This window comes from Micromonospora sp. NPDC048887, assembly GCF_040649715.1.
GTDB lineage: Bacteria > Actinomycetota > Actinomycetes > Mycobacteriales > Micromonosporaceae > Micromonospora.
This window is the reverse complement of record NZ_JBEZGA010000002.1, coordinates 238223-352165: the sequence shown is the minus strand read 5'-3', so window position 1 is coordinate 352165 and position 113943 is coordinate 238223. Positions and strand designations below refer to the sequence as shown.

The 113943-nt window shown below is 73.4% G+C and carries 104 protein-coding genes, 1 other RNA gene and 1 pseudogene (2 of these 106 only partly in view); 44 read left to right on the top strand and 62 right to left on the bottom strand.

The annotated features are described in order from the left end of the window. Positions 1-360: the 3' portion of a sugar phosphate nucleotidyltransferase gene (locus AB0C17_RS04825; RefSeq protein WP_357476640.1), read on the top strand. Its footprint begins 519 nt before the window's first position; 360 of the gene's 879 nt are visible here — the last part of the coding sequence; its start codon lies beyond the left edge, outside the window; its stop codon occupies positions 358-360. A 52-nt stretch (positions 361-412) separates the two neighbouring features. Then, complete coding sequence (locus AB0C17_RS04820; RefSeq protein WP_357469669.1) at positions 413-700, top strand: Lrp/AsnC ligand binding domain-containing protein; 288 nt, start codon at positions 413-415, stop codon at positions 698-700. A 62-nt stretch (positions 701-762) separates the two neighbouring features. On the opposite strand, the gene AB0C17_RS04815 is transcribed toward AB0C17_RS04820, so the two are convergent. The 5 genes from AB0C17_RS04815 to AB0C17_RS04795 all read right to left on the bottom strand — a co-directional run bounded on the left by AB0C17_RS04815 (position 763) and on the right by AB0C17_RS04795 (position 5931). Further along, complete coding sequence (locus AB0C17_RS04815) at positions 763-1431, bottom strand: DUF4142 domain-containing protein (RefSeq protein WP_357469672.1); 669 nt, start codon at positions 1429-1431, stop codon at positions 763-765. A gap of 210 nt (positions 1432-1641) precedes the next feature. After that, positions 1642-3273, bottom strand: coding sequence for a cytochrome b N-terminal domain-containing protein (locus tag AB0C17_RS04810; protein WP_357380625.1), 1632 nt, complete (start codon positions 3271-3273; stop codon positions 1642-1644). Next, positions 3270-4358: a Rieske 2Fe-2S domain-containing protein gene (locus AB0C17_RS04805; RefSeq protein WP_357476637.1), complete on the bottom strand. Its 1089-nt coding sequence runs from the start codon at positions 4356-4358 to the stop codon at positions 3270-3272. The genes AB0C17_RS04810 and AB0C17_RS04805 overlap by 4 nt, the downstream gene beginning before the upstream one ends. 67 nt (positions 4359-4425) lie before the next feature. After that, entirely contained in the window at positions 4426-5259 is an 834-nt protein-coding gene (locus AB0C17_RS04800; protein WP_269704829.1) for a cytochrome c, read from the bottom strand. 72 nt (positions 5260-5331) lie between these two features. Next, complete coding sequence (locus AB0C17_RS04795; RefSeq protein WP_354869940.1) at positions 5332-5931, bottom strand: heme-copper oxidase subunit III; 600 nt, start codon at positions 5929-5931, stop codon at positions 5332-5334. Between the two features lie 126 nt (positions 5932-6057). Between AB0C17_RS04795 and AB0C17_RS04790 the strand changes: the two genes are divergently transcribed. From AB0C17_RS04790 to AB0C17_RS04775, 4 genes are all read left to right on the top strand, one after another. Beyond that, positions 6058-6993 (top strand): cytochrome c oxidase assembly protein, encoded by a 936-nt coding sequence (locus AB0C17_RS04790; RefSeq protein ID WP_357381154.1) that lies wholly within the window; start codon positions 6058-6060, stop codon positions 6991-6993. Positions 6994-7097: 104 nt separating this feature from the next. Next, complete coding sequence (locus AB0C17_RS04785) at positions 7098-7496, top strand: hypothetical protein (RefSeq protein ID WP_357380620.1); 399 nt, start codon at positions 7098-7100, stop codon at positions 7494-7496. A 78-nt stretch (positions 7497-7574) separates the two neighbouring features. Beyond that, positions 7575-8621: an anthranilate phosphoribosyltransferase gene (gene trpD, locus AB0C17_RS04780; RefSeq protein WP_357380618.1), complete on the top strand. Its 1047-nt coding sequence runs from the start codon at positions 7575-7577 to the stop codon at positions 8619-8621. Between the two features lie 148 nt (positions 8622-8769). After that, on the top strand, positions 8770-8979 hold the full coding sequence (locus AB0C17_RS04775) for a hypothetical protein (RefSeq protein ID WP_357380616.1): 210 nt from the start codon (positions 8770-8772) through the stop codon (positions 8977-8979). 445 nt (positions 8980-9424) lie between these two features. Here AB0C17_RS04775 and AB0C17_RS04770 read toward each other — a convergent pair whose 3' ends face one another. Both AB0C17_RS04770 and coxB read right to left on the bottom strand, forming a co-directional pair. Continuing rightward, positions 9425-9853, bottom strand: coding sequence for a cytochrome c oxidase subunit 4 (locus AB0C17_RS04770; protein ID WP_357380614.1), 429 nt, complete (start codon positions 9851-9853; stop codon positions 9425-9427). A 10-nt stretch (positions 9854-9863) separates the two neighbouring features. Further along, positions 9864-10835, bottom strand: coding sequence for a cytochrome c oxidase subunit II (gene coxB, locus AB0C17_RS04765; protein ID WP_357380612.1), 972 nt, complete (start codon positions 10833-10835; stop codon positions 9864-9866). Positions 10836-11006: 171 nt separating this feature from the next. Here coxB and AB0C17_RS04760 point away from each other — a divergent pair, with 171 nt between their 5' ends. After that, entirely contained in the window at positions 11007-12158 is a 1152-nt protein-coding gene (locus AB0C17_RS04760) for an aminotransferase class V-fold PLP-dependent enzyme (RefSeq protein ID WP_357476634.1), read from the top strand. A 55-nt stretch (positions 12159-12213) separates the two neighbouring features. Next, a complete protein-coding gene (locus AB0C17_RS04755; protein ID WP_073831489.1) occupies positions 12214-12432 on the top strand; it encodes a sulfurtransferase TusA family protein in 219 nt (72 codons plus the stop codon). A 65-nt stretch (positions 12433-12497) separates the two neighbouring features. Here AB0C17_RS04755 and AB0C17_RS04750 read toward each other — a convergent pair whose 3' ends face one another. From AB0C17_RS04750 to AB0C17_RS04735, 4 genes are all read right to left on the bottom strand, one after another. Further along, the gene (locus tag AB0C17_RS04750) at positions 12498-13040 is read right to left on the bottom strand and encodes an ATP-binding protein (RefSeq protein WP_357380608.1); all 543 of its coding nucleotides are present in this window, start codon (positions 13038-13040) and stop codon (positions 12498-12500) included. Then, the gene (locus AB0C17_RS04745) at positions 13037-14011 is read right to left on the bottom strand and encodes a carbohydrate kinase family protein (RefSeq protein ID WP_357380605.1); all 975 of its coding nucleotides are present in this window, start codon (positions 14009-14011) and stop codon (positions 13037-13039) included. The genes AB0C17_RS04750 and AB0C17_RS04745 overlap by 4 nt, the downstream gene beginning before the upstream one ends. Positions 14012-14189: 178 nt before the next feature. After that, a complete protein-coding gene (gene erpA, locus AB0C17_RS04740) occupies positions 14190-14558 on the bottom strand; it encodes an iron-sulfur cluster insertion protein ErpA (protein ID WP_269704820.1) in 369 nt (122 codons plus the stop codon). Between the two features lie 139 nt (positions 14559-14697). Next, positions 14698-15858: a glycerate kinase gene (locus AB0C17_RS04735; protein WP_357476631.1), complete on the bottom strand. Its 1161-nt coding sequence runs from the start codon at positions 15856-15858 to the stop codon at positions 14698-14700. A 44-nt stretch (positions 15859-15902) separates the two neighbouring features. On the opposite strand from AB0C17_RS04735, the gene nadA reads away from it, so the two are divergent. The 3 genes from nadA to AB0C17_RS04720 all read left to right on the top strand — a co-directional run bounded on the left by nadA (position 15903) and on the right by AB0C17_RS04720 (position 19337). After that, complete coding sequence (nadA, locus tag AB0C17_RS04730; protein WP_357380601.1) at positions 15903-17078, top strand: quinolinate synthase NadA; 1176 nt, start codon at positions 15903-15905, stop codon at positions 17076-17078. A 214-nt stretch (positions 17079-17292) separates the two neighbouring features. Next, positions 17293-18648, top strand: coding sequence for a UDP-N-acetylglucosamine 1-carboxyvinyltransferase (gene murA / locus AB0C17_RS04725; protein ID WP_357380599.1), 1356 nt, complete (start codon positions 17293-17295; stop codon positions 18646-18648). Positions 18649-18728: 80 nt separating this feature from the next. Continuing rightward, positions 18729-19337 (top strand): DUF3043 domain-containing protein, encoded by a 609-nt coding sequence (locus AB0C17_RS04720; protein ID WP_357380596.1) that lies wholly within the window; start codon positions 18729-18731, stop codon positions 19335-19337. Positions 19338-19390: 53 nt separating this feature from the next. Here AB0C17_RS04720 and AB0C17_RS04715 read toward each other — a convergent pair whose 3' ends face one another. Further along, on the bottom strand, positions 19391-19699 hold the full coding sequence (locus AB0C17_RS04715; RefSeq protein ID WP_357381152.1) for an AzlD domain-containing protein: 309 nt from the start codon (positions 19697-19699) through the stop codon (positions 19391-19393). Next, positions 19693-20607 carry an AzlC family ABC transporter permease gene (locus AB0C17_RS04710; RefSeq protein ID WP_357476629.1) on the bottom strand — a complete coding sequence of 305 codons (915 nt, stop codon included), beginning with the start codon at positions 20605-20607 and terminating at the stop codon, positions 19693-19695. The genes AB0C17_RS04715 and AB0C17_RS04710 overlap by 7 nt, the downstream gene beginning before the upstream one ends. A 67-nt stretch (positions 20608-20674) precedes the next feature. Between AB0C17_RS04710 and AB0C17_RS04705 the strand changes: the two genes are divergently transcribed. Further along, positions 20675-21235 carry an XRE family transcriptional regulator gene (locus tag AB0C17_RS04705; protein WP_357380592.1) on the top strand — a complete coding sequence of 187 codons (561 nt, stop codon included), beginning with the start codon at positions 20675-20677 and terminating at the stop codon, positions 21233-21235. On the opposite strand, the gene AB0C17_RS04700 is transcribed toward AB0C17_RS04705, so the two are convergent. From AB0C17_RS04700 to AB0C17_RS04685, 4 genes are all read right to left on the bottom strand, one after another. Then, on the bottom strand, positions 21219-22205 hold the full coding sequence (locus tag AB0C17_RS04700; protein WP_357380590.1) for an ATP-binding cassette domain-containing protein: 987 nt from the start codon (positions 22203-22205) through the stop codon (positions 21219-21221). The two genes, AB0C17_RS04705 and AB0C17_RS04700, sit on opposite strands and share 17 nt — an antisense overlap. Then, positions 22202-23002: an ABC-2 family transporter protein gene (locus tag AB0C17_RS04695; protein WP_357476808.1), complete on the bottom strand. Its 801-nt coding sequence runs from the start codon at positions 23000-23002 to the stop codon at positions 22202-22204. Before AB0C17_RS04695 ends, AB0C17_RS04700 begins: the two co-directional genes overlap by 4 nt. Positions 23003-23012: 10 nt before the next feature. Further along, positions 23013-23864, bottom strand: a complete 852-nt coding sequence (locus tag AB0C17_RS04690; protein WP_357380588.1) for an ABC-2 family transporter protein — start codon at positions 23862-23864, stop codon at positions 23013-23015. A gap of 2404 nt (positions 23865-26268) precedes the next feature. Then, positions 26269-26505 carry a hypothetical protein gene (locus tag AB0C17_RS04685; protein ID WP_357476627.1) on the bottom strand — a complete coding sequence of 79 codons (237 nt, stop codon included), beginning with the start codon at positions 26503-26505 and terminating at the stop codon, positions 26269-26271. Between the two features lie 793 nt (positions 26506-27298). Here AB0C17_RS04685 and AB0C17_RS04680 point away from each other — a divergent pair. Together AB0C17_RS04680 and AB0C17_RS04675 are read left to right on the top strand one after the other, a co-directional pair. Beyond that, on the top strand, positions 27299-28954 hold the full coding sequence (locus AB0C17_RS04680; RefSeq protein WP_357476624.1) for a WG repeat-containing protein: 1656 nt from the start codon (positions 27299-27301) through the stop codon (positions 28952-28954). Positions 28955-28978: 24 nt separating this feature from the next. After that, positions 28979-29977: an aldo/keto reductase family protein gene (locus AB0C17_RS04675; protein WP_357476621.1), complete on the top strand. Its 999-nt coding sequence runs from the start codon at positions 28979-28981 to the stop codon at positions 29975-29977. Positions 29978-30029: 52 nt separating this feature from the next. Here the strand turns inward: AB0C17_RS04675 and AB0C17_RS04670 are convergent, their stop codons facing one another. Both AB0C17_RS04670 and AB0C17_RS04665 read right to left on the bottom strand, forming a co-directional pair. Continuing rightward, positions 30030-30824 (bottom strand): site-2 protease family protein, encoded by a 795-nt coding sequence (locus AB0C17_RS04670; protein WP_357476618.1) that lies wholly within the window; start codon positions 30822-30824, stop codon positions 30030-30032. Further along, a complete protein-coding gene (locus tag AB0C17_RS04665) occupies positions 30821-31021 on the bottom strand; it encodes a hypothetical protein (RefSeq protein WP_120568738.1) in 201 nt (66 codons plus the stop codon). The genes AB0C17_RS04670 and AB0C17_RS04665 overlap by 4 nt, the downstream gene beginning before the upstream one ends. A 175-nt stretch (positions 31022-31196) precedes the next feature. On the opposite strand from AB0C17_RS04665, the gene AB0C17_RS04660 reads away from it, so the two are divergent. From AB0C17_RS04660 to AB0C17_RS04645, 4 genes are all read left to right on the top strand, one after another. Then, positions 31197-31406, top strand: a complete 210-nt coding sequence (locus tag AB0C17_RS04660; RefSeq protein WP_030500114.1) for a hypothetical protein — start codon at positions 31197-31199, stop codon at positions 31404-31406. Between the two features lie 48 nt (positions 31407-31454). After that, complete coding sequence (locus tag AB0C17_RS04655; protein ID WP_357469699.1) at positions 31455-33389, top strand: bifunctional adenosylcobinamide kinase/adenosylcobinamide-phosphate guanylyltransferase; 1935 nt, start codon at positions 31455-31457, stop codon at positions 33387-33389. Then, positions 33379-34152 carry an adenosylcobinamide-GDP ribazoletransferase gene (cobS, locus tag AB0C17_RS04650; RefSeq protein WP_357476615.1) on the top strand — a complete coding sequence of 258 codons (774 nt, stop codon included), beginning with the start codon at positions 33379-33381 and terminating at the stop codon, positions 34150-34152. The genes AB0C17_RS04655 and cobS overlap by 11 nt, the downstream gene beginning before the upstream one ends. A gap of 63 nt (positions 34153-34215) precedes the next feature. Continuing rightward, a complete protein-coding gene (locus AB0C17_RS04645) occupies positions 34216-35505 on the top strand; it encodes a DUF2314 domain-containing protein (RefSeq protein WP_357380573.1) in 1290 nt (429 codons plus the stop codon). A 10-nt stretch (positions 35506-35515) separates the two neighbouring features. Here AB0C17_RS04645 and gcvT read toward each other — a convergent pair whose 3' ends face one another. After that, positions 35516-36640 (bottom strand): glycine cleavage system aminomethyltransferase GcvT, encoded by a 1125-nt coding sequence (gene gcvT, locus AB0C17_RS04640; protein WP_357380571.1) that lies wholly within the window; start codon positions 36638-36640, stop codon positions 35516-35518. 166 nt (positions 36641-36806) lie between these two features. On the opposite strand from gcvT, the gene AB0C17_RS04635 reads away from it, so the two are divergent. Beyond that, positions 36807-38375 (top strand): leucyl aminopeptidase, encoded by a 1569-nt coding sequence (locus AB0C17_RS04635; protein ID WP_357380569.1) that lies wholly within the window; start codon positions 36807-36809, stop codon positions 38373-38375. Positions 38376-38439: 64 nt separating this feature from the next. On the opposite strand, the gene AB0C17_RS04630 is transcribed toward AB0C17_RS04635, so the two are convergent. Further along, positions 38440-38769, bottom strand: a complete 330-nt coding sequence (locus AB0C17_RS04630) for a hypothetical protein (RefSeq protein WP_013287729.1) — start codon at positions 38767-38769, stop codon at positions 38440-38442. 177 nt (positions 38770-38946) lie between these two features. Here AB0C17_RS04630 and lpdA point away from each other — a divergent pair, with 177 nt between their 5' ends. From lpdA to AB0C17_RS04600, 6 genes are all read left to right on the top strand, one after another. Continuing rightward, positions 38947-40338: a dihydrolipoyl dehydrogenase gene (gene lpdA, locus AB0C17_RS04625; protein WP_357476612.1), complete on the top strand. Its 1392-nt coding sequence runs from the start codon at positions 38947-38949 to the stop codon at positions 40336-40338. A gap of 66 nt (positions 40339-40404) precedes the next feature. Next, entirely contained in the window at positions 40405-42258 is a 1854-nt protein-coding gene (sucB, locus tag AB0C17_RS04620) for a 2-oxoglutarate dehydrogenase, E2 component, dihydrolipoamide succinyltransferase (RefSeq protein ID WP_357380565.1), read from the top strand. A gap of 129 nt (positions 42259-42387) precedes the next feature. Beyond that, the gene (locus tag AB0C17_RS04615; RefSeq protein ID WP_357380563.1) at positions 42388-43713 is read left to right on the top strand and encodes a low temperature requirement protein A; all 1326 of its coding nucleotides are present in this window, start codon (positions 42388-42390) and stop codon (positions 43711-43713) included. Positions 43714-43852: 139 nt separating this feature from the next. Further along, positions 43853-44800 carry an LLM class flavin-dependent oxidoreductase gene (locus AB0C17_RS04610; protein ID WP_357476609.1) on the top strand — a complete coding sequence of 316 codons (948 nt, stop codon included), beginning with the start codon at positions 43853-43855 and terminating at the stop codon, positions 44798-44800. 12 nt (positions 44801-44812) lie between these two features. After that, a complete protein-coding gene (locus AB0C17_RS04605) occupies positions 44813-45823 on the top strand; it encodes an aldo/keto reductase (RefSeq protein WP_357380559.1) in 1011 nt (336 codons plus the stop codon). Between the two features lie 92 nt (positions 45824-45915). Then, entirely contained in the window at positions 45916-46815 is a 900-nt protein-coding gene (locus AB0C17_RS04600; protein WP_357476607.1) for a TIGR01777 family oxidoreductase, read from the top strand. A 22-nt stretch (positions 46816-46837) separates the two neighbouring features. On the opposite strand, the gene AB0C17_RS04595 is transcribed toward AB0C17_RS04600, so the two are convergent. Next, complete coding sequence (locus AB0C17_RS04595; protein WP_357380555.1) at positions 46838-48079, bottom strand: PHB depolymerase family esterase; 1242 nt, start codon at positions 48077-48079, stop codon at positions 46838-46840. Positions 48080-48252: 173 nt separating this feature from the next. Between AB0C17_RS04595 and AB0C17_RS04590 the strand changes: the two genes are divergently transcribed. From AB0C17_RS04590 to AB0C17_RS04580, 3 genes are read left to right on the top strand one after another with little or no spacing between them, the layout of a single operon-like run. Then, positions 48253-50064, top strand: a complete 1812-nt coding sequence (locus tag AB0C17_RS04590; RefSeq protein WP_357476604.1) for a DUF2079 domain-containing protein — start codon at positions 48253-48255, stop codon at positions 50062-50064. Between the two features lie 52 nt (positions 50065-50116). After that, a complete protein-coding gene (gene lipB, locus AB0C17_RS04585; protein ID WP_357380551.1) occupies positions 50117-50758 on the top strand; it encodes a lipoyl(octanoyl) transferase LipB in 642 nt (213 codons plus the stop codon). A gap of 6 nt (positions 50759-50764) precedes the next feature. Beyond that, positions 50765-51157 carry a VOC family protein gene (locus AB0C17_RS04580; RefSeq protein ID WP_357380549.1) on the top strand — a complete coding sequence of 131 codons (393 nt, stop codon included), beginning with the start codon at positions 50765-50767 and terminating at the stop codon, positions 51155-51157. Positions 51158-51615: 458 nt separating this feature from the next. Here the strand turns inward: AB0C17_RS04580 and aspS are convergent, their stop codons facing one another. After that, complete coding sequence (aspS, locus tag AB0C17_RS04575) at positions 51616-52902, bottom strand: aspartate--tRNA(Asn) ligase (protein WP_357380547.1); 1287 nt, start codon at positions 52900-52902, stop codon at positions 51616-51618. A 356-nt stretch (positions 52903-53258) separates the two neighbouring features. On the opposite strand from aspS, the gene lipA reads away from it, so the two are divergent. Together lipA and AB0C17_RS04565 are read left to right on the top strand one after the other, a co-directional pair. Continuing rightward, positions 53259-54305, top strand: coding sequence for a lipoyl synthase (gene lipA, locus AB0C17_RS04570; RefSeq protein WP_357380545.1), 1047 nt, complete (start codon positions 53259-53261; stop codon positions 54303-54305). A gap of 59 nt (positions 54306-54364) precedes the next feature. Next, entirely contained in the window at positions 54365-55999 is a 1635-nt protein-coding gene (locus AB0C17_RS04565; RefSeq protein WP_357476601.1) for a DUF423 domain-containing protein, read from the top strand. Here AB0C17_RS04565 and AB0C17_RS04560 read toward each other — a convergent pair. Both AB0C17_RS04560 and AB0C17_RS04555 read right to left on the bottom strand, forming a co-directional pair. Beyond that, positions 55981-58905, bottom strand: a complete 2925-nt coding sequence (locus tag AB0C17_RS04560) for an AAA family ATPase (protein WP_357476599.1) — start codon at positions 58903-58905, stop codon at positions 55981-55983. The genes AB0C17_RS04565 and AB0C17_RS04560 overlap by 19 nt on opposite strands. Before the next feature lie 152 nt (positions 58906-59057). Continuing rightward, positions 59058-59228, bottom strand: a complete 171-nt coding sequence (locus AB0C17_RS04555; RefSeq protein WP_354869832.1) for a hypothetical protein — start codon at positions 59226-59228, stop codon at positions 59058-59060. Between the two features lie 212 nt (positions 59229-59440). On the opposite strand from AB0C17_RS04555, the gene AB0C17_RS04550 reads away from it, so the two are divergent. Continuing rightward, entirely contained in the window at positions 59441-60130 is a 690-nt protein-coding gene (locus AB0C17_RS04550) for a DUF4191 domain-containing protein (RefSeq protein ID WP_357380540.1), read from the top strand. A 61-nt stretch (positions 60131-60191) separates the two neighbouring features. On the opposite strand, the gene AB0C17_RS04545 is transcribed toward AB0C17_RS04550, so the two are convergent. Next, positions 60192-60569 carry an RDD family protein gene (locus AB0C17_RS04545; protein WP_354870294.1) on the bottom strand — a complete coding sequence of 126 codons (378 nt, stop codon included), beginning with the start codon at positions 60567-60569 and terminating at the stop codon, positions 60192-60194. Positions 60570-60776: 207 nt separating this feature from the next. On the opposite strand from AB0C17_RS04545, the gene glnA (AB0C17_RS04540) reads away from it, so the two are divergent. Continuing rightward, the gene (gene glnA / locus AB0C17_RS04540; RefSeq protein WP_013287749.1) at positions 60777-62201 is read left to right on the top strand and encodes a type I glutamate--ammonia ligase; all 1425 of its coding nucleotides are present in this window, start codon (positions 60777-60779) and stop codon (positions 62199-62201) included. A 60-nt stretch (positions 62202-62261) separates the two neighbouring features. Here glnA (AB0C17_RS04540) and mptB (AB0C17_RS04535) read toward each other — a convergent pair whose 3' ends face one another. Next, the gene (gene mptB / locus AB0C17_RS04535; RefSeq protein WP_357380538.1) at positions 62262-63746 is read right to left on the bottom strand and encodes a polyprenol phosphomannose-dependent alpha 1,6 mannosyltransferase MptB; all 1485 of its coding nucleotides are present in this window, start codon (positions 63744-63746) and stop codon (positions 62262-62264) included. 11 nt (positions 63747-63757) lie between these two features. Further along, a complete protein-coding gene (mptB, locus tag AB0C17_RS04530; RefSeq protein ID WP_357381146.1) occupies positions 63758-65194 on the bottom strand; it encodes a polyprenol phosphomannose-dependent alpha 1,6 mannosyltransferase MptB in 1437 nt (478 codons plus the stop codon). Positions 65195-65206: 12 nt separating this feature from the next. Between mptB (AB0C17_RS04530) and AB0C17_RS04525 the strand changes: the two genes are divergently transcribed. Continuing rightward, a complete protein-coding gene (locus tag AB0C17_RS04525; RefSeq protein ID WP_357476596.1) occupies positions 65207-67000 on the top strand; it encodes a hypothetical protein in 1794 nt (597 codons plus the stop codon). A 211-nt stretch (positions 67001-67211) separates the two neighbouring features. Here AB0C17_RS04525 and AB0C17_RS04520 read toward each other — a convergent pair whose 3' ends face one another. Further along, on the bottom strand, positions 67212-70235 hold the full coding sequence (locus AB0C17_RS04520; RefSeq protein WP_357475091.1) for a bifunctional [glutamine synthetase] adenylyltransferase/[glutamine synthetase]-adenylyl-L-tyrosine phosphorylase: 3024 nt from the start codon (positions 70233-70235) through the stop codon (positions 67212-67214). A 2-nt stretch (positions 70236-70237) separates the two neighbouring features. Further along, entirely contained in the window at positions 70238-71005 is a 768-nt protein-coding gene (locus AB0C17_RS04515; RefSeq protein WP_357380532.1) for a type 1 glutamine amidotransferase, read from the bottom strand. Positions 71006-71064: 59 nt separating this feature from the next. On the opposite strand from AB0C17_RS04515, the gene AB0C17_RS04510 reads away from it, so the two are divergent. Continuing rightward, a complete protein-coding gene (locus AB0C17_RS04510; RefSeq protein WP_357381143.1) occupies positions 71065-71994 on the top strand; it encodes an LD-carboxypeptidase in 930 nt (309 codons plus the stop codon). 67 nt (positions 71995-72061) lie between these two features. Here the strand turns inward: AB0C17_RS04510 and AB0C17_RS04505 are convergent, their stop codons facing one another. Next, positions 72062-72955 (bottom strand): virginiamycin B lyase, encoded by an 894-nt coding sequence (locus AB0C17_RS04505; protein WP_357380530.1) that lies wholly within the window; start codon positions 72953-72955, stop codon positions 72062-72064. A 181-nt stretch (positions 72956-73136) separates the two neighbouring features. On the opposite strand from AB0C17_RS04505, the gene AB0C17_RS04500 reads away from it, so the two are divergent. Further along, on the top strand, positions 73137-73682 hold the full coding sequence (locus AB0C17_RS04500; RefSeq protein WP_357475094.1) for a hypothetical protein: 546 nt from the start codon (positions 73137-73139) through the stop codon (positions 73680-73682). A 128-nt stretch (positions 73683-73810) separates the two neighbouring features. On the opposite strand, the gene AB0C17_RS04495 is transcribed toward AB0C17_RS04500, so the two are convergent. The 5 genes from AB0C17_RS04495 to glnA (AB0C17_RS04475) all read right to left on the bottom strand — a co-directional run bounded on the left by AB0C17_RS04495 (position 73811) and on the right by glnA (AB0C17_RS04475) (position 80109). Further along, positions 73811-76837 carry a carbohydrate binding domain-containing protein gene (locus tag AB0C17_RS04495; RefSeq protein WP_357476593.1) on the bottom strand — a complete coding sequence of 1009 codons (3027 nt, stop codon included), beginning with the start codon at positions 76835-76837 and terminating at the stop codon, positions 73811-73813. Between the two features lie 206 nt (positions 76838-77043). Beyond that, positions 77044-77406, bottom strand: coding sequence for a VOC family protein (locus AB0C17_RS04490; protein ID WP_357380524.1), 363 nt, complete (start codon positions 77404-77406; stop codon positions 77044-77046). Between the two features lie 122 nt (positions 77407-77528). After that, the gene (locus tag AB0C17_RS04485; protein ID WP_357380522.1) at positions 77529-78221 is read right to left on the bottom strand and encodes a WYL domain-containing protein; all 693 of its coding nucleotides are present in this window, start codon (positions 78219-78221) and stop codon (positions 77529-77531) included. 32 nt (positions 78222-78253) lie between these two features. Continuing rightward, on the bottom strand, positions 78254-78679 hold the full coding sequence (locus tag AB0C17_RS04480; RefSeq protein WP_357380520.1) for a DUF350 domain-containing protein: 426 nt from the start codon (positions 78677-78679) through the stop codon (positions 78254-78256). Positions 78680-78759: 80 nt separating this feature from the next. Beyond that, on the bottom strand, positions 78760-80109 hold the full coding sequence (gene glnA, locus AB0C17_RS04475) for a type I glutamate--ammonia ligase (RefSeq protein WP_357380518.1): 1350 nt from the start codon (positions 80107-80109) through the stop codon (positions 78760-78762). Between the two features lie 205 nt (positions 80110-80314). On the opposite strand from glnA (AB0C17_RS04475), the gene AB0C17_RS04470 reads away from it, so the two are divergent. Together AB0C17_RS04470 and panB are read left to right on the top strand one after the other, a co-directional pair. Next, complete coding sequence (locus tag AB0C17_RS04470; protein WP_357380516.1) at positions 80315-82075, top strand: NAD+ synthase; 1761 nt, start codon at positions 80315-80317, stop codon at positions 82073-82075. Between the two features lie 118 nt (positions 82076-82193). Beyond that, positions 82194-83039, top strand: a complete 846-nt coding sequence (gene panB / locus AB0C17_RS04465; protein WP_047891539.1) for a 3-methyl-2-oxobutanoate hydroxymethyltransferase — start codon at positions 82194-82196, stop codon at positions 83037-83039. Between the two features lie 126 nt (positions 83040-83165). On the opposite strand, the gene npdG is transcribed toward panB, so the two are convergent. The 4 genes from npdG to AB0C17_RS04445 all read right to left on the bottom strand — a co-directional run bounded on the left by npdG (position 83166) and on the right by AB0C17_RS04445 (position 86475). Then, positions 83166-83864 carry an NADPH-dependent F420 reductase gene (gene npdG / locus AB0C17_RS04460; protein ID WP_355015308.1) on the bottom strand — a complete coding sequence of 233 codons (699 nt, stop codon included), beginning with the start codon at positions 83862-83864 and terminating at the stop codon, positions 83166-83168. Between the two features lie 66 nt (positions 83865-83930). Next, the gene (locus AB0C17_RS04455; RefSeq protein ID WP_357476591.1) at positions 83931-85367 is read right to left on the bottom strand and encodes an RNB domain-containing ribonuclease; all 1437 of its coding nucleotides are present in this window, start codon (positions 85365-85367) and stop codon (positions 83931-83933) included. A 62-nt stretch (positions 85368-85429) separates the two neighbouring features. Next, positions 85430-86194 carry a histone gene (locus AB0C17_RS04450; RefSeq protein WP_357476588.1) on the bottom strand — a complete coding sequence of 255 codons (765 nt, stop codon included), beginning with the start codon at positions 86192-86194 and terminating at the stop codon, positions 85430-85432. 77 nt (positions 86195-86271) lie between these two features. Then, on the bottom strand, positions 86272-86475 hold the full coding sequence (locus AB0C17_RS04445; protein WP_018787041.1) for a hypothetical protein: 204 nt from the start codon (positions 86473-86475) through the stop codon (positions 86272-86274). Positions 86476-86709: 234 nt separating this feature from the next. Here AB0C17_RS04445 and AB0C17_RS04440 point away from each other — a divergent pair, with 234 nt between their 5' ends. Continuing rightward, complete coding sequence (locus tag AB0C17_RS04440; protein ID WP_357476585.1) at positions 86710-87930, top strand: M48 family metallopeptidase; 1221 nt, start codon at positions 86710-86712, stop codon at positions 87928-87930. Positions 87931-87990: 60 nt separating this feature from the next. On the opposite strand, the gene AB0C17_RS04435 is transcribed toward AB0C17_RS04440, so the two are convergent. Next, positions 87991-88233 carry a PadR family transcriptional regulator gene (locus AB0C17_RS04435; protein WP_357476582.1) on the bottom strand — a complete coding sequence of 81 codons (243 nt, stop codon included), beginning with the start codon at positions 88231-88233 and terminating at the stop codon, positions 87991-87993. A gap of 231 nt (positions 88234-88464) precedes the next feature. Between AB0C17_RS04435 and AB0C17_RS04430 the strand changes: the two genes are divergently transcribed. Both AB0C17_RS04430 and AB0C17_RS04425 read left to right on the top strand, forming a co-directional pair. Further along, positions 88465-88836: a hypothetical protein gene (locus AB0C17_RS04430; RefSeq protein ID WP_013287772.1), complete on the top strand. Its 372-nt coding sequence runs from the start codon at positions 88465-88467 to the stop codon at positions 88834-88836. After that, entirely contained in the window at positions 88833-89318 is a 486-nt protein-coding gene (locus tag AB0C17_RS04425; RefSeq protein WP_357474755.1) for a roadblock/LC7 domain-containing protein, read from the top strand. The genes AB0C17_RS04430 and AB0C17_RS04425 overlap by 4 nt, the downstream gene beginning before the upstream one ends. 88 nt (positions 89319-89406) lie before the next feature. Here AB0C17_RS04425 and AB0C17_RS04420 read toward each other — a convergent pair whose 3' ends face one another. The 5 genes from AB0C17_RS04420 to rnpB all read right to left on the bottom strand — a co-directional run bounded on the left by AB0C17_RS04420 (position 89407) and on the right by rnpB (position 93552). After that, positions 89407-90363: a threonine/serine dehydratase gene (locus tag AB0C17_RS04420; RefSeq protein WP_357476580.1), complete on the bottom strand. Its 957-nt coding sequence runs from the start codon at positions 90361-90363 to the stop codon at positions 89407-89409. Positions 90364-90481: 118 nt separating this feature from the next. After that, positions 90482-91201 carry a hypothetical protein gene (locus AB0C17_RS04415; RefSeq protein ID WP_357474761.1) on the bottom strand — a complete coding sequence of 240 codons (720 nt, stop codon included), beginning with the start codon at positions 91199-91201 and terminating at the stop codon, positions 90482-90484. Positions 91202-91331: 130 nt separating this feature from the next. Next, on the bottom strand, positions 91332-92117 hold the full coding sequence (locus AB0C17_RS04410; RefSeq protein WP_357476576.1) for a maleylpyruvate isomerase family mycothiol-dependent enzyme: 786 nt from the start codon (positions 92115-92117) through the stop codon (positions 91332-91334). 249 nt (positions 92118-92366) lie between these two features. Then, entirely contained in the window at positions 92367-92780 is a 414-nt protein-coding gene (locus AB0C17_RS04405; protein WP_357474767.1) for a contact-dependent growth inhibition system immunity protein, read from the bottom strand. A gap of 363 nt (positions 92781-93143) precedes the next feature. Next, an RNA gene (gene rnpB, locus AB0C17_RS04400) (RNase P RNA component class A) lies at positions 93144-93552 on the bottom strand. 157 nt (positions 93553-93709) lie between these two features. On the opposite strand from rnpB, the gene AB0C17_RS04395 reads away from it, so the two are divergent. After that, on the top strand, positions 93710-94471 hold the full coding sequence (locus tag AB0C17_RS04395; RefSeq protein ID WP_210897247.1) for a sulfite exporter TauE/SafE family protein: 762 nt from the start codon (positions 93710-93712) through the stop codon (positions 94469-94471). 24 nt (positions 94472-94495) lie between these two features. Here the strand turns inward: AB0C17_RS04395 and AB0C17_RS04390 are convergent, their stop codons facing one another. Together AB0C17_RS04390 and AB0C17_RS04385 are read right to left on the bottom strand one after the other, a co-directional pair. Beyond that, complete coding sequence (locus AB0C17_RS04390; RefSeq protein WP_357476573.1) at positions 94496-95413, bottom strand: MFS transporter; 918 nt, start codon at positions 95411-95413, stop codon at positions 94496-94498. A 61-nt stretch (positions 95414-95474) separates the two neighbouring features. Continuing rightward, a pseudogene (locus tag AB0C17_RS04385) lies at positions 95475-95666 on the bottom strand (MFS transporter); the annotation flags it as partial. A gap of 107 nt (positions 95667-95773) precedes the next feature. Here AB0C17_RS04385 and AB0C17_RS04380 point away from each other — a divergent pair. Next, positions 95774-96241 (top strand): MarR family transcriptional regulator, encoded by a 468-nt coding sequence (locus tag AB0C17_RS04380; RefSeq protein WP_357389102.1) that lies wholly within the window; start codon positions 95774-95776, stop codon positions 96239-96241. Positions 96242-96298: 57 nt separating this feature from the next. On the opposite strand, the gene mctP is transcribed toward AB0C17_RS04380, so the two are convergent. From mctP to AB0C17_RS04345, 7 genes are all read right to left on the bottom strand, one after another. Then, the gene (mctP, locus tag AB0C17_RS04375) at positions 96299-97951 is read right to left on the bottom strand and encodes a monocarboxylate uptake permease MctP (protein ID WP_357389177.1); all 1653 of its coding nucleotides are present in this window, start codon (positions 97949-97951) and stop codon (positions 96299-96301) included. 58 nt (positions 97952-98009) lie between these two features. Next, positions 98010-98252, bottom strand: a complete 243-nt coding sequence (locus AB0C17_RS04370) for a DUF3311 domain-containing protein (protein ID WP_357389104.1) — start codon at positions 98250-98252, stop codon at positions 98010-98012. A 126-nt stretch (positions 98253-98378) separates the two neighbouring features. After that, the gene (locus AB0C17_RS04365) at positions 98379-99524 is read right to left on the bottom strand and encodes a bifunctional RNase H/acid phosphatase (RefSeq protein ID WP_357389106.1); all 1146 of its coding nucleotides are present in this window, start codon (positions 99522-99524) and stop codon (positions 98379-98381) included. 5 nt (positions 99525-99529) lie between these two features. After that, positions 99530-100267, bottom strand: a complete 738-nt coding sequence (locus AB0C17_RS04360; RefSeq protein WP_151501372.1) for a C4-type zinc ribbon domain-containing protein — start codon at positions 100265-100267, stop codon at positions 99530-99532. Then, entirely contained in the window at positions 100257-101114 is an 858-nt protein-coding gene (locus AB0C17_RS04355; RefSeq protein WP_357476570.1) for a Nif3-like dinuclear metal center hexameric protein, read from the bottom strand. The genes AB0C17_RS04360 and AB0C17_RS04355 overlap by 11 nt, the downstream gene beginning before the upstream one ends. Positions 101115-101203: 89 nt before the next feature. After that, the gene (locus tag AB0C17_RS04350; protein WP_357389110.1) at positions 101204-101785 is read right to left on the bottom strand and encodes a flavoprotein; all 582 of its coding nucleotides are present in this window, start codon (positions 101783-101785) and stop codon (positions 101204-101206) included. Continuing rightward, entirely contained in the window at positions 101782-103011 is a 1230-nt protein-coding gene (locus AB0C17_RS04345) for a helix-turn-helix domain-containing protein (protein ID WP_357389112.1), read from the bottom strand. Before AB0C17_RS04345 ends, AB0C17_RS04350 begins: the two co-directional genes overlap by 4 nt. A 264-nt stretch (positions 103012-103275) precedes the next feature. Between AB0C17_RS04345 and AB0C17_RS04340 the strand changes: the two genes are divergently transcribed. Next, entirely contained in the window at positions 103276-103947 is a 672-nt protein-coding gene (locus AB0C17_RS04340; RefSeq protein ID WP_357470390.1) for a bifunctional DNA primase/polymerase, read from the top strand. Between the two features lie 409 nt (positions 103948-104356). On the opposite strand, the gene AB0C17_RS04335 is transcribed toward AB0C17_RS04340, so the two are convergent. From AB0C17_RS04335 to AB0C17_RS04315, 5 genes are all read right to left on the bottom strand, one after another. Next, entirely contained in the window at positions 104357-105088 is a 732-nt protein-coding gene (locus AB0C17_RS04335) for an FAD:protein FMN transferase (RefSeq protein WP_357470653.1), read from the bottom strand. A 98-nt stretch (positions 105089-105186) separates the two neighbouring features. Beyond that, entirely contained in the window at positions 105187-105789 is a 603-nt protein-coding gene (locus AB0C17_RS04330; protein WP_357389116.1) for an FMN-binding protein, read from the bottom strand. Positions 105790-105802: 13 nt separating this feature from the next. Beyond that, entirely contained in the window at positions 105803-107218 is a 1416-nt protein-coding gene (locus AB0C17_RS04325) for a ferredoxin reductase family protein (RefSeq protein WP_357389118.1), read from the bottom strand. Then, positions 107215-108594, bottom strand: coding sequence for a DUF1501 domain-containing protein (locus AB0C17_RS04320; protein ID WP_357476567.1), 1380 nt, complete (start codon positions 108592-108594; stop codon positions 107215-107217). Before AB0C17_RS04320 ends, AB0C17_RS04325 begins: the two co-directional genes overlap by 4 nt. Before the next feature lie 8 nt (positions 108595-108602). Continuing rightward, positions 108603-110654, bottom strand: a complete 2052-nt coding sequence (locus AB0C17_RS04315) for a DUF1800 domain-containing protein (RefSeq protein ID WP_357476564.1) — start codon at positions 110652-110654, stop codon at positions 108603-108605. A 446-nt stretch (positions 110655-111100) separates the two neighbouring features. On the opposite strand from AB0C17_RS04315, the gene AB0C17_RS04310 reads away from it, so the two are divergent. Further along, entirely contained in the window at positions 111101-111358 is a 258-nt protein-coding gene (locus AB0C17_RS04310; RefSeq protein ID WP_354872192.1) for a DUF3040 domain-containing protein, read from the top strand. 51 nt (positions 111359-111409) lie between these two features. On the opposite strand, the gene AB0C17_RS04305 is transcribed toward AB0C17_RS04310, so the two are convergent. Together AB0C17_RS04305 and AB0C17_RS04300 are read right to left on the bottom strand one after the other, a co-directional pair. Then, positions 111410-112324 carry an SWIM zinc finger family protein gene (locus AB0C17_RS04305; RefSeq protein ID WP_357476561.1) on the bottom strand — a complete coding sequence of 305 codons (915 nt, stop codon included), beginning with the start codon at positions 112322-112324 and terminating at the stop codon, positions 111410-111412. After that, positions 112321-113943 carry the end of a DEAD/DEAH box helicase gene (locus tag AB0C17_RS04300; protein WP_357476558.1) on the bottom strand. The gene runs 1659 nt beyond the window's last position, so the window shows 1623 of its 3282 coding nt (coding positions 1660-3282); the start codon falls outside the window, past its right edge; the stop codon is at positions 112321-112323. The genes AB0C17_RS04305 and AB0C17_RS04300 overlap by 4 nt, the downstream gene beginning before the upstream one ends.

Sequence of the window (113943 nt, the reverse complement as noted above, 5' to 3'; positions counted from 1 at the left end):
CCCTGGCGGCTGGTCCGCGACCTGCCGGCCACGTTCGGCGACCTGGTCCGGGCCGTGTGGCGGCCGGCGGAGGCAGCCGGCGAGCTGACCGTGGTGCCCTACCGGGGCACGTTCTACGACACCGGCACCCCGGCCGACTACCTGGCCGCCAACCTGCACGCGGCCGGCCCGGACGGGCTGGTCGACCCGACCGCGACGGTGACCGGCCGGGTCACCGGCTCGGTGGTCGGCGCCGGGGCGGTGGTGCACGGCGACGTGGACCGGTCGGTGGTGTGGCCGGGCGCGCGCGTCGCGGCCGGGGAACGCCTGCGCGAGGTGATCCGGGCCGGGGACGACCTGACCGTCCCGGCGGCGCGGTGAGGGTCACTGGCTCTAGCATTGGCCTCGTCGCCGACGAACGGAGAAACGTCCCGTGATCACCGCGATCGTGCTGATCGACTGCGCCACCGACTCCATCCCCGAGGTGGCCGAGGCCCTGGCCGACCTGCCCGGCGTCAGCGAGGTCTACTCGGTGGCCGGGCACGTCGACCTGGTCGCCATGGTCCGGGTCCGGGAGTTCGAGCAGATCGCGCAGGTCATCGCCGGCAGCATCTCGAAGGTGCCGGGCGTGCTGAACACCGAGTCGCACATCGCGTTCCGCGCCTACTCGCAGCACGACCTGGAGTCGGCGTTCGCGATCGGGCTGGCGAACGCCGACTGACACGAGCCGGTGACCGGCCCACCCTGGCGGGGCGGACCGGTCACCGTCGACCGTGCGGTACGTCAGCTCTGGCTGGGCACCGGGGTCTCCGTGGTGCCCGGAGCGGGCGCCTCGGTCTCGGTGCCGCCCGGAGCCGGCGACTCGGTGCCACCCGGGGACGTGGTGCCGCCCGGGCTGGGCGTGCCGCTGGCGCTGGTCTGCGGCACCGGGACGCCCAGGGTCTGCGCCAGGGCCACAAGCGCGTCGTAGTGCGCCTGGAGGACCGGCAGCGCGTCCTGCGCGATCTGCACCACCGACTGTTCCGAGCCCTGCGAGATCTCGGTCTGGGTGGCCTGGATCGCCTGGACGTGACCGGCGAGCTGCGCGGTCACCCACGCCTTGTCGAACTCGGCGCCGCTGAGGTTGTTCAGCTTGTCCAGGACCTTCTGCTGGTCGGCGGTCGGATCGGCCGGCAACTGCACGTTGAGCTGCTGCGCGGTCGACTGCACCGTCTGGTCCAGCTGGGTGTGGTCCGTCACGAACATCTTGCCCAGGTCCTTGACCTGCTGGTTCTGGCCCTTCTGCTGGGCCAGGTTACCGGCGGTGATCTCGAACAGGTTGACCTGGTGCACCGCCTGCAGGTACTGCGTGTCCTGCGTCGACGGCTGTGCCGCCGCCTGCGCCGCGGCGGCGGGCGCCAGCCCCACGACCACCAGCGCGGCCAGCAGGCCCAGGCGTTTGATTCCCAACATTCGTTCCTCCCCCATGAGACGTCGGACCGCACGGATACCCGGCTGACCGGGGTTATTCCTGCGATTCCACCCGTCCGTGTCGGGGGCGACGGCGGTCGGCGCACCGGCCTCCGGGCGTGCTCGGGAGGCAACCGGACGTCCGGGCCGGAAACGGCAGTGGCGCCCGCCGGATGATCCGGCGGGCGCCACTGTCAGTCGTACCGGGGAGGGTCAGCGACGGCTCTCGCCGCTGCCGATCTCCTCCCGCTCCGGCCGTGCCTCGACCGGCGGGTGCCCCGGCGAGACCGGCGCCTCGGCCGGCTTCTCGATCGGGTAGAAGAAGCCCCGGATCGCCGGGCCGAGGGCACCGAGCCGGTTCATCTTCTTCGGCACCACCCAGCCGACGTAGTCGAGCGCCGGCGGGTGACCGTCGTGGCCCTCGGCCGAGGTGAGCGGCTGGTGGACCTCGACGAACCGGCCGTCGGGCAGCCGCTTGATGATGCCGGTCTCCACGCCGTGGGCCAGCACCTCCCGGTCGTGCTGCTGCAGACCCAGGCAGATCCGGTACGTGATGTAGTACGCGATCGGCGGGAGGATCAGCAGGCCGATCCGGCCGCCCCAGGTCATCGCGTTCAGGCTGATGTGGAACTTGTCCGCGATGACGTCGTTGGCGCCGGAGAGGGTCAGCACGATGTAGAAGGCGAGCGCCATGGCGCCCACGGCGGTCCGGGCCGGAACGTCCCGGGGCCGCTGGAGCAGGTTGTGGTGCTTGTAGTCCTTGAGGCGGCGTGCCTCCAGGAACGGATACATCGTGGACAGGCCGACCAGGATTCCGGGTAGCACCACCGTCGGCCAGAACAACGGTGGGATGACGTACCCGTTGCCGATCGGGATGTGGATCTCCCAGCCCGGCATGAGCCGGGTCGAGCCGTCGAGGAACATGACGTACCAGTCGGGCTGGCTGGCCGCCGAGACGACCCACGCCTCGTACGGGCCGAACAGCCAGATCGGGTTGATCTGGAACAGGCCGCCCAGCAGCGCGATCACGCCGAAGACGACCATGAAGAAGCCGCCCTGCTTGAGCGCGTAGCGCGGGAACATCCGCTCGCCGACCACGTTGTCGTTGGTCCGGCCGGGGCCGGGCCACTGGGTGTGCTTCTGCTTGAACACCAGGCCCAGGTGGACGCTGATCAGCGCCACCAGCAGGCCCGGGACGAGCAGCACGTGGGCGATGAAGAAGCGGCTGATGATGATGGTGCCGGGGAACTCCCCGCCGAAGATCGACGAGCTGACCCAGGAACCGATCACCGGGATCGACAGGATGATCGCGGAGGCGATCCGCAGGCCGGTGCCGGACAGGCCGTCGTCCGGCAGCGAGTAGCCGGTGAAGCCGGCCAGGAAGCCGACCCAGAACAGCAGCGAGCCGATGATCCAGTTGGTCTCACGCGGCTTGCGGAACGCGCCGGTGAAGAAGACCCGCAGCATGTGGACCACGATCGCGGCCATGAACAGCAGGGCCGACCAGTGGTGCATCTGCCGCATGATCAGACCACCGCGGACATCGAACGAGATGTCCAGGCTGGAGGCGTAGGCGGCCGACATCGGGGTGCCCCGCAGCGGGGCGTAGCTGCCGTTGTAGATGACCTCCGTCATCGCCGGCTCGAAGAAGAACGTCAGGAAGACGCCGGTGAGCAGCAGGACGATGAACGAGAACAGCGCGATCTCGCCCAGCAGGAAGGACCAGTGGTCGGGGAAGACCTTGTTCAGCAGCTTGCGCAGGGGCGTGGCCACCTGGAAGCGGTCGTCCACCGCCCGCGCGCTCTTGGCCGGCAGCGCTGCTGCATCAAACTTTCGGCGCTTCATGGCCGCTCCCAGAAGTCGGGACCGATGGTCTCGGTGTAGTCGGACTTCGCCACGAAGAAGCCCTCCTCGTCCACCTCGATCGGCAGCTGCGGCAGCGGCCGGTTCGCCGGGCCGAAGATCGGCTTGGCGTTGTCGGTGATGAGGAACTGGGACTGGTGGCAGGGGCAGAGCAGGCGGTTGGTCTGCTGCTCGTAGAGGCTGGCCGGGCAGCCGGCGTGCGTACAGATCTTGGAGTACGCGACGTAGTTGCCCCACATGTAGTCGCCGTGGCCCTTGCGCTCGTTCGCGGCGCGCGACTTCTGCGCGTCGTCCTCCCGCAGGTGGATGAGCAGGGTGGGCGAGTCGGCGTGCAGGTTGCTCACGCCGCCGTCGATGCCCGGGAACACGGTGAGCTGGCCGCCGACGCTGACGTCGGCCGGGCGGATCGGGCGGCCGTCCTCACGGATCAGCCGGATCTTCTTGCCGCCCTCGCCCGGCTGGAAGCCGGTGGTGAACATCTGGTTGTTCTTGTGCGGCTGCTCGATCAGGCCACCGATCAGCGGGGCCGCGGCCACCGCGCCCACCGGTGCCAGACCGGCGAGCAGCGAGATGCCGAGCAGCGGCCGGCGGCGCACGCCCATCTCGTCGGCGAGGTAGAGCATGGTCTCACCGGTGATCTTGCGACCCTCCGGGTCGGCGGCCTGGTCGTGCCGGTCCTGGATCGAGACCTCCTTGGGCAGCAGCTTCTTGCCCCAGGTCAGGATGCCGAAACCGATGCCCAGCAGGGCCAGGCCCAGCGTCAGGCCGAGCAGCGGCGTGTAGAGCTTGTCGCCGCCGCGACCCGGCTCCCACTGCCACGGCCACCAGATGTAGACCACCAGGAAGGCGGTCGCGAAGACGCCGGTCAGCAGGAACATCAGGGCGACCGTACGGGTCAGCCGGCGCTCGGCCTTGCTGCCCGGGACGACCTGCGCCTCGTAGTGGACGATCTCGATGTCGTCGCGCCGCGCGCCCTCCTGGACGATGTCGAACCGGGAGAGCCGGGGGTCGTTCACGTCGAGCGGCTCCGGGCCCTGCTGAGCCTGGTGCTCGGTGTGGGTGCTCATGCCGTCACCTCGCTACGGGTGACGCCGGGGGTCGGCGCCACAGCACTGAAAGCATTGATCCGTCCGGTCACGACTTGCCCGCGATCCACAGGCTCGCGAAGACCAGCGCGACGATGCCGACCAGGAAGATCGCCAGACCCTCGGTCGACGGGCCGTACCGGCCCAGGTTGAAACCGCCCGGGTCGCCGTCGTGCTTCAGCGTCTCCTGGATGTAGGCGATGATGTCCGCCTTCTCCTCGGGCGTGATCTGGTTGTCGCCGAACACCGGCATGTTCTGCGGGCCGCTCAGCATGGCGGCGTAGATCTGCCGGTCGCTCGCCGGGGCGAGGCTCGGGGCGTACTTGCCGGAGGACAGCGCGCCGCCGCCGCCGCCGAAGGCGTGGCACTGCGAGCAGTTGATCCGGAACAGCTCACCGCCGGTGGACAGGTTGGCGCCCTCACGCAGGTCGCCGTTGGGCACCTCCGGGCCGCCACCGAGCTCCTGGATGTACTGCCCGAGCTGGCGCACCTGCTCGTCGGTGAACTGCGGGGGCTTGCGCATGGCCTGGGCCTCCTGCCGGGCCATCGGCATGCGACCGCTGCTGACCTGGAACTCCACCGAGGCCGACCCGACGCCGATCAGGCTCGGACCGCGGCCCTCGACGCCCTGGGCGTTGCGACCGTGACAGGTCACACAGCTCACGTCGAACAGCGCCTTACCTTCGTTGCCTGCGGCGGTCAACGGAGGGTTGTCCTGCGCCTGCACGCCGGGGGCGAAGACGGTGTAGGCACCGCCGGCCAGCATCAGCGCGGCGAACAGCCGGACCGCGGCGCCCAGCCGGCGGCGGCCCCTGCTGCGCGCCACGGGCCGCCCGCGCAGCCGCGCGAGCAGACCGCGTCGGCGGTCGTTGTCAGAAGTCATGACCTGTGTCCTTAACCGGTTGGACCTTGTCTCAGGGGACGGAGCAGCGGCGCGGTTCGTGACGCGCCAAGATCACTGGAGCCAGTAGATCATGACGTAGAGCCCGATCCACACGACGTCCACGAAGTGCCAGTAGTAGGACACGACGATCGCCGAGGTCGCCTGGGCGGGGGTGAACCGGCCCATCGTGGTACGGATCATGAAGATCACGAAGGCGATGAGACCGCCGGTCACGTGCAGACCGTGGAAGCCGGTGGTGAGGTAGAACATCGACCCGTAACCGTCTTCGTTGATCTTCACACCCTCGTGCACCAGGGTCCGGTACTCGTTCAGCTGACCGAGCACGAAGATCAGACCCATCACGAAGGTGATCGTGAACCACCGGCGCAGGGCGTGGACGTCGCCGCGCTCGGCCGCGAACACGCCGATCTGGCAGGTGATCGAGGAGAGCACCAGGATCACCGTGAACGTGGTCGCGTACGGGATGTTCAGCACCTCGGTGTGCTTCTCCCACTGCTCCGGCGCCGCAGCGCGGATGGAGAAGTACATGGCGAACAGCGCCGCGAAGAACATGAGTTCGCTGGAGAGCCACACGATCGTCCCGACGCTGACCATGTTGGGTCGGGTCAGGGAGTGGATCCGGCTCTTGTCAATGGCTGGGGCCGCAGTCACGCGGTCATTATTGCCCCTGACCGGGACCGACGATCAGCGGGGTGCCAAACCCGGCCCTTTCGTGGCCCGATCGTGGTGGTCCGCTTCGCCTGACCTACCCTGAAAAGCGTGCTGCACGTCGATCAGATCCGCGCCGTCACCTCGGCTGTTCCGGCGACGCTGGCGGCGGGAGGCGAGGGCGCCCCGCCGCCGTTCACCGTGACCCGGGTGTTCACCGAGACCCGGCTGGACAGCTGGCTCACGCTGGGCATCGTCCTGGCCGCCGGCCTCTACCTCTACGGGGTGCACCGGCTGCGGCTGCGCGGCGACCGGTGGCCGGTCATCCGTACCGTGTCGTTCCTCGGCCCCGGCCTCGGCGGCATCGCGCTGGTCACGCTCACCGGCCTCGGCGCGTACGACACCGCGCTGCTCTCGGTGCACATGGTCCAGCACATGGTGCTGTCCATGGTCGCGCCGATCTTCCTGGCGCTCGGTGCCCCGGTGACGCTGGCGCTGCGCACGCTGCCGGTGCGGCCCCGCAAGCGGCTGCTCGCGATCGTGCACAGCAAGGTGATCCGGGTCTACAGCTTCCCGCTTGTGGCGTTCGCCATCTTCGTGGTGAACCCGTTCGCGCTGTACTTCACCGACCTCTACGAGTTCACCCTGCGCCACGAGTGGGCGCACGAGCTGGTCCACGCGCACTTCATCGCCACCGGCTGCGTCTTCTTCTGGCCGCTGCTCGGCCTGGACCCGCTGCCCGGCCGCTGGCCGTACCCGGGTCGCGCGCTCCTCATGCTGCTCTCGGTGCCGTTCCACACGGTCCTCGGGCTGACCATCATGCAGAGCACCACGCTGTTCGGCGGCGACTGGTACCCGTCGCTCAACCTGTCCTGGTCCGACCCCTGGAACGACCAGGTGGTGGCCGGCGGCATCCTGTGGGCCGGCGGCGAGTTCGTCAGCGTCACCATGCTCGCCGTCCTGGTCGTCCAGTGGGTCAAGCAGTCCGAGCGCGAGGCCCGCCGGCTCGACCGCGAACTGGACCGCCAGGAGGCCCGCCAGCGCGCCGCGGAGGCGAGCGCCTGAGGCCCGTTCCGGGGTACGCCCCGAGCCCGGCCGGGCGGGCCGACGGCCCGGATGTGACAACGGCTACGATCAGCGGGCAGCTACGAGGTGGGAGCCACGTCACGATGAGCGATCGTCTTTGCACCGTCCTGCTCTACAGCGACGACCCGAAGGTCCGCGACCGGATGCGACTCGCCGTTGGCACCCGGCCGGCACCGGGAATCGAGATCGAGTTCGTCGAGGCCGACGACTACAACGCGTGCATCCGGCTGGTCGACGACTACGAGATCGACCTGCTCCTGCTCGACGGTGAGGCGAGCCCGGGCGGCGGCATCGGCATCGCCCGCCAGATCAAGGACGACCGGGACGACGCGCCGCCGACCTGCGTGGTGCTGGCCCGCGCCGCCGACCGCTGGCTGGCCGCGTACGCCGAGGTCGACGCCACCCTCACCCACCCGCTGGACCCGGTGGTCGCCGGCAGCACCGTGGCGGAGCTGCTGCGCCGCACCCACGCCGCGGCCTGACCCCGGCCTTCGCGCGCCACGGCGACGCGGCCGTGGCGTGCCCCAACCGCTTTCCTCACGCCGCTCGGGAGGCCCGTCATGGGCGAACGGACCTGGCCGCTTCTGCTCAACGCGCTGCTGCGCGGCGAGGAGCTCTCCACCGCCGACACGGCGTGGGCGATGGGCGAGATCATGGCCGGCTCGGCCACCCCGGCGCAGATCGCCGGGTTCGCCGTGGCGCTGCGCACCAAGGGCGAGACGCCCGCCGAGCTGGGCGGCCTGGTCGAGACCATGCTGACCCGCGCGGTGCCGGTGCACCTGCCCGAGGACGTGCGCGCGAGCGCGCTGGACGTGGTCGGCACCGGCGGCGACCTCGCGCACACGGTGAACATCTCCACCATGGCGGCGCTCGTGGTCGCCGGGGCCGGGGTGCGCGTGGTCAAGCACGGCAACCGGGCCGCCTCTTCCTCCTGCGGCACCGCCGACGTGCTGGAGCAACTCGGCGTACCCCTTGATCTGGCGCCCGAGCAGGTGGCCCGCTGCGTCACCGAGGCCGGCATCGGTTTCTGCTTCGCCGCCCGCTTCCACCCCGGCATGCGCCACACCGGCCCGGTCCGCCGCGAGATCGGCGTACCCACCGCGTTCAACTTCCTCGGCCCGCTGACCAACCCGGCGCGGCCCCGCGCGGGTGCCGTGGGCTGCTTCGACAAGCGGATGGCCCCGGTGATGGCCGCCGTCTTCGCGGCCCGTGGCGACTCCGCGATCGTGGTACGCGGCGAGGACGGCCTGGACGAGTTCAGCACCGGCGCCCCCACCCGGGTCTGGGTGGCCCAGCAGGGCACCGTCACGGAGGCCCTGCTGGACGCCGCGGAGCTCGGAGTGCCCCGGGCCACCCTGGCCGACCTGCGCGGCGGCGACGCGGTCTACAACGCCGACGTGGTACGCCGGCTGCTGGCGGGTGAGACCGGCCCGGTACGGGACGCGGTGCTGGTCAACGCGGCTGTGGCGCTGGCGACCCAGGGCCCGCTCGACGGCGATCTGCACGAGGCGCTGCGGGCCAACCTGGACCGCGCCGCCGAGGCGGTCGACTCGGGCGCCGCAGCGGCAGCGCTGGAGCGCTGGCTCGAGGTGGCGCGCGCCGCCTGACGGCGGCCTGACGCGGGTGTTGTCATACCCGCGTGCCAAACTACACGGGAGTTATTTTCCGTTTTGGACCTGCGATCCAGCCGAGCCTTTGGTCCACCGGCCGGCGGCTCCCCGCCCCGACCGGTGCCCGGAGCGAGAGGAGCCACCCGTGTCTGACCGCGAGCTGCACTGTGACACCTGCGAGGGCGTCGTGCTGTTCGAGGCGCCGCCGTGCGGCGACGGGCACGGCGCCGACTGCCCGGAGCTGATCTGCACCGGTTGCGGCGCGGCAGTGGTGATCGCCACCTTCACGTTCCGTCCGACCCGCTTGTCGAGCCGCCGCGCCCCTCGCCGGCCGTCCCACCCCAAGGCCGCCTGACCTCCACTCGCCCCCACCCCTTCCCCTCCCCTCCCCGCCACGCCCGACAGCCCCACCGTCCGCCGCTCGTGATCAAGGAGTTTGTGTCACCCACGGTCGTCCAAGCGGACACAAACTCCTTGATCACCGCTTACTGGCCGGCAGGTGGCGGGCGGGCACCCCCTCCGAAGCGGTGATCAAGGGGTTTGTGTCACCGGCGGCGCGTGAAAGTGCCGCAAAATCCTTGGTCAACGGGGACGGGCGGCGCGGGAGCGCACGGTGACCGACGCTCGCCGGGGGGCGCAGGGGGGTGTGGGGCCTTGGGCGGGAGTGCCGGCGGTGGGCCGTCACGGCACCCGGCGTTGGGAGCGGACTGCGGTTCCGCCCATCGGACGAGCCGCGCGGCGAAGGGAAAGCGGCAGGCCCGCCGCCCCGGTGGGGTGGCGGGCCTGCGGTGGTGCTCGGGTCAGTGCTCGGCGGTACGGCGGGTGCCCGAGTAGTACTCGAACAGGAGCCCGCAGCTGGCGAAGACGACCGCCACCAGGCCCAGTCCCAGCAGCCAGAACTGCCAGAACACCAGGCCCAGGCCGGCGATCGCGGCGGCCAGCGCCAGGCCGAACGGCCAGTAGCTACCGGGGCTGAAGAAGCCGACCTCGCCGGCGCCGTCGGCGATCTCGCCGTCCGGCCGGTCCTCGGGGCGCAGGTCGATACGGCGGGAGACGAACCAGAAGAAGCCGCCGCACATCGCGCAGAGCAGGAAGGACAGGAGCAGCGCCACAGTGCCGATCCACTCGATGTGGCCGCCGCTGTCGCCGTACGTCCAGGCGCCGTAGAGGATCGTCGCGCCGAGGAGGAACGTGGCGATGGTCAGGAAGATCTTCCACTCGGTCTTCATGCCGAACCCCTCAGCTTCCCGCGCCGGCCGACGCGTCGGACGGGTTGAAGTTGTTCACGTCGCGCCGGGTGTCGAACGGCTTCGTCTCGGTGGCGTACTCTTCCTCACCGATCTCGCCGAGCGCCTCCTGGGTCGACTTGCCGGCCTTCTTGGCCGCCAGGAACTGGTCGTACTTCTCCGGCGAGACGACCCGCAGCTCGAAGTTCATGAAGGCGTGGTAGCTGCCGCACAGCTCGGCGCAGCGGCCGACGAACGCGCCTTCCTGGTCGATGCTGGACACCTCGAACGTGTTGCGCACGTTGCCCGGCATGACGTCCCGCTTGAACAGCAGCTCCGGCACCCAGAACGAGTGGATGACGTCGCGGCTGGTCTCCTCGAAGCGGATCGAGCGCCCGCTGGGCAGCACCAGGATCGGGATGACCTCGCTGGTGCCGAGCACCGAGGCGACGGTGTTGGCCTCCGGGCCCTGGCCGTCGCGGTAGTTGAACTGCCAGTTCCACTTGAACGCGACGACCTCGACGGTGACGTCCGGGTTCCTCGACTGCTTGTTCACGTCGGTCTGCACGACCGCCGTGTAGTAGAAGAGCACGGAGACCACGAGGATCGGCGCGATGGTGTAGAGGAACTCCATCGGCAGGTTGTAGCGGGTCTGCACCGGCAGCTCGTTGCCGCGCTTGCGGTAGCGGACCACGCACCAGAAGATCAGGCCCCACACGAACACGCCGACGGCGAGCGCCGCGATGCAGGACGCGATCCACAGGTCGTACATGCGCTGCGACTCGGGCGTGATGCCGCCCTGCGGCCAGCCGAACCCGCCGAACGCCTTGCCGACGTCACAGCCGGTGAGCGAGACCAGCAGCACCGCCGCGCCGAGACCGAGCCCGGCGATTCGACCAGCACCACGCCGCCGGCGCACACCGGCCCCCGGGGAAGCGCTGTCCCGTACGGCCGAGCGCCGTACCTCCGAACTCCTTGCGACCACCTGGTCCTGCCTCCCTAGCGCGCCGCGGCGGTTGTTCTCCCTGACACCGACGGCAAAGGCGTCACCGACGGTCGCAGATTACTCGACCATGACCGGCCAGGCCGTCTTGGGGTCGCTGTCCACCCCCTTCGGGGGGATCTTGGGCGTAACCGGGCGATAGCGTGGAACCTCATGAGCGCCTCCCCGGTCTACCTTGACGCCGCCACCGCGGCCCCGCTGCATCCGGTCGCGCGGCAGGCGATGCTGGCCGCCCTGGACGACGGCTGGGCCGACCCGGCCCGGCTCTACTCGGCGGCCCGCCGCGCCCGCCAGCTCCTCGACGCCGCCCGGGAGGCCGCCGCGCAGACGCTCGGCGTCCGCGCCGACGAGCTGTCCTTCACCCCCAGCGGTACGGCGGCAGCACACGCCGCGGTGCTCGGTGGCCTGGCCGGGCGGCGGCGGGCCGGCGCGACCCTGGTGCACTCTGCGATCGAGCACTCGGCGGTGCTGCACGCCGCGCAGCGGCACACCGCAGGTGGCGGCGCGGCGGTGTCCGTACCCGTGGACCGCTCTGGCCGGCTGGACCTGGACGCCTGGGCGGCGGCGGTGGCCGAGCCCGGAGTGGCCCTCGCGGCGCTGATCGGGGCCAGTCACGAGGTGGGCACTGTGCAGCCGGTGCCCGCCGCGGCAGAGCTGTGCGCGGATGCGGGCGTGCCGCTGTACGTGGACGCGGCACAGCTGGCCGGCCGGGTGCCGCTGCCGGCGGGCTGGTCGGTGCTGACCGCCAGCGCGCACAAATGGGGCGGGCCGCCCGGTGTGGGGCTGCTCGTGGTGCGCAAGGGCACCCGCTGGGAGTCGCCGTACCCGGACGACGAGCGGGAGTCGGGGCGTACCCCCGGGGTGGTGAACCTGCCGGCGGTGGTCGCGGCGGCGGCGAGCCTGCGCGCGGCGGCGGCCGACGCGGCGGCCGAGGCGGCCCGGCTGGGCCCGCTGGTGGACCGGATCCGGGCGCGGGTGGCGGCCGAGGTGCCGGACGTGGAGGTGGTCGGCGACCCGGTGGAGCGGCTGCCGCACCTGGTGACGTTCTCCTGCCTGTACGTCGACGGCGAGGCGCTGCTGCACGCGCTGGACCGGCGCGGGTTCGCGGTGTCCTCCGGGTCGTCCTGCACGTCCTCGACGCTGCGCCCGTCACACGTGCTGGAGGCGATGGGGGTGCTGTCGCACGGCAACGTACGGGTGTCGCTGCACCGGGAGACCACCGAGGCGGACGTGGACCGGTTCCTGGCCGAGCTGCCCGGGATCGTGGCGGACCTGCGGGCGGAGGCCGGGGTGACGGACCTGTGAGCGCGAGGAGTGAGCCGCTCCTGCGAGCCCCGCAGTCGGGAACGGAGATGGCACTGTGAGCGAGCCGGACGAGGTGCTGGACTGCCGGGGGCAGCGCTGCCCGCTGCCGGTGATCAATCTCGCCCGGCTGGTGCCCGGCCTGCCGGCCGGCGCGGTGGTGCGGGTGCTGGCCGACGACCCGGCGGCGGCCGTCGACATCCCGGCGTGGTGCCGGATGCGCGGCCACGAGTTCCTGGCGGCGCACGAGGGGCCCGCCTACGACGTCCGCGTGTAAGGAAGGGCCCCTTCTTAACGCCTCCGGTAGAGGAAGGGCCCCTTGTTAACGCACGCCGCCGGCAGTCAGCGCAGGTAGGCGAGGATGCCGGGCAGGGGGTCGGCCTCCACCGCGGTGTCGACCACCAGACGCGGGCCGATCAGCGGCTCGTACTCGGCCCGGCGGCGCAACGTCAGCTCCCAGGTGCCGTCCTCGGACGGGCGCGCCTCGACCCGGCGGCGGTGCTCCGCCTCGTCGCCGCAGTGCACCTCGATCACCCGCAGCGGCACCCCGGCCCGTTCGGCCACGTCGTGCCAGAGGCCCCGGGCACTGGCGACCGGGTTCACCGCGTCGACGACAACGCTGAACCCCAGGCCGAGCTGCACCTCGGCCAGCCCGGCGACAGCGCCGTAGGCGGCCATCCCGGGCACGTCACCGGTGAGCCCGTAGCGGTGCAGGGCGCGCTCGACCGGGTCGACCGGCAGGACCGGGGCGCGCAGCGCGGCGCCGACCCGGGCGGCCAGGGTGCTCTTTCCCACACCCGGCAGCCCGGCGAACGCGACGAGCACCGGCTGGCCGGAGCCGGGGCGGGCCGCGTTCGGGTCCAGCCCGCCGGCCGGGCCGGTCACAGCAGGTGCGGCCGGACGTCCTCGGCGGCCGCGTCCCCGTACGACTCGGCGAGTCGCTTCACGAACAGGTCCCGGCGGACCTCGTACTCCTGACCGCCGAAGTTCTCCAGCACGAGCGCGGCGAGCAGGCAGCCGACCTGGGCCGCCCGCTCCAGGCCGACGCCCCAGTCGAGCGCGGCGAAGAAGCCGGCCCGGAAACCGTCGCCGACACCTGTCGGGTCGACCGCCTGGATCTCCCGCGCGATCGGCACCCGGAACGAGCCGATCTCCCGGCCGGCGATCTCCACGCCCTGCTTGCCGAGCGTGGTGACCCGCACCTTGACCCGGTCGAGCAGCTGCTCGTCGGTCAGGCCGGCCTTGCTCTGCAGCAGCGATTTCTCGTACTCGTTCGTCATCAGGTAGTCGGCGCCCTCGACCAGGCCGAGCACGTCCGCGCCGTCCATCCGGGCGAGCTGCTGCGACGGGTCGGCGACGAAGGAGTAGCCGCGGTCCCGGCACTCGCCCGAGTGCCGGATCATCGCGGCCGGGTCGTTGGCGCTGACCAGCACCAGGTCCAGGCCGCCGAGGCGCTGCGCCACCGGAGCGAGCTCGATGTTGCGGGCCTCGCTCATCGCCCCGGCGTAGAAGGAGGCGATCTGGCACATGTCGGTGTCGGTGGTGCAGACGAAGCGTGCCGTGTGCGCGACCTCGCTGACGTGCACCGAGTCACAGTCGACGCCGTGGCGCTCCAGCCAGGAGCGGTAGTCGGCGAAGTCGGCGCCGACCGCGCCGAGCAGCACCGGGCGCAGCCCGAGCTGGGCCATGCCGAAGGCGATGTTCGCCGCGGTGCCGCCGCGCCGGAGCACCAGCTCGTCGACGAGGAAGGACAGCGAGACCTTGTCGAGCTGGTCGGCGATGAGCTGGTCGGCGAACCGGCCGGGGAAGCTCATCAGGTGGTCGGTCGCGATCGAGCCGGTCACGGCGATCTTCATGTCAGCCCTCGGGGTCGGGAGCACGGCGCGGTCAGCCTACCGGCCCCCGGGCCGTGCGGACGGCCGTCGGTCGCCAACCGGTCGATCAGCGCACATCCGAAGTCGCGCGCGGGAGGTACGACGCAGCGGCGGGCCGCCCCGTTCGGGGGCGGCCCGCCGCTGCGGTCGGTCAGTCGACTCAGCTGAAGGAGTCGCCGCAGGCGCAGGAGTTGCCCGCGTTCGGGTTGTCGATGGTGAAGCCCTGGGCGTCGATCCGGTCGGCGAAGTCGATGGTGGCGCCGGTCAGGTAGGGGGCGCTCATCCGGTCGACGACGACCTCGACACCGTCGTAGTCGGTGACGACGTCACCGTCGAGCGAGCGCTCGTCGAAGAACAGCTGGTACCGCAGGCCGGAGCAGCCACCCGGCTGCACCGCGACCCGGAGCCGCAGGTCGTCGCGGCCCTCCTGCTCGATCAGGGCCTTGACCTTCTGCGCCGCGACGTCGGTGAGGACGACGGTGCTGGGGGCCTTGGCCTCGGTCGACTCGGTCTGCGCTGGCGTGGTCACGTGGAAGTCTCCCTGCGCGGTATAGGTCCGGACGTCCTGGCCAACGCCGCACGTCCGCCAGTGATTCCCGGTGTGGTCCGTCTTTCGATCGTACGCCGCCTCCGGCGCCACCACCCGGCGGCGTGAGCAGCGGAACCGGTCAGCGGCTCCATTGCCGGGCCAGCCGGGCGCCGAGCGCGCGCAGCCCCTCGGCCGGGCGGGTCATCGCCGCGTCCACTCCCCCGTGCTCCTCGCCGCCGAAGTGCTCGACCAGGCTGTGTGCCTCGGTCACCCCGGCCGCGGCGGCCTCCCGCCGCCCGGTGCTCACCCGTCCCGCCAGCACCACGCAGGGCACGCCCCGGTCCCGGGCGGCCCCGGCCACGCCGGCCACCACCTTGCCGCGCAGCGACTGGTGGTCGAACGAGCCCTCGCCGGTGATCACCAGGTCGGCGGCGTCGAGCGCGGCGTCCAGCCTCACCGCGCGGGTGACCAGCCCGATGCCGGACTCGCACCGGCCGCCCAGCGCCAGGACCGCCGCGCCGAGACCGCCGGCCGCACCGCCGGACGGCAACGCGCCCAGCCCGGACGGGCAGCCCGGCAGCCGCTCGGTGAGCACCTGCGCCCAGCGGGTCAGCGCGGCGTCCAGCAGCAGCACGTCGGCCCGGTCGGCACCCTTCTGCGGGCCGAAGACGCTGCTCGCGCCGTGCAGCCCGAGCAGCGGGTTGTCCACGTCGGTGGCGGCGACGAGCGTCACGCCGCGCAGCCGGGGCTCGCCGTCGAGCGCGGCCACCTCGGCCAGCGCCGCGCCGCCGTACGGCAGGGCCCGGCCCGCGCCGTCCAGCGGCGTGACACCCAGCGGTACGAGCATCCCCGCGCCGCCGTCGTTGGTGGCCGAGCCGCCCAGCCCCACCACCACAGTCCGCGCGCCCGCCTCGACCGCGGCGGCGACGAGCAGCCCCAGCCCGTAGGAGGTGGTGGCCTTCGGGTCACGTTCGGCGGCGGCGAGCAGGTGCAGTCCGCACGCCTGCGCGCTCTCCAGGTACGCCGTGCCGTCGTCGGTGAGCAGGATCTCACCGGCGGCCGGGCGGCCCAGCGGGTCGACGGTGGGCACCGGCAGCCGGCGTCCGCCGAGTGCCCCGGCGAGCACGTCGACGAACCCCGGCCCTCCGTCGGCCAGCGGCCGGACCAGCAGTTCGTCGCCGGGGGCGACGTCCCGCCAGCCCTCGGCCACCGCGGCGGCCACGTCGGGGGCCGGCAGCGTGCCGGCGAACTTGTCCGGGCAGAGCAGCACGCGCATGCGCAGCAGTGTGGCAGGCCACATCCGACGCGGCTGCGGCGCGGGCGCGCTGTGCGACCATGGGGGGCGTGACTTCGACCTGGGTTGAGCCGTCCAACACCGCCACGGCGCTGCTGCTCCTCGGCCGCGGCAGCGACCCCGCCACCGAGCGTGGCGTGGAGTGTCCGGGTGATCTCCCCGCTCCGAGCGACCCCGGCCTGGTGGCCCGCGCCGCCGCCGCGAAGGCCGCGCTCGGCACCAAGGTGTTCGTCCTGGGCCACCACTACCAGCGCGACGAGGTGATCCAGTTCGCCGACGTGACAGGCGACTCGTTCAAGCTGGCCCGGGAGGCGGCGGCCCGCCCGGACGCGGAGTACATCGTCTTCTGCGGCGTGCACTTCATGGCCGAGAGCGCGGACATCCTCACCTCGGACGCGCAGAAGGTGATCCTGCCCGACCTCGCGGCCGGCTGCTCGATGGCCGACATGGCGGTGCTGTCGCAGGTCGAGGCCGCGTGGGACACGCTCACCGATCTGGGCATCGCGGCGGACACCGTCCCGGTGACGTACATGAACTCCTCGGCCGACATCAAGGGCTTCGTCGGCCGCAACGGCGGCGTGGTCTGCACCTCGTCGAACGCCAAGCGGGCCCTGGACTGGGCCTTCGAGCAGGGCCGCAAGGTGCTGTTCCTGCCCGACCAGCACCTGGGTCGCAACACCGCGGTGCTGGAGATGGGCTTCTCGCTCGACGACTGCGTGCTCTACGACCCGCACAAGCCGAACGGCGGGCTGACCCCGGAGCAGCTGCGCGACGCGAAGATGATCCTGTGGCGCGGCCACTGCTCGGTGCACGGACGGTTCACGCTCGACAGCGTCAACGACGTGCGCGAGCGGGTGCCGGGCGTGAACGTGCTGGTGCACCCGGAGTGCCGCCACGAGGTGGTGAACGCCGCCGACCTGGTCGGCTCGACCGAGTTCATCATCCGGACCATCGAGGCGGCCCCGGCCGGCTCGGCGTGGGCGGTGGGCACCGAACTGAATCTGGTCCGCCGGCTCGCGCTGGCCCACCCGGACAAGCAGATCATGTTCCTCGACCGGGCGGTCTGCTACTGCTCGACGATGAACCGCATCGACCTGCCGCATCTGGTCTGGGCACTGGAGGAGCTGGTCGCCGGTCGGGTGGTGAACCAGATCACCGTCGATCCGGCGACCGCTCGACACGCCCGGTCGGCGCTGGACCAGATGCTCGCGCTCCCGGGAGCTTGATCACCGTCGGTGACGCAGCTGGCACGGAAACGCACCTGACACCCCGGTTCGTGCCCTCGCTGGCGATGTGACCGATTCCATTTCCGTCACGGAGGGCTATGCTGCCGGGGCGACGACACACGCGGCCCGTTTTCCCATGACCGCGTTCCGGGTAGCGATGAACTTCGTGCACCCATCACTAGACACGGCAGCACCCAACGCGCTGGAGGTTGCGTTGACCGACGACGTCCTGGTCGTACACGGAGGTACTCCGCTCGAAGGGCGGATCCGCGTGCGCGGCGCGAAGAACCTGGTGTCCAAGGCGATGGTGGCCGCCCTGCTGGGCGACACACCCAGCCGGCTGTTCGACGTGCCACGCATCCGTGACGTCGAGGTCGTCCGCGGCCTGCTCGGCCTGCACGGCGTCAAGGTCAGCGACGGCGACGAGGAGGGCGAGCTCGTCTTCGACCCCTCGAACGTCGAGAGCGCCAGCACCGACCAGATCAACGTGCACGCCGGGTCCAGCCGGATCCCGATCCTGTTCTGCGGCCCGCTGCTGCACCGGCTCGGCCACGCCTTCATCCCCGACCTGGGCGGCTGCCACATCGGCCCGCGCCCGATCGACTTCCACCTCCAGGCGCTGCGTGAGTTCGGCGCCACCGTCGAGAAGACGCCGGAGGGACTGCACCTGTCCGCGCCCAACGGGCTGCACGGCACGAAGTTCTCGCTGCCGTACCCGAGCGTGGGCGCCACCGAGCAGGTGCTGCTCACCGCGGTGATGGCCGAGGGCGTCACCGAGCTGCGCAACGCGGCGGTCGAGCCGGAGATCGTCGACCTCATCTGCGTGCTGCAGAAGATGGGCGCGATCATCAAGGTGCACACCGACCGGGTGATCGAGATCCAGGGCGTCAAGAAGCTGCACGGCTACACCCACCGGCCGATCCCGGACCGGATCGAGGCGGCGAGCTGGGCGGCGGCGGCGCTGGCCACCCGCGGCCACGTCGAGGTGCTGGGCGCCCAGCAGGCCGACATGATGACCTTCCTGAACATCTTCCGGTCGGTCGGCGGCGAGTACGAGGTCACCGACCTGCGCCCGCCGCGCGGCGGCAGCCCCGGCCAGGAGGGCGGCATCCGGTTCTGGCACCCGGGCGGCGAGCTGAACGCGGTGGCGCTGGAGACCGACGTGCACCCGGGTTTCATGACCGACTGGCAGCAGCCGCTGGTGGTCGCGCTCACCCAGGCCCGTGGCCTGTCGATCGTCCACGAGACGGTCTACGAACAGCGGCTCGGCTACACCGAGGCGCTGAACACGATGGGCGCCAACATCCAGGTCTACCGGGACTGCCTCGGCGGCACCCCGTGCCGCTTCGGCCGGCGCAACTTCAAGCACTCCGCGGTGATCGCCGGGCCGAGCAAGCTGCACGCGGCCGACCTGGTCATCCCGGACCTGCGGGCCGGTTTCAGCCACCTGATCGCGGCGCTGGCCGCCGAGGGCACCTCCCGGGTGTACGGCGTGGACCTGATCAACCGGGGCTACGAGGACTTCGAGGCCAAACTGGCCGACCTCGGCGCGCACGTCGAGCGTCCCTGACCGTCCCGCCCGCCCGACCCGGCCGCGTCCGGTGCACCCGTGATGTGCACCTGGCGCGGCCGGTTGGCTACCCTTGCCGCGTGCCGTCGCTGTTTCGCCGCAAGTCCGCCGACCTCGTCGAGGATTCCGTCACCACTGTGACGGCCGACGAGGAGTCCGCCGCCGCCCGCCCCCGGGGCTACACGCCCAGCAAGAAGGAGCTCGGGCAGGTCACGCCGAAGCGTCCGGTCGCCGGCCGCCGGCCGACCGCGCCGGCCAAGCCGCTGACCAAGGAGGAGGCCCGCGCGCAGCGTCGCGCCGCCCGCGCCGAGGCGGCGGCCGAGTTCCGCCGCGAGGGCGGCCCGCGTGACAGGGGCCCGGAGCGGCTGCTGGCCCGCAACGTGGTCGACTCCCGGCGCACGATCGGCACATGGTTCTTCGGCGGCGCGCTGATCGTGCTGTTCGGCTCCAACCAGGCCATGCCGCCGATCGTGCGGCTGCTGTCGAACGTGCTCTGGGGCGCGCTGGCCCTCGGCGTGCTGATCGACTCGGTGCTGATCTCCCGGAAGATCAAGCGGCTGGTCCGCGAGCGCTTCCCCAAGAGCACCGAGAAGCTCGGCTCGCTCTACTTCTACGCGATCATGCGGTCGATCACGTTCCGCCGGATGCGTGCGCCCGCACCCCGGGTGAACATCGGCGACAAGGTCTGACCGACCCCGGACCGGCCCTTTCCCGCCCCGGCGGGGAGGGGCCGTCGTCGTTGTCAGGCCACCCCGAGCAGGCGCAACACCCCGGTGGTGGCCGCCGCCGCGACCACGACCAGCACGAACGGGGCCCGGCGCCAGGCGAGCAGCAGGCCGACGAGCACTCCGGCGGGCCGGGCGTAGCCGGCGAAGCCGCCGGCCTCGGTGAGCGCCGCGGTGGCGGCGAGCGCGGCCAGCAGCGTCGCGGCGCCGACCGGCAGCAGGTGGCGGGCCCATTCGGGCAGGTCCAGCCGGTCCCGCAGCAGCACACCGGCGACCCGGAAACCGTAGGTGCCGGCGGCCAGCGCGAGGATCACCGCGATCAGCACGAGACCTCCCACGCCCGCACGCTCCGGCCGTCAGCCGCCTCGCCGGCGGTCCCGTCCGGGGCGGCGTCCCGGTCGGACGGCACGGCATCCGCGTCCAGCAGCGCGGCATCCGCGCCGGGTCGTGCGGCATCCGCGCCGGGCCGTGCGGCATCCGCGCCGGGCCGTGCGGCATCCGCGCCGGGCCGTGCGGCGTTCGCGCCGGGCGGTGCGGCATCCGCGTCGTCCGCCGCGGCGGGTGAGCGGCGGCGGGCCAGCAGCGGCAGGGCCAGCGCGGCGAGCGCGAGCAGCACCGGCAGCCCGGCCGGCAGCAGCGGGGTCGCCAGCACGGCGAGTACGGCGCCGAGAATCGCCACCCGGCGGGTCTCCCGGTCGCGCAGGCTGGGCAGCAGCAGGGCGGCCAGTCCGGCCGGGAACGCGGCGTCGAGTCCCAGGGCGGCCGGGTCGCCGGCCGCGCCACCGGCGAGCACGCCGAGCGCGGTGCCGGCGTTCCAGGCGAGGAACAGCAGCACCCCGGCGAGCCAGAACGCCCGGCGCCGCTGCGGCCCGGCCGGACGGGCCAGCGCGAACGCCGTCGCCTCGTCGGTCATCAGGTGGCTGCCGAGCAGCCGCTGCGTCCGCCGGGTGCCCAGCGCGCCGCCGAGAGCCAGGCCGAACGGCAGGTGCCGGGCGTTCAGGAGCAGGCCGGCGAGGACGGCCGCGAGCGGGCTGCCGGCCGCGACGAGCCCGACGGCCATGAACTGGGCGCCCCCGGCGTAGACCAGCACCGACATGGCCAGCGTGGCCCAGACCGGCAGGCCGGCGGCCACCGCCATGGCACCGAACGACGCGCCGACGGCGAGCATCGCCGCGCCGATGGCGGCGACGTCGCGGAGCACCCGGGCGTCGCCCGTTCGGTATGCCGTACGCATGTCCATTATCCTGAACGGGAACACGCTTGTTCGTCAAACCGAACAAACCGACCGATGGAGCGAACACATGGCGATAGACCCCGCTCCCCCGCTCGCCACCATCGCCGCCGCGCTGCGCCGCGAGCGCGAGCGGGCGGGCCTGTCGCTGACCGAGCTGGCCCGCCGCGCCGGGATCGCCAAGTCCACCCTGTCCCAGTTGGAGTCCGGCGCCGGCAACCCCAGCGTGGAGACGCTCTGGGCGCTCGGCGTCGCGCTGGACGTACCGTTCAGCCGCCTGGTCGAACCGCCCACCGCCGCCGTCCGGGTGGTACGCGCCGGGCAGGGGCCCCGGATCCGGTCCGAGCACGCCGACTTCTCGGCCACCCTGCTCGCCGCCGGAGCGCCGCACGCCCGCCGCGACGTCTACGTGATGGAGCTGGAACCCGGCGCGGTACGGATCGCCGAGGCGCACACCCCGCGCAGCGTCGAGCACGTCGTGGTCGCCGCCGGCCGGATGCGCGTCGGCCCGGAGGCCGACCCGGTCGAGCTGGGACCCGGCGACTACGCCGCCTTCCCCGGTGACATCCCGCACCGGTACGAGGCGCTGGCCCCCGGCACCTTCGCCGTACTCGTCATGGAGCACCCGTGACCGCTGACGTCTCGGCCGGCGCCCGGTAGAGCCGCGTCACCACCTCCTCGATGTCCGGCTCCACGATCGAGATGTCCCGCAGCGTGGTCAGGCCGGCCAGCCCGGCCACCACCTCGGCGACGCTCGCCCGCTCCAGCGCGAAGACCAGCCGCCGCCCGTCCGCCTCCACCCGCTGCACCGGGGCGCCGGGCAGCACCGGCGGCTCGGGCAGCGCCGCGTCCAGCTCGGCGACCACCATCCGGCGTGAGCCGTACCGGCGGTGCAGCTCGGCGATCGACCCGTCGTGCACCACCCGCCCGTGGTCGATCACCACGAGCCGCCGGCACAGCCGCTCGATGTCGGCCAGGTCGTGGGTGGTGAGCACGAGCGTGGTGTCCCCGGCCCGGCCCAGCTCGGCCAGGAAGCCGCGTACCGCCTGCTTGCTGACCACGTCCAGGCCGATCGTCGGCTCGTCCAGGAACAGCACCTCCGGGCCGTGCAGCAGCGCCGCGGTCAGCTCGCCGCGCATCCGCTGACCCAGCGAGAGCTGCCGGACCGGAGTGTCCAGGAACCCGTCCAGGTCGAGCAGTTCCCGGCAGCGCGCCAGCCGGGCCGCGTGCTCGCCGGCCGGCACCCGGTAGACGTGCCGCAGCAGGTCGAACGAGTCCCGCAGCGGCAGGTCCCACCAGAGCTGCGAGCGCTGCCCGAACACCACACCGATGCGCAGCGCCAGCCGGGTCCGGTCGGCCACCGGGCGCAGCCCGCACACCCGAGCCCGCCCCGCCGACGGCGTCAGCACGCCGGTGAGCATCTTCAGCGTGGTCGACTTCCCGGCGCCGTTCGGGCCGATGTAGCCGAGCATCTCGCCGCGCTCCACCCGCAGGTCGACCCCGTCGACGGCGGTCACCGTCCGCTTCTCGCGCCGCAGCGGCCCGGCCTTCACCCGGACCGTGAACTCCTTGCGCAGACCGTCCATCTCGATGACGCTCATGACCCCGTACTCCGGTAGTGACGGACCCCGACGCGCCAGGCCAGGGCGGCCAGCGCCGCGGCGACCACCGCGACGCCCGGCGCGGCCCAGCCCGTCCAGGACGGCAGGCCGAGCGGGTCGGCGCGGCCCAGCAGCGCCAGCGCCGGGTGGTAGCTGACGAAGGCGAACCCCATCCCGTACGCGAACAGCGCGCGGAACCACCCGCCGTACACGGTGACCGGGTACGAGGTGAAGTCGCGCCCGCCGTACGTGACAGCGTTCGCCAGCTCACCCGAGTCGACCCAGTAGAACGACACGGTCGCGGTCAGCACGAAGACCGAGCCGAAGAAGACCACGGCGGCCAGCGGGGCGACCACCGCCAGCGCGACCCGCCCCGGCGTCCAGTCGATGCCGGCCGAGGCGAGCGCGAACAGCAGCACGGCGAGCCCGAACACGGCCCGGGACAGCTTGCGCAGCGGCAGGTCCATCAGCAGCAGTTGCGGCAGCGCACCGAGCGGGCGTACCAGCACGGCGTCGAAGAGGCCGGTGCGCACGTACCGGGGAAGCCGTTCGATGTTGCCGACCAGCAGATCGGCGGTGGCGAAGCCGCACGACGACAGGCCGACCACGACGAGCGTCTCGCGCAGCGTGAAGCCGCCCAGCTCCCGCGTCACGCCGAAGATCACCAGGACGGTGACCACGTCGAACACGGTGGCGCCCACGTTGCCGACCAGGTCCACCACGAACGAGGTGCGGTACGACGCCTGCGACCGCGCCTGCGCACCGAGCAGCGCCCGGTACGCCCTCAGCTCAGCCAGGTCAGCCAGGTCAGCCACCCTGGACCACCAGACGGCGTTCGGCGCGGCGCTGCACCAGCCGGCACAGCGCCAGCAGCAGCACCGCCCAGCCGGCCTGCACCGCGACCAGGGTGAGACCGGTGGCCATCGGCTCCCGCTCGACCAGCACGTCCAGCGGCACCTGGAGGATGCTGGGGAACGGCGTGGCGTACCGCAGGACCGTCTCCAGCGGGCCCGGCAGGAAGCCGAGCGGGAAGTAGAGCCCGGCCAGCACACCGGAGCCGAGCGTCCACAGGATCATCGGGCCCCGGACGTCCTGCAGCCAGTACGCGGTGGCGTTCACCAGGTAGCGGCAACCGAAGCAGACCACCACCGCGAGCAGCGCGGAGAGCAGGAACAGCGGCACCGTGGCCCAGTGCCGGGGCACGTACACGGCGAAGAAGAACGGGCCGACCACCAGCGGCGGCACCATCCGGACCAGCGACGCGAACCCGGCCCGGCCCAGGTCGGTGGCGAGGTAGCTGGTCACCGGGTGCACCGGCCGCAGCAGGTCGGCGGCCACCTCACCGGTACGGATCCGGTCGGCCAGATCGGTCCAGCCCCAGATGGCGATCACCGCGAGCAGTCCCTGACCGGCCCAGACGAACGTGGCGAGCTGCGCCCGGTCGTAGCCGGCCACGGTGCCCGCCGCGCCGGTGGCGGCGAGGAAGATGTAGCAGCGCAGGAAGCCGAACACGGTGTTCGTGCACAACCCCGCCACTGCCGCCTGACGGTAGGTCGCGTGCCGCCGGAACCCGGCCGCCGCGATCGCGCCGAATGTCCGAAACCATGGGGTAACGTGTGCGCCGGTGGGTGGTGCCACAGTGGCGGTGACCGAGCCCACGCCGTTACCCTCCTTCCGCAGCCACGACGTGCTGGACCGGGCGACTGTACCGGCATGTCCGGGCCCCAGCGCGAGAATTTCCAATGAGGTGACACCGCCGTGAGCGAGCGACGCGAGCCGGCCCCGGGGCCGTCCCGCGCGAGCGGCGGGAGGGGTTGCCGATGAGCGGCTGGGGCAGCTGGCGCGAGCCGGCCGAACCGGCCTGGGCCGCCGAGCCCACCCACGAATGGCAGCCGCAGTTCCCCGGGCAGCGCTACCCGGGTGACATCGGCATCGAGAACCTGACGCCGCGCCCCCGCGCCGTGGTCGGCCGGGCCGAGGTACGCCCGGTCAATCCCGCCGCCGACCCGGTCAGCCCGGCCGCTCCCCGTGACGCGTACCCGGTCAGCCCGGCCGGTCCACACGGCCCCTACCCGGTCAGCCCGGCTGCGCCGCACGACTCGTATCCCGTCAGCCCGGCCGGCCCGCACGGTACGCACCCGGTCAGTCCGGCCGGGCCGCACGGCACGCATCCGGTCAGCCCGGCCGGTCCGCGCCGGGCCGATCCGGTCAGTCCGGCCGGCGCACATGGGCCATACCCCGTCAGTCCGGCCGGCGTGCACGGCACCCCCGTCAGTCCGGCCGATCCGTACGGCACGTACCCGACGAGTCCGGCGGGCCCGCGCGGGGCCGAGTCGAACGGTCCGGCGGCTTCCCGCGGGGCGTACCCGGCGGGTCGCGGCGGGTTCGCACCGGACGACCGGCGTGGGCACCCGGACGGACCCGGCGCGGACGGACGGCGGCCCTGGCCGGAGGACCGGCATCGACCCGGACCGCCGGTGCCGCCCGAGCGTCTCGACCAACGCTGGACGCGCCCCGACGCCGCGCCGCGCCGGCCGTCCCAGCAAGGCTGGATGCCGGAGCCGAACGAGTTCCCGCACGCCGCCGAGCGCCGGGCCGATCGCCCGCACCCGGCCGACGGCCGGCCGGCCGCGTCGGGACAGCGGTGGGGTGCCGCGCCCGACGCGCGGCAGCCCGACCACTCCCCCACCGGGCGTCGCGAGTCTCCGTCCGACGGACGCCGTGGCGTCTTCCCGGACGACCGCCGGGAATCCCCGTCGGACGGACGGCGTGACCACGGCACCGGGCGCTCCGTCGACCGGCGCGACGGCACTGTGACTCCGCCGGTGCGGGACGCGGCGGGATGGGCCGGACCGGCGCGCGACGGCTGGCGCGAACCGCACCGTGACGGCCGGCGCGAGCCGGACCGGCGCCCTCCGGCGGACGGGCATGAGCCGGTGGACCGGCGGGAGCCGGTGGACGGCCGCGCGCCGGGCCGGGAGGCTGCCGCGTACTCCGAGGCCCAGCGTCGCGCGCCGGAGAACGGCCGGGCGCAGACCGAGCCCGACCGCTACGGCGCCTCGCGTCCCGCTGCCGACCAGCGGTGGCACGATCAGCGTCAACCGGCCGACCGCCCCCGCCCGCACCAGGGCGAGTGGCCGATCGTCGGGCCACGTTCCCGCCCGGAGGCGGATCCACGGCAGCCGGACGAACGCCGGCGCCCGACCACGGACCGGCCGGCGGCGCAGCGGTACCCGATACCGCCGTCCGAAGCCGCCCGCGCCGACGTACGCCACCCGGAGCAGGGCGGTTCCGGCCGTCCGGCCACCCGGCCGGCCGGCCCGGGCGACCAGCCCGACCTCGCCGGTTCCCGCGACGAGCCGCGCTCCCGGCCCTCCGCCACCCGGCCGCCCACCGCCCCGCCCCGCGCTGAGCCCGGCCGGCCGCAGCCGGACCTCACCGCCCGTCCCGAGGCCCATGCCCCGCAGTGGCCGGCACGCCCGGACGGGCACCGGCCGGGATCACCCGATCGGGGTCCGGCACCGCCGGCCGACCACCGTACGCCGCCGGCACCGTCGCACGACCGGCTGGCGGCGCCGGGCGATCCCCAGGCGGCACCGGGCGTACGCAGGCCGGCACCGTCGGATTCGCCCAGGTCCTCGCCGCCGGCGCAGTGGCCGGTACGGCCTGCCGCGCACCCGCCTGCCCCGGTCGGTGACGGCCGGGAGACGGCACCCGTCGAACCGGCCGCACACACGCGCCCCGACGCCCGTCCCCGGTTCAGCCCGGAACGACCCGGCCCCGTGCCGCCGCCGGCTGCGCCCGTCCGCCCCGGTGACGGCCCGGCCGTGCCCCGAACCGGCGACGCCCCACGACCCACGTCTCCTGCGCCGGGGTCCGGCGTGCCTGTCGCGGGCGCCCCGGCTCCCGGCACGGGCACCCCCGTGGCGCCGTCGGCAGACCGGAGCGAAGGCGCGACCCGGCCGGCACCACAGCAGGACCGGAGCGGCGATCGTCACGGCCCGCCTCCCGTCGATCGGGCGAACCCGGTTGCGGCCGCGTCGGCTCGTCCGGCACCGCCGGCCTACCCCGGCGCCACACCTGCCGGGGCGCCCGCCGACCAGTCGGCCGTACCCGCGCCGGCCGGTCCGACCGAGCCGGCCATGCCCACGCCCACCGACCCGGTGGAGCGCCAGGTCACCCCACCGGTTCCGATCGTCTCCCGACCCGCCGCCGAGGCGGGCGTGGCCAGCTGGCCCGAGGCCACTGTGGACGGCGCGGTCACGCCGGGCACTGTGGACGGCGCGGTCACGCCGGGCACGGCTGCCGATCGTCGTCAGTCCGAAGTAGCCGCCCTGCCCACACCGGCCACCGAGGCCGACCGCCAGGAGGGCGTCGTGGACGCCGCAACGACGGCCGGCACAGCACGGCGTGAGGCCGGGGAGACCACCGCCCGCACCGTCGAGCCGGCGGAACGGGCAGAGCACGGCCCGACGGACAAGACCTCCCCGGTCACGGCCTCCGGCGCCGAGGCGTGGTTCCGCCCGAACCAGCCCGTCCCCTCACCCTCGCAGAACGCGGAACCGTCAGAGATCTTGGAAGATTCCGGCCCTTCCGAGGGCCCTTTCGTACCAAGAGCTTCGACGGACGGGGCCGAGCCGGCGACCGGCGATGCCACGCGGGGGCCCGCCGACGTGGCGGTGCCGCCCGTCGGCGCAGCGGCCGGCCCCGTACCCACATCCACCGCTGGTGGGCCGACCGGCCCCGCCCCGGAGGCGACGACCGAGCCCGCGCCCACCACCGAGCCAACGCGCGTTTCCGCACCGGCCGCCGGCACACAGGTGGACGCCGCGACGACCACCGGTCCGGCGGCCGGGCACCCGCGCACGCCCGCCCGCGCCGTTGACGACGAGCAGGGCACGCCAGGCGGGGCGCCCACGGACCCTGGAAACGCAGACCTCGGCAACGCGCATCCCGGGGACGCTGACCGCGCACCGGCAGGCGGCACGCCGGTATCGGCCGACGCCGATCGTGCGGAGGTCACGCCCACCGCACCCGCAACCGGCGACAGTCCCGGCAGCACGGCGGATCCGGTCGACGCCGGCCACACCGACGTGACGCCGGCCCCGCAGGCGGCCGACGACGAACCCGCGCCCAGCCGCACCACGACCGGCGCCACCGCAACCGCCGAAGCCGACACCACGGGACCTGCCGAGGGCGGCCACACCGGCATCGCGCCCACCGAGCCCGCACCGGCAGACGAGCCTGCCACCGACACGGCCGAACCCGCCGGCACGCCGCAGGACACCCCGGTGACGCCCGCCGGGACGGCGACCGACGAGCCCGCCACCGAACCCGCCGAACCGGAGCACGACAGCGAGCCGGCAGCACGACCCGACCCGGCCGGCCGGACCGACGACGCGCCGTCTCCGCGTACCCCCGAACCGGCGGCGCCGCCCCCGGCGGACCCGGAGCAGGCCCTCGCCGCTGTCGCCTGGCGGCTGGACCCGCGGACGCTGCGCGAGGAGGCGCCCGATCCGGCGCGGCTGCGGGTCATCCGGGACGGGCTGACCGGCAAGCTGGACACGGCGCTCGACAACCGCAGCCGGGCCCGGCTGCTCAGCCTGCGCGCGGTGGCGTCCCGGGTCCTCGGTGACCTTGACGAAGCGCTGGACGACGCGCGGCTGGCCGTCACGTACGCCGAGGCTACCGGCGAGTTCCGGCGGACCGCGCTGGCCCGCGCGCGGCTCGCCGAGGCGCTGCGGTGGCGGGGTGACCACGCGGAGGCGGACCGGTTGTTCGCCGAGGCGAACTCGCCGGAGCTGCCGGACCGGCTGCGCGCGCTGCTGCACGAGCACGCCGGGCGTTGCTGCTACGACCAGGGCCGGCTGACCGAGGCGTGCCTGCACTTCGAGCGGGCGCTGGACCTGCGTCACGGCGAGGACGCACAGCTCAACGCCCGGGTCGAGGTCGCGCTGGACGCGGTCGCCGAACGGGCCGCCGCCGACGGGTTCGGGCCCGCGCCGCGCCGGCCCGAGGAGGTGCTCGGCACGCCACGTCCGCCGGTGGCGACGTTCGACGAGGAACAGCGGCTCTGGGGGTACGCGGACGCCGACGGCGAGATGGTCATCGCGCACCGGTACGCCGAGGCGCAGCCGTTCCACGAGGGACTGGCCTGGGTACGGCGACCGGAGGCGTCCCGCTGGGCGCTGATCGACACGTCCGGCGCGGCGCTGATCGAGGCGAACAACGGCTACCGGTCGGTGCTGCCGTTCTCCGACGGGCTGTCCTGGGTGTCGATGGACGGCAAGAGCCGGTGGATGGCCGTCGACCGGATGAACATCGTGAAGATCCCGCCCGGCTACGAGGAGGCCCGGCCGTTCCGCAACGGCCTGGCGGCGGTACGGCAGAACGGCGGCTGGGGCGCGGTGGACCTCGCCGGCGAGGTGGTGGTGCCGACCCGCTACCACCGGATCGGCACGCCGCTGGCGGACGGGCGGGAGGCCGACGGGTTCACCGCCGACGGACTGGCGGTGGTCGAGCTGGCCGGCCGCCGGGGCGTGGTGGACCGGACCGGACGGGTGGTGGTGACGCCCGCGTACCCGACGGTGGTGGTGCACCCGGTGGCGTTCCTGTTCGCCGCCGAGTCGGGCCGGTGGGGGGCGCTGGACCGGCGCGGCGAGCCGCTCATCGACCCGGTGCACCCGGGCCGCTCGGCGGTGGTCGCGGAGATCGACAGGCTGCTGGCCGACGCCAGCCCGGTGCTCTGACCCGGGCGGGTCTAGGGTCGGAGCATGGAATTCCGTCACCTGGGCCGCTCCGGCCTGATGGTCAGCGAGATCTCGTACGGCAACTGGATCACCCACGGCTCGCAGGTGGAGGAGGACGCGGCGGTCGCCTGCGTCCGGGCCGCCCTCGACAGCGGCATCACCACCTTCGACACCGCCGACGTGTACGCGGGCACCCGCGCCGAGTCGGTGCTCGGCCGCGCGCTCAAGGGCGAGCGTCGCGAAGGGCTGGAGATCTTCACCAAGGTCTACTGGCCGACCGGTCCCGGCCGCAACGACAGGGGTCTGTCCCGTAAGCACATCATGGAGTCGATCGACGGTTCGCTGCGTCGTCTCCAGACCGACCACGTGGACCTCTACCAGGCCCACCGCTACGACTACAGCACGCCGCTGGAGGAGACGATGGAGGCGTTCGCCGACGTCGTCCACTCCGGCAAGGCGCACTACATCGGCGTCTCCGAGTGGAAGGCGTCCCAGCTGCGCGAGGCGCACGCGCTGGCCCGCGAGCTGCGCATCCCGCTGATTTCGAACCAGCCGCAGTACTCGATGCTGTGGCGGGTCATCGAGACCGAGGTCGTCCCCACCAGCGAGGAGCTGGGCATCGGCCAGATCGTCTGGTCGCCGATGGCCCAGGGGGTGCTGTCCGGCAAGTACCTGCCGGGCCAGCCGCCGCCGGCCGGCTCCCGCGCCACCGACGAGAAGTCCGGGGCGGGGTTCATCGCCCGGTTCATGACCGACGACGTGCTCACCCGGGTGCAGCGGCTCAAGCCGCTGGCCGAGCAGGCCGGGCTGACCATGGCGCAGCTCGCCGTCGCGTGGGTGCTGCAGAACCCGAACGTCTCCTCGGCGATCGTCGGCGCGTCCCGGCCGGAGCAGGTGCACGACAACGTGAAGGCGGCGGGCGTGAAGCTCGACGCCGACCTGCTCAAGGCGATCGACGAGATCGTCGAGCCGGTCACCGAGCGGGACCCGGCGAAGACCGAGAGCCCGGCCCAGCGCCCGTGACGTCGCGTCGTTCCCGGGCCGGTTCGCGCCGGCCCGGGGACGACCGGGCCGGCTACTCCCAGAAGCGGATCAGGGCGTAGCCGATCTGGTACAGCTCGCGCGGCAGGCCGAGCGCGTCGCCGACGGCGAAGACCGCGCCGAAGAACGCCCTGTTGATCTGCGGGCTCCACAGCAGCGCGAACAGCAGGATGAAGCCGTACGGGGCGAACAGGTCGTACATCCGCCGGTAGGCGGGACTGAGCCAGGGCTGGAGCATGTTGCCGCCGTCCAGGCCCGGCACCGGCAGCAGGTTGAGCACGCTGGCGGTGAGCTGGAGGAACGCGAGCAGTCCGACGCCGGCCCAGAACTCCAGCGGCCCGCCCAGTTCCGGCCCCCACGCCACGGCCGCCACCAGCACCAGCGTGAACAGCACGTTCGTGGCGGGCCCGGCCAGGCTGACGAGCGTGTGCCGCAGCCGGCCGGGGATGGAGTGCCGGTCGACCCAGACCGCGCCGCCGGGCAGGCCGATGCCGCCGAGCAGCACCACGACGACCGGCAGCACGATGGACAGCAGCGGGCTGGTGTACTTCAGCGGGTTGAGCGTGAGATAGCCGCGGTGCGCGATGTCCCGGTCGCCGGCCCGGTACGCGACCACGGCATGCGCGTACTCGTGCAGGCAGAGCGAGACCAGCCAGCCGGAGACGACGAAGAGGAACACGTCGAAGCCGACGTTGCCGTACCGGTTCCAGGTCATCACCCCGGAGGCGACGAAGAGCGCCACCAGGGCCAGGAAGATCGGGCTCGGCCGGAACGCCGCCCGGGGCACGCCGAGGACCAGCGGCTCACCCGGGCGGTCGTAGCCGGTCATTCGGCCGGGGGTTGCAGGCTCATCCGGTAGTCCACCCGGTCGTCCTCGACGAGCACGACTGTGGTGACGCCGGATGCCGCGAGCTCCCGCCAGGTCTGGCCGATCCACGACTCGGCGTCCGCCTGGCTCGTGAACGATTCGGCGGGTCCGTCGACCGCGTCGCCGTTCGTGCCCTCGTACCGCCAGCTCCACGCCATGCCGCGTCTCCCCTCGCCGCCGTCGTCCCGCAGGACGCCAAACCTCCGCAAGCCTAGTCGCCCGCCCACGACGCTTCACCCCTCGACCGGCGCGGGCCGACGCGCGGGTGCCCGCAAGGTTCGGCCGTCACCAACGGGGTATCCACGCCCGACGTCGTCAGCGAGGGAGGACACCATGCGGCCGTTGCGGGAGATGGACACCGAGGAGGTGCGGGCGATGGCGGTACGCGGCGGCATCGAGGCGGCCCACGAGATGGACCGGGAGGAGCTGCTCGACGCGCTCCTCGCCCGCCCCGGCGAGGGAGCCTGGCAGGAGGATCCGAAGCCGGTTGACGTGAATCCCAACGACTATCGCTTCGAGGCCCCCGAGCGCCGACCGCGATGAGCCACCTCTCACTGCCCCGCCCGGGCGGCGGCATCTAAGGTACGGGGCATGTCCGTTGACGGGTGGCACACCCTCCTCGTGCTCGGCGGTATCCGCTCCGGCAAGTCCGAGTTCGCCGAGTCGCTGGTCGCCGACGCGCCCACGGTCCGGTACGTGGCCACCGCCCCCGCCGGGGACCCGGAGGACACCGAGTGGGCGACCCGCCTCGCGGCGCACCGCGCCCGCCGGCCGGGAAGCTGGACCACCGAGGAGACGGCCGCGAACCCGGGCCGGCTGGTCGAGGTGATCGCCACCGCCGGACCGAACGAGACGCTGCTCGTGGACGACCTGGGCGGCTGGGTGACGGTGCTGCTCGACCCGGCCCACCAGCCGGCCGACGACACCGCCACGATCACCGAGCTGGCCACGGCGGTGCGCTCCACCGCGGCCCGGGTGGTGCTGGTCAGCCCGGAGGTGGGCCTGTCCCTGGTGCCCACCACGCCGCTGGGCCGGGCGTTCACCGACGCGCTCGGCGCGACGAACCGCGCGGTCGCCGACGCCTGCGACGCGGTCGCGCTCGTGGTCGCCGGGCAGACCGCGTGGCTCAAGCCGGCCACCCCGGCGCACGCCGTGCCGCCCGCCGCCACGTCGCCCGAGGCCGCGTCGATCCGCACCGCGCCGACCGGGGCCACCACGAACCAGACCGTGTCGGCCCAGGCCGTACCGGCCGACCTCGGTGCCGGGGACGTGACGCTGCCCGAGGTGCTCACCCCCGCCGCCGCCCCGGTGCCCGCACCGGCCACCCCCGAAGCACCGGATACCGGCGACTGGGCCGCACCGACCATGGCGCTGCCGATGATCGCCACCGGCCTGGTCATCCAGCCGGGCATGGAACTGCCGATGCCCGACGACTACACCGGGCCGCAGGCCGTCGACCGGCTCGCCACCCTCGACCTCCCCGGCGCCGGCCTCGGCGTGCTGGAACAGGTGGTCGGTTTCGCCGCCGCCACCCAGGGCACCTCGACGCCGCGTCCGTGGGACTCGGTTCGCGTACTTCTGATTCAGGGCGACCACGCGGGCGGCGCGTCGGCCGGCGCGACGCCCGGTGAGTCGGGCCGCCGCGCCCGGCAGGCCCGCGCCGGCCGGGGCGCGCTGGCCCGGCTCGCCGCCGAGAACCGCGCCGGCCTCCAGATAGTCGAGGCGCCCGCCTCGGCGCCGATCGAGGACGGTCCGGCGCTGTCCGCCGACGAGGTGGAGGCGGCGCTGCGCTACGGCTGGCGGCTCGCCGAGCAGGCTGCCGACGCGGGCGTGCGGTTGCTGGTCCTCGCCGCGTGCGGTGCGGGCGCCGAGACCGCCGCCGCGGCGGTGCTCGCGGCCACCGCGGGCGCGGAGCCGCCGACGGTGCTCGGCCGGGTGATAACCGAGCAGGGCGAGATCGACGACGCCGCCTGGATGGTCCGCTGCGCGGCGGTGCGGGACGCGCTGCACCGCACCCGGCGCTCCGCCCGCGAGGCCAAGGACGTGCTGGCCGAGCTGGGCGGCGGCGACATCGCGCTGGCCACCGGCGTGCTGCTGGGCGCCACCGCCCGCAAGGTACCGGTGCTGCTGGACGGTCCGGTGGGCACCGCCGCCGCCATGGTCAGCCGCGACCTGGCCGGCCAGGCCCGGCACTGGTGCCTGCTGCCCGACCACGGCGGCCGTCCGGGCGTACGCCTCGCCGCCGACGTGCTCGGCCTGACCCCGCTGGTGGACCTGCGGCTCGACCTGGGCGAGGGGGCGACCGCGCTGGCCGCGCTGCCGCTGCTGCGCTCCGCGCTGACGCTCGCCGCCACGCTGCCGGTGCACCCGTCGCTGGGCGGGCCCGACGACGACAGCGACACCGGCACCGACGACGGCCGGACCGACGACGACGAACCGGACTTCGCCGAGCCGGAGCCGGCCGGCCCGGGCCCGGCCACGACCGGGTCCGACGAACCGGTCTCCCCCGGCCGACGTGCCGACTGAGGCACGGCTCGCCGACGGCATCCGGCTGGCGCTCACCACGTTCACCACCGCACCGGTACGCGCCGGACGCGTCGACCGGGCCGCCGCAGGCACCGCGATGGCGCTCGCCCCGCTGGTCGGGGCGCTGCTCGGCGCCGTACTCGGCGGGGTGCTGCTGCTCACCGCCGCGCTCGCGCCACCACTCGTCGCCGCCGTGGTCACCGTGGGACTGGGCGCGCTGCTCACCCGGGGCCTGCACCTGGACGGGCTGGCCGACACCGTGGACGCACTCGGCTCGTACCGGCGCGGGCCGGCCGCGCTGGAGATCATGAAGCAGCCGGACGTCGGCCCGTTCGGGGTGGTCGCGCTGGTGGTCGTACTCCTGCTCCAGAGCGCGGTGCTCGCGGAGCTGGCCGGCCGGGGGGCGCTCGCCGCGTTCGCCGCCGTGGTCGCGGCCACCGCGGCCGGGCGGCTCGCCGTCGGCCTGGCCTGCCGGCGCGGCGTGCCGGCGGCCCGGCCCGAGGGCCTGGGCGCGCTGGTCGCAGGCACGCTCGGGTGGGCCGCGCCGGCGCTCGGCGCGGTCGCCGTCGCGCTGGCGGCCGTGCCCGCGGTGCCGGACCGTCCGTGGCAGGGGCCGCTCGCCGTGCTCGGCGCGCTCACCGTCGCGGCCGGGCTGCTGCGGCACCTGGTACGCCGCTTCGGCGGCATCACCGGCGACGTGCTCGGGGCGCTCGTGGAGATCGTCACCACGCTGTCCTACCTGGGACTGGTGCTGACCGGCTGAGCGTCACCGGTCCGGGCGGGTAGCGTTCGGGGCGAGTGCACCGGCGCGGTCGAGGGGGACGGCATGCTCATCACGGACGACTTCCTGCCGGTACCGGTGCCCGAGTCGCTCGACGCGACCTACCTGGTGCCGATCACCGGGCTGCCGAAGGTGAGCCCGAAGACGGCTGTGGAAGGGCTGGCCGGACGGCTCGCCGAGCCGGTGCACGGGCTGGCCCGGCAGATGCTCGACAGCCCGCTGATGACCGTTGACACCCGTACCGTCGACGAGTTCCCCGAGCTGCCGCCGGACCTGCTCACCGCGTTCGGCGCCACCGAGGAGCAGCTCGCCCGGCTGGCCGCCGCCACCCACCTCGTGGTGGTGCAGGCCGAGTACCGGCCGGGCTGGCCGCCCGCGCACGAGTGGGCGGCCCGCGCGGTGGCCGCGGCGGTCGCCGAGACGGTCGGCGGGGACGTGGTGGACGTCTTCGGGCTCCAGTTCCTCGACCCGGCCACGGCGTTGCGTTCCCTGCCCGACGAGCAGGGCCGGATCCGGCTCGTCGACTGGGTGCTGGTGCCCTACTCCTCCGACGCCGACGGGTTGTGGTTCACCACGAAGGGGCTGCGCCGGTTCGGGCTGCTGGAGTTGCAGGCCCAGGGCGTGCCGGACCACCTGACCCGGGCGTGGGGCGCGGTGATGACGGGCGCGGCCCGGCGGTTGCTGCGGGACTGGACCGACGGGCTCACCGGCGAGGAGGTGCCGGCGTTCGTGCAGCTGCCGGTGCTGGCCACGGTGACCGGGCACGACATCGCCGTCGCGTACGGCAATCCGGAGCAGCACGGCGCGACCGCGCCGGTGCTGCTGCGGCTGGAACTGGACCCGGCCACCGACCCGGACGCGGACTCGTTCCTGAGCCTCAGCCCGCCGCCCGGGCATCCGGGGCCGCCCGGCCGCTACTTCGCCGCCGCCTGCGCGACGCTGTTCAACGGCATCCAGCCGGACGTGCGCTACACCCGCACCGGTGACGCGATGAGCCGCGCGGTGGAGACCGCCCGCGCGGCGCTCGGCGACATCCGGGCCCGGTTCCTGGCCGGGCGGCTGCCCGACGAGAGCCAGCTCGTGGTCAAGTACGGGCTGCCCGGCGACGACGGCCCCGAGTACGTCTGGGCCGGGGTGACCTCGTGGGACACGCCGGAACGGATCGTCGCGGCCAGCGCCAGCGACGCCAACACCGACCCGAGCGTGCGGATCGGCTCGCCCGTGGTGGTGGAGGCGTCGGACGTGGTCGACTGGGCGGTGCTGGACGGCACCGGCGTGCTGGAGGGCGGCTGGACGCAGGCGGTCCTCGACGCCGGGGAGCGCGGCGAGGGCTGACCCGCGCTGCTCAGCGCACCGACGGCTCGACGAACGGCGGCCTGGTCAGGCGCATCCGGGCCCGGCGGCCCCGGATGTCCACCTCCAGCTCGTCCCCGTCGGGCAGCTTCGGGTCGGTGTCGACCAGCGCCAGCGCGATGCCGTGCTTGAGCGTCGGGCTGAACGTGCCGCTGGTGACGGTGCCGACCCGCCGGTCGCCCGCGTACACGGCCATGCCGGGTCGCGGGATGGCCCGGTCGACGGCGGCGAGGCCGCGCAGCGTACGGGCCGGGCCGGCGGCCTTCTCGGCGCGCAGCGCGTCGCGGCCCCAGAACGCCGGCTTGTCCCAGCCCACCGCCCAGCCGGAACGGCCCTGCACCGGGGTGATCTCCGGGGAGAGGTCCTGTCCGTGCAGCGGGTAGCCCATCTCGGTGCGCAGCGTGTCCCGGGCGGCCAGGCCGCAGGCGCGTACGTCGCCTGCCGCCGCGAAGAGCGCGTCCCAGACGGCGACCGCGTGCTCGGACGCCACGACCAGCTCGAAGCCCAGCTCGCCGGTGTAGCCGGTGCGGCAGACGGTCAGCTCCACACCGTCCAGCGTGGCGGTGGAGAAGCTCATGTAGTCGTGCCCGGTGGGCAGCCCGAGCGCGCCCAGCAGGTCGGCGGAGCGCGGCCCCTGGACGGCGAGCACCGCGTACGCCTCGTGCTCGTCGGTGACGGTGACGCCCTCGGGCGCGGCGGCGCGCAACCGGCGGGCGACCTCGGCGGTGTTCGCGGCGTTGGGGATCAGGAAGACGTGGTCGTCGGCGTGCAGGTAGGCGATGATGTCGTCCACCACGCCGCCGGTCGCGTCGTCGCAGCAGAGCGTGTACTGCGCCTGGCCGGGGCCGATCCGGCCGAGGTCGTTGCTGAGGCAGGCGTTGACGAAGTCCGCGGCGCCCGGCCCGGTGACCCGGATCTTGCCCAGGTGGGAGACGTCGAACACGCCGACGCCCTCGCGGACGGCCGTGTGTTCCTTGAGCACGCCGCCACCGGCGTACTCGAGCGGCATCTGCCAGCCCCCGAAGGGGGCGAACTTCGCGCCGAGCGCGGTGTGCCGCTCGTGCAGCGGGGAGCGGCGCAGCCGGGTCTCGGCGGCGTCGGAGGTCACCTCGGTCATGGGTGGCAACTTACCGGCCGGGGCCGCTGTGGATAGCATCGGCGGGATCCCGTCGGCACGCATCGGCGGGACAGCCACGCCTCCCGGCGGGTAGGTTGCCGCCGGAGACACCTTCATCGCCGGTACGCGACGACGCGGCCGGCCCGGCCCGCCCGGAGTAGCTTTCGTGACATCGCCCCGCACCACCCTCAGCCTGGTCGACACCGACCCCGCCGAACTCGCCGTCGACGCGATCGTGATCGGCGTGCACAGCCAGACCACGGAGCCGGGCAGCGGCGCACCCGCCCGCGCCCTGCTGCTGGCCACCGGCGGGGAGAGCATCGCCGCCGCGTTCGACGGAAAGCTGACCGAGACGCTGGCCCTGCTGGGCGCGACCGGTGGCCCGGGCGAGGTGATCAAGCTGGCCACGCTGGGCACGGTGACCGCGCCGCTGGTCGTGGCGGTCGGCCTCGGCCCCGAGCCGTCGGGCGCCGCTCCGGCGCCGGAGTCGCTGCGCCGGGCCGCCGGCGCGGCGGTGCGGGCGCTGGCCGGCGCCTCGCGCGTCGCCCTGGCCCTGCCGCTGCCCGACGACGCCGACGCCCCGGCCGCGCTGCGCGCGGTCGCCGAGGGCGCGCTGCTGGGCGGCTACCGGTTCGCCGGCTACAAGACCAAGCCGCAGCCGGCCCGGCGGGAGCCGGTGGCCGAGGTGCTGGTGGCGGTGCCGGACGCGGCCGACGCGACCGCGCAGGCCGAGGTCGCGCGGGCGCAGGCGGTGGCCGGCGCGGTGCGGACCAGCCGGGACTGGGTGAACACCGCGCCGAACGAGCTGCGTCCCCCGGCGTTCGCCGACGTCGTCTCCGCCGCCGCCCGCGAGGCGGGGCTGGAGGTCGAGGTGCTGGACGAGGCGGCGCTGGCCGCCGGCGGCTACGGCGGCATCCTGGCCGTCGGGCAGGGCTCCGAGGCCCCGCCGCGGCTGGTGAAGCTCACCTACACCCCCGAGGGCGGCGGCAACGGCAAGCGGGTCGCGCTGGTCGGCAAGGGCATCACGTTCGACACCGGCGGCATCTCGATCAAGCCGGCGCAGGGCATGTGGGAGATGAAGTCGGACATGGCCGGCGCGGCGGCGGTGGGCGCGGCCATGCTGGCGGTCGCGGCGCTGAAGCCGTCGGTCACGGTCACCGGCTACCTGCCGATGGCGGAGAACATGCCGTCGGGCACCAGCTACCGGCCGGGCGACGTGATCAGCATGTTCAACGGCAAGAAGGTGGAGGTGCTCAACACCGACGCCGAGGGCCGCATGGTGCTTGCCGACGCGATGGCGCGGGCCTGCGCGGACGGCGCGGACTACCTGTTCGAGACCTCGACGCTGACCGGCGGGCAGGTGATCGCGCTGGGCAAGCGGATCGCCGGCGTGATGGGCACCCCGGAGCTGTGCGAGCGGGTGCGGTTGGCCGGTGACGCGACCGGCGAGCCGGCCTGGCCGATGCCGCTGCCGGACGACGTGCGCAAGGGCATGGAGTCCGACGTCGCGGACATCTCGCAGGTGAACGCCGGGATGGACCGGGCCGGGCACATGCTCCAGGGCGGCGTGTTCCTGCGCGAGTTCGTCACCGACGACGTGGCGTGGGCGCACATCGACATCGCCGGTCCGGGCTACCACTCGGGCGAGGCGACCGGCTACTGGACCAAGGGCGGCACCGGCGTGCCGGTGCGTACGCTCGTGCACCTGGTCGAGGACGTCGCCACCAACGGCTGACGTGTAAGGAAGGGCCCCTTCTTAACGCCTCGCGTTGTAGAAGGGGCCCTTTTTAACACCCGCGTCAGAACAGCTCGGGACGGCGCTTGCGGCGCTCGTTGTAGTCGCGCATGCGCTGCGGGTAGCCCATCAGCCGCACGTCGTAGATCGGGATGGCGATCCGGTGCGCCCACCGGCGAGCCTCGTCCGGCCCGCCGACGCGGCGCCGGGTCCACTCGCCGTCGTCGGCGATCAGCATGATCGTGGTCTCGGTGACAGTCGTCCGGGGCTCGATGTACGCCTCGACACCCTTGCGGGTCCGGACGAAGTTCTCCAAATGGTCCAGATCGGCGCGGTCGGCAGCGCGATCGCGGCTCGCCGGGGCCGCCCGCTTGCGTCGTCGGAACAGCCCCACCGAATCCACTCCTCCCCCACGCGTGATCGAAGACGGTGCCAAGGGTACGTGTCACCGACGTGTCGTTGGGCACCTCGGTACGCGCCCGGTCCGTGGTGGTGACAAGATGACCGAGGTGGGGTGTGCCTGTTACTCCGCCGTAACCCCCGATGCAGTGACGCGACCTGGGAGTTGGATGTGAGCGAGCCGAACGACACGACCTTCGACATCGTCATCCTCGGAGGTGGTAGCGGCGGCTACGCGGCGGCGCTGCGTGCCGCCCAGCTGGATCTCTCCGTCGCCCTCATCGAGAAGGGCAAGCTGGGCGGGACCTGCCTGCACAACGGGTGCATCCCGACCAAGGCGCTGCTGCACGCCGCCGAGATCGCCGACCAGACCCGCGAGTCCGAGCAGTTCGGCGTGAAGGCCGAGCTGGTGGGCATCGACATCACGGCGGTCAACTCGTACAAGGACGGCGTGATCTCCCGCCTGTACAAGGGCCTGCAGGGCCTGGTGGGCAGCAGCAAGAAGATCACCTTCGTGGCCGGCGAGGGCAAGCTGGTCGGCAAGAACGTGGTCGAGGTGGACGGCAAGCGCTACACCGGCCGCAACGTCGTGCTGGCCTCCGGCTCGTACGCGAAGACGCTGCCCGGCCTGGAGGTCGACGGCGAGCGGATCATCACCAGCGACCACGCGCTCACCATGGACCGCATCCCGTCTTCGGCGATCGTGCTCGGCGGCGGCGTGATCGGCGTCGAGTTCGCCAGCGTCTGGAAATCCTTCGGCGTGGACGTGACCATCGTCGAGGCGCTGCCCCGCCTGGTCGCCGCCGAGGACGAGGAGTCGTCGAAGGCGCTGGAGCGGGCGTTCCGCAAGCGGAAGATCAACTTCAAGGTCGGCAAGCCGTTCGAGAAGGTCGAGAAGACCGACAAGGGCGTGAAGCTGACCATCTCCGGCGGCGACACGGTCGAGGCCGAGCTGCTGCTGGTCGCCGTGGGCCGCGGCCCGAACACCGCCGGCCTCGGCTACGAGGAGCAGGGCGTCAAGATGGACCGCGGCTACGTGCTGACCGACGAGCGGCTGCGCACCAGCGTGCCGAACGTCTACGCGGTCGGCGACATCGTGCCCGGCCTGCAGCTCGCGCACCGCGGCTTCCAGCAGGGCATCTTCGTGGCCGAGGAGATCGCCGGGAAGACCCCGGCCGTGATCGACGAGGCCGGCATCCCGCGCGTCACCTACTGCGACCCGGAGCTGGCGTCGGTCGGCCTGACCGAGGCGAAGGCCAAGGAGCAGTACGGCGCCGACAAGATCAAGACCTACAACTACAACCTGGGCGGCAACGGCAAGAGCCAGATCCTCAAGACCGCCGGCCACGTGAAGCTGGTCCGGGTGGACGACGGCCCGGTGGTCGGCGTGCACATGGTCGGCGCCCGGGTCGGTGAGCTGATCGGCGAGGCGCAGCTCATCTACAACTGGGAGGCGTACCCGGCCGAGGTGGCGCAGCTCGTGCACGCCCACCCGACGCAGAACGAGGCTCTGGGCGAGGCGCACCTGGCCCTGGCTGGCAAGCCGCTGCACGCGCACGCCTGACACGACAACCGCGGCGTCCGGCGACGGGCGATGATCCCACCAGGGGAATGAAGGAGTCTGGAGAACATGCCGGTATCGGTCACCATGCCCCGGCTCGGCGAGAGCGTCACCGAGGGCACCGTCACGCGCTGGCTCAAGCAGGAGGGCGACACCGTCGAGGTCGACGAGCCCCTGCTCGAGGTGTCGACCGACAAGGTCGACACCGAGATCCCGTCCCCCGCGGCGGGCGTGCTGAGCCGGATCGTGGTCGGCGAGGACGAGACCGCCGAGGTCGGCAGCGAACTGGCGGTCATCGCGGGCGAGGGCGAGGACGCCGGCGCGGCGCCCACCCAGGAGGCCGAGCCGGCCACCGAGCCGACGGCCGCCGCCGAGGGCACCGGCCCCGAGCCGGAGCAGGCCGAGGAGGCCGACGAGGCCGCCGCCGAGCCGGGCGCCGAGGCCGAGCAGCCGGCCGTCGAGGAGCCGGCCGAGGCCGCCGCGCCATCGGGCGAGGGCACGCCGGTGACCATGCCGGCCCTGGGCGAGAGCGTCACCGAGGGAACTGTCACCCGCTGGCTCAAGCAGGTCGGCGAGACCGTCGAGGTGGACGAGCCGCTGCTGGAGGTCTCCACCGACAAGGTCGACACCGAGATCCCGTCGCCGGTCGCCGGCACCCTGCAGGAGATCAAGGTCGCCGAGGACGAGACCGCCGACGTCGGCGCCGTGCTGGCGATCGTCGGGGTGGCCGGCGCCGCGCCCGCGAAGGCGGAGCCGAAGCCCGAGCCCAAGCCGGAGCCGAAGGCCGAGGCGAAGCCCGCGCCCAAGGCCGAGCCGAAGCCGGAGCCGAAGGTCGAGGAGCCCACCCCTGGCGCTTCCTACAACGAGCCGGCCGCCGAGGCGGAGCAGTCCGCCCAGCCGGTCAAGGCCGAGGAGGCCGCGCAGCCGGCAGCGCCGGCCGCCGCGCAGCGCCGGAGCGTTCCGGCCGAGCACGGCGAGGACGCCGCCGGGTACGTGACGCCGCTGGTGCGCAAGCTCGCCGCCGAGCACGGCGTGGACCTGGGCTCACTCAAGGGCACCGGCGTGGGTGGCCGCATCCGCAAGCAGGACGTGCTGGAGGCGGCCGAGAAGGCGAAGGCCGCCAAGCCCGCGCCGGCCGCCGCCGCTGCCCCGTCCGCACCGGCCCCGGCCCAGCCGGCTGCCAAGCCGGAGCCGAGCGTCAAGCGGGGCACCACGGAGAAGCTGCCGCGGATCCGTTCGATCATCGCGAAGCGTCTTCAGCAGTCCCTGCACGAGACGGCGCAGCTGACCACCGTCGTCGAGGTCGACGTCACCAAGGTCGCCAAGCTGCGGGCGCGGGCCAAGGACTCGTTCCAGGCCAAGCACGGCGTGAAGCTGTCCTTCCTGCCGTTCTTCGCGGTGGCCGCGATCGAGGCGCTCCAGACGTACCCGATCATCCAGGCCAGCATGGACCTGGACGGCGGGACGATCACCTACCCGGGCGCCGAGCACCTGGGCATCGCGGTGGACACCGAGCGCGGGCTGCTCACGCCGGTCATCCACAACGCCGGTGACCTCAACATGGGTGGCCTGGCCAAGCGGATCGCCGACCTGGCCGAGCGCACCCGGGCCAACAAGATCACCCCGGACGAGATGGCCGGGGCGACGTTCACGCTCACAAACACCGGCAGCCGGGGCGCGCTGTTCGACACCCCGATCGTGCCGTCGCCGCAGTCGGCGATGCTCGGCACGGGTGCCGTGGTGAAGCGCCCGGTCGTGGTCAACGACGCGGAGCTGGGCGAGGTCGTGGCGATCCGGTCGATGGTCTACCTGGCTCTGTCGTACGACCACCGGCTGATCGACGGCGCCGACGCGGCCCGCTTCCTCACCGCGGTGAAGGAGCGGCTGGAGGGCGGCAACTTCGAGGCCGAGCTGGGTCTGTAGATCCGAGACGGATCGAGGGGCGCGCGGCGACACGCCGCGCGCCCCTTCTCGTGCCGGGACGGGTTACGCCGCCGGCCGGGCTGACCGGAATCGCCCCGCGGCCCGGACGCGCGCTGACAGACTCGGCCGGTGGGCTCGTACGGGTGGCGGGGACGCCTGGGGCCGGCCGTGCCGGTGGCCCCGGGCGCCCGGGTCGACCGGTTCGAGATCTTCTTCGACCTGGTCTTCGTCTTCTCGTTCTTCATCATCACCCGGGCCACCGCGCTCCAGGTGACCGGCGGGGCGCTGCTGCACGCCCTGCTGGTCCTCGCCGTGCTCTGGTGGTCGTGGGTGGTGCACAGCGTGGTCGCCACCCGGGTACGCCTCGGCGAGGGCTTCGTCCCGGTGCTCATGACGGTCGGCATGGCCGCGCTGTTCACGTTCGCGCTGTCGCTGCCGAACGCGTTCCGCGACCCGCGCGGCAACGCGGCCGGGCCGATGGTCGCGGCGCTCAGCTACACCGTCCTGCGGCTGGTGCACCTGCTGCTCTACCGGCACGCCGTCCGGGACAGCCCGAACGAGCGCCGGCAGCTGATCCGGTTCGCCCCGGAGCTGATCGGCAGCACCGCGCTGCTGCTGATCGCCGCACTGCTGCCGCCGAGGATCGACGACCTGTTCTCGGCGGCCGTGCTCCGGGACGTGCTGTGGGGCGCCGCCATCCTGCTCCAGTACGGCACCGGCATACTCGCCGGCACCTGGGGCTGGGGCGTCGCGTCGGCCGAACACTGGACCGAGCGGTACGACCTCATCCTGATCATCGCGCTGGGCGAGTCGGTCATCTCGGTCGGCGTGGGCAGCAACCTGCTCGGGCAGCCGCCCACCTGGCCGGCCGTGGCGGCGTCGGTGCTCGGCATCTTCTTCACCGCCGCGCTCTGGTGGGCGCACTACGACATGGTCGGGCCGGCCGCCCGGATCGCGTTGCACGCCGCGCAGGACGGCCCCCGGGTGGCGATGGCCCGGGACGCGTACGCGTACCTGTTCCTGCCCATGATCGCGGGCATCATCCTGTTCGCGCTCGGCGCCGAGACGATCGTGCACGACATCGCCGACCCGAACGTGCCGCCGAGCGAGCCGGCACACGGTCCCGGCGTGCCGCTGCTGTTCGGCGGCGTCATCTGCTACCTCTGCGGCAACATGCTGTTCCAGCTGCGTACCCTGCACACGCTGAGCTGGACCCGGGTCGGCACGGCGCTGCTGCTCGGCGTGACCATCCCGGTCGCGGAGCGGGTGCCGGGGCTGGCGGCGCTGGGCCTGCTGACGGCCGTCACGGTGGGCATGGTGGCCGTCGAGGTGATCGTCTTCGCCGAGGGCCGGCACGCGCTGCGGAAGCTGGTGTTCGAGGAACGCGCCAGCCACGAGGCGCACGAGGCGGCCTGGCGGGCCCGCTGGCACGACCGGCCCGACGAGGGCGAGTGAACCCCGGTGCCCGGCTGTTAAGAAGGGGCCCTTTCACCTCCTCAGGCGTTAAGAAGGGGCCCTTCCTTACGGTTCGGCCGTCGGCAGAATCGGCGCGCGCGGGGTGGCCCGCGGCCCGGCGCGCGCCGATGCTGGGGCGATGGCGACCTTCTCCGTACAGGCCCACCCCACAGACGCGGCGAGCTGGACCGAGCTGGCCCGTACCGTCGAGGCGGCCGGCTTCGACGCGCTGTTCGCGGCCGACCACCCCGGCTCCTGCGCGTCGCCGTTCGTCGCGCTGGCCGCCGCCGCGGCGGTGACCAGCACGCTGGGCCTGGGCTCGTACGTCTCCAATGCCGGCGTCCGGGAGCCGATCCTGCTCGCCGCCGACGTGGCCACCCTGGACGTGGTCTCCGGCGGGCGGGCCCGGTTCGGCGTCGGCGCGGGCCACACGCCGGCCGAGTGGCGGGCCGTCGGGCGCGAGCGCCCGGACGTCGCCGGCCGGGTCCGCCGCTGCGTCGAGGTGACCGAGGCGGTACGGGCGCTGCTGGCCGGCGACGAGGTCACCGTGGACACCGAGGACCTGACGACGTACGCCGCACGGCTCGACCGGCCCCGTCCCGTCCAGGACCGGATCCCGCTGACGGTGGGCACCGCCAACTCGACGCTGCTGCGCTGGGCGGGGAGGCACGCCGACGTGGTCGGCCTGGCCGGCCTGGGCCGGACGCTGCCCGACGGCCACCAGCACACCGTCCGTTGGCGGGCCGACCAGATCGAGGCGCAGCTCGCGCAGGTGGCGGCCGGTGCGGCTGGCCGGGAGACGCCGCCGGTCCTGGAGGCGCTGGTCCAGCACGTCGCCGTGACCGACGACGCCGAGGCGGCCGCCGCCGGCACGGCCGCCGAGACCGGGCTCACCCCGGCGGAGGTGCTGGCCACCCCGTTCGTGCTAGCCGGCACGCCCGACGAGATCGTCTCGGCGGTGGCCGGGCACCGGCGCCGCTGGGGCGTCACCCGTTTCGTGGTACGCGCCGGAGCCGTCGACGCGCTCGCCCCGATCCTGCCCCGGCTGGCGGGAAAAGAGCTGGACTTCGAGCCCACTCGAACGTGAACACTGTGGCGCATGACGACGACACGACGGCTGGGCCGCAGCGGCATCGAGGTCAGCGCGATCGGCATGGGCTGCTGGGCGATCGGCGGCCCGCTCTGGGACGGCAGCCAACCGCTCGGCTGGGGTGAGGTGGACGACGACGAGTCGGTGCGTACCGTGCACCGGGCCCTCGACCTGGGCGCGACGCTGTTCGACACGTCCAGCAACTACGGCGCGGGGCACAGCGAACGGGTGTTGGGGCGCGCGCTCGCCGGCCGCCGGGACCGGGCGGTCATCGCCACCAAGTTCGGCTACCCCACCGACGAGGAGACCCGCCAGGCGCTCGGCGAGGACGCCAGCGCCGAGTACGCGCGGCGCAGCCTGGAGGGTTCGCTGCGCCGGCTCGGCACCGACCACGTCGACCTCTACCAGCTCCACCTGGGCGGCCTGCCGGTGCCGCGGGCGATCGACCTTGTCGGCACACTGGAGGATCTGGTCGCCGAGGGCAAGATCCGGGCGTACGGCTGGAGCACCGACGACCCCGCCTCGGCGCGCGCTTTCGCCGAGGCCGGACCGCACTGCGCGGCGATCCAGCACGACCAGTCGGTGCTGCGGGACAACGCCGCGATGCTCGCGGTGTGCGCGGAGTTCGACCTGGCCGCCCTGAACCGGGGGCCACTGGCGATGGGCCTGCTCACCGCGAAGTACCAGGACGCGCCGGCCGCCCGGGGCGGCGACGACGTGCGCGGCGTGGCACCGGAGTGGCTGGACTGGTTCACCGGCGGCGTACCGCGCGCCGAGTGGGCGCAGCGGGTGGCCCGGGTCCGCGAGGCGCTGACCTCCGACGGCCGGAGCCTCGCCCAGGGCGCGCTGGGCTGGCTGCTCGCGCGCAGCCCGCACACGCTGCCGATCCCCGGCTGCCGGACCGTGGCGCAGGCCGAGGAGAACATCGGCGCGCTGGCGTACGGGCCGTTGCCGGAGGCGGCCTTCGCCGAGGTGGAACGTCTGCTCGCCGACCTGCGCACCGCCCCGGCCGACGCCTGACCCGCCCGAACAACTACTGCGCACGCGGGTGTGACGAGTGAGTGATTTCGCTCCACGCATCCGAATCGCGCTCCGTACTCGAAGATGGAAGCATGCGGATCCTCATGGCCGGCGTGTCCGGCTTCCTCGGCACCCGACTTGTCGACTGCCTCGCCGCGGACGGCCACCAGGTCACCCGCCTGGTCCGCCGCCCACCACGCACACCCGCCGAGCGGCAGTGGAACCCGTCCGCCGCGCAACTGGACCCGCAGTGCGTCGCCGAGGCCGACGCGGTGGTGAACCTGGCCGGTGCCGGGGTGGGCGACAAGCGGTGGAACGACGAGTACCGGAGGCTGATCCGGACCAGCCGGGTGGACAGCACCACCACGCTCGCCATCACGATCGCCGGCCTGCCCGCCGCCGACCGGCCCGCGGTGCTGCTGAACTCCTCCGCAGTCGGCTGGTACGGCAACACCGGCGACCGGACGGTCACCGAGGAGGCGCCGGCCGGCGAGGGGTTCCTCGCCGACGTCTGCCGGGTCTGGGAGGCCGCGACCCGTCCGGCCGAGGATGCCGGCGTACGGGTGGTGCGCCTGCGTACCGGACTGCCGCTGCACCGCGACGGCGGCCTGCTCAAGCCGCAGCTCCTGCCGTTCCGGCTCGGCGTCGGCGGCAAGCTGGGCAACGGGCGGCAGTGGCTGCCGTGGATCGCGATGCGGGACTGGCTCGACGCCGCGAAGTTCCTGCTCGCCCGCGACGACGTGGCCGGTGCGGTGAACGTGGTCGGCCCGGCGCCGGTCACCAACGCCGAGTTCACCAGCGAGCTGGCCCGGCAGCTGCACCGCCCGGCGATCATGCCGATCCCGGCGCTGGCGCTGAAGGTGGCGCTCGGCGGCTTCGCGCAGGAGGCGCTGACCAGCACGCGGGTGCTGCCGGGGGTGCTGGACCGGGCCGGTTTCCCGTGGACGCATCCGGACCTGCAGGGCGCGCTGCGCGCCGCCCTCACCGGCTGAGCGGCGAGGGCGGCGCGGCGGTTCAGCAGCCGATCACCCAGTACGCGGGCCCGGTCTGCTTGAGCGTGCTCGTGTAGAAGGTGTTGTAGAGGCCCATCCGCTGCCCGCTGCCGAGCGCGTAGGCGTACCCGCCGGACTGGTACGCCCGCCCGGCCACCACGTGCGCGTAGTTGCTGGCGGTGACGCAGACCGGCGCGGCAGTGGGCGTGGGTGACGCGGTCGGTGTGGGCGAGGCGGTCGGCCTGGGCGACGCGGTCGCCGTCGGGGCCGGGCTCGGCGAGGCGCCACCGCCGCCGAGCCCGAAGAAGACCGCGTCCCGGTACGTCGAACAGATGGTGTCCAGGAAGTACGCCCCGGCGGTGCCGCACTGGTCCGCGCCCGTACCCGGGTCGACGGGGGTGCCGTGGCCCATCCCGGAGACCCGGTAGAGGCGTACCTGGTCGGCGCCGTAGACCTCCAGGCCCGTGCCGGCCGGGAGCGTGGACGTGCTGGTGGGGGTCGTCGACACGCCCAGCACGTTCGTCCACTGGTCCCGCGACTCGGCGGCGTTGGCGGTCGCCACAGTGGTGTCGCTGGTGCCGTGCCAGATCGCCACCCGGGGCCGCTTGCCGGAGTAGCCGGCGTACGCGCCCCGGACCAGGTCGCCCCACTGCGCCGGGGTCTTGTCCACGCCCGGGTTCATGCAGCTGAACGCGGTGACGGTGCTGGTGGCGCAGCGGTACGGGACGCCGGCGATGATCGAGCCGGCGGCGAAGACGTCCGGGTAGGCGGCGAGCATGGCCGCGCTCATCGCGCCGCCGGCGGAGAGGCCGCTGACGTAGACCCGGGTGCCGTCGGTGCCGTACGTGGTCTTCGCGTAGTCGACCATCTGCTTGATCGACAGCGCCTCGCCCTGGCCGCGCGCGGTGTCGCCGGTCTCGAACCAGTTGAAGCAGGAGTTGGCGTTGTTGCCGCTGGGCTGCTGCGGCGCGATGAGCGTGAACTTCCACTGGTCGGCGTACTTCTGCCAGCCGGAGTTGGCGACGTAGGTGGAGGCGTTCTGCACGCAGCCGTGCAGCAGCACCACGGCGGGCGCGCCGGCCGGCAGGCCGTCCGGGCGGTACGCGTACATGGCCAGGTTTCCGGGGTTGGAGCCGAAGCCGGTGACCTGGGTGAGCGTGGCGGCCTGGGCGGGGAGGGCGGCGACCAGCGCGGTGGCCGCGGCCAGCACGACCCCGGCCGCCGCCCCGGCGACGCGGGCGATGAGGGATGAGGAGCGGGGCACGGGACCTCCCGATCGTGGAATGTGAACTGAGTCACCTCCGGGTTGCCGAGACGTTACGGCTGCGTTTCGTCACACCGGAATGGCCGCCGCTCACACATTCACGACCGCCGAAGTGTGCGGGCGAGTTCCGCGTCCGGGCGGTCTGCCCAGGTCCGGTTGGTAACGTCCGCTGCGTGCCCTCCTCCCCGTCCCCGGCCACCGGCCCGGCGCCGACACGCGTCCGCGACCGGCGTGCCGACCTGCTGGTCACGCTCGCCGCGCTGGCCCTCGCCCTCTGGGTGACAAGTGGCATGTGGCGGGATCCGAACAGCCGCGCCATCACCGTCAACTCCAGCGACCAGGCATTGTTCGAGTGGCTGCTGGCGTTCGGCGGGCACGCGCTCACCCACGGGCAGAACCCGCTGTACACCACGTTGATCAACGTCCCGGACGGGGTGAACCTCGCGGTGAACACCTCGATCACCGTGTACGCGGCGGTCTTCGCGCCGCTGACCTACCTGATCGGGCCGCCCGCGACGTTCCTGGTGATCCTGACGCTCAACCTGGCCGCGACGGCGGTGGCCTGGTACTGGCTGCTCAGCCGCCACCTGGTGCGCAGCCGGCTGGCCGCCGCGGTGGGCGCGCTGTTCATCGCCTTCTGCCCGGCGATGGTGTCGCACGCGAACGCGCACCTGAACTGGACCGCCGGATGGCTGGTGCCGCTGCTGATCTGGGGCGTGTTCCGGCTGCGCCGGCCCGGCCGGGCGGTCACCGGCGGCATCGTGCTGGGCCTGCTGGTGGCTGTCGCGTTCTCGATCGCCGCAGAAGGGCTGTTCTTCACCGCGCTGGCGCTCGGCGTGTTCCTCGCCGTCTGGGCGCTGCACCCGGCCCGCCGGTCCGAGGCGCGCGCCGCGCTGCCCCGTATGGCGGCCGGGCTGGGCGTGACAGCACTCGTCGCCGGGGCGCTGCTGGCGTACCCGCTCTGGTTGCACTTCCTCGGGCCGCAGCGGTTCCACGGCACCGGGTTCGACCCGCTGATCCACTCCGAGGACATCGCCGCGTACGGGTCGTTCCCGCGCCGCTCGCTCGCCGGCTGGGCCGGGTGGGGCACCTCGCTGGCACCCAACCCGACCGAGGAGAACTCGTTCTTCGGCGTACCGCTGCTCCTGCTCGCCGTGGCCTGCTTCGCGCTGCTGTGGCGGCGCGCGGACCGCGCGTTCCGGGCCACGCTCGCGGCGCTCGGCGTGACCGCGGTGGTCTTCGCGGTGCTGTCCTGGGGCCCGTCGGTCAAGTGGAACGGCCGCCGCTTCGACCAGACGCTGCCGTTCGGGGTGCTGGACAACCTGCCGGTGATAAACGCGGCCCTGCCGTCCCGGCTGGCGCTGGTGGTCGCGCCGGTCATCGGCCTGCTGCTGGCGTACGCGATCGACTCGCTGCGCGCCCGCCCGCCCCGGCACCGGGTGAGCGGGTTCGCCTGGGCGCTCGGCTTCGTCGCGGCGCTGCTGCCGCTGGTGCCCACGCCGCTGCTGACAAGCGTCCGGGAACCGGTCCCGGCGTTCGTCACCACCGGTGCCTGGCAGCGCTACGTCCCGCCCGACGGGGTGCTCACCCCGCTGCCGCTGACCGTCGACGTCTACCCGGACGGGCAGCGCTGGCAGGCGTACGCGCTCGCCCACCGGCAGGGTGAGTTCCGGATCCCGTCCGGGTTCTTCCTGGGGCCGGGCGGGCCGGAGGGCCGGGGCCGGATCGGTCCGGTGCCGCGCACCTTCGACTCGCTGATGGACCAGGCCGGCCGGACCGGGCTGGTGCCGATCATCACCGACGGCAGCATCCGCGAGTCCCGGGCGGACCTGCGCTACTGGGGCGTCCAGGCGGTGGTGCTGCCGGACCGGGTGCACGGCGCCAAGTTCGACGTCGACGAGGAGGCGCTGCGGCGCACCGCCACCGCGCTGCTGGGCCCGCCCGAGCGGGTGGAGGACGTCTGGCTGTGGCGGGTGCCGGACTGACGCGACGAGGCTCACGGGTCCGGTTCCCGGACGGCGGGACTAGGCTGGACGGGTGAGCGTGACGACTTCCGGGTTGACCGCCGTCCACGCCGGCCTGCTCGACTACCAGGCCGCCTGGGACGAACAGCGCCGGCTGCACGAGGCGGTGGTGGCCGGCGAGCGGGGCGATACCGTGCTGCTGCTGGAGCACCCCAGCGTCTACACCGCCGGCAAGCGCACCGAGCCGTGGGACCGGCCGATGGACGGCACCCCGGTGGTGGACGTGGACCGCGGCGGGAAGATCACCTGGCACGGCCCGGGGCAGCTCGTCGGCTACCCGATCGTCCGGCTGCCCGACCCGGTCGACGTGGTCGCCTACGTCCGCCGCACCGAGCAGTTGCTGATCGACGTCTGCGCCGAGTTCGGGCTGGCCGCCGGCCGGGTCGAGGGCCGCAGCGGCGTGTGGGTGCCGGAGGACGACAGGGGCCCGGCCCGCAAGGTGGCCGCGATCGGCATCCGGGTGGCCCGCGGCGTCACGCTGCACGGCTTCTCCATCAACTGCGACTGCGACCTGGGCTTCTTCGACCGGATCGTGCCCTGCGGCATCCGCGACGCCGGGGTCACCTCGCTGACCGCCGAGCTGGGCCGGCCGATCACCGTCGCCGACGTGCTGCCGGTGGTCGAACGGCACCTGCCGACGCTGACCCGGGTCTGAGCCCCCGTGCGGCTCGACCTGGTCACGCTCGTCGTGACCGAGTACGACCCGGCGATCTCCTTCTTCACCGAGGTGCTCGGCTTCGAACTGACCGAGGACACGCCCTCTCTGACGAACGACGGCCGGCCCAAACGCTGGGTGGTGGTACGCCCGCCCGGCGGCGGCACCGGCCTGCTGCTGGCCCGCGCCGACGGCGAGCACCAGTCCGGTGCGGTCGGCGACCAGACCCACGGCCGGGTGGGCTTCTTCCTCCGGGTCGACGACTTCGAGGCGGTGTATCGCCGGATGCTCGACGCGGGCGTCGAGTTCGTCCGGCCACCCCGCACCGAGCCGTACGGCCGCGTCGCCGTCTTCCGGGACATCGCCGGCAACCCCTGGGACCTGCTCGGCCCGGCCTGACCGCCCTCTCTCCCCCGCCCTCGGCCACCGCGCGTCCGCTCGACGCGCGGTGGCCGACCGGTCCGGCTCGCCGCCCTCCGGATCCGATCTGACGGTCGTCACCGTGAGCGACGTTCCGGCACCCGAGGCATACGTCCTCCTGGCGACTTTGCTCTGCAGCCGGATACGCAGCGGTAACTCATGGTCGATCATTGCGCCCGCGGCTGCAGAGCAAAGGGCGCAGAAACCCATCCCTCCCGCTCGGCCGCCGTTCGTCATAACCCCTGTTCAGCGCGATCCGTCAGCCACCAGGGCCTCCCGGCGACCCCGGACACGCCATCACCGAACGTGACAATCGACGACGTGCCCCTTCCTCACTCTCAGTCGCCACTGAGCCGCCCTCCGCCAACCAGGGCGCCGGCGAAACGCCGACGAGCAAGCCCCCCGGCCGGCAGGGAGCAGGCCGCACCGGCCCGTCGTCAGGGCGTGAGGCGGTGCAGGTCGCGCGGAAAGGCGGTCACCTCCCGGACGTTCGCCGCGCCGGTGAGCCGGGCGACGAACCGCTCCAGCCCGATCGCGAAGCCGCCGTGCGGCGGCATGCCCTGCCGGAACGCGTCCACGTACCCGGCGTACGGCTCCACCGGTTCGCCCCGCGCCGCGAGCGCGGCCAGGTAGTCGGCGTGCCGGTGCAGCCGCTGCCCGCCGGTGACCAGCTCGACGCCCCGGAACAACAGGTCGAAACCGTTTGAGTACGCGGGCCGGGCCGGGTCCGGGTGGGTGTAGAAGGGGCGTTTCGCCATCGGATAGCCGGTGACGAAGAGGAAGTCGCTGCCGTGCTCGCGCAGCGCCCACTCCCCCAGCGCCCGCTCGTGCGCCGGCGCCAGGTCGGGTTCGTCGGCCGGCGCTCCGGCGATCTTCAGCGCGTCGGTGAAGTGCACCGCCGGGATCTCGGCCGGTGCCGCCGGCACCGTCACGCCCAGCGTGGCCAGCGCACCGCCGGCCCGGTCGGCCACGGCGTCGAGCATCCCGGCCAGGGTGTCCCGCAGCACCGCCATCACGTCCCGGTGGTCGGCCACGAACCCCAGCTCGACGTCGAGCGACGTGTACTGGGCCAGGTGGCGGACCGTGTCGTGCGGCTCGGCGCGGAACACCGGCCCCACCTCGTAGACCCGCTCGAAGACGCCGACCATGAGCTGCTTGTAGAACTGCGGCGACTGGGCCAGATAGGCGGGCCGCCCGAACCAGTCCAGCGCGAACACGTTCGCCCCGCTCTCGGTGGACGAGGCGACCACCTTCGGCGTGTGCACCTCGACGAAGCCCTCGCGGTCGAGCGTGGCCCGGAAGCCGGACACGGCCGCCGCCGAGATCCGCAGCGCGGCGGACCGGACCGGGTGCCGCAGCGCGACCGGCGCGTGGTCGAGCTGGGTGGGCAGGGTGGCGGTGAGCACCGGCCGGTACAGGTCGAACGGGGGCGGGACGGCGGGCGGCCCGAGCAGACGTACCGTCGGCTCGACGACCTCGACCCCGGCGGGCGCGGCGGGGTTCGCGACCACCGTGCCGACGACCTCGACGACCGTCTCCTCGGTGAGCGCCTCGACCTGCTCGCGCACGGCGGGTGCGGCGACCACCACCTGGGCGAGCCCGGCGGCGTCCCGCAGGATCAGGAAGGCCACCGACTTGAGCAGCCGGCGGCGGTGGACCCACCCGGCGAGCCGCACGACGGCGCCCACCTGGGCGGGGAGTTCTGTGGACAGGATGCGTTGCACGACGACTACCTCCTTGACCAATCGCAACGCGATCCCCAGGGAGGTGTGGGCGAGCGGGAACCTCGCGGTGCCACCACACCTTCGCCCCCGCCGAAGCGGGAGCCTCGTTCGTCGCCTTTTCACCGGGGCCGGCCGGACGGGCTCTACTGGGCGCGACGCGCCGTTCTTCCCGCAGCTCGGGAGGGTCTTCGCGGACCGGCGCCAGACCGCCTCGCAGCAACCGGCGGCTCTCTGTACTGGCGGAACGGTCCGTTACTCGGCTCCGTCACAGCTCTGCCCGGCACGCTAGCACCGCGCAGGCGTCGCTGTGACCGGGTTTTTTCGCCCTTGGTGTCCGGTGTCACAGCGATTCGGGCGTGACGGCCGTCGCCCGCCGTTCATCGACCGGCGCCGACCGGCGTACGCTCGGTTTTGTGACGATCGAGCAATCCGCGCCGACGACTGAGCAGCCAGCGCGCACCGCGACTGTCGCCCCCGAGGGGCGGCGGATGCTGCGGATCGAGGCGCGCAACGCCGAGACGCCGATCGAGCGCAAGCCGCCGTGGATCAAGGTGAAGGCCAAGATGGGCCCGGAGTACACCCAGCTGCGCGGGCTCGTCTCGCGCGAAGGGCTGCACACGGTGTGCCAGGAGGCCGGCTGCCCCAACATCTACGAGTGCTGGGAGGACCGGGAGGCCACCTTCCTCATCGGTGGTGACCAGTGCACCCGGCGCTGCGACTTCTGCCAGATCGACACCGGCAAGCCGGCCGAGTTCGACGCCGACGAGCCCCGGCGCGTCGCCGAGTCGGTGGCGGCGATGGGCCTGCGGTACGCGACCATCACCGGTGTCGCCCGCGACGACCTGCCCGACGGCGGCGCCTGGCTCTACGCCGAGACGGTCCGGCAGATCCACGCGCTGCAGTCCGGCTGCGGTGTCGAGCTGCTGATCCCCGACTTCAACGCGGTGCCCGAGCAGCTCGCCGAGGTCTTCGGCTCGCGGCCCGAGGTGCTGGCGCACAACGTGGAGACGGTGCCGCGCATCTTCAAGCGCATCCGGCCGGCGTTCCGCTACGAGCGTTCGCTGGACGTGATCCGCCAGGCCCGCGCGGACGGCCTGGTCACCAAGAGCAACCTGATCCTGGGCATGGGCGAGGAACGCGCCGAGGTGTCCCAGGCGCTGCGCGACCTGCACGAGGCGGGCTGCGAGCTGATCACCATCACGCAGTACCTGCGCCCCTCCCCCCGGCACCACCCGGTGACCCGCTGGGTGAAGCCGGAGGAGTTCGTCGAGCTGCGCGAGGAGGCCGAGGAGATCGGCTTCGCGGGCGTGATGAGCGGCCCGCTGGTCCGCTCGTCGTACCGCGCGGGCCGCCTCTACCAGCAGGCGCTCGCCGCCCGCGAGCAGGTCGCCGTCGCCGGCTGAGGCCGGCCGGTCACCGCGTCGCCCACCACCGCCGCGCGCCGGATGTCATGATCACAGGCATGACCGCCGGGGTACGCGAGGAGCCACGCGAGACCGTGCGCCCTCCTACGCCCCGGCGGCTGCCGTCTCCGACGCTGCTCGCGGTGCTCGTCGGGTTCGCCGCTGTGGGCTACCGGCTGGCGCTGCTGTTCGCCGACGTGCCGCCCGCGAACAGCGACGAGGCGACGATGGGGCTGGCCGCCCTGCACATCGCCGATGGTGACGGCTTCCCGGTGTGGTTCTACGGCCAGGCGTACATGGGCACGCTGGAGGCGTACCTGGCCGCGCCGCTGGTAGCGCTCGCCGGGCCGTCGGTGCTCGTACTGCGGCTGCCCACGCTGGCGTTGTACGCGTTGTTCCTGCTGCTGTCCTGGCGGCTGACCCGGCGACTCGGCGGTGACCGCTGGTACGCGCTGCTCGTCGTCGCCGTGCTGGCGCTCGGCTCCGACCGGGTGGTGAAGAACCAGCTCATCGCCGGTGGCGGCTACCCGGAGCTGAACCCGGCCGGCGCCGCGCTGGCGCTGCTGACGGTCGGCCTCTGTGTGACCGGGGCGGGCGCGCGGCTGCCCCGCTGGGCGGCCTGGGGGCTGATCGCCGGGGTGCTGCTCTGGGTGGACCCGCTGATCCTGCCGTACGTGCTGACGCTCGGCGCGCTGCTCGTGGCGTGGCGGTGGCGGGAACTGGCCGGACGGGCCGGGATGGTGCTGGCCGGTGCGCTGCTGCTGGGCGCGGCGCCGATGCTCGCCGACAGCATCCGGCACGGCCGCAACCCGGTGGCCGCGGTGCTGGCGGCAGGTGGCACGGGCGCACCGGCGGACTGGGTGGACCGGCTGCACGGCGGGCTGGTCCTCGGGCCGCCGCTGGCGATGGGTTTCTGCTCGCCCGGCCGGTGCGCCACCTGGCAGCTCTGGTGGGCCGTCGCGTTCCCGGTGCTGCTGGTGCTCGCCGTGCTCGCCGCGTGGCACACGCTCCGCCGTGCTCCCGGCGGCCCGCCCTCGCCGGAGCGGGTGTCGGCCGGGGTACGGCTGGCGCTGCTCGGCGGCGCGGCGGGCGTCCTCGCCGCGTACGCGGTGAGCAACGCGGCCGGGCGGACGCCGATCGAGAGCAGCCGCTACCTGTCGTGCCTGGCGGTCGCCGTGCCCGCCCTGCTCTGGCCACTGTGGCGGGCCGCCCGCCCGCTCGCCGCCCGCCGGACGGCCCGCCCCGCTGCCCGGCGGCGCGGGATGGCCCGGGTGGCGGGGGCCGGGGCGCTGGCGGTGCTCGCGGGCGTGCTCGGCACCGGTGCGGCGGCCACTGTGGACGTGATCCGTACCGCGCCCGACGTGCACGCCGAGGCCGACCGGCACCGGTCGCTCGTGGACACGCTCGGCGCGCTCGACGTCCGGCACGTACGCGGCGGCTACTGGACGTGCAACCGGCTCACCTACGCGACGGGCGAGAACGTGCTCTGTGCCGTGGTCGACGACGACCTGAGCCCTGGGTTCGACAGGCTGCCCGCGTACCGGCGGGAGGTGGCGGCCGACCCGGACGCCGCGTGGGTGGCACCGGCCGGCTCACCGCTGGCCGCGCGGCTGGACCAGCGCGTCGGCACCGCACCGGGCATGCTCGACGTGGTCACGGTGCCCGGCTGGCGCATCTACCTGCCGCGCCGCTGACGCAGGCCCGGCGGCGCAGCTTCGAGCAGGCCGAGGCGGTGGGCCAGCGCGGCGGCCTCCACCCGGTTGGTCACGTCGAGCTTGGCGATGATCCGGGACACGTGCACGCTCGCCGTCTTCGGCGAGATGAAGAGCCGCTCGGCGATCCGGCTGTTGCTGTGCCCCTCGGCGACCAGCCGCAGCACCTCCCGCTCCCGGCTGGTCAGCAGGTCCGGACCCGGTCGCCCGGTGCCCCGCAGCCCGACCCGGCGGGCCAGCGTCGCCGCCTGCTCGCCCAGCGGGGTGGCGCCCAGCCGGGCGGCCAGCTCGGCCGTCTCCCGCACCCCGGCGGCCACCTCGTCGCGCTCACCGGCCGCCGCTGCCGCCTCGGCCAGCCCCAGCAGCGCCCGGCCCAGCGGGTACGGCTGCCCGGCCGTACGCCACGCCGCCACCGCCGCCCGCCACGCGGCGAGCCCGCCGGCCGGACCGGCGGGCGTCATCCCGCCGAGGATCGCCGTGACGTGGGCGGCGTGGGCGTGCTCGGCCGGATGCCGGGCGGGCAGCGCGGCGGCCACCGCCGACACGTCGGCGGCGAGCGTCGCGTCCCCGGTCAACGCGGCGGTACGCGCCACCGCGTTCAGCACCGGCCAGCCCTCGCGGGGCAGGTCGGTCAGGTGCGCGTCGGCCAGGGCGGCGCGCGCCGCGCGTACCGCCTCCGGCCGGTCGCCGGCAGCGAGCGCGGCCTCGACGCGCAGCTCGTGCAGCGGCAGCCGGTGGTTCGGCCAGAGGTAAGGCCGGCCGAGGAACGCCAGCGCCCGCCCGACGACCTCGTCCGCGCCGGGGTGGGCGCGGGCCAGGTGGAGCCCCGCGCGCAGTTGCAGCCAGTGCAGCCCGGACACACCGGGCGGGTCGATCCGGGCCGCCTCGGCGCAGGTGGCGTCCGCCTCGTCCCAGCGGCCCAGCGCGATCAGCGCCTCGGCCCGGTTCGACAGCAGGTACGCCCCGATCGAGCGGCTGATGCCGACCCGGCGTGCCTCGCTCACCCCGGCCGCGGCCGCCTGTTCGGACTCGTCGTAGCGGCCCAGCTCGTAGAGCACGTCGGAGAGGAAGACCAGGGCGCTGACCAGAGCCCACGAGTCGCCTGCGGCCCGGGCCCGCGCCTCCACCCGGCGCAGCTCGGCCAGCCCGCGCTCCGGCGTGCCGTCGATGCGGTGCAGCAGGGCGATCCGGGTGGGCAGCAGCACCAGGTCGGTGCCGACCTCGGACGCGCCGGCGGCGGCCTCGGCGGCGACCGAGGCGGCCTCCCGGGGGTCGACCTTCATCAGGTGCGACGCGATGTCGGCGAGCACGCCGAGGCGTTCCGGGCCGTGCGGCGCGCCCGCCGCCAGCCGGTACGCCTCGCGCAGCTCGGCCGCGCCGTCGCTCTTGCCGAGCAGCGCGAACAGCCGGCCCCGGTGGTCGAGCAGGCGCGCGGCGCGCAGCGGTTCGGCGTCGGGGTCGACCTCGGCCAGCGCGGCCCGGGTGAGCGTGAGTGCCCGGCTGAGGTCCCCGGCGGTGACCGCCGCGGTCAGCGTGTCCTCCAGCACCCGCAGGTGGTCCATGCCGAGCCGGTCGGCGGCGTCGGGCACCTGCTCCCACAGCTCCAGGACGCGCTCCAGCAGCCGGCTCTGCTCGGCGTACGCGTACCGGTCGGCCGCCGCCTCGGCGGCGAGCCGGGCCGCGGTGAGCGCACGCGCATGGTCGTGTGCCGCGTACCAGTGGTGGGCGATCTCGGCCGGCGCGCGACCGGCGGCGACCAGGTGCGGATGGGCCTCGATCGCGGCGGCGTACCGGGCGTGCAGCCGCGCGTGCTCGCCCGGCAGCAGGTCGTCGTGCACCGCCTCGCGGACCAGCGCGTGCCGGAACTCGTAGTCGCCGTCCGGGTCGGCCACCACGAGCTGCCCGGCGACGGCGGCGCGCAGCGCGTCCTCCAGTTCGGCCTCGGGCAGGCCGGCCACCTCGGCGAGGATCTGGTGGGCGAAGCGGGTCCCCCCGGCGGCGGCGATCCGCAGCACCCGCTGAGCCGGCTCGGGCAGCCGGTCGACGCGGGCCAGCAGCAGATCACGCAGCGTCTCCGGGATGGCCGCGCAGCCGACCGGGCCACCGGCGGCGGCCAGCTCCTCGATGAAGAACGGGTTGCCCTGGGTCCGTTCGTGCACCTCGTCCACCGTCCGGGCGATCTGCTCGACGCCGAGCAGGTCGGCCAGCACGGTGGCGGTGCCCTCCCGGTCGAGGCGGCCCAGCTCGATCCGGTCCACGCCGCGAACCCGGTCCAGCTCGGCGAGGAACGGCCGCAGCGGATGCCCTCGGTGCAGCTCGTCGGTGCGGTAGGTGCAGACGACGAGCAGGCGGGTGGCGCGGGCGGCCCGCACCAGGAAGCCGATCAGATCGCGGGTGGACCGGTCGGCCCAGTGCAGGTCCTCGATCACCAGCACCAGCGGGCGTTCCTCGGCGAGCCGCCGGAACAGGTCGGCGACCAGGTCGAACAGGTAGCCGCGCGGGGTGTCGGCGAGGGCCGGCCCGGCGGGCGCGGCCACACCGGCCGGCATCCGCGCCAGCTCGGGCAGCAGCCGGGCGAACTCCGCCTCGTAGCCGGCGAAGGCGGCCGGCCCGTCGTGGCGCAGCACGTCGCGCAGCGCGGCGGCGAACGGCGCGAACGGCAGGCCGGCCTCACCCAGCTCCAGGCACTGGCCCACCAGCAGTCGCGCGCCGGCCGCGTCCACCTGTGTGCCGAACTCCTCCAGCAGCCGGGTCTTGCCGACGCCCGCCTCACCGCCGACGAGCACCGTCGCCGGGTCGCCGGACCGGCACCGGGCGAGCGCGTCGCCGAGCGCGGCCAGCTCGGGCCGGCGGCCGACGAGGACGGTGCTGGCGGCGCGTACGGTCACGCCGTCGAGCATGCCACGGCGCCCCGACGACCCGACCGGCCCGACCGGGCCGACAGAAGCCGCTGGTCCGGCCGCCCCCGTGACGGCCGGACCGGCGTACGCCCTCGCGGCCATGCCCACGAGAGCGGCGACGGCCGGTGGCGCCGGTGCGGTCACCGGCGGGCGTCGGTGGTACGGGCGTGGTGCTGGCGGCGGCCGAGCCATCCGCGCGGGTGCCGGCGCGGCAACGACCGGGCCAGCCGGTCCTGCGCCGCGTCGGCCTGCAACTCGGCGGCGTGGCTGCGGTGGATGCTGAGGATGAGGTCTGCGTCGTTGCCGAACATCTCGGATCTCCCTGTCGTGCGGTGTCTCCCTGTCGAGATCGACTCTCCGCGCGAAGGTGCCCCCGGTGCATGGGTACGCCGCCTGATCTTCGCCCGCCCGGCCTCCTTACCGGCGGGCCGATCCGGGCCGCCGCGGCGGTAAGGTACTCAGCCCTCGGCGCAGGGGCGGCCACGGATCAACGGGGTGCGCGCCGACCACTAGACTCTGCGGTATGGCAAAGCCCCAGGAGAAGGTCTCGTTCGGCCAGCGGCTGAAGCAGATCGGGATGGTGTTCCGGTTCACCGCCAAGCAGGACAAGTGGTTCGCGCCGCTGACCGCGGCGGCGGTGCTGATCCCGCTCGCGCTCACCGTGGTCGCGGTGCTCGCCTGGGGTTGGCTCTGGTTGCCGATCGGCATCCTGCTCGCCCTGCTGGCCGTGCTGATCGTGCTCAACCTGCGCTCGAACAAGGCGATGATGAACGCCGCCGAGGGGCAGCCGGGCGCGGCGGCGCAGATCATGGAGAGCATGCGCGGCGACTGGCGGGTCACCCCGGCGGTCAGCTCCACCACCCAGATGGACATGGTGCACCTGGTGGTGGGCCGGCAGGGCGTGATCCTGCTGGCCGAGGGCAACCCGCAGCGCGTACGCGGCCTGCTCGGCCAGGAGAAGCGCCGCCTGGCGAAGGTGATCGGCACCGCTCCGCTGCACGACTACGTGATCGGGCAGGGCGAGGGTGAGCTGCCGGTCCGCAAGCTGCGGATGACGCTGATGCGGCTGCCCCGCGCCCTGTCCCCGAAGGACGTCAACGCCCTCGACAAGCGGCTCAAGGCGCTCACGGCGCGACCGCAGATGCCCAAGGGCGCGATCCCGAAGAACATGCGGCCGGCGCGTGGCGCGTTCCGGCAGACCCGGGGTCGCTGACTTCCGGCGTACGCGAGAAGGAGCCGCTCCCCGTGCGGGGCCGGCTCCTTCTTCGTGCGGGTCAGCGGCGCGGGGCGTCGGTGACGACCGACCCGGCGAGCCGGTCGTGCAGGCCGCGCCGGTGCTCGTCCATGAGCAGGGCCGGCACCACCAGGGCCAGCAGGAAGCCGCGCAGCAGTCCGCGCAGCACCCCGATCCGGCCGCCGTCGGCCCAGGAGACGCAGCGCAGCCGGGTCAGGTACATGCCGGGGGTCTGGGCGAACAGGCCGATGAAGAAGCCGTACTCCAGGATCAGCACCAGGACCGGCGGCCAGCCGTCGCGGACCGGGTCGGAGAAGGCCCGGGCGACCATCAGGCACAGCACCCAGTCGATGATCAGGGCGCCGAAGCGGCGGCCGAGGCTGGGCGGGGTGAAGGCGGGGTCGGTGGCGGGCGGCACCGGTGTGGCGGCGGTATCGGTCACAGCGGCCAGGGTAACGCCGCCTCGACCGTCGACGAAAATTCCGACATTCCGCACCAGAGAGCGCTAGGATGACGCTCCGCAAGCGACGTAACACGGCGGAAACAGACGAGACACGGCAGGGCAACCCCCCGGCCATAGCGTCGCCAGTAGTTAGCTACCGGAGTGGACCTGCCAGGAGGACGTGTGTTCGCCAATTCCGAGGAACTCCTGCGATACCTCGCCAACGAGGACGTGAAGTTCGTCGACGTACGTTTCTGTGACCTGCCCGGCGTGATGCAGCACTTCAACCTGCCGGTCGAGTCGTTCGACGACAGCGTGTTCACCGACGGCCTCGCCTTCGACGGCTCCTCGATCCGCGGGTTCCAGGCCATCCACGAGTCCGACATGCTGCTGCTGCCGGACGTCGCCACCGCGTTCATCGACCCGTTCCGGGCCCAGAAGACCCTCGCGCTGAACTTCTTCATCCACGACCCGTTCACCCGCGAGGCCTACTCCCGCGACCCGCGCAACGTGGCGAAGAAGGCCGAGGCCTACCTCGCCGCCAGCGGCATCGCGGACACCGCGTACTTCGGCGCGGAGGCGGAGTTCTACATCTTCGACTCGATCCGCCACGAGACCTCGGCGCACCAGTCGTTCTACTACATCGACTCGATCGAGGGCGCCTGGAACAGCGGCCGGATCGAGGAGGGCGGCAACCGGGGTTACAAGACCGCCTACAAGGGCGGCTACTTCCCGGTTCCCCCGGTGGACCACTACGCCGACCTGCGCGACCGGATCGTGCGGCGCCTCGTCGACGGCGGCTTCACCGTCGAGCGGTCGCACCACGAGGTGGGCACCGCCGGCCAGTCGGAGATCAACTACAAGTTCTCCACGCTGCTGCACGCCGCCGACCAGCTCCAGCTGTTCAAGTACATCGTCAAGAACGAGACCTGGGCCGCCGGCAAGACCGCCACGTTCATGCCCAAGCCGCTCTTCGGCGACAACGGCTCCGGCATGCACACCCACCAGAGCCTCTGGCGGGGCGGCGAGCCGCTGTTCTACGACGAGACCGGCTACGCCGGGCTGTCGGACACCGCCCGCTGGTACATCGGCGGTCTGCTGCACCACGCCCCCTCGCTGCTGGCCTTCACCAACCCGACGGTGAACTCCTACCGCCGTCTGGTGCCGGGCTTCGAGGCGCCGGTCAACCTGGTCTACTCGCAGCGCAACCGCTCCGCCTGCACCCGCATCCCGGTGACCGGCAGCAACCCCAAGGCCAAGCGCGTCGAGTTCCGCGTCCCGGACCCGTCCAGCAACCCGTACCTGGCGTTCTCGGCCATGATGATGGCCGGCCTGGACGGCATCAAGAACAAGATCGAGCCCCCGGCGCCGATCGACAAGGACCTCTACGACCTCCCGCCGGAGGAGTGGGGCGACGTCAAGCAGGTCCCGGGCTCGCTGCCGGAGGTGCTCAACGCGCTCGAGGCCGACCACGACTACCTGCTCGACGGCGGCGTGTTCACGCCGGACCTGATCTCCACCTGGGTCGACTGGAAGCGGGCCAACGAGGTCGACCCGGTGCGTCTGCGCCCGACCCCGCACGAGTTCGCGATGTACTTCGACTGCTGAGCACGCTCGTCAGCACCGGCCGGGCCGGCTCCGCGATGGCGGAGCCGGCCCGGCCGTTCATCAAGCACGGCGGCGCAGCGCGGCCCGGACGCCGGCCACCGCGACGACCACCACCAGCACCGTCATCAGCACCGCGCCCGGCGCCTTGCTGAACCGGGCCAGGTTGGATCCGTCCGGCAGGGTGAGCGCCGAGGCGACAGCGCAGGGCGCCACGAACCAGACCTGGCGGGCCAGCGGCACCGCCGCTACCGCGAGCACTGTCAGCGGCCAGATCGCGTACCAGGGGTGGAAGACCGGGGCGAGCAGCACCGTGGCGGCGAGCGCCAGCCCCGCGCCGAGCAGCGCCACCCGGTGCCGGGCCAGCGTCAGCCGGGCCACCCGCTGCCGGGCGTCGTTGAGCCGCCGCAGCGCCGTCCACGCCCGCCACCAGAGCGCCACCAGCAGTCCGGCCAGCAGCACCAGCGCGACCGCCCGGACCACAGGCACCGCCCGTGGCCGCTGCCCGGCCAGCTCCCCGGCGTAGTCGATGACGAAACCGACAGCCGTGGGCGGGGAGGTCCACTGCTGCGAGTCGCCGCTGTGGCCGAGCCCTCCCACCCAGCCCAGCCCGAGGCCGGTGGCGAGCGACACGACGAGCAGCGTGCCGAGCACCGACGCGGCCAGCTGCCCGCCGTCGCGCAGCAGCGCCCGCCAGGTGTAGCGGCCGTGCACGGCGGCGAGCGCCGCGAACGGCAGCGCCACGACCGCTACCGCCTTCACCGCCACGGCCAGGCCCAGCAGCACGCCGGCCACCAGCAACGCGCGTGGCCTGCCCGGCAGGCGGACCAGCACCAGCAGGCCGAGCAGCAGCAGCCCGAGCGCGAGCGCGTCGTTGTGCGCGCCCGCGACCAGGTGGATCCCGACGAGCGGGCACGCGAGCACCAGCCAGGCGGCCCGGCGGGTGGGCACCCCGGCGGCGCGGGCCAGGCCGGGCAGGCACAGCGCGGCCAGCAGCACCCCGGCCACCGCGACCAGCCGCAACGCCACTATCGTCCCGATCAGGCCGCCGCCGGCCAGCACGGCCAGCCCGGCCAGCAGCACGAAGAACGGCCCGTACGGCGCCGGGGTGTCCCGCCAGATCGGCGACACCGACCCGGTCCACGGGCAGCCGGCCGCGGCGACACCCACCCGGTACGGGCTGAGCCCCTGCGTCCACGTCCAGCCCTGGCAGGCGTACGAGTAGACGTCGCGGCTGCCCAGCGGCGGCGCGGCGAGCAGCGGCAGCGACCAGAGCCCGGCCGTCAGGTACGCCCACCGGCCGGACGGCGCGCCCCACCGCAGCGACCACCAGGCGCCGACCAGCAGCAGCGTCCCGGCCAGCCAGCAGCCGAGCGTCACCGGCCCGTGCGGTGCGGCCCAGATCGCGGCGAGCGTGCCGCGCGGGGGCGTGCCGGGCAGCGCGCCGCCGAGCCACCCGGCGACGGTGAGCAGCACCGCACCGGCGAAACCGGTGTATCGGGCGAGACCGGCGGCGACCGGCCGGACGGGTCCGTCGGGCTCGCTCACCGGCACACTCCTCAGTCCACGGGAACCGGCTGCCGACCCTTGCGAGCCGACCGTACCAACCACACGACCACCCCGATCACGAACAGGGTCATCAGCGGCGCACCGGGCATCTTGGAGTACCGGGCCAGACCGGTGCCGTCGGTCAGCACCAGGAACGACGACACCACAGTCACGATCGAGAACCACAGCGTGCGGTGCGCGGTGGCGGCGAGCACCGCCAGCGGCCACAGCCAGTACCAGGGGTGGAACAGCGGGGACAGCGCGACGGTGGCGGTCAGCGCCAGCCCGGCGTGCCAGAACGGCTCACCGCGACGCAGCGAGCGGAACCAGAGCCAGATCAGCACCCCGACCAGCACCACCATGCCGATCGCCCGGGTCACCGGCAGCGCGTCGACGTGCACCCCGAACGGCGCCAGCAGGTAGCCGACGGTCTGCCCCACCGCCGTCGGCGGCGAGGTCCAGGCCACCACCAGCCCGCCCTGTTCCAGGCCGCTGATGAACCCCAGCCCCAGGCCGGAGACGACGGTCACCCCGGCGAGCGCCGCGAGCGAACCGCCGACCACCCACCCGCCGTCGCGCACCAGCGTCCTGATCCGGTACGCCCCGACGATCGCGGCCAGCGCGGCGAACGGCATCACCACCAACGCGGTGACCTTGACGGCGGCGGCCAGTCCGAGCAGCGCCCCACCGGCGAGCAACGGTCCGGGCCGGCCCGGCCGGGCCGCGACCACCGCCAGCCCGGCCACGAGCAGGCCGATCATCAGCGCGTCGTTGTGCGCGCCGGAGACCAGGTGCACGGGCACCAGCGGGCTCGCCAGCGCCAGCCAGAGCGCGCGCCGCGGCGGCACCCCGCAGCGGCGGGCCAGCACCGGCAGCGCCCACGCGGTCAGCGCCACGCCGGCCACGGCGAGCACCCGGAACAGCGCGACGGCGGCGAGCAGCGAGCCGGTGGCCTCCACCACCGCGCCGGCGAGCAGCACGAACAGCGGCCCGTAGGGTGCCGGGGTGTCCCGCCAGATGTAGGAGATGGTGTCCAGCCAGGGACAGGGCAGCGCCGAGACGCCCTGCTCGTAGGGGTTGATCCCGGCCGAGAAGCTGGCGCCCTGGCACGCGTACGCGTACACGTCCCGGCTGCCCAGCGGCGGCGCGACAAGCATCGGCAGCAGCCAGAGCGCGACGGTGACCAGCACCCACCGGGACGACGGCACCCGGTCCCGCAGCGACCACCAGGCCCACGCCAGCAGCCCGGTGCCGACCAGCCACAACCCGATGATCAGCGGCCCGTTCGAGCCCTGCCAGATGCTGACCGGGGTGGGACGCAACTCGCCGTCGGGCAGGGCGCCGCCGAGGAACGCGGCCACGGCGAGCAGCACCGAGCCCGCCAGGCCGATCCAACGCGAGAGGTGGTGAGACACGCCCGACATGCTGCCAGTACGGTGGTTCGCGATCAGGAGGTGGGCATGCGGGGCGGTCGGGTGGTGGCGGTCTCCGCCGTGTCCGCGCTCGTCCTCGCCGTGCTCCAGCTCATCCTGCCGGCCACCGGCTCGGACCTGTCCGCGCAGGTCGCCCGCGCCGGCTTCTTCGCCGACCACGGTGCCGCCCTGGTCGACCTGCGCTGGTACGGCGGCGTGCACCCGTGGGGCTACAGCCTCGTCTCGCCGCCGCTGATGGCGCTGCTCGGGGTACGCCTCACCGGCGCGCTCGCCCTGCTCGCCTCCGCCACCGCGTTCGCCGCCCTGCTGGTGCGTACCGGGGTGCCCCGCCCGCTGCTGGGCAGCCTGGTCGGCGTGGTCACGATCGCCGGCAACCTGGTCTCCGGCCGGGTCACCTACGCCCTCGGCGTCGCGTTCGGCCTGGCCGCGCTGCTGGCGCTCACCATCCCCGCCCGCCGCACCCGCCTCGCCGCCGCCGCTGATCCCGCTGCCGAGCCGGCCGGTCCCAGCGGTGCCGCTGCCGAGCCAGTCATTCCCGGCGCTGCCGCTGCCGAGCCGGCCGGTCCCGGCGCTGCCGGTGGCGGCCGGAGCGTCTGGGCGGCCGTCGCCGCTGCCCTCGCCGCGCTGCTCGCCTCGGCGGCCAGCCCGGTGGCCGGACTGTTCGTCGGGCTCGCCGGTGTCGCGCTGCTGCTGACCCGGCGGTACGCCGGCGGCCTGCTGCTCGCCGTACCGGCCGCCGTACCGCTCGCCGTCACCGGGCTGCTGTTCGGCGAGGGCGGCTGGATGAACATCAGCACGGCCGACACAGTGCACGCCGTGGTGACGAGCCTGGTGGTGGCGGCCCTCGTGGCGTACCGGCCGGTGCGGGTGGGCGCGTTGCTGTCCGCGGCCGGAGTGCTGGCGTCGGCGCTGCTGCACACGCCGGTCGGGCTGAACGCCACCCGCCTGGTGGTGATGTTCGCGCTGCCGGTGCTGGCCGCCGCCGCGACGCCACCCGCATGGCTCACCGCGAACCGCCTCGGAGGCCGACTCGGCGCGGGCCGGGACGGCGCGGGCCCGGACAGCGAGGGCCGTCCCGACATCGGCCCGCGTGGCACGGGCCGACCCGGAGAGCGTCGACTCCGTCGGGTTCTCAGCGCGTTCGGGCTGGCCGCGCTGCTCGCGGTCGTCTGCTGGTGGCAGCCGCCGGTGGTCACCGCGGACCTGCGCAGCGCCGACGACCCGACGGCCGACCCGGCGTACTTCGCGCCGCTGCGCGCGGAACTGGACCGGCGCGGGCTCACCGGACGGGTGGAGGTGCCGCCGACCCGCAACTACTGGGAGGCGGCCCACATGGGGGACGTGCCGCTGGCCCGGGGCTGGCTACGCCAGGCCGACATCGACCGCAACCCGCTGTTCTTCACCACGGTGCCCGGGGCGTCCGGCACCGGCGTTCCGCTGACCCCTGTCACCTACCGGGACTGGCTGGCCGACAACGCGGTGCAGTACGTGGCGGTGCCCGACGCCGAGTTCTCCTGGGTGGGACGGTCGGAGGCGAAACTGGTGGAGCTGGGTCAGCCGTACCTGACCGAGGTCTGGTCGGACCGGCACTGGAAGCTGTACGCGGTGGCCGACCCCACCCCGCTGGTCGGCGCACCGGGTGAGCTGGTCCGCCAGGACGGCGCCTCGATCACGTTCCGCGCCCCCGCCGCCGGCCCGGTCCCGATCCGGGTACGCCACGACCGCTGGCTGACCGCCTCCAACGGAGCCACGGTCACCCCGAACGGCAAGTGGACCACGGTGACGGTCCCCCAAGCGGGCACCTACACCCTCACAAGCTGACCCAGACTAGAGATCTTGGTACAAAACGGCCCCCATAAGGGCCGTTCCCTTCCAAGATCTCCCGGCGGACCGCCTCGCTCCGTGACCACCCTCCCCTGTCCGTCGATCTTGAAGTTGCGGCCCCCAGGAAGCCGGATTCGTACCATTCGCCGGGGCGGAAAGTGCAAGATCGACGCCGAGGGAAGGTGGGGAGGGAGAGGGCGGGCCGGGGTCAGAGGGGGGACTCCAGGATTTGCTGGACGACTGTGCGGGAGTGGCGGCCGGTGCGCAGGTACTCGTCCAGGAACTCGCCCTGGTCCTCTCGCCCCAGCAGCCGCACCACGCCGGCCAGCTCCACCCCGTGCCGGGGCAACTGGTCCCCGGCCCGGCCGCGTACCAGCATCAGCGCGTCCCGTACCTCGGCGGCGAGCGTCCAGCCGGCGGCCAGCTCGGCGGCGTCGGTGGGATCGAGCAGGCCGGCGTCGCGGGCGGCGGCAAGGGCGTCGAGCGTACGGGTGCCGCGCAGCGCGGGCACCTGACCGGCGTACCGGAGCTGGAGCAACTGCACCGCCCACTCGACGTCGGCCAGCCCGCCCCGGCCCAGCTTGGTGTGGGTGGCCGGGTCGGCGCCGCGGGGCAGCCGCTCGGTCTCGACCCGCGCCTTGATCCGGCGGATCTCGATGACCTGCTCGCGGGTCAGCCCCTCGGCCGGGTAGCGCACCGGCTCGATCATCGCCTCGAACTCGGCACCCAGGTCGGCGTCACCGCAGACGTGCCGGGCGCGCAGCAGCGCCTGCGCCTCCCACACCCGGGACCAGCGCGCGTAGTACTGCGCGTACGCGGCCAGGCTGCGGACGAGCGGGCCCTGCCGGCCCTCCGGGCGCAGGTCGGCGTCGACACCGAGCGGCGGGTCGGGGGCGGGCGCGGACAGCAGCCGGCGCAGTTCCTCGGCGATGGCGTGCGCGGCGGCGCTCGCCGCGCTCTCCTCCACCCCGGGCGGCGGGTCGTAGACGAACAGCACGTCGGCGTCGGACAGGTAGTTCGACTCGTACCCGCCGAGCCGGCCCATGCCGATCACCGCGAAGCGCAGGCCGGGCGGTCCGGGGTGGACGGTACGGGCGGCTTGCAGCGCGGCGGCCAGCGTGGCGTCGGCGACGTGCGACAGCGCGGTGCCGACCGCCGTCACGTCCACCACTGTGGGGCGGCGTTCCCCGCCGCCGACCGGACGGGGGTTGAGCGGGGCGAGCGAACCGGCGCGGCTGAGCACGTCGGCGGCGGCGATCCGGACCAGCTCCCGGCGGCGCAGCGCGCGGACCGCCCGGATCGCCTCGACCGGGTCGTCGTGCCGGGCGGCGGCGGCGGCGAAGCCCTCGACGAGCGTCTCCCGTGGACGCGGGGTCAGTTCGCTGTCCTCGGCGAGCAGCCGCAGCGCCTCCGGTTCGCGGGCCAGCATGTCGGCCGCGTACCGGGAGGACGACAGCACCCGGGCCAGCCGGCGGGCCACCGGGCCGGAGTCGCGCAGCAGGCGCAGGTACCACGGAGTGCTGCCGAGCTTGTCGGACACCTGCCGGTAGTTGAGCAGACCGCGGTCCGGTTCGGGGGCGTCGGCGAACTCGTCGAGCAGCACCGGCAGCAGCGTGCGCTGGATGGCCGCGGTACGGCTGACCCCGCCGGTGAGCGCCTGGAGGTGCCGCAGGGCGCCGGCCGGGTCGGCGAAGCCGAGCACCTCCAGCCGGTGCCGGGCCGCCTCGGGCGTGAGGCGCAGCCCTTCGGCCGGCACCCGGGCCACGGATTCCAGCAGCGGCCGGTAGAGCAGTTTGGCGTGCAGCCGGCGTACCTCGGTGGCGTGGGTGACCCACTCGGCGCGGAACTCCTCGACGGCGCTGCGGCCCGGCCTGGCCACGTAGCCGAGCGCGGCGGCGAGCCAGCGCAGCGCGGCCGGTTCGGTCGGCACGGTGTGGGTACGGCGCAGGGCCTGGAGCTGGAGCCGGTGCTCGACGGCGCGCAGGAAGCGGTAGCCGCGCAGCAGCGCCTCCCCGTCGGCGCGGCCCACGTAGCCGCCCGCGACGAGCGCGCGCAGCGCCGGCACGGTGCCCGGTACCCGCAGCGACTCGTCGCCCCTGCCGTGCACGAGCTGGAGCAGCTGGACGGCGAACTCGATGTCGCGCAGCCCGCCCGGCCCGCGCTTGATCTCGCGTTCCAGCTCCTTCGGCGGCACGTTGTCGAGGATCTTGCGGCGCATGGACCGGACGTCCTCGACCGCCTCGGGGCGTTCGGCGGCGGTCCACACGAGCGGAGCCAGCGCGTCGGTCCACTCCTTTGCCAGCTCCAGGTCCCCGGCGGCCGGGCGGGCCTTGAGCAGCGCCTGGAACTCCCAGGTGCGGGCCCAGCGCTTGTAGTAGGCGAGGTGGCTGGCGAGCGTACGCACCAGCGGACCCCGGTTGCCCTCCGGCCGCAGCGCCGCGTCGACCGGCCAGGCCACCAGCCCGCAGACCTGGATGAGCCGGGTGGCGACCTGGGTCGCGGCGGGCAGATCGTCGTCGGCCGCGGCGACGAAGATGACGTCGACGTCGGAGACGTAGTTCAGCTCGTCGCCACCGCACTTGCCCATCGCCACCACGGCCAGCCGGGGGCGCGGCGTGCCGTCGGGCAGCTCGTCGGCGGCGATGTCGTAGGCGGCGGCCAGCGTCGCGTCGGCCAGCCCGGACAGCGCCGCCATGGTCTGCTCCAGGCCGCGCCCGCCGGTCAGGTCGGCCGCCGCGATGCGCAGCAGCGCAAGACGGTACGCCTGCCGCAGCAGCGGGACCGCGCCGGTCATCGTGGTGAGCCGGGCGGCGACGCCCAGGTCGAGCCGGCCGTCCGCGGCGGGGGCGAGCCCGTCCGGCTCGGTAGCCAGCACCGCCCACTGCCCGGGGTTGGCGACCAGATGGTCACCGAGCGCGGAGGAGGCGCCGAGCACCGCGATCAGCCGGCGGCGCAGCCCGGCGTCGGCGGCCAGGGCGTCGCGTATCGCCGCCTCGTCGCCGGAGCGCCGCTCGGACTCGACCAGCCGGTGCAACTGGCGCAGGGCCAGGTCCGGGTCGGCGGCGCGGGACAGCGCGGCGAGCAGTTCGGCGGCGCGCTCGTCGGCGGGTTCCTGGGTGTCGGGCCGCCACAGGGCGAGCCCGTCCGGGCCGAGCAGGTCCTCCGCCCGGCTGACCCCGTCACCCTCGGCGAATCCGTAGCGGGCCAGGCGCCCGCGGGCCGGCCGGGTCACCGTCAGGCCCCGAGCAGCGGCAGGCTGCGGCGCGGGTTGTCGTCGCCGAGTTCGCCGAGCGCGAGCGCGGCGAACCGGATCGCGAACGGCTGCCACGCCTCCTCGACGTCGGCCATCACCCGGTCGCAGGCGGCCACCACCAGCTCCGGGTCGTAGCCCAGCTCGGCCAGCACGGCCGAGTCGCGGGACCACTCGGCGATCATCGCGGTGTCGCACTCGATGTGGAACTGCAACCCCCAGGCCCGGTCGCCGAGGCGGAACGCCTGGTGCGGGTAGCGGGTGGACGCGGCGAGCAGCGTCGCGCCGTGCGGCAGCTCGGTGATCTCGTCGGCGTGCCACTGGAGCACGTCGGGCATCAACGGCACGTACCGGAACAGGGGATCGTCCTCGGCGGCGTCGCGCCGCCCGACGAGCGCCGGCCCGACCTCCGGGCCGGACGGGCTGCGCTCGACCCGGCCGGCGTGCGCGGTGGCGAGCAGTTGCGCGCCGAGGCAGACGGCGAGCGTGGGCACGCGCTGGCGGACGGCCTTGCGCAGCAGCCCTTCCAGCGCCGGGAACCAGGGCGCGCCGTGGGCGCCGTCGGGCCCCGGGTAGGCCTGCTGGTCGCCGCCGAGCACCACGAGCGCGGCGTATCCCTCCAGGTCGGCGGGGAGCGCGTCGCCGGCGTGCGGACGCAGCACACGCAGCTCAAGACCCCCTTCGGTGAGCCACTCCCCCAGGCGGCGGAGGTCGTCGGTCGGGTCGTTCTCGATCACCAGCGCGGTCGCCACGACGTCGAGGCTAGCCGGTGCGCACGACACCGGCCGGTCCGGCAGGCCCTAGGCTCGCGATCGTGCCTGACGACTGCGTGCGCCCACCGGCTCTGCGTCCCGGCGACGCGGTGATGCTGGTGTCCCCGTCCGGGCCGACCCGTCCCGAGCGGGTGGCCCGCGGCATCGAGCTGCTCACCGGCTGGGGGCTGCGGCCGGTGCCCGCGCCGAACGCGTACGCCCGGCGGGGTTATCTGGCCGGCGACGACGCGCTGCGGGCCGCGGACCTGAACGCGGCGTTCGCCGACCCGGAGATCCGCGGGGTGATCTGCACCCGGGGCGGTTACGGCGCGCAGCGGGTGGTCGACCTGATCGACATGGCGGCGGTACGCCGGGATCCGAAGGTGGTGGCCGGCTTCTCCGACATCACCGCGTTGCAGTTCGCGCTCTGGCGGGGCGCCCGGCTGGCCGGGGTGCACGGGCCGGGCGCGGCGTGGCGCGACGAGCGCACGCCGATCCGCTCGGCGGAGTCGCTGCACGCCGCGCTGACCAGCACCGAGCCGGTGACGGTGACGGCGGTCGAGGCGGAGGAGACGTACCCGGTGCGGGTGCCCGGGCGGGCCGAGGGCCGGCTGATCGGCGGCAACCTGTGCCTGATCACCGCGTCGATCGGCACGCCGGACATGCCGGACCTGACCGGGGCGGTCCTGCTGGTCGAGGAGGTGCAGGAGCCGCCGTACAAGATCGACCGGATGCTCACCCACCTGCGCCGCTGCGGCGCGCTGGACGGGATCGCCGGGGTGGCTGTGGGTCAGTTCACCGAGTGCGCGGACGGCTGGGACACCACAGTCGTGGACGTGCTCACCGACCGCCTGGGCGACCTGGGCGTGCCGGTCCTCGGCGGCCTGCCGATCGGCCACGGCCCCGGCCAGCTGACCGTCCCGGTGAACACCCCCGCGGTCCTGAACGCCACAGACGGCACCCTCACTGTGACGTCCGCCGTCCGCTGACGCCGAGGCCCGGCGATCATGAGGTTGGCGGCAGTTCAGAGATCCACAACTGCCGCCAACCTCATGATCAATGCTGACTCGGGGTGAGGTGGGCCACGGCGCCGATCTCCAGGGCGGCCCAGACGGTGGCGTCGGGGGTGACGGTCAGGCCGTGGGGTTCCGACGCGGGGGTGGGCAGATCGTGGCCGGTGATGTGGCCGTCGGGGTCGATGTGGCCGATGCGGTTGGCGCCCCACTCGGTGAACCAGCAGCCGCCGGCCGGGTCGGCGACGATCGCGTGCGGGCGGGCCGCCCGGTCCGGCAACGGGAACTCGTCGATCCGCCCGTCCGGCGTGATCCGCCCGATCTGCCCCGCGACGATCTCCACGAACCAGAGCGCGCCGTCGCCACCCCGGGTGATGCCGACCGGCCCGGCCGCCTCGGTGGGCAGCGGATGCACTGTGACCCTCCCGTCCAGGCCGACCCGGGCGATCGCGTCGGCCTGGTTGAGCGTGAGCCAGAGCGCGTCGTCCGGCCCGGCCGCGAGCATCGACGGGAAGCCCTTCGTCACCGGCAGCGGGAAGGAGGTCACCTCCCCGGCGGCGGTCACCCGGCCGGCCGTGTCGTCGTTCATGCCGGCGTACCAGAGCGCGCCGTCCGCGCCGACCGCCAGCCCGCAGGGGCCGCAGCCGGGCGGCAGCGCCACCGAGCCGGCCTCGCCGTCGACGGTGACCCGGCCCAGCCGGTCGTCGCCCGAGCGGGTGTACCAGAGTGCGCCGTCGGGGCCGCCGACGATGATCAGCGGACGGCTGCCGGGCGGGTCGTCGCGGTGGATCCGCACCTCACCGTCGAGGCCGAGCCGGGCGACGCCGCCGGAGCCGGCCAGCGTCAGCCAGAGCGCGCCGTCGGGCCCGACCGTGATCGAGTACGGCCCGGAGCCCGGCCCGGTGAGCGGGATCTCGCGGATGGCGGGCTGTGTCATCGAGTGGCCTTTCGTCGGGTTTCGCCCAGCCTCTCGGGCGCTCACCGCCCCCGGCAACACGAATAATTCGGGCCTTCCGGGCGAGATTGCCAGCTCGCTGACAGGTTCGCCACGGGTGGCCCTCAGTTCCGGCGACCACTGTCGGTGACGTCATCGCACCACCACCGAACAGGAGAATCGCATGATCCGCACGATGTCGAAGAAGCACCTGCTGGCCGGCCTGGCCGCTGCCGGCGTGCTCGGCGTCGGGATCGCCGCCCCGACGGTGGCGCTCGCCGACGACAAGAGCCCGAAGCCGTCCTCCAGCGCCAGCACCACCGACCAGGGTGACGACCGCCGCCAGAAGCACGCCGACCGGCAGGCCGAGTTCGCCGAGGCGCTCGCCAAGGAGCTGGGCGTCCCGGCCGACAAGGTCACCGCGGCGCTGGAGAAGCTGCACGAGCAGCGCCAGGGCGACCGCCCGGAGCGGCCGGAGCGGCCCTCGACCGAGGACCGGCAGGCCGCGCTGAAGGAGCGCCTGGACCAGGCCGTCACCGACGGCAAGCTCACCCAGGAGCAGGCCGACGCGGTGCTCAAGGCCGCCGAGGCGGGCGTGTTCCCGGGCCCGGGCAAGCGCGGCCACGACGGCATGCCCGGCCACCACGGCAAGGGCGGCGACAAGGGCGGCCCGGAGGGCAAGGCCGACAAGGGCGCCGAGGCCGAGCAGGAGGGCCAGGGCGGCAAATGACGTGGTGGCCCCGCCGCCCCTCACCGGCCGTTCCCTCCTCCTGGCCGGCGCCCGGCGGGGCCACCCACGCTCCCTCGGGCCGCGGCGGGGTGGTGGTGCACTCGCACCGCCACCCCGCCGCGCGCGTGTCAGCGCAGGTACGGCCCGTCCGCGCCGATCTTGCCCGGCGCCGGGTTGCCGGGCAGGTTCAGCACGTAGACCCGGAGGTTGCCCTTGCCGCCGACCGCGGCGGTGAGCGTGCCGTCGGTGACCGTCTTCACGTCACCGGTGACCGCGTCCACGTACCGGCCGTTCGGCACCCCGCGGAAGGTGGCGCCGCCGGACACGGTGACCAGCGCGAAGCTGTCCACCGCGCCCTGGGTGAAGCGCCGCTTGTAGGCCATCGCGCCGCTCACGCCCTCGGTCGAGTACTGCCCCTTCTGCAAGGCCGGCACTGCCCGCCGGATCAGGTTGAGCCGTTGCACGTGCTTCACCAGCGGCTGGGCGAGCGTGGTGGCGACCGTCCCAGCGGCCGAGCCGACCACCCCGAAGTCGCTGGCCGTGACGGTGCCGGCCAGGTGGTCGCCGTAGTAGGCCCGGCCGGTCGTGTCGAGCGGGCAGCTCGGCCCGCAGTCGATCCGGGCGCCCTTGCGGAACTCGATCTCCGAGCCGTAGTAGAGCGTCGGGATGCCGCGGAACGTCCACATCAGGCTCATGTTCTCCGCCCAGGCGTCGGTGCCGCCGGTGTACCGGGTGGAGGACTTGTTCGGCCCGTAGTCGTGACTGTCGACGTAAACGACGTTGTACGTGGCGTCGTTGTAGCTGTCGTCGGAGTCCTTCCCGTTGCCGAACGCGTTGCCGGCGTCGGAGAAGTTCATGTGCATCCGCATGTCGATCACGTTCATGCCGGAGAACCGCGAGCGGTCCGGCGCGTGGTACGCGTTGCCGCGCAGGAACGCGTTGTCGGTGGTGGGCTGCCCGTTCGGGCCGATCAGCTGCTCGTGGTCGTACTGCTCGATCGCGGCGCGTACGTCGTCCGGGCTGTACTCCTTGCGCTCGGACCAGGTGAAGAACTGCGCGGAGTGGTTGACCGAGCCGCGGTTCCACTTGTCGTTGACGAACGCGGCGACCTCGCCGAAGACGTAGAAGTCCTTGCCCTTCTCGCCGAAGCGGGCGACCGCGTGCTCCTGGATGGCGGGCAGGAAGCGCCGGTTCCAGGTGACCCGGGGGATGTGCACGGCGGTGTCGATCCGGAAGCCGTCCACGCCCATGTCGATGAACCTGTTGTACGCGTCGATCAGGTACTGCTGCACGGCGGCGTTCTCGGTGTTGAAGTCGGCCAGGTCCTCGTGCAGCCAGCAGCTGCGCGAGTCCTCGCCCTCCCAGTTGCCGATCCAGCACTGGTGGTACTTGTCGGCGGGGAAGAGCTTGCTGGTCGGGACCGGCCACTGGCACTGGTAGAGCGTGTAGCCCTCGGGGCTGCGCCCGCCGGTCGGCGTACCCCAGTTCAGGCACTGGTTGCCGGCGGGCGCGGCGGACGACCACACGTCGCCGTTGTACGGCCGGCCCTTGGCCTTGGCGTTCTGCGCCGGGGTGAGCGCCGGGTCGTTCCCCGTCGCCTCGACCGTCGGGTCGTACTCCCGGCCGGCCTGCGGCTGGTCGTAGTACCACCTCCACTGGTCGTCGCGGGTGCCGTAGACGGTGGGCGTGAACAGGCCTTTCGCGCCCCACCGGGAGCTGTGGTTGTAGACCACGTCCTGGAAGATCTTGATGCCCTTGGCGTGCGCCGCGTTGATCAGGTCCTGGTAGGAGGCGCCGGCGCTCTCCAACCGCGGGTCCACCCGGTAGAAGTCCCAGCCGTGGTAACCGTGGTAGTCGTAGTCGGAGCGGTTGAGCACCACCGGGGTGATCCAGAGCGCCGAGAAGCCCAGCGCCTTGATGTAGTCGAGCTTGTCGACCAGGCCCTTGAAGTCGCCCCGGAACATCGGGTCGTCGTTCGCCGCGTTGCCGGAGGCGACGTGCTGGCTGCCGCCGCGGTTGTTCGCAGGATCACCGTCGGCGAACCGGGCGGTCATCACGAAGTAGATGGTGTCCTCGCGCGGGTCGCCGCCCAGCGGGACGCCGCCGGTCTGCGGGGCGCCGGTGGTCGCGGAGGCGGGCGCACTCGCCGCCGACCGGTTGCCGGCCGCGTCGAGGGCCCGCACGGTCCAGGTGTACGCGGTATCGGGCCGCAGGTCGTACGCGACGTGCCGGGTGGTGGTGCTGGTGACCGTGGTGCCGCCGGCTCCCCCGGTGCGGCTCACCTCGTACCCGGTGACGCCCCGGTCGTCGGTGGCGGCGGTCCAGGTCAGGGTGACCGCCAAGCCGTCGGCGACGGCGGTGAGGCCACCGGGCGTGGACGGCGGCGTGGTGTCCGGGGTGGCGGGCGCGCACGGGTCCGCGGCGGCGGCGGTGACCCGGCCGTTGTCGACGACGCTGCGCCCCGCGCCCAGGGTGTAGTCCGCGCCGCCGTTGTTGTCCCAGGCCCCGGCGGTGTTGTTGAACGCGGCGGTCAGGCCGGTGGCCGTGCCGAGGTCGACGACCCGGCGGGCCCAGCCGGCGCAGCGCGTCTCCATGGCGACGCCCGGGGCGGTGCTCCAGGCGCCGCCGGTGGGCCGGTAGTGCAGGTTCGCGGCGGTCCAGCCGCGCGGCGTGAGGTGGTACCAGACCTCGGCGGTGTTCCCGGCGGCGCCGGACGGCGTCGGGCTCGGCGCGACCGTGGCGGACGGGCTCGGCGTCGGGGATGCGGTGCCGCACGGGTCGCCCGTGCCGACCCGGCCGCCGGCGACTGTCACGGTGCCGGTGCCGAGGCGGTAGTTGGCGCCGTCGTTGTTGTCCCAGACGCCGCTGCCGTTTGTGAACACGACCTGGAGGCCGGCGGCGCCGCCCAGGTCGACGACCTTGCGGCGCCAGCCGGCGCAGGCACCGTCCATGGGCACACCGGGCACCGGCGTCCAGCCCTGCCCGTCCACGCCGTAGTGGATGTTGACGGACGTGCCCCAGGCGGCCGGTGGCTGGTAGTAGACGGTGACGGTGTTCGCCGCCGCGGCGGCGGTGTACGGCAGCAGCGCGGCGAGCATGCCGGCGGCGAGCGCGAGCGCTCCCCAGCGGCGGCGGTTGGTGGTGGTGCCCCTCATGGCGCTCTCCTGACACCCACGCCCGCACGACGGGCGCAAGGGGATGAAGGCGTTGCAAGAACTTGCGACGCGTGGTGCCAGGAAGTTATCAGCTTCGATCACCCGAAACCAGAGGTTCACAGTAGACACGGGCGCAACGGATTGCACCGCCCGCAACGACTTGCTCCCGGCCGGCGACCGGCCGGGCCGGGAGCAAGGGCGCGCGCTCAGCCCTCGGCGGGCGGGCTGAAGATGCCGAACAGGTTGCCCGACGGGTCACGCAGCATGGCACGCACCAGGCCGGCCGGCGTGGTCACCGGCGCCGTCAGCACGGTGCCACCGGCCTTCTCCGCCCGGCGGCAGGTCTCCGCGACGTCGGCCACCTGGGCGTAGAAGGTCGCGTAGTTGCCGTCGTCGGTGCCCCGGATCGCGCCGCCGATCCCCCGCTCACCGCCGGCCGTCGTCTGCCGGTACGACCCACCCGGGCCGCCCCGCTCGAAGCTCCAGCCGAACATCTCGGCGTAGAACCGCTGCGCCTCGTCGGGGCGGTCAGAGCCGATCTCGAACCAGGTCACGGGCGTACTGGACATGCTTCCTCCTGGGATTCGCGCCGGCGGTCGGCCGACGTCGTCAGGATTCAGCCTGAGGCCGGGCCACGACAGCGTCCTGTCGGTGTTTCCACCGGATCGGACCTGTCGGTGTTTCCACCGGATCAGACCAGGGTGAGCGGGCGCACCCGGTCGACCGGCACATCGAGATCGCCGGGACGCCACTCCCGGGTCACCGGCTCGGCCAGCGGACGCACCGACACGATCCGGTCGGTGCGGAAGCAGCGCACGCCGTCACGCAGCCGGCACCAGGCGACGAGGTACCAGTGCACGGAGTTGCCCAGGTAGGCCAACGGCTCCACGTCGCGCAGCGAATCCGTGCCGCCGCGGTCGGCGTACCGCAGGCGCAGCACCCGCCCGGCGGGGACCGCGTCGGCGACGGCGGCCGGGACGGGCGTGCCCGGCCCGTCGCCGACCAGGTGGACCCGGCCGGCGAGCCGGTGCGCCTCGGCCACCGCGGCGGGCGGCATCACCGCGACCAGCTTGCGCAGCGCGGCCCCGGCCGCCGGGGCGAACGGGGAACCACCGAGCCGGTGCAACGCGACAGCCATCGCCACCGCCTCGGCCGCTGTCAGGTTGACCGGCGGGAGCGTGCGCGCCCGGTCGACCACGTAGCCGCCGGTGCGGCCCGGCTCGGCCCAGATCGGCACCCCGGCGCCCTGCAACGCGGAGATGTCGCGCTCGACGGTGCGGGTGCTCACCTCGAAGCGGCGGGCCAGCCAGCTCGCGCTACGCGGGCGCGGCGAGACCGCCCGCAGCTCCTCGACCAGGGCGTAGAGGCGGTCGGTACGGTTCACCCCCGGACGCTAACCCGGGGGTACGACACCGCTCAGGCGATGCAGGCGCAGACGATCAGCGCGGCGCCGAAGTGGGTGGCGGCGCTGACCCGGGCCGCCGGGTGCGGCTCGTCGGCGGCGATGACGTCGCCCAGCCGGCCGGGGGTGAGCAGGTCCAGCACCAGGAACGCGAGCGCCATCACCAGCAGGCCGATCAGCCCGAAGACCACTGTGGACGCGATCCCCTTGGTGAACGAGCTGTAGCTGGTCAGGATGGCGGTGAAGACGATGCCGGCGATGCCGAGCTGGTTGGCGGCGAGCAGCAGCGCGGCGTTGCCGTTGCGGCGTACCCAGATCAGCTCCCGCAGCTTGCCCGGGGTGAGCAGGTCGACGAGCAGGAACCCGGCCGCCATCAGGGCGACCCCGACGATCCCGAACACGATGCTCTGCCACGCCCCGTCGAGCAGATCTCCCAGCACCAACGCCTCCCCGGCTCACGCCGCCCGGCGGGGGTGCCGGTGCGGTGCCGCAGACGATAGCGGCACCGCGCCACAACGATCTAGAGCGAGAGGTAGCGCTGCCGCTCGTACGGGGTGACCTCGCGCCGGTACTGCTCCCACTCGGAGCGCTTGTTGCGCAGGAAGAAGTCGAACACGTGCTCGCCGAGCACCTCGGCCACCAGCTCGGACTCGGCCATCACGTCGATCGCCTCGGACAGGTTCTCCGGCAGCGTCTCGTAGCCCATGGCCCGGCGCTCGGCGCCGCTCAGCGACCAGACGTCGTCCTCGGCGCCGGGGGGCAGCTCGTAGCCCTCCTCGATGCCCTTGAGGCCGGCGCCGAGCATGACCGCGAACGCGAGGTAGGGGTTGGTCGCGGAGTCCAGCGAGCGGACCTCGACCCGGGCCGAGTTCGGCTTGCCGTACGCGGGCACCCGCACCAGCGCGGACCGGTTCAGGTGACCCCAGCAGACGTACGCGGGGCTCTCGGTGATCCGGTCCGGCAGCGCCTGCGGGAACAGCCGCTTGTACGAGTTGACCCACTGGTTGGTGACCGCCGTGTACTCCCGGGCGTGGGTGAGCAGCCCGGCGATGAACGACTTCGCCACCTTCGACAGCTTCATCGGGTCGCCGGCGTCGTGGAACGCGTTGCGCTCCCCCTCGAACAGCGACAGGTGCGTGTGCATGCCGCTGCCCGGCTGGTCGGTGAACGGCTTCGGCATGAAGCTGGCCTGCACGCCGGTGGAGAGCGCGACCTCCTTCACCACGTGCCGGAACGTCATGATGTTGTCGGCGGTGGTGAGCGCGTCGGCGTAGCGCAGGTCGATCTCCTGCTGGCCGGGGGCGACCTCGTGGTGGCTGTACTCCACCGAGATGCCGATGCGCTCCAGCGCCAGCACGGCCTGGCGGCGGAAGTCCCGCGCGACGGCGTGCGTGGTGTGCTCGAAGTAGCCGCCGGTGTCCACCGGGATCGGCACCGAGCCGTCCTGCGGACCGTTCTCCAGCAGGAAGAACTCGATCTCGGGGTGGGTGTAGAAGGTGAAGCCCTTGTCGGCCGCCCGGGACAGCATCCGGCGCAGCACGTGCCGCGGGTCGGCCCAGGACGGGCTGCCGTCGGGCAGCATGATGTCGCAGAACATCCGGGCGCTCTCGCCGCTGACGCCGCCCTCGAACGGGAAGACCTGGAACGTGGTCGGGTCCGGCATGGCGACCATGTCCGACTCGAAGACCCGGGCGAAACCCTCGATCGCTGAACCGTCGAAGCCGATGCCCTCCTCGAAGGCGGCTTCCAGCTCCGCCGGGGCCACCGAGACGCTCTTGAGCGTGCCGAGCACATCGGTGAACCACAGCCGGACGAAACGGATGTCCCGCTCTTCCAGCGTGCGGAGGACGAACTCCTGCTGACGGTCCACTTCCACCCCTCGTGACACTTACGTCCGCACCGGTCGGGCCGGCCCGGCCTGACCGCCCAGTCTCCACCGGGCTCGTTACGCCGACGTTACGCCCTCCCCCGGCCGGCCGTCCCGCCGTGTCCGGTCGGCCGGGACACGCGCGGCGCCGCCCCGGTCTCCCGCGACCTGTCGGATTCGGCCCGGAGGGCTGGGGGAAGATGGAGACATGCCCACCCTGCGTCTCGCCCTGTGCCAGGTCAACCCGACGGTAGGCGACCTCGCCGGCAACGCCGGCCTGGTCCGCACGTGGACCCGCCGGGCCGCCGACGCCGGTGCCCAGCTCGTCCTGTTCCCCGAGCTGATGCTCACCGGTTACCCGGTCGAGGACCTGGTGTTCCGCCGTTCGTTCGTGGCCGCGTCCCGGGCCGCGCTGCACCGGCTCGCCGCCGATCTGGCCGCCGACGGTCTCGGTGACCTGCCGGTGGTGGTCGGCTATCTGGACGCGGACGGGCCCCCGCAGGTCAGCTCCGACGCCGAGCCGGGCCGGGGCGCCCGCAACGCGGCGGCGGTGCTGCACCGGGGCGAGGTGGTCGCCACCTACTTCAAGCACCACCTGCCCAACTACGGCGTCTTCGACGAGGACCGCTACTTCGTCCCCGGCGACACGCTCACCGTGGTGCGCGTCGGCGGCGTGGACGTGGCGCTGACCATCTGCGAGGACCTGTGGCAGGCCGGCGGCCCGTTCGCGGTCGCCCGGCAGGCGGGCGTCGGGCTGGTGCTGAGCATCAACGGCTCGCCGTACGAGCTGAACAAGGACGACGTACGGCTGCCGCTGGTCGGCCGGCGTGCCGCCGAGGCCGGGGCCGCCGTCGCGTACGTGAACATGGTCGGCGGCCAGGACGAGCTGGTCTACGACGGCGACTCGATGATCGTCGCCGCGGACGGCACGCTGCTGACCCGGGCGCCGCAGTTCGTCGAACACCTGCTGGTGCACGACCTGGAACTGCCGGCGGCGGCCGGCACGCCCGGCGGGACCGGTCCGCTGACCGACGGGATGCGCGTGGCCCGGCACGAGATCCCCACGATCCCGGCCGCGCCGTCCGGCCCGGCGGCGGACGGCGGCATCATCGAGCCGGTCGCCGACGAGGCCGAGGTGTGGCACGCGCTGGTGCTGGGCCTGCGCGACTACATCGACAAGAACCGCTTCCCCTCGGTGGTGCTCGGCCTGTCCGGCGGCATCGACTCGGCGGTGGCGGCCGCGATCGCCGTGGACGCGGTCGGCCCGGAGCGGGTCGTCGGCGTCTCGATGCCCAGCCAGCACTCCTCCGAGCACTCCCGCACCGACGCCGAGGACCTGGCGAAGCGCACCGGCCTGGACTACCGGGTCGAGCCGATCCAGCCGATGGTGGACACGTTCCTGGCGAACATGTCGCTGTCCGGGGTGGCGGTGGAGAACCTCCAGGCCCGGGTACGCGGCGTGATCCTCATGGCGCTGTCGAACCAGGAGGGCCACCTGGTGCTCACCACCGGCAACAAGAGCGAGCTGGCGGTGGGCTACTCGACGCTGTACGGCGACTCGGTGGGCGGCTACAACCCGGTCAAGGACGTCTGGAAGACGCTGGTGTGGCGGCTGGCGAAGTGGCGCAACGCGGACGCGGCCCGGCGCGGGCAGACCCCGCCGATCCCGGAGAACTCGATCGGCAAGCCGCCGTCGGCCGAGCTGAGCCCCGGCCAGCTCGACAGCGACACGCTGCCCGACTACGACGTGCTCGACCCGATCCTGATCGGCTATGTCGACGGCGACCTGGGCCGCGACGGCCTGGTCGAGTCCGGCCACGACCCGGCGGTGGTGGACAAGGTGCTGCGGATGGTGGATACCGCCGAGTACAAGCGGCGGCAGTCCGCGCCCGGCACCAAGATCTCCATGAAGGCGTTCGGGCGGGACCGGCGGCTGCCGATCACCAACCGGTGGCGCGAGGACGGCTGATCGCTGCCCGGCCGGGGAGTGACATCCTCCACTGCGACCTGCCCGCGGCCCGCCGCCCGGTGCGACGATCGCGGGGAACCCGGGGACCGCGTGCGCGGCCTCGAGGAAGGAGATTGTCATGGTGGAGTCCACCCCGGCCGAGGTGACCGCCCTCTACGGCGGGCCGGCCACCCGGCGGGTACGCACCCGCGACCTGATCGCCGCCAAGGAGCGCGGCGAGCGGTGGGCGATGCTCACCTCGTACGACCAGTACACGGCCTCGATCTTCGACCAGGCGGGGATCCCGGTGCTGCTGGTCGGCGACTCGGCGGCGAACAACGTCTTCGGCTACGAGACCACGCTGCCGGTGACCGCCGAGGAGCTGTTGCCGCTGGTGCGCGCCGTGGTGCGGGCCACGAAGCACTCGCTGATCGTCGGCGACCTGCCGTTCGGCTCGTACGAGGAGGGCCCGGCGCAGGCGCTGCGCACCGCCGTGCGGTTCATGAAGGAGGGCGGCTGCCACGCGGTGAAGCTGGAGGGCGGGCGGCGCTGCGCCGCCCAGATCGAGGCCATCACCGGCGCGGGCATCCCGGTGATGGCGCACATCGGCTTCACCCCGCAGAGCGAGCACACGCTCGGCGGCTACCGGGTGCAGGGCCGGGGCGAGGCGGCCGAGGAGGTGCTCGCCGACGCGCGCGCGGTGGCCGAGGCGGGCGCGTTCGCGGTGGTGCTGGAGATGGTGCCGGGCGAGGTGGCCAAGCGGGTCACCGCCGAGCTGCCCATCCCCACCGTCGGCATCGGGGCCGGGCCCGACACCGACGGGCAGGTGCTGGTCTGGCAGGACATGGCCGGGTTGCGGACCGGCCGGGCGCCGCGCTTCGTGAAGCGCTACGCCGACCTGGCCGGCGCGCTCACCGACGCCACCCGCCGGTTCGCCGACGAGGTACGCGGCGGGGAGTTCCCGGCGGCCGAGCACACGTTCTGAGGGTGTAAGGAAGGGCCCCTTCTTAACGCCTCGCGTAGAGGAGGGGCCCCTTCTTAACACGCGCCATCGGCGCGCCGAACGCGCCGCCCGTCCACGCGACGGCGTGGGCGGCGACGGCGCGGCACGTCAGAGGTCGGTTACCCGGATGCCGGCGTGCGCCTTGTAGCGCTTGTTGATCGCGATCAGGTTGGCGGTGAACGCCTCGATCTGGTGGGCGTTGCGCAGCCGCCCGGCGTAGATGCCCCGCATGCCGGGGATCCGCGCGGCCAGCGCGCCGACCACGCCCACGAGTTCCCGGTCCTCGGTGCAGATCAGCACGTCCAGGTCGATCCGGTCGATCTCCGGGTCGGCCAGCAGCGGCGCGCTGACGTGGTTGAACGCGGCGCAGACCCGGGACTCGGGCAGCAGCGCGGCGGCCTGCTGCACGGCGCTGCCCTCGGCGACGGTGAGCGCGTACGGGCCCTGCTTGTCGAAGCCGAGCGGGTTGACGCAGTCCACCACGATCTTGCCGGCCAGCGGCTCGGCGAGCGCGGCGACGGTGGCGGCGTGCCCGTCCCACGGCACCGCGACGATCACCACGTCGCTGCGCCGGGCGACGTCCTCGTTGTCGCCGCCGGACACGACGGCGCCCTCCGGTACGCCGGGCAGGGCGGCGATCTCGGCGGCGGCCTGGGTGGCCCGCTCGGCGGTGCGGGAGCCGATCAGCACCGTCTGCCCGGCCCGGGCGAACCGGTAGGCGAGCCCCCGTCCCTGGTCGCCGGTGCCACCGATGATGCCGACGGTCAGCCCGGAGACGTCGGGCAGCGTGGTCGCGTCGTAAGCCATGGGCTCATCCTCGCAAAGCGCGGCGGCGTGCGGTGCATCCCGTCGCTGTGACAATCGCCGCGCTGGTCACGCCCGTTCGAAGGCGACCCGGCGCTGGGCCGGATCGGCGGCGGTGAGGCGTACCCGGACGCGTTCGCCGAGCGGCAGCTCGCCGGTGCAGCGGGCGCGCACCGGCGGCTCGTCCAGTGCGATCGTGCCGCCGGGCTGACGGCCGGGGCGTCCGTTGCCCGCCGGGCGCGGTTCGTCCACGTCGAGCACCGCCGCCTCGAACGTCTCCCCCACCCGGTGCGCGAGCAGCACCGCCTCGGCCAGTTCCACGGCGCCCCGGGTGGCGGCTCCAGCGGTCCGGTCGGTCGCGGCCATCACCTCGGGCAGCTTCGGCAGCGCCGCCCGGACCTGCTCGGGCACCTCGCGGCCCTCGTGCAGCGCCAGGCAGACCTCGGTGGCGTAGCGGTCGGCCAGGCGGCGCAGCGGCGCCGTGACGTGCGCGTACGCGGCGGCCACCCCGCCGTGCCCGGGCTGCTCGGGCAGCTCACCGTCGAAGGCGGTGTACGCCGCGCCGCGCATCAGCTCGGCGGCCTGGTCGACGAAGGCGGCGACCCGGGGCTGGGAGGTGTCCAGCCCGTCGAGCACCTGACCCACGGGGGTGCCGTCCGGCCAGGGCACGCCGAGCGGTCCGGCGGCCAGCCGCAGCCGCTCGACCGCCTCCGGGCGCGGGCCGGGCATGGTGCGCAGCAGCCCGATCCGGCCGGCCAGCATGATGTCGGCGGCGGCCATCCCGGTCAGCAGCGAGATCTGGGCGTTGTGCTCCTCCATCGGGCCGGGGCCGCGCAGCACCAGCCGCCACCCGTCGCCGTCGGGCTCGACGTCCTGCTCCGGCAGCGGCAGGTTGATCGCGCCCCGGCTCAGGCCCCGGGCGGTGAGCAGCGCACCGATCTCGGGCAGCAGGGCGATCGGCTCGGGCAGCCGGCCGGCGTCGGCGTCGCGCTGCACGCCGCCGTAGTCGAGCTTGGCCCGGCTGCGCACCAGCGCCCGCTCCAGGGTGACCGCGACGGTGCCGCCGTCGGCGTCCAAGTCGACGGTCCAGAGCACGGCGGCCCGGTCGGCGTCGGGCAGCAGGCTGGCCGCACCCTCGCTGAGCGTGTGCGGGTGCAGCGGCACGTTGCCGTCGGGCAGGTAGACCGTCTGTCCCCGGCGCCACGTCTCGGCCTCCAGGTCACCACCGAGGCGTACGTGCGTCAGGACGTCGGCTATCGCGTACCGGACGCGGTAGCCGCCGCCGGGACGGCGGGTGAGGTGCATGGCCTGGTCGAGGTCGCGCGAGGTCGCCGGGTCGACGGTGACGAACGGGATGTCGGTCCGGTCGGCGACGGCGGGCGGCGGCGCGGCGGCGGCCAGGTCGGCCTCGCGCTGCGCCGCGGCCGGGAAGCTCTCGGGCAGTCCCAGCTCGCGGCGCAGCGCGCCGAAGTCGATACGGGGCGCCAGTACGCGTCGGATCACCACGCCGTCAATCCTGACAGCGCCCCGCACGTTCCGCCCCTCGGGAGGGAGCGGTGTCCGCGGCGTCAGGCGCGGCGGGCCGGTGCCTTACGCGCGGTGGCGGTCTTCGCGGCGGTGCTCTTGCGGGCCGGTGCCTTCTTCGCGGCGGTGGTCTTCTTCGCCGTGGTGGTGGTCTTACGCGCGGTGGTGGTCTTGCGCGCGGGCGCCTTCTTCGCCGCCGCCTTGCGCGCCGTGGGACGCGTCGAGGCGGTCGTCTTCTTCGCCGGCGCCTTCTTCGCCGCGGTGGTCTTCTTGGCGGCTGTGGTCTTCTTGGCCGCCGAGGTGACCTTGCGCGCGCCGGTGGTCTTCCGGGCCGCCGTGGTCTTCTTCGCCGCCGTCGTCTTGCGGGCCGGCGCCTTCTTCGCGGTGGCGGTGGTGCGGGCCGTCGTGCTCTTCCGGGCCGCTGTGGTCTTCGCCGCCGCCGTCTTCTTCGCCGTCGTGGTCTTCTTCGCCGTCGTGGTCTTCTTCGCCGTCGTGGTCTTCTTCGCGGTGGCCTTCTTGGCCGGTGCGCTCTTGGCGGTGGCCCGGCCGGCCGGCGCCGTCCGAGCCGTGGTCTTCTTCGCCGTCGTCCTGCTGGTGGTGGCCTTGGTGGCCGGCGCCTTGCGGGCTGCCGCCACGACCTTCCGGGCGGCCGCCTTCTTGGCCACCGCCTTCTTCGCCGGTGTCCGCCCGGCGCCGGCACCCGAGGCGTTCGGCGACGCCTTGGTGACCGTGGTCGACCTGCCCGCGGTGGTCCTCTTCGCGGTCGTCCGTTTCGCGGCCGGGCGGGTGGCCTGCTGTGCTTCGGCCATCTCGGTTCCCTTTCCTGGGGACGTGCTCTCGCCCTCGCGGAGCACGGATCACCTCGACGCGGGCCCTCCCGCGCCGTCTAGCGGCCCTCCCCGGCCCAACGGGCGTCCTCGGCGTCCCACGCGTCGTTCCGCTCCCGCACCGTCTGCAGGGCGTTGTCCGCGTCGGCGGCTGAGGCGTACGGTCCGAGAACATGCCGTGCGGGGCACACGTCGGCATCGGTCTCGACCCGGTGGTGTCGCGTGCACCAGTAGTAGTGCCCACCACTTCCGTCGTCGCTCATGCGATCACTGTGCACCGCGAACCGCCCGTCCGCCACCGGAACGGCGCAAATAGTCACTCTTCTCCACATTAGACCTGGTCGGGGGGTTGCGACGGGGAACGGCGGAAGACCGGCGCGAGCCCTGTCCTCGTCCGAACGGCCGGTACCGGCACCGGTGCGAACCGGACAGGATCAGCGCTCGTGATCATCAAGACGACGGGCACGGGGGCCTGTCCGCGATGCGGCGCGACGCCGGTGTCGCTGGACGGGGCGTTGCCGTGGTGCGCCGGATGCGACTGGAACCTCGACACCTATGACGCGGGCCGCCAGGCGCCGGAGTTCGGCTGGTCGTGGATCGACCGGCGGACCCACCGGCTCGCCGCACGGCTGACCCGTCAGCAGTACGCCGCACTGGCCGGCCGGCCGCTGGAGTCGACGGGGCGCGGGCTCACCGGCGTCCTCGTCGCCGGCATCTCGGTGCTCCTCCTGCTCGGCGTGGCCGGACTCGCGGTGGCCGGGGTGTGGCTGCTGTTCGCGTACCCCTTCCCGAACCTCGCCGTGGTCGGCGGCGTGGCGCTCATCGCGCTGGCGGTGGCGCTGCGCCCGCGTTTCGGCCGGGTCGACCCGGACCTGGACGTGCTCACCGAACGGGACGCGCCGGAGCTGCACGCGCTGGTCCGGGAGGTGGCGTCGGCGGTGGGCGCGCCGGTGCCGCACGTGATCGGCGTCGACGGCGGCATCAACGCGTACGCGACAGCGGTGGGGCTGCGGCGGCGGCGCGTACTCGGCCTCGGTCTGCCGCTGTGGGGCGCGCTGGACGGCCCGTCGCGGGTCGCGCTGCTCGGCCACGAGCTGGGCCACTTCGTCAACGGCGACGTACGCCGCGGGCCGGTGACCCAGCCGGCGCTGACCATGCTCGGCAACGCCGCCGACCTGTTCCGGCCGCGGGGCGGGTCCGACGGCGGCGGGCTGCTGGTGATGGTCGGCGAGTGGCTCGGGCACCTCGCCTCCTGGACGCTGTCCCGGCTGCTGTTCGCCGGGCACGTGGTGCTCGTCGCCACCGCGCTGCGCGACAGTCAGCGGGCCGAGTACCTGGCCGACGAGATGGCCGCCCGCGCCGGCGGCACGGCGGGCGCGACCCGGCTGCTGGACACGACGCTGCGGACCGACTCGGTGGCCACAGCGGTGCGCAACGCGGTACGCGGCGGCCACGGGCCGGACACCTGGCGGGTGGAGACGGGTCGCGCGCTGGACGCGGCGGCCGAGCGGCTGTCGCTGGAACGCCAGCTCACCGTCCGGGAGGACACCTCGCTGTTCGCCTCGCACCCGCCGACGGGCCTGCGGCACCGGATGCTCGGCGCGCGGCCCTGGCAGGACCCGGCGGTGACGCTCACCGAGGCGCGGGCCGCACGGATCGACGCCGAGCTGGCCCGGCACTACGAGCGGGCCGGCCGGGCGCTGAGCTGGAACGCCTGACGCTCAGGCGGGCGCCGGGACGGGCGCCGGACCGGTCACGGCCGCCCCGGGCCGGCCGGGTCACCACGCCGGCGCCCCGGCCGGGTCCGCGCCGGCACGTTCGGCGGGTACGAGGGCACGCAGCTCGGCCAGCGCCAGCCGGGCCGACCGGATGCCCTCGCCGGTGAGGCGGTAGTAGCGGCGGGCCGGGCGGCCGGCGGCGACCGGGTCGACGTCCTCCCAGTCGGCGGCGAGCCAGCCGGCCGCCTGGAGGCGGTACAGCACCGGATAGAGCGTCCCGCCGGGCAGGCCCGTGAGCCGCATCAGGTCGAGGCCGTAGCTACATAGGGGCTACACCCCGATGTAGCAGTACGAACGGTGATCGACAATGGGACGGTGTGTCCCCTTCGGCGGAACCGGTGGCCGGTCCGGCGGGGCCCGCTCAGGTGGATCACCGGCGGCCCGGGTGCACCGCGCGACTCCATATGCGAGCCTCGACGGACGAATCCGCTGTCGCGCTTCCGGCGACAGCGGCCCGAGTTGGGGAGAGAAATCGTGGGCAACCTTGACATCGCGCTGAAGAACGCGATGAACATCGACGGCGCGATCGGGGCCGCGCTCGTCGACTACACCAGTGGCATGACCCTCGGCGTCGCCGGCGGCACCGGCGAGATCGACCTGACCGTCGCCGCCGCCGGCAACACCGACGTCGTACGCGCCAAGCTGCGCACCATCGAGATGCTCAAGCTCGACGACGAGATCGAGGACATCCTGATCACGCTGGGCAGCCAGTACCACCTGATCCGCCCGCTGAGCAACCGCACCGGCAAGGGCCTGTTCCTCTACCTGATGGTGAGCAAGAGCCGGGCCAACCTCGCGATGGCGCGGCACCAACTGCGCACGATCGAGGAGAGCCTGGAACTGTGAGCCGGGTGGACGACCTCCCCCGCCGTTCGCGCGCCCAGGCCGGCACGCTGCCGCCACCACGCGCGCTGCCGCCATCGCTGGCCGGCAACCCGGCGCTGCCGTACCCGGCCATCGGCCAGGAGCTGTCCGCGCTGCGGTTGCAGATCCCCGGCGTGCACGGCTGCGTCCTCGGCGGCGTCGACGGCCTGCTCGTCACGCACAACCTGCAGAACGGCGCCGACCCGGACGACCTGGCCGCGCTCGCCGCCACCATGTACGGCCTCGGCCGCCAGGTCGGGTTCCGGCTCGGACAGGGCGACTTCCAGCAGTCCACGGTGCGCAACGCGGGCGGCTACCTCAGCGTGTACGCGATCAACGAGCAGGCGCTGCTCGCCGTGATCGGCACCGACAGCATCAACGTGGCGCGGCTGCACCTGCACGCCCCGGCCACCGCGGCCCGGCTCGCCGAGATGCTCGACGGCGTCAGCCCGGCCACGTCCTGACGTACGCCGGTCGTCCCGGTCCCACCCGTCCGGACCGAGGCGGCCGGCGTACCCCTGGATCCTGCCGCTCGTGTGACGCGGCGGGCGGTCAGAGGCCGAAGCGGCCGGCCCACGCGGTCACGTCGGCCACTGTGGCGTTGCCGCCGCAGACCACCAGGCCCAGCCGGACGTCGCCGCCCACCCGCTCGACCACCCGGCGGGCGGCGGGCAGCAGGCACCCGGCGGCCGGTTCGGCCCACACCTTGGCGTGCTCGGCCAGCTCCAGCGTGCCCCGCACCGCCTCGGCGTCGGAGACCACGAGGACGTCACTGACCAGCGCCGTCACGTGGTCATAGGTGAGCTGCGAGACGCTCGGCGCGCTGAGCGTGGTGACGATCGACGACAGCGGCACCTCGATCGGGCCGCCCTTGGCAAGCGCCTGCGACATCGCCTGCGCGCCCTCGGTCTCCACGCCCCAGACGCGCACCCCCGGCCGCCGCGCCCGCAGCGCCGCCGCCACACCCGAGATCAGCGCGCCCCCGCCGATGCTGACCAGCACGTCGGTCAGCTCACCGGCGTCGTCGGCCAACTCCAGCCCGACAGTGCCCTGCCCGGCCAGCACGATCGGGTCGTCGAACGGGTGCAGCAACGTCATGCCCTCGTCCCGGAGCCGGTTCATCAGCGCGAACGCGCCGGCCATGTCCTCGGTCAGCCGCACGTCGGCCCCGGCCGCGCGGGCAATCTCGACCGCGCGGGCGGGCGCGCTGCGGGGCATCACCACGGTCGCCGCCACCCTGAGCGCGCCGGCCATCACCGCGACCGCGATGCCGTGGTTGCCGCCGCTGACGGCCACCACCCCGGCCGCCCGCTCGGCGTCGTCGAGCGTGAGCAGCTTCGCCGCCGCGCCCCGGGCCTTGAACGATCCGGTACGTTGCAGCAGCTCCAGCTTGGCGATGACCGGTACGCCGAGCAGATCGGACAGTCCCGGGCTGGGCAGGGTCGGGGTGTGCACCACCACGTCGGCGATCCGGTGCGCGGCCGCCTCGATGTCCGCAAGCTCGATCACCGCCGCAGCGTCCCACACGCCGTCCCCGCATCCCCAAGCCGTCCGACCGCCCGCGCCCGGCACCCGTCGCAGGCCCTGCACCGTCGCCGCGTCTCCCGTGCCGGCCCTCGACTACCGGTCAGAACTGCCCTCTGTAGCGCAGGACGACGTCACCCAGGCGCGCGGTGGGCTCCCTGCCGCAGTCGTAGGAAATGGCGTTCGGCGCGAGCGGGACCCCCGTATTGACGCCGAGCTCGGCTCCGATGCGACCAAGACCCCGCTGGGCTTCCTCAGCGGGCGCCTCCAGGAATTCCTGACAGGTCGAGTCCTCCGTTATCTCACCCGAGTCAGTGAATTGCCGGACACCGAGGAACATGGCGAGCCCCAGCAAGCAGGCCACGACGATTCCGCCACCGATGATGACGGCTTTCGAATTCGTGGCGCTGTGTGAGTTCGAGGCGTAGTCGTCTACGTAGGTATCGCCGTACACCAGGCCGCTGACGAAACTGGAGTCTTCACCGTCCTCGACGGAACTGTCGGCCTGGTCTCCCTCGGCCAGCCTGCCCTCCTGCACGATCGACAGCGCCCTGGCCTCGTCGATCAGCTCCTTCAGGTTGGCCCCGAAATCAGGATCGTCTCTGGCCAGGAAACCGATGGCGGCTGCCAGATCGCCCTGCTTCCGGGTGCTCCGCGGGGCAACCTCCCAGTTCTCGTAGATCTCGCTGCTATCCACATCCACCAGTTGAGAATGAACTCGCGCACGCAATTTCTCAGCCGCTGCCTGAAGTCCGGCGCTCGCGGTGCCGCCCAACGCCGCGACCAGGACACCGACAGCCGCTTCACCAGGTTCCTCGTCCATGACGTTCGAGTGTCAGCCACTTTCCGCAGGTGCGGACCAACCGATCGGACGCGCTCCAGGTCGGGAATCCGACAAGGCTCTGATCAGACGTCGCCTGCCGGCCATCTCGCGGTTCACCACAATCGGGTCGTCACGCGGACGGGTCCCACGCCGCGAGCTGATCGAAGATGCGACTGTCGCCCTCGAACTCCAGCGAATCCAGCGGTATGCGGCCGTAGAAGAACAGCACCAGGTCACTCGCCGTGCCCCGGGCGGAGGCGTCGGCCGTTTCGGGACCCTCTCCGGTAGCGGGCGTGAGCCGGGCGACCTGTGCGCCGTCGCGGGAGAGACGAAGCCGCCAGGAGCGACCCTCGACGGCGTGGTACTCGACGACGGCGGGGGCATGCGGCCAGGCGACAGTGGTCGCGCAGAGGGTGAACTGGCAGTCGTCGAAACCGTCGAGGGCGACCTCTTCCGGTAACGGCTGCGGGGCACCCAGAGTGAGCTGGGCATCATAGGTGTGCACCGCGATCTCGGGGACCTGCCGCCGCGCCCAGGCACCAGAGGTCTGCGGTGAGGGCGAGTCGTCCCACCACGTCCAACAACTGCGGTCCGGGCCGGCCTCACGCAGCACGCTCGTCAGTTGTTCGATGGACTCGGTCCACCAGGCCAGCAGCGCCTCACGTTCCCGAGGCGCACCCGTGCCGTCGTCCCAGGCCGACGTCTCCGGGGGTGCGTCCGCGGGCCCCGCGGCGACGATGGCGGCGGACTTGCGACGCGCCAAGCCCACGTGTTGCACGAGATCGAACAGCGTCCGGCCGGGGTGGGTCGGAACCCGCATGTCGAGACCGGGTGCCGCGGCGACCGCAGCACGGAAGGCGGCAGAGCGTTCGCTGATCAGCCGCAGGTGATCGGCGAACGTGAGAGTTTGATCCACGCGGCTTTCTATCACCGGTCTCCGACGATCTGGAAGCGAGTTTCGCAGCCGATCGCGACGGGCCGGAGACGCTCAACGCTCGCTCGAGCCTGAGCGCAGCGGCAGCCGGCCGAGGGTGTGCTCGACGCGTGCAACGGTGACTGGGCTGGGACGCGATCGACACTGGGCCGAGGGGCACCGACGCCGACGATCCACAAGGGCTACCAGCCTCCCTTGACGGCTACGACTGCCCGACGAGGAGGTCCGCTCTCATCGATCAAGAAACCGCATGATGTCGTCGCGAAGCAGTCGGTCCGGGTCGCGAGGTCGAAGATCAGGATTGGAGAACGGCGGGGAGGCCAGTAGCTCCGCCAGCACTGATGCCAGCCGTTTCCGTTCCCCTCGCAGGTTCAGCCATGCTGAGTCGGGAAGCCGCAGCACCATGGAGAGCAGGTCGCCCGGGTAGTAGTCGCCTTCCGCCGTGGGGTCGCGGAGCAGTACTTGTACCGCGAGAGGCAGCAGCGCCGGCACGCCAATCTCCTGCCCAAGCATCATCCGCAGGTCTTCGACCGTGAACTCAGCCAGCGGCTTGCGTCGCAGCTCGGTGCAACGTCTAACGAGAGACGTAGCGTCGGGAGCGGGATCCGGCCACGCGCGCCGTTCAAGCTGCTCGATCGTCGTCACGGCGCTCAGGGTAGTCCACGCTCAACGCGCCAGAAGCCGGATGGGCTGCGACAGCACCGACAGTCCGCATCCAGTCCGCAAGAGGTCGCCGGATGGTTCAGAGGGACTGGTGAGAGATGCCGAGGTGTTTCAGCTGATAGACGGCCAGGTGTCGAGGTCGACGGGTCGTCCATTTTGATCTCAAGCCGAAGCCGCGGATTACACCGAATCCGGGGTCCGCTGAGCCAACACTCAGGCCGCCTCAGGCCCTCCCAGGCCGTGGCCAGGCCGTCAAACGCCACCCAACGATGATCAAGGCCAACCAACAGCACCAGATAAACGACCAGCTCAGAGCCTTGATCGAGGCTCTGAGCTGGTGGGCGACGGACGAGTCGACCTGTACGCCGGATTCTGTGCCCGGCACGCCCGTAGGCGCACCGGCGGCGGCCATCCATCTCGGCCTGCCGTCGCCGGCAGGCTCCAGCGGCCTACCCGCAGACATCGGGCGGGCAGCCCTCAAGCGTCTGCGCGGGTCGTCATCTTGCGGTGACGGCCCTTTCTTGGCCTTGCTCCGGGTGGGGTTTACCGAGCCACCCCGGTCACCCGGGGTGCTGGTGGGCTCTTACCCCACCGTTTCACCCTTACCGTCCCGTGACGGGCCGGCGGTCTGTTTTCTGTGGCACTGTCCCGCGGGTCACCCCGGGTTGCCGTTAGCAACCACCCTGCCCTGTGGAGTCCGGACGTTCCTCGGCGACGGGCCGGAGCCCGTCGACGCGACCGCCCGGTCGACTCGTCCGTCGCGCCCTCATCCTAACGACGCACCCGCCGCCGCCATTTCCACCCCGGTCCACCCCGAGCCAGGGCAGCACGCCAAGCCAGAACAGACCCCATACGGGACGCGTAAGGCCAGCGCGGCAACGAGGCCGGCGCCGTACTAGCCTCGGGGGACCATGGATCTCTCCGACGCCGCGCTCCTGCTCGCCGCCGGTCTCGCCGCGGGCACAGTCAACGCGGTGGCCGGCGGTGGCTCGCTGATCACGTTCCCGGCGATGATCGCGACCGGCCTGCCGCCGGTGGCAGCCAACGTCTCCAACTCGGTGTCGGTCTTTCCCGGGTACGTGGCGAGCGTGGCGGGCAGCCGGGTGGACCTACCGCGCGGGCGGGAACTGTGGTCGCTGCTGCCCACGGCCGTGCTCGGCACGATCGCCGGGTGCGCGCTGCTGCTCGCCACCCCGGCGCGGGCGTTCGAGCTGGTGGTGCCGTTCCTGGTGCTGGGCGCCACAGCCGTACTCGCGTTCCAGGGTCCGCTGCGCCGCCTGGTCGGCCATCCGGAACGGCTGGGCGCGCGCCGCCGTACCGTCACGGTCCAGACCATGGTCGCGCTCGGCACCGTGTACGGCGGCTACTTCGGCGCGGCCCTCGGGGTGATGCTGGTGGCCGGGTTGGCGCTGGTGCTGGACGCGACGCTGGCCCGGGTGTCGGCGGTGAAGAACCTGCTCTCGGCGGTGGTGGGGCTGACCACGCTCGTCGTGTTCGCCCTGTTCGGGCCGGTGAACTGGGCGGCGGTCGCGGTGGTCGCGCCGGCCACCCTGTTCGGTGGGTACGCGGGCGCGCGGCTGGCCCGCCGGCTGCCGCAGGTGGTGTTGAAGACGGTGATCGTGGTGTTCGGCACGGCCATCGGGTGCTACCTGCTGTGGCGGGCGCTCACCTGACGCCGTGCGGCAAGACCGGACCCGTCAGTAGACCTCCCCCACCGGCTCCTCCGGTGCGTGCTCGGCGCGGCGGGCGGCCCGGTTCCAGATGACCCGTTCGCCGTAGCCGGCCGCCATCAGGTGACCGAACGCGAGGTAGGCGATCAGGCCGGCGGCGAGCACTCCGAAGCCGACCCAGAACGGCAGCGCGAGGCTGTGCTCGGCGAGTTTGCCGGAGATGATCGGCGCGGGTGCGGCGGCGCCCCAGCGGACCAGGTTGAACGCGCCGGTGGCGACGCGCCGGTCGGCGGAGCCGAGCCCGAGCGCCAGGTCGGTGAGGTTGGCGTTGGCGAGGCCCATGAACAGGCCGGCGATCACCAGGACTACCAGTGACATGGCGGTGCCGGTGGAGGTGGCGAACGCGACCATGCAGGCCAGCAGGCCGAGGAGGGCGACGCCGACGGTCTGCACCGCGCCGATGCGGTGGGCGAGCCGGTGCCCGATGAGCAGGATGCCGGCGGCCAGGCCGAGGCCCCAGCCGGTGAACGCCAGGCCGAGCGGGATGACGTCGAGGCGCAGGAACAGCGGCGTGTAGCCGAGGACGACGAAGAAGACGAAGTTGTACGCGGCGGTGACCACGCAGAGCGTCACGAACGCGGGTCTGCGGTAGGTGGCGAAGATCTGGCCGAGGCGTACCGGCGGCTGTTTGTGAGCCGGTTCGCGGAGCTTGCGGGCGGCGACGCCGAGCGCGAGCACCATGAACACGCCGCAGACGAAGAACGGCAGCCGCCAGCTCACCTCGCCGAGCAGGCCGCCGATGAGCGGACCGACGGCGAAGCCGAGGCCGAGGGCGGTCTCGAACAGGCCGACCACCCGTTCCCTGTCGTTCGCCAGGTTGACCAGCACCACCATGGCGGTGGCGAAGAACATGGCGTTGCCCAGACCCCAGACGCCGCGCAGCACGGAGCTGCACGATGTCGTTGCTGAACGAGGCTCCGATCGCGGCCAGGCCGACCACCGAGACGCCGGTGACGAGCACCGGCTTGAAACCGAACCGGCCGCTGGCCAGCGTCGCCGGGATCATGCCGACTGCCATGACCGCGATGTACGCGGTGAAGAGCAGCTCGACCTGCCAGGCGGTGACGCCGATCGCCTCGCCGATGGCGGGCAGGATCGGGTCGACGACGGCGATGCCGGCGATGGCGAGGAACGCCACGAGCGTGGTGGCGTAGATGGCACTGCGGTTGGGCTCGGATCGGCGATCCACCCCGCAACCTCCCAGATAGCTGTATCGTACAGTTATTTTCCTTGTATCATACAGCTATGAGCGATGACGTCCATGCCCCCGAGGCCACGCTCGGCCGGATCGAGACCGAGGTGGCGCTGCTGATGCGCCTGGGCGAGGCGACTCGCCGGGGCACCGGCACGATGGAGCACCGGCTGCTCGACCGCGCCGCGTACGTGATCCTGCGGCACCTCGACGCGGCCGGCCCGCAGAACGTGTCGGCGCTCGCCGCGCGGCTGAGCCTGGACGGCTCCACTGTGACCCGGCAGGTCTCCGCGCTACAGCGCGACGGGCTGATCTCGCGTACCCCCGACCCGGCCGACGGGCGCGGCACGGTGATCTCCGCGACGGCGGCCGGCCTGCAGCGGATGGCCGCCGTGCGGGCGGCCCGCACCCGGCTGTACGGCGACATCCTCGCCGCCTGGCCCGAGGCGGACCGGGAGACGCTGGCGGAGATGTTGCACCGCCTCAACGAGGCGCTCGACGCCCGCAACCGCCGCCGCTGAGGTGCGTTAGGAAGGGCCCCTTGTTATGCAGAATGCGTTAATAAGGGGCCCTTCCTTTCACGCCACGGGCTCCGGCGCGGAGTCGGCGCGGTCGGCGTCGGCTGTGACGCGCGGGTCGCCCTCGTCGGCGAAGTAGTCGTCGGGCGTGGTGCCGTCCGGGCCGTCGGCCACCTTCGCGGCGCGCAGCACAAGCGTGAGCAGCGCCGCCACCACTAGGTTCACCAGCACCGCCACGATGCCGACGTAGATCGTCTTCGGCGTGTCGAAACCGAACTTCTCCAGTGGGAACGCCGACCCGGCGAAGTGCTTCTTCCCGGTCGCCGGGTTGCCGACCTGGTAGAGCATCCACATGCCCAGGCCCATCCCGGCCGCCCAGCCGGCGATCAGCGCGCCCCTGTGGAACCAGCGGGTGTAGAGGCCCAGCGCCACCGCCGGCAGCGTCTGGAGGATGATCACGCCGCCGATGAGCTGGAGGTCGATGGAGAACTGCGGGTCGAGGAAGACGATGCAGGCCACCGCGCCGACCTTCACCACCAGCGAGGTGATCTTCGAGACGTTCGCCTCCTGCGCCGGGGTGGCGTCCCGCTTCAGGTACTCCTTGTAGATGTTGCGGGTGAACAGGTTCGCCGCCGCGATCGACATGATCGCCGCCGGGACCAGCGCGCCGATGCCGATCGCGGCGTACGCGACCCCGGCGAACCAGTCCGGGAACTGCTGGTCGAACAGCAGCGGCACCACCGTGTTGCCGTCGGTGGTGCCCTCCTTCGCACCGGGCAGCGGCTTCACGTTCGCCGCGATGGCCATGTAGCCGAGCAGCGCGATCAACCCCAGCAGCAGGCTGTACGCGGGCAGCGCGGACATGTTCCGCTTGATCACGTCGCGGTTCCGGCTGGCGAGCACGCCGGTGATGCTGTGCGGGTAGAGGAACAGCGCCAGCGCCGAGCCGAACGCCAGTGTCACGTACTGGATCTGGTTGTTCTGGTTGAGCAGGATGCCGTCGCCGGGCGCCGGTGACGCCTGGAACTTCGCGTCGGCGGCGTCGAAGATGGCGCCCCAGCCGCCGAGCTTGTACGGCAGCCAGATCACCGCGACCAGGATCACGATGTAGATCAGCGAGTCCTTGACGAACGCGATCAGCGCCGGGGCGCGCAGCCCCGACTGGTACGTGTACGCGGCCAGGATCGCGAACGCGATGATGATCGGCAGGTGCCGGGCCACCGCGCTGTCCCCGGTCACGCCCATGGTCTTGAGCACCGCCTCGATGCCGACCAGTTGCAGCGCGATGTACGGCATGGTGGCGACGATGCCGGTGATCGCGATCAGCAGCGCCAGGATCGGCGAGCCGAACCGGTTGCGGACGAAGTCGGCAGGGGTGACGAAGCCGTGCCGGTGCGAGACCGACCAGAGCCGGCACAGCACCAGGAACACCAGCGGGTAGATGACGATCGTGTACGGCACGGCGAAGAAGCCCGCCGCGCCGGCCCCGAAGATCAGCGCCGGCACCGCCACGAACGTGTACGCGGTGTAGAGGTCACCGCCGACCAGGAACCAGGTGATCCAGCCGCCGAAGCTGCGCCCGCCCAGTCCCCACTCGTCCAGGTGGGCCATGTCGGTCGGCCGGCGCCACCGCGCGGCCACGAAGCCCATGGCGCTGACCAGCAGGAACAGCAGGGCGAAGACGATGATCTCGGTGAGGTGGTCCCGCCACATCACTGTGCCCCCTTCGTTCGCGACTGCGGGGCTCGCAGGCCCGGCTCACTCCTCGCGCTCACCGGTCACCCCGCTTCTTGGTCATCTGGTAGACGAGCGTGGTGGTGCCGACGCCGAGCAGGATCCAGACCAGTTGCAGCCAGTAGAAGCGCGGGAAGCCGAACAGCCGGGGCGAGTCGGCGTTGAACAGTGCCGGGATCAGCGGCACCACGATCGGGATGAAGAGCAACCAGTTCCAGGGACTCTTGTCCTTCGCCCTGGATCGCGCCGTGTCCGGCGCCTCGGATTCCGGTGCGGCCATGTGACACCCTCCGGGCATTCGTAGCGGGCCATGTGACGGCCGGAGGCTACGACCCTGTGACAGGGGTCACGTTCGATCGGGGGATGTCGATGCGCCGAGCGGCCGTCGGCATGCGCCGAACGGCCGTCAGACGTCCGTGAGGTGAGAGGTGTCGTTCACCGAACGGACCGCGACGCCGCCGTCCGGGTACAGGTCCAGCACCGAGATGCCGGCGGTGTCCAGGTAGAGCCGGTGCAGGAACGCGTCGCTCGCGGCGAGCGCGTCGCGCAGCACCAGCTTGATCGGCGAGACGTGCGAGACCACCACCACCGTCTCCCCCGGGTACGCCGACCGCAGCCGGTCGACAGCCCGCCCGGTCCGCTCGGCCACCGTCACGAACGACTCGCCCTTCGGCGGGGCGACCGCCGTGGAGGCGAGCCAGGCGTCCAGTTCCGCCGCCCAGCCCTCGCGTACCTCGGCGAACGTGTGCCCCTCCCAGGCCCCGAAGTCGCACTCGATCAGGTCGTCGTCGGTGCGTACCGGCGGGTTTCCGACCTGCGCGGCGACCGCCTCGGCGGTGGCCGTACACCTCGACAGCGGCGAACTGACCACCGCCGCGACGGACGGCGCCAGCGCGGCCACCCGGGCGGCGCTGGCCCGGGCCTGGGCGCGGCCGCGCTCGGTGAGCGGCACGTCGCCCCGGCCGGAGTAGCGCTTCTGCACGGTGCGCTCGGTCTCGCCGTGCCGCACCAGGATCAGCCGGGTGGCCTCCTCGGTCGGGCGCGGCTCCCAGGAGGCGGGCGTGGTGGCCGGATCGGTGCCGGTGGCCCGCACGACAGTCGCCGCCCGCGCCTCGGCCTTCGCTTCCGGCGCGGCACCGGACGCGGCGGCGTCCATCGCCGCGTTGGCCAGGGCGTCGGCGTGCCGGTTGCGCTCCCGGGGCACCCAGGTGAACCGTACGGCGGTGAAGCGGCCGACCAGCCCGGCGGCCTGGGCGGCGAGCGGGCGCAGCCCGGGGTGCTTGATCTGCCAGCGGCCGCACATCTGCTCGACCACCAGCTTGGAGTCCATCCGCGCCTCGACCTCGGCCGCGCCCAGCTCGGCGGCGGCCTCCAGCCCGGCGATCAGGCCCCGGTACTCGGCCACGTTGTTCGTCGCCGTACCGATCGACTCCGACCGTTCGGCGAGCACCTCGCCGGTCTCCGGATCCCGGACCACGGCGCCGTAGCCGGCCGGGCCGGGGTTGCCCCGGGAGCCGCCGTCGGCCTCGATCACGACCGCGCGCACCGCCACGGCGGCTACAGTCCCGACTCGTTGGTCCGGACCATGATCCGCCGGCACTCCTCGCAGCGGACCACGTCGTCCGGGTCGGCCTTGCGGATGCGGGCCAGGTCGGCGCCGGACATCTCCAGCCGGCAGCCGCCGCAGCGGCCACCGGTGAGCAGCGCGGCGCCCATACCGGTGTCCTCGCGGATCTTGTCGTAGAGGCCGACCAGGTCCGCCGGGAGGTCACCGGCGAGCGGCTGGCGGGCCGTGCGCTTGAACTCCTCCTCCTTGGCGATTTCCGCCAGGGTCTCGTCGCGGCGCTGCTCGGTCGCGGCACGCCGCTCGCGGGTCTCGGCGAGCCGGCTCTCGATGCCGTCGAGCACACCCTGCGCGGTCTCCCGCTGCTCCATCAGCTCCAGCTCGGCGTCCTCCAGGTCGCTCTGCCGGCGGTTCAGCGAGACCAGCTCGTGCTGGATCGCCTCCAGCTCCCGGGCCGGGCCGCTGCCCGAGGCCAGGCGGGCCTCGTCCTTGCTCTTGCGCGCCCGCACCTGGTCGACGTCCTTCTCGATCCGGGCGATGTCCCGGTCCAGGTCGTCGACCGCCACCTGGGCGCGGACCCGCTCGTCCTCCAGCGCGGACAGCTCACGCGCCAGGGCCTCCAGCTCGGCGCGCTCCGGCAGGCTGCGGCGGCGGTGCGCGAGCTGGGCCAGCGCGGTGTCGATCGCCTGGAGGTCGAGCAGGCGGCGCTGCACCTTCGGGTCAGCCTTCACGTCGGGGCTCCTTGTCGTCCGGCCGGGGCGCGGCGGCGTGCACGGTCCACGGGTCGGTGTCCAGGTCGGACACCACGGTCTCGACGTCCAGCTCGGCGGCCAGGAAGGCGGCCAGGTCGTCCAGCCAGGGTCGCTCCGTCGCCCAGTGGGCGGCGTCCAGCAGCGCCGGGCCACCGGCGGCGAGGTGTTCCCCGGCCGGATGGTGGCGCAGGTCCGCGGTGAGGAACGCGTCCACCCCGGCCGCGGTCGCCTCGGCGAGGAAGCCGTCCCCCGAGCCGCCGCTGACGGCGAGGGTACGAACCATACGCCCGGGATCCCCGGCGGCGCGAACTCCCCAGGCGGTGACCGGGAGCACGGCGGCGGCCAGCCGGGTCAGCTCGGCGAGCGTCATCGGGGTGGGCAGCTCACCGATGCGGCCGATGCCCCGGCCGGGCCCGGCAGCGGGCGAGCCGGGGCGGGGCGGGTGCAGCGGGCGCAGCCCGGTGAGCCCGAACCGGGCGGCGAGCGCGTCGGACACCCCCGGGTCGGCCACGTCGGCGTTCGTGTGCGCCACGTGCAGCGCGACGTCCGCCTTGATCAACCGGTGCACGATCCGGCCCTTGTACGTGGTGGCGGCCACCGAGGAGACGCCGCGCAGCAGCAGCGGGTGGTGCGCGACGATCATGTCCGCGCCGACGTCGAGCGCCTCGTCCACGGTCTCCGGGACCACGTCCACCACGCAGGCGACCCGGCGTACCGGGTTGTCGGGCTCCCCCAGCACCAGGCCGACCCGGTCCCACTCCTCGGCCCAGGCAGGCGGATAACGGCGGTCCAGGGCGGCCACCACGTCGGCGACGGTTGTGCTCACGGGCGGCCAGCTTACCGGCGTCCGCGCCGGTACACGCCGACCGCCGCCGCGCGTGGTCCCCGGGCGAGCCCGGGAACCACGCCCACCGCTCAGGCGACCGGGGCGACCGGCCGGTCCGCGCCGCGCAGGGCGGTCAGGCCGGCGTCCCACGGGAAGGCGTCCGCGCGTCGCTCACCCGTGCCGGGCGGGTGCAGGCGTACGACGTGGTCGCCGAAGACCACCCGGACGCCCCACTGCGCGAGCCGGTCGAGGCTGGCCCGGAACGCCGGGTGCGCCGCCATCGCCTCGTTCGTGTACGGGACGGCCGCGATCGGCACCCCCATTCCCTGCGCCTCGATCAGCAGGCCGAGCGCCAGGGTGTCGGTGATGCCGACCGCCCACTTGTTGATCGTGTTGACGGTCGCCGGGCACACCAGCATGGCGTCGGCCGGGGGCAGCACGTCCGGGTCACCCGGGTTCTTGTAGTGCGTACGCACCGGATGGCCGGTCTGCCGGGCCAGCGCCGTCCGGTCGACGAACTTCGCGCCGTCCGGCGTGGTGACCACGCAGACCGTCCAGCCCTCCCGCTGGGCGAGGTCGACCAGCCGGCCGACGTGACGGGCCAGCGGCGAACCGCAGGCGATGACGTAGAGCACGCGCCGGTGCCCGCTGGCGATGCGCGGATCGCTCATACTCCGACTCCCATGTGCTCAGCCAACTCCGCGATCGGCGGAGGCGGCGCACCACGTGTGCGACGGAGAATCTCGGACATCAATTCGTGCGCGATCGGGCGGCACCGGATCTCGGAGGGCGCGAGCCGGTCGCCGCGCAGCAGCATGTCCCCCGCGTTGGCGACGTCACCGATCTGGGAGTAGCCCCGGGCCAGGTCGAGCAGGTGATGCGCGCGCCGTTCCGGCAGCAACGCGTTGAACGCGGGCACCGACAACCGCATGTGCGTCTCCACCGCCCGGCCGCCGTCGCCCAGCTCGACCGCCGCCGCCGCGCGGTGCAGCTCCAGGTTGGTCGGGCCGAACGAGGTCCAGTAGTGGTTGTGGTCGCCGCCGAGCATGGTGGCCGCCTCACCGGCGCCCGCGAGCAGGTCGTCCACCGTCGCCGAGTCGCCGATCCGGGCGGCGGCCATCGCGCCCTGGAGCAGCAGCAGGCCGTACACGGAGAGCCGTTCCGGTGTGACGTCGTTGTCGCCGCCGGGCGCGAGCCGGCCCGCGATGCGGACGTTGAGCTCCAGCGCGGGCCGGGGGCGGCCCATCGCGACGAGCGCGTTGCAGACCCTCGTGGTGGCGATGCCGGCCAGCAGCGGGTCGTCGGCCCGCTGGGCCACCGCCATCGACCGGTCGGCGGCGAGCCAGGCGAGGTCGCACTCGCCGAGCTTGCGCAGCACCGAGGAGGCGATCTGGTAGACCTGCCCGAGCAGGTGGGCGGCCTCGCGTACCTGGTCGTCACCGGCGCAGCCGGCGTCCGCCGCCTGGGCGTCGCGCAGCAGCTTGGGCAGCGCGCGGGTGAGCATGCCGTACCGGCCGTACTGGTAGGTGAGCCAGGCGTGGTTCACGGCCTTGCGCATGTCGGCGAGCGGCGGGGGGCAGGGTGCCGCGTCGAAGTAGGCGCTCATCGAGTCGTACCGCTCCAGGGCGGTGCGGATCTCCTCCACCTCGACCTGGTCGATGCAGTTGAGCGCGTCGGTACGCCGTTCCGGGTCCCGGCCGTGCAGCAGTTGCACGTCGATCTGGAGGATGTCGGCGATCTCGTAGAGCACGGAGAACTTGTCCAGCCGCCGGACGCCGCGCTCCACCTTGTCCACCCAGCTCTTGGACTTGCCGAGCCGATCGGCGAAGACCTGCTGGGACATCTTGCGGCGACTCCGCCAGTACGCCACGCGCCGGCCTATGGGTAGTTCGTCCATCCCCGCTCCCTCCCCCTCACGGTGCCGGCCGGTCCCCCCACGTCCCACAGGTTGCGCCGATCGCACAGGTTGTGCGTCCACCGTCCAGCCAGTTCTCGTAGCTTTCGTGCAAGTTGCACCGGCCGTTCGTCAGCACAACGAGCGGGGGTTACGGCAGTGACGGGTTTCGACGTATGGCTTGTGGACGGTTCGGCGGACCATCTTGTGGACGGTCCGGCGGGCTATTTCGTGGAGGGTCCGGCGGGGCCAGAGGGGACGGCAGACATGTGGAGGAACGTCCGACCGCGCGTCGCTCACCTCTCGCCGCTGGAGCGGGTCCGGCTGCGCCGGGTCGCGATGCGGTACGCGCTGCACCACTGGCCGGTCACCCCCGGCGCCTGCCTCGCGAACAGCCGGTTCGTCTGCGGCCGGGCCGGCTGCCCCACTGTGGGCTGCCACCCGGCGCTCGAGGACTGGGAGCACGCCGCCAGCGCCGACCCGGCCCGGGTGGCCGCCTGGTGGCGCAACCGCCCGCACGGCATCCTGCTGCCCACCGGGCGCGCGTTCGACGTCCTGGAGGTCGCCGCCCACCTGGGCCGGCAGGTGCTGGACGCGGTCGCCACCCATCCCGCCGGCTTCGGCGTACGCGGGCCCGCGCTGGTCACCCCGACCGGCCGCTGGATGTTCCTGGTACGCCCCGGCGACCCGCTGCGGCCCGAGTTGGAGCACTGTTTCCACGTGGTGCGCCACGGACCCGGCTCGTGGATCCCCGCCCCGCCGACCCGGCTGCCCGAGGGGACGGTGCGCTGGGTGGTCGCGCCCGAGCACGCCCGCTGGCGGCTACCCGACTCCTATCTGGTGCAGAACGCGCTGATCGCCGCGTTGCGCGCGGCCGGGGTCACGTTCGGCACCGAACTGCTGCCCGGCCACCTGCCGCTGCCCCGCCGGGGCCGCTGACGCTCCTCCTGGTCACGGCCGGTCCGGTGACCCGGACGGGTGTCCGACAGCGACCTCCCCGGCACCGGACTCGTTGAACCTGGCGAGGGCGCGTGTGCGCCAGAGCGGGGGTTTTGACCATGTCCAGGGACGACGCTGCCCGCCACACCGGCGGTACCGAGCCGGCGCGGCCCCGCCGCCGCCGGCACCCGTGGGGCTTCACCCGCCCCCTGGGCGTCCGCCCCGGCCGCCCCCGCCCCACAGGCTCCCGCCCCGCCACCCTCCACCGCCCCCTCCGCTGACCCACCCCGCTCCCACCCCGCCCCCGCCCCGCCCCCACCGGTTGATCAAGGAGTTTGTGTCCGCCCAGCGCGCCCTGGAGGACACAAACTCCTTGATCACCGCGCCGACGGCCGGGGCAGCGGGCAGGTCAGGAAGGCGGGAGGGTGGGGAGCGCGCGAGAGTGGTGCAGGTGACCGTCTTCGGTGACCACGGCGTGCTGCCAGGGGGACGGTAGGTGGTCCAGCCAGGTCAGGCCCGACTCGCCCATCGCCACGGCGGCCGTCGCGTACGCGTCGGCTGTGCCCAGGTCGGGGCCGGCCACGGTGACCGAGCGCAGACCGGTCGCCGGTACGCCCCGGCGCGGGTCCAGCACGTGGTGCCCGCGCTCGTACACGCCGGAGGTGGCGACCGCCAGGTCGGTGCCGGTCAGCACCAGACAGGTCGCCGTCGCGTCCCAGGGATGCCGTACCCCGATCCGCCACGGCTGCCCGGTCGCGTCGTGGCCGCGTACCCGCACGTCGCCGCCCGCGTTCACGCAGTGGTTCGGTGCGCCGGTGGCCACCAGCCGGTCCGAGGCGACCTGCGCCGCCCAGCCCTTCACGTAGCCGGACGGGTCGAGCCGGCCCGTCGCGTACGCGTCGAAGAACCCGTCGGTGGCGGTCCACAGGTCGGCGCAGGCCGCCAGCACGGCCCGCAGGTCTGCGGACGCGTCGGCGGCCCGCAGCTCGCCCCGGTCGACGCGGCACACCTCGCTGTGGTCCCGGTACGTGCTGAACCGCGCGTCCACCTCGCGCAGCCAGCCGAACGTCTCCTCGGCCAGCTCGTCGAGCGTGGACGCGGGCAGGTCGTCGGCCAGGTCGAGGCTGATCGCCGTACCCATGACGTGTTCGACCCGGCGCAGGCCGCGCCGGGCGGACGGACCGGGACCGACGGCGGACGGACCGGGACCGACGGCGGCGCCGGCACGAGCCGGCACCGTCACGCCTTGTCCAGCGCGGCCTGCAACGACTGCTTGTACGCGGTGCTGGTGTAGGTGGCGCCGGAGACGGTGCTCAGGTTGGCGCTCTGCCGGGCCACCACCTCGCCGGAGGTGCCGCTGTAGCGGGCCTGCACGTCGTCGCTGCGCTGCCCGGACTGCCCGCCCAGCGGCAGTCCGATCGCCGTGGCGTCGACGATCCGGCTGCCGCTGAGCGTGATCCGGACCTGGAGCGAGCCGTACTCGTAGGTGACGGACGGTCCGGTCACCGTGCGGGTGGTGACCTTCGGCGCGCTCTTGGTAGTGGTCCGGGGCGCGGCCGGCGTGGTGCGCGTGCCGGTGCCGCCCCGGCTGGCCGCGCTGCGGTCGGCACTGGGCTTGACCGTCGGCTTCGCCGAGGCCCGGGGCGTTCCCGGCGGGGTGGAAGCGGGCGCGGAGCCGGTGGGCGACGGCGGTTCGGGCGCGGCCGAGCCGCCCGGTACGACGGGGGCCAGCGCGGCCGGTACGTCCGGCGCGGTCTGCCCGGCGCCCGGCGCGCCCTTGAGCACCACCAGCGCGGTGGTGCCGGCGGCCAGGCCGGTGATCGCGAACAGCGCGCGACGCATGGCGGTGCCTCTCCTACAGCTCGAACGCGGTCAGGTGGATCTGGCGGCGGGGCACGCCCGCGGCCCGCAGCGCGGCGACCGCCTCGTCGACCAGGCCGCCCGGGCCGCACAGGTAGACGTCGCGGCGGGTCAGGTCGGGCACCAGCCGGCGCAGGCCGTCGGGGTTCATCACCTGGCGGGGGCCGGGGTCGCCGCGGCGGCCGACGACGTACCAGACGGAGGTCTGCCGGGCCTGGGCGAGCCAGTCCAGCTCCTGGTGCAGCAGCACGTCGGCCGGGGTACGCGCCCGGTAGATCAGCGCCGCGCCGGGCGGCAGTTCCTCAAGCATCGCCCGCAGTGGAGCGATGCCGCTGCCCCCGGCGATGAGCAGCGCCCGTTCCCGGGTGCGGTGCGCGGCGGTGAACGTGCCGGAGGGGCCCTGCGCCCAGACCCGGGTGCCGGGCGTCAGGTCGCGCAGCTCGGCGGTGTACCCGCCGACGACCTTGACGGTGATCCGCAGCCAGCGGCCGTTGGCGGCGGCGGAGACGGAGAACGGGTGCGACTGCCACCAGCAGCCGGGGTTGAGGAAGCGCCAGCGGAAGAACTGCCCGCCGAGCAGGTCGATCTGGTTGAGCCGCTGCCCGGTCAGGTAGACCGAGACGGTGTCCGGGCTCTCCGCCACCACGTCCGCGACGCGCAGCCGGTGCCGCAGGTTGAACACCAGCGGCGCGACCACCCGGCCCCACACCAGCGCGGCCACCACCAGCAGGTACGCGGCGATCCAGCCGGTACGCACCGGGCCCGGCTCGTAGAGCTGAGCGCCGTTGCTGAACTGGTGCGCGTAGCCGAGCAGCAGCGTGAGGTAGCTGGCCGCGTGCAGCAGACGCCACAGCTCGTACGGCAGGCGGCGGCGCACGGCGCGTACCGCGGTGAACGCGACGGTGACCAGGACGCCGGCCGCGGCGAACGCGGTGATCATGTCGTCGTAGTCGGTCAGCAGCGCGCCGACCTCGCCGAGCACCGTCTTGCGTTCCTGGCGGGCGTAGCCGACCACCAGCAGCGACATGTGCGCGAGCACCGCCACCAGCAGCGTCGCGCCGAGGTCCCGGTGCAGCCGGGAGATCCGTTCGCCGCCGAGCGCGCGTTCCAGCACGCCGAGCCGGCTCATCATCAGCACCTGCACCAGCAGCAGGTAACCGGCGATCAGCCCGGTGATCCGGCCGCCCGCGGTGAGCAGGTCGGCGGTGTCGGCGAGCGTTCCCGCCGGGGTGTCCAGCCACCACGGCAGGACGGCGGCGACCAGGCCCAGCCAGAACACCGCGGCGAGCGTACGCCGGCCGCCGGGTCCGCGCCGGGGACGACCCGGGGGTACGGGGGCAGCCGGACGGCCGCCGTACGGGGTGGGATGCCCGGTACGGCGGCCGGCGGCGTGGGTGTCCTGGTACGTCACGCGTAGATCTTGACCGGGGCGAACTTCTGCCGGGGGAAGACCTTGTCCACCTGGGCGGTGGTCAGGCCGAAGCGGCCCTGCGCGACCGATCCGTAGACGTTGAACATGTTGTTGTATTCCGGCACGTCGCCGCTGTCCAGCTTGTCCAGGCCGTTCCAGGTGCCGAGCAGCGAACCGGCCAGCTTGCGGCCGGACAGCACGGTGACCACGCCGCCGTGCCCGTGGTCGGTGCCGCCGCCGTTCGAGCCGACCCGCCGGCCGAACTCGCTGGACACCATGATCGTCACGTCCGCCGCCTGGTCGCCCAGGTCGGTGAAGAACGCGGCCATTGCGCCTGCGAGTTCGTTCAGCCGCCGCCAGAGCTGGCCGCCCTCGCGGGTGCCCTGGTTCTCGTGGGTGTCGTAGCCGCCCATGCCGACGGTTGCCACCCGGACGTTCGCGCCGCCCTTGATGAGCTGGGCGAGCTGCTTGAACGCGTTGCCGACGCCCTGGTACTGGACGCCCTCGGCGGCGGCGTACGGCTTGGCGGCGAGCTTCTGGGCGGTGGCCAGCGCGCCCATGCCCTCCTGCACCGCCTCCTCGACCGGGTGGTTGATGCCGGTGAACAGGCCACGGATGGCCTTCTCGGTGGCCGCGCGGAACTTGTCGTCGCCGTTGAGCCGCAGGTCGCCGACGTTGTTGAGGGAGATCGCGCCGTTCACGCCGACCAGCGAGCGCGGCAGCGTGCTGCCGATGCCGACGCTGCGGAACGCGGTGCCCTTGCCGAGCGAGTCGACCAGGCTGTCCAGCCAGCCCCGGCCGCCGGTCTCGCCGGGCAGGCCGCCCAGGTTGCAGGCGTCGGCGGCCTGGAAGTGGCTGCGCGACAGCCGCGGGTCGGACACGGCCGGCACGAAGCCGAGCTGCCCGGCCTTGAGCCACTTCTCCAGCGGCGCGAACGCGCTGGTCAGCTTGAAGCCACGGGCCAGCGCCAGCGAGTCGTCGCCGAGCAGCAGGTCGGGGCGGGCCTTGGCGAGCACCGGGTCGTCGGCCGGTGCGACAAGGCTCAGCCCGTCCAGCCCGCCGTAGAGGAAGACGTGGATCAGCGTGCCGGTCTTCGTCGCGGCGAACGACGCCGAGGTGGTGACGAACTGCGCGGTCGCCAGCGCGGTGGCGGTCGCGGCGGCGCCGGCGACGAAGGTACGCCGGGTGACGCCCCGGCCGTCCTGCTGCGCCTCCTCGACCTCCTCCAGCCGGCGGTACCGGTCGGCCTCGGCGGCGTTCTCGGCCGCGACGATGTCCGCCTCCGCGCGCAGCAGCGCCTCGGCCGGGTTGTCGGCCAGCCGCCGCAGGTCGGGGCATTCGGGGTGCAGGGGGTACGGGTTCACGGTCATCTCCATCGAATGCCTCACCGGAGGTGGTGCTGGGGGGACGCGAGGATCGTCCGCGCGACAGCGGCGATGGCCCCGTTGAAGGTGGCGTCGACCTTGGCGCTCTCGGACACGCCGGCCACGGCGAGCACGAGCTTCTTCTCCTTGGCGCTGAGCTTCTGCTGCACCAGCCGCTGGGCCAGCGCGTCCACGTACGCCCCGGCGGTGGCCGGCGGCTTCGCCACCAGCTTCTCCGGCTTGGCGAAGGTGAACTGCTTGCGGTAGCCGGCGATCAGGTCGCCCGCCTCGTTCCAGCCGTCGATCATGGTGCCGGCCGAGGTCCAGGCCAGGTAGACGTCGGCGTAGCCGTCCGGGGTGGGCTTGCCCATCGGGTACTGGCCGAGCTCGCGCATCTTGTCCTGGATCTGCCGCAGGCCCTGCCCGAACGGGGTACGCCGGTTGTCGCCGGAGGAGTAGCCGGGGGCAGCCTCCGGCGAGACACCCAGCGCCCGGTACGTGGCGACCAGGTACTCCATCGGGCGGCGTACCTTCTGGCCGACCGCGGCCCAGAACTCCGAGGAGCTGAACAGCGTGGCCAGCACCGGGCGGATCTGCCCCTTGTTCGTGGTGTACGCCTTGGCGAGGCGGTCCACCACGGACTTCGGCGGGGTGTCGGAGACGAACCGGGTGGCGAGGTTCTGTGCCACGTACCGCGCTGTCGACGGGTGCATCGCGATGTAGCGGATGTACGAGTCGATCACCTTGTCGGCGGCCACCGGGTCGTCGGAGTTGTTGGCGTGGCTGAACCCGAGGATCTTCACCTTGCCGAGGTAGTGGCGCTCGGCGAAGAACTTGTACTTGCCGTCGGCGACGCCGCGTCCGGTCTGGAGCAGCGCGGCCTGGCGGACGTCCTTCTCGGTGTAACCGCCGTCGACGCCGACCGAGTACAGCTCCAGGTTCTCCCGGGCCAGGTTCTCGTTAACCGCGTCCTTGCGCGAGTCGACCTGGTTCAGGTAGAGCAGCAGCGCCGGGTGCTTGTTCGCGGCGACGAGCATCTCCGGGTAGCTGCCCAGCGCGTGCTTGCGGATGACGTCCCGGTCGAACGCGTTGCGGTAGTTCTCCCCGCCGTCGAAGTCGGCGGCGACGTGCAGGAAGTCGTTCCAGAAGTCGACCATGACCTCGAACAGCTGCCGGTCGGACCAGATCTGCCGGGCGATGGTGGCGTCCACCGTCTCCCGGGCCGGGTCGACGCCCTTCTCGTTGAGCTGCTCGCGCTGGTCGCGCAGCTGCGTCGGGCTGAGCTTGAGCGACTGCAGGTCGGCCAGCTTCAGCTCGGCCTTCGTCGGGGCGATCTTCTCCGGTTCGAGCTGCTCGCGCAGCCAGTCGTCGATGCCGAGCCGCTTGATGTCGGCCATCACCTTCGGGGTGGCGCCGAACGTGGTGCGGACCGCGAGGTGCCGGATCGGGTCCTTGGCGAGGACCGTCTTCACCGTCACCTTCGTCGCCTCGGCGGCTGCGGCCGGGCTGCCGTAGAGGCGGCCACCGGACGGCGCGTTGCGCTTGAGCGCCTCACCGGCCCGGGAGCCCATGTAGCTCTCGTTCTGCTCGGTGTAGGTCCGTACCGTGCTGGGCTGCTGGCCGCTGGGCCGGGCGGAGCTGCCGTCGGTGGTGACGGTGCCGGTGGCGTCACCGGCCGGCGCGTCACTGAAGAGGCCACGCACCTGCGGGGACATGGCCAGGGCGGCGCCACCGGCGACCACCACGGCGCCGCCGAGGGTGGCCAGCGCCCGGCGCCGGCCCCGCTTGGGGGCCCCGTCACCGTCGTCGTCCAGGTCGGGCAGTCCACCGCCGGTCGGCGGGCCGTATCCGCCGGCGGGCTGGGCGTATCCGCCGTGCTGGGGGTAGCCGGCGGGGGCCGGCGCGGCGGGGGCGAAACCGTTCGGCCCGACCCACTGCGGGCCCGGGGCGGGGTGACCGCCGGCGTACGGTGCGGCGTCCAGGTCGCGGTACCCGTCCGATTGGGGGTGCTGGTATCCGTCCCAGCCGCGGTCGTCCCGGGGGCGACGCGGTGGCACGTTCTGGTCGGCCATGTAGCTGTCCCGTTTTCTTCGAGCGCCGGCACGCCTGCCACCCGGGGGGTCGGGTGACGCAGGGGCGGCGACGGTTGCCGGAGAAGTTGCCTACGGGAAAGTAGCCATGCCGTCCCGGCCACTCAAGGCGCGCCGAACGCGCTCGTGAGCGCACTTAAGACAGTGCTGAGAACCGACGGGAGAGACCGGTCGCGACGGCCGGCGCACGGCGGCTTCCGGAGCAGGGACGACCCGGGCCCGCACCGACCGGATGCGAGGTTTCGCACCCCGGCGACGCCGCCGGGCGCGTTCACCACCTCACCGAAACTTAAGGTACGGATAAGCCTGCGCTGAGAACCTCGTTCCGCCTGTCCGGCCCGCCGAAACAGCAGCAGCGGCGGCGCGTGACCGGCCTCCGATCCGGGTATGCCGCCGAACCGCTGAAGCCGTGAGGGGAAGGCACCGCCATGCTCAGCCAAGAGGATCAGCGCAGGTTCGAACAGATCACCCGCCATCTACGGGAGAGTGACCCACGGTTCTTCGCCCGGTTGAACAACCGGGCCAAGGGCCGCCGGGGCCGGTACATGATGCTGTTGACGATCGTGCTGTGGGCCTCGCTGCCGGCGATGACAGTGCTCGTCGGGCGGCTGGCCGGGGCGATCTGCGCGGTGGTGCTGGTCGCCAACGCCGCGGTGATGTGGCGCTTCCGCCGCCGCTTGCTGTAGGCGTAAGGAAGGGCCCCTTCTTAACGCATTCGGTAGAGGAAGGGCCCCCTGTTAACACTCGCCTTCGGCGCGACCGAACTCCCTGGGGGACGCGGCTCCGCCGCTGCCGAACTCCCGGTACGCCCGGCGCAGCCGCTCGGCCAGGCCCGGCCCGCCGACTGCGGCCCCGGGCGGCCCGAGCTGACGCAACAGCAGCTCCGGGCCGGTGGCGAGCGTGGGTGGCCGGTCCGGCAGCGCCACCGGCGCCAGCCAGAACCGGTCCAGCTCGTCGTCCGGCTCGACCGCCGGCAACCCGGCCAGGGCACGCGCCGCGCCGCCAATCCCATCCGCGCCGCCGGCCCGGTCCGTACCGCCGGTCCCGGCCGAGCCGGGGTGAGCGCCGCGCAGCGTACGCAGCCGGTCCAGCAGGTCGGCGCGGGACCGTCCGCGCCAGTGCAGCAGGTGGAACGGGTCCGCGTCGAACGCCTCGGCGAGCAGGTAGAACGTGGCCGCCAGGTGTTTGCACGGCACCGCGAAGTCGGGGCAGCCGCACCGCTGGTCGAGTTCGTCGACGTCGGCCGGGAACAGCGGCGCGCCCGCCTCGGCGAACAGCTCCTCCAGTTCGGCCGGCAGGTCACCGGCGAGCAGCCGGGCGCTGAAGAACGCCTGCCCGGCCAGCTCCGCCTCGATCCGCCGCCACGTCTTCTCCGGGTACGCGGCCAGCCCGATCCGCACCGGGTAGGGACGCGGCCGGGAGCCCTGCACCTCGGCGGTGACGGTTCCCGGTGACACGTCCAGCCGGAGCACCTGCCCACGGCGCGCGTACGCCCGGCCGCGGGTGAGCCGGGAGCCCAGCGCGAACGACTCCAGCACCTCCACGAACCGCCGGGACCACCAGGAGTGCCCGATCGCGCCCCGGGTGCTGCGCGCCCGTAGCCCGCCCTCGACCCGTACCGGCGGACCGTAGTCGTCAAAACCGGGGCTCACTCGACCACCGCCCCGGACTCCAGCCGGAACAGGTCGCGCAGCGTCTCGGTCGACAGCTCGGTGACCCACTGCTCGCCGCTGCCCACCACCGAGCGGGCCAGGCTGCGCTTGTCGGCGATCATCGCGGCCACCTTCTCCTCGACGGTGCCGGCGCAGACGAACTTGCGTACCTGGACGCGGCGGCGCTGTCCGATGCGGAACGCCCGGTCGGTGGCCTGGTCCTCGACGGCCGGGTTCCACCACCTGTCCACGTGCACCACGTGGTTGGCGGCGGTCAGCGTGAGCCCGGTGCCGCCGGCCTTGAGCGAAAGGACGAACAGCGGCGGCCCCTGCGGCGACTGGAACCGGGTCACCATGGCGTCCCGTTCGGCCTTGCCGACGCCGCCGTGCAGCAGCAGCACCTCCCGGCCGGTACGCGCCGACAGGTGCCCGCGCAGCATGCCGCCGAACTCGGCGTACTGGGTGAACAGCAGCGCCTTCTCCCCCGCCGCGAGCACCTCGTCGACGATCTCGTCGAGGCGTTCCAGCTTGCCGGACCGGCCGTCCAGCGCGGAGCCGTCGTGCAGCAGCTGGGCGGGATGGTTGCAGACCTGCTTGAGCCGGGTCATGGTGGCCAGCACCAGCCCGCGCCGCTCGATCCCGTCGCTGGACTCGATCTTCGCCATCATGTCGTCGACCACTGCGCGGTAGAGCGCGGCCTGCTCGGCGGTGAGGTTGCAGACCACCTCCATCTCCAGCTTCTCCGGCAGGTCGGTGATGATCGTCGGGTCGGTCTTGAGGCGGCGCAGCACGAACGGGCCGGTGATCCGGCGCAGCCGCTCGGCCACCTCGGCGTCGCCGTGCCGCTCGATCGGTTCGGCGAAGCGCTTGCGGAACGTGGCGGCCGGGCCGAGCAGCCCCGGGTTCGCGAACTGCATGATGGACCAGAGGTCGGCCAGCCGGTTCTCCACCGGCGTACCGGTGACCGCGACCCGGTGCCGCGCGGGCAGCGACCGGACCGCCTCGGCCTGCCGGGTCGCGGCGTTCTTGATCGCCTGTGCCTCGTCCACCACCACCCGGTGCCAGTCGACGCCGGCGAGCTCGAACGCGTCCCGGGCCGCCACCGAGTACGTGGTGAGCACCAGATCCGCCTCCCCGACGGCGGCGGCGAAGCCCTCGCCCCGGGCCCGCTCGGCGCCGTGGTGCACGTGCACCCGCAGCCCGGGGGCGAACTTCGCCGCCTCCCGCTGCCAGTTGCCGACCAGCGACATCGGGCAGACAAGCAGCGTGGGCCCGGTCTCCGGCGGGTCACCGGCGAGCAGTGCGAGCAGTTGCACGGTCTTGCCCAGGCCCATGTCGTCGGCGAGGATCCCGCCGAGTCCGAGCGACTGGAGGAACGCCAGCCAGGCCAGTCCACGCCGCTGGTACGGCCGCAGCGTCCCGCTGAAGCCCGGCGGCGGGTCGGCCGGGGTGAGCCGCCGCTCCGCCTCACCGGCCAGCAGCTCGCCCAGCGCGCCGTCGGCGACGACGTCCAGCACCGGCAGCTCACCGGCGTTGTCGTCGCCGGACAGGCCCATCCGCAGCAGGTCGGCCACCGTCAGCTCGCCGGAGGAGCGCAGCAGCTTCAGCCCCGCCTCCAG

What these genes read in the sequence shown, in the direction of transcription:
- AB0C17_RS04815 (WP_357469672.1), bottom strand. Translation starts at nt 1,431, where the DNA reads ATGTTGGGAATCAAACGCCTGGGCCTGCTGGCCGCGCTGGTGGTCGTG.
- AB0C17_RS04810 (WP_357380625.1), bottom strand. Translation starts at nt 3,273, where the DNA reads ATGAAGCGCCGAAAGTTTGATGCAGCAGCGCTGCCGGCCAAGAGCGCG.
- AB0C17_RS04805 (WP_357476637.1), bottom strand. Translation starts at nt 4,358, where the DNA reads ATGAGCACCCACACCGAGCACCAGGCTCAGCAGGGCCCGGAGCCGCTC.
- AB0C17_RS04800 (WP_269704829.1), bottom strand. Translation starts at nt 5,259, where the DNA reads ATGACTTCTGACAACGACCGCCGACGCGGTCTGCTCGCGCGGCTGCGC.
- AB0C17_RS04785 (WP_357380620.1), top strand. Translation starts at nt 7,098, where the DNA reads ATGAGCGATCGTCTTTGCACCGTCCTGCTCTACAGCGACGACCCGAAG.
- trpD (WP_357380618.1), top strand. Translation starts at nt 7,575, where the DNA reads ATGGGCGAACGGACCTGGCCGCTTCTGCTCAACGCGCTGCTGCGCGGC.
- AB0C17_RS04770 (WP_357380614.1), bottom strand. Translation starts at nt 9,853, where the DNA reads ATGAAGACCGAGTGGAAGATCTTCCTGACCATCGCCACGTTCCTCCTC.
- AB0C17_RS04760 (WP_357476634.1), top strand. Translation starts at nt 11,007, where the DNA reads ATGAGCGCCTCCCCGGTCTACCTTGACGCCGCCACCGCGGCCCCGCTG.
- AB0C17_RS04745 (WP_357380605.1), bottom strand. Translation starts at nt 14,011, where the DNA reads ATGAAGATCGCCGTGACCGGCTCGATCGCGACCGACCACCTGATGAGC.
- AB0C17_RS04735 (WP_357476631.1), bottom strand. Translation starts at nt 15,858, where the DNA reads ATGTGGCCTGCCACACTGCTGCGCATGCGCGTGCTGCTCTGCCCGGAC.
- AB0C17_RS04710 (WP_357476629.1), bottom strand. Translation starts at nt 20,607, where the DNA reads ATGCGTACGGCATACCGAACGGGCGACGCCCGGGTGCTCCGCGACGTC.
- AB0C17_RS04705 (WP_357380592.1), top strand. Translation starts at nt 20,675, where the DNA reads ATGGCGATAGACCCCGCTCCCCCGCTCGCCACCATCGCCGCCGCGCTG.
- AB0C17_RS04700 (WP_357380590.1), bottom strand. Translation starts at nt 22,205, where the DNA reads ATGAGCGTCATCGAGATGGACGGTCTGCGCAAGGAGTTCACGGTCCGG.
- AB0C17_RS04675 (WP_357476621.1), top strand. Translation starts at nt 28,979, where the DNA reads ATGGAATTCCGTCACCTGGGCCGCTCCGGCCTGATGGTCAGCGAGATC.
- AB0C17_RS04670 (WP_357476618.1), bottom strand. Translation starts at nt 30,824, where the DNA reads ATGACCGGCTACGACCGCCCGGGTGAGCCGCTGGTCCTCGGCGTGCCC.
- AB0C17_RS04665 (WP_120568738.1), bottom strand. Translation starts at nt 31,021, where the DNA reads ATGGCGTGGAGCTGGCGGTACGAGGGCACGAACGGCGACGCGGTCGAC.
- AB0C17_RS04660 (WP_030500114.1), top strand. Translation starts at nt 31,197, where the DNA reads ATGCGGCCGTTGCGGGAGATGGACACCGAGGAGGTGCGGGCGATGGCG.
- AB0C17_RS04655 (WP_357469699.1), top strand. Translation starts at nt 31,455, where the DNA reads ATGTCCGTTGACGGGTGGCACACCCTCCTCGTGCTCGGCGGTATCCGC.
- AB0C17_RS04645 (WP_357380573.1), top strand. Translation starts at nt 34,216, where the DNA reads ATGCTCATCACGGACGACTTCCTGCCGGTACCGGTGCCCGAGTCGCTC.
- gcvT (WP_357380571.1), bottom strand. Translation starts at nt 36,640, where the DNA reads ATGACCGAGGTGACCTCCGACGCCGCCGAGACCCGGCTGCGCCGCTCC.
- sucB (WP_357380565.1), top strand. Translation starts at nt 40,405, where the DNA reads ATGCCGGTATCGGTCACCATGCCCCGGCTCGGCGAGAGCGTCACCGAG.
- AB0C17_RS04610 (WP_357476609.1), top strand. Translation starts at nt 43,853, where the DNA reads ATGGCGACCTTCTCCGTACAGGCCCACCCCACAGACGCGGCGAGCTGG.
- AB0C17_RS04605 (WP_357380559.1), top strand. Translation starts at nt 44,813, where the DNA reads ATGACGACGACACGACGGCTGGGCCGCAGCGGCATCGAGGTCAGCGCG.
- AB0C17_RS04600 (WP_357476607.1), top strand. Translation starts at nt 45,916, where the DNA reads ATGCGGATCCTCATGGCCGGCGTGTCCGGCTTCCTCGGCACCCGACTT.
- AB0C17_RS04565 (WP_357476601.1), top strand. Translation starts at nt 54,365, where the DNA reads ATGACCGCCGGGGTACGCGAGGAGCCACGCGAGACCGTGCGCCCTCCT.
- AB0C17_RS04555 (WP_354869832.1), bottom strand. Translation starts at nt 59,228, where the DNA reads ATGTTCGGCAACGACGCAGACCTCATCCTCAGCATCCACCGCAGCCAC.
- AB0C17_RS04550 (WP_357380540.1), top strand. Translation starts at nt 59,441, where the DNA reads ATGGCAAAGCCCCAGGAGAAGGTCTCGTTCGGCCAGCGGCTGAAGCAG.
- AB0C17_RS04525 (WP_357476596.1), top strand. Translation starts at nt 65,207, where the DNA reads ATGCGGGGCGGTCGGGTGGTGGCGGTCTCCGCCGTGTCCGCGCTCGTC.
- AB0C17_RS04505 (WP_357380530.1), bottom strand. Translation starts at nt 72,955, where the DNA reads ATGACACAGCCCGCCATCCGCGAGATCCCGCTCACCGGGCCGGGCTCC.
- AB0C17_RS04500 (WP_357475094.1), top strand. Translation starts at nt 73,137, where the DNA reads ATGATCCGCACGATGTCGAAGAAGCACCTGCTGGCCGGCCTGGCCGCT.
- AB0C17_RS04495 (WP_357476593.1), bottom strand. Translation starts at nt 76,837, where the DNA reads ATGAGGGGCACCACCACCAACCGCCGCCGCTGGGGAGCGCTCGCGCTC.
- AB0C17_RS04490 (WP_357380524.1), bottom strand. Translation starts at nt 77,406, where the DNA reads ATGTCCAGTACGCCCGTGACCTGGTTCGAGATCGGCTCTGACCGCCCC.
- AB0C17_RS04470 (WP_357380516.1), top strand. Translation starts at nt 80,315, where the DNA reads ATGCCCACCCTGCGTCTCGCCCTGTGCCAGGTCAACCCGACGGTAGGC.
- panB (WP_047891539.1), top strand. Translation starts at nt 82,194, where the DNA reads ATGGTGGAGTCCACCCCGGCCGAGGTGACCGCCCTCTACGGCGGGCCG.
- npdG (WP_355015308.1), bottom strand. Translation starts at nt 83,864, where the DNA reads ATGGCTTACGACGCGACCACGCTGCCCGACGTCTCCGGGCTGACCGTC.
- AB0C17_RS04450 (WP_357476588.1), bottom strand. Translation starts at nt 86,194, where the DNA reads ATGGCCGAAGCACAGCAGGCCACCCGCCCGGCCGCGAAACGGACGACC.
- AB0C17_RS04445 (WP_018787041.1), bottom strand. Translation starts at nt 86,475, where the DNA reads ATGAGCGACGACGGAAGTGGTGGGCACTACTACTGGTGCACGCGACAC.
- AB0C17_RS04435 (WP_357476582.1), bottom strand. Translation starts at nt 88,233, where the DNA reads ATGCGGCTCACGGGCCTGCCCGGCGGGACGCTCTATCCGGTGCTGTAC.
- AB0C17_RS04415 (WP_357474761.1), bottom strand. Translation starts at nt 91,201, where the DNA reads ATGGACGAGGAACCTGGTGAAGCGGCTGTCGGTGTCCTGGTCGCGGCG.
- AB0C17_RS04395 (WP_210897247.1), top strand. Translation starts at nt 93,710, where the DNA reads ATGGATCTCTCCGACGCCGCGCTCCTGCTCGCCGCCGGTCTCGCCGCG.
- AB0C17_RS04380 (WP_357389102.1), top strand. Translation starts at nt 95,774, where the DNA reads ATGAGCGATGACGTCCATGCCCCCGAGGCCACGCTCGGCCGGATCGAG.
- mctP (WP_357389177.1), bottom strand. Translation starts at nt 97,951, where the DNA reads ATGTGGCGGGACCACCTCACCGAGATCATCGTCTTCGCCCTGCTGTTC.
- AB0C17_RS04370 (WP_357389104.1), bottom strand. Translation starts at nt 98,252, where the DNA reads ATGGCCGCACCGGAATCCGAGGCGCCGGACACGGCGCGATCCAGGGCG.
- AB0C17_RS04350 (WP_357389110.1), bottom strand. Translation starts at nt 101,785, where the DNA reads ATGAGCGATCCGCGCATCGCCAGCGGGCACCGGCGCGTGCTCTACGTC.
- AB0C17_RS04345 (WP_357389112.1), bottom strand. Translation starts at nt 103,011, where the DNA reads ATGGACGAACTACCCATAGGCCGGCGCGTGGCGTACTGGCGGAGTCGC.
- AB0C17_RS04340 (WP_357470390.1), top strand. Translation starts at nt 103,276, where the DNA reads ATGTGGAGGAACGTCCGACCGCGCGTCGCTCACCTCTCGCCGCTGGAG.
- AB0C17_RS04335 (WP_357470653.1), bottom strand. Translation starts at nt 105,088, where the DNA reads ATGGGTACGGCGATCAGCCTCGACCTGGCCGACGACCTGCCCGCGTCC.
- AB0C17_RS04330 (WP_357389116.1), bottom strand. Translation starts at nt 105,789, where the DNA reads ATGCGTCGCGCGCTGTTCGCGATCACCGGCCTGGCCGCCGGCACCACC.
- AB0C17_RS04320 (WP_357476567.1), bottom strand. Translation starts at nt 108,594, where the DNA reads ATGGAGATGACCGTGAACCCGTACCCCCTGCACCCCGAATGCCCCGAC.
- AB0C17_RS04315 (WP_357476564.1), bottom strand. Translation starts at nt 110,654, where the DNA reads ATGGCCGACCAGAACGTGCCACCGCGTCGCCCCCGGGACGACCGCGGC.
- AB0C17_RS04310 (WP_354872192.1), top strand. Translation starts at nt 111,101, where the DNA reads ATGCTCAGCCAAGAGGATCAGCGCAGGTTCGAACAGATCACCCGCCAT.